Annotated in this window: 102 protein-coding genes, 2 tRNA genes and 1 pseudogene (1 of these 105 only partly in view); 63 read left to right on the top strand and 42 right to left on the bottom strand. The window is 66.0% G+C overall.

The genetic code is table 11. The features are described from left to right. Nucleotides 1-435, bottom strand: partial view of an iron-sulfur cluster repair protein YtfE gene (gene ytfE / locus GTZ97_RS12005; RefSeq protein ID WP_161650877.1) — the 5' portion only. Its footprint begins 219 nt before the window's first position; the window shows 435 of its 654 coding nt (coding positions 1-435); it begins with the start codon at nt 433-435; its stop codon lies off the left edge, out of view. Nucleotides 436-569: 134 nt separating this feature from the next. On the opposite strand from ytfE, the gene norR reads away from it, so the two are divergent. From norR to ubiT, 11 genes are all read left to right on the top strand, one after another. Further along, nucleotides 570-2141 carry a nitric oxide reductase transcriptional regulator NorR gene (gene norR / locus GTZ97_RS12000; protein ID WP_236651179.1) on the top strand — a complete coding sequence of 524 codons (1572 nt, stop codon included), beginning with the start codon at nt 570-572 and terminating at the stop codon, nt 2139-2141. A gap of 110 nt (nt 2142-2251) precedes the next feature. Further along, a complete protein-coding gene (locus GTZ97_RS11995) occupies nt 2252-4312 on the top strand; it encodes a ribonucleoside triphosphate reductase (protein ID WP_161650876.1) in 2061 nt (686 codons plus the stop codon). Nucleotides 4313-4322: 10 nt separating this feature from the next. Next, the gene (nrdD, locus tag GTZ97_RS16890; protein WP_161650875.1) at nt 4323-4523 is read left to right on the top strand and encodes an anaerobic ribonucleoside-triphosphate reductase; all 201 of its coding nucleotides are present in this window, start codon (nt 4323-4325) and stop codon (nt 4521-4523) included. Nucleotides 4524-4527: 4 nt separating this feature from the next. Beyond that, entirely contained in the window at nt 4528-5229 is a 702-nt protein-coding gene (locus tag GTZ97_RS11985; RefSeq protein WP_161650943.1) for an anaerobic ribonucleoside-triphosphate reductase activating protein, read from the top strand. 319 nt (nt 5230-5548) lie between these two features. Continuing rightward, the gene (locus GTZ97_RS11980; protein WP_161650874.1) at nt 5549-6589 is read left to right on the top strand and encodes an HlyD family secretion protein; all 1041 of its coding nucleotides are present in this window, start codon (nt 5549-5551) and stop codon (nt 6587-6589) included. A gap of 12 nt (nt 6590-6601) precedes the next feature. After that, entirely contained in the window at nt 6602-9352 is a 2751-nt protein-coding gene (gene rbbA / locus GTZ97_RS11975) for a ribosome-associated ATPase/putative transporter RbbA (RefSeq protein WP_161650873.1), read from the top strand. Between the two features lies 1 nt (nt 9353). After that, entirely contained in the window at nt 9354-10481 is a 1128-nt protein-coding gene (locus tag GTZ97_RS11970) for an ABC transporter permease (RefSeq protein ID WP_161650872.1), read from the top strand. Between the two features lie 45 nt (nt 10482-10526). Beyond that, the gene (locus GTZ97_RS11965) at nt 10527-12098 is read left to right on the top strand and encodes a TolC family protein (protein ID WP_161650871.1); all 1572 of its coding nucleotides are present in this window, start codon (nt 10527-10529) and stop codon (nt 12096-12098) included. Nucleotides 12099-12175: 77 nt separating this feature from the next. Continuing rightward, on the top strand, nt 12176-13189 hold the full coding sequence (gene ubiU, locus GTZ97_RS11960) for a ubiquinone anaerobic biosynthesis protein UbiU (RefSeq protein ID WP_161650870.1): 1014 nt from the start codon (nt 12176-12178) through the stop codon (nt 13187-13189). Nucleotides 13190-13217: 28 nt separating this feature from the next. Further along, nucleotides 13218-14126, top strand: coding sequence for a ubiquinone anaerobic biosynthesis protein UbiV (gene ubiV / locus GTZ97_RS11955; protein ID WP_161650869.1), 909 nt, complete (start codon nt 13218-13220; stop codon nt 14124-14126). After that, entirely contained in the window at nt 14123-14581 is a 459-nt protein-coding gene (ubiT, locus tag GTZ97_RS16755; RefSeq protein WP_201748270.1) for a ubiquinone anaerobic biosynthesis accessory factor UbiT, read from the top strand. Before ubiV ends, ubiT begins: the two co-directional genes overlap by 4 nt. Here the strand turns inward: ubiT and GTZ97_RS11945 are convergent. From GTZ97_RS11945 to GTZ97_RS11890, 12 genes are all read right to left on the bottom strand, one after another. Continuing rightward, a complete protein-coding gene (locus GTZ97_RS11945; protein ID WP_161650868.1) occupies nt 14567-15799 on the bottom strand; it encodes an NnrS family protein in 1233 nt (410 codons plus the stop codon). The genes ubiT and GTZ97_RS11945 overlap by 15 nt on opposite strands. Beyond that, nucleotides 15796-16503 carry a Crp/Fnr family transcriptional regulator gene (locus GTZ97_RS11940; RefSeq protein WP_161650867.1) on the bottom strand — a complete coding sequence of 236 codons (708 nt, stop codon included), beginning with the start codon at nt 16501-16503 and terminating at the stop codon, nt 15796-15798. The genes GTZ97_RS11945 and GTZ97_RS11940 overlap by 4 nt, the downstream gene beginning before the upstream one ends. An 87-nt stretch (nt 16504-16590) precedes the next feature. Further along, entirely contained in the window at nt 16591-17373 is a 783-nt protein-coding gene (locus GTZ97_RS11935) for a peptidylprolyl isomerase (RefSeq protein ID WP_161650866.1), read from the bottom strand. A 20-nt stretch (nt 17374-17393) separates the two neighbouring features. Next, on the bottom strand, nt 17394-18095 hold the full coding sequence (narI, locus tag GTZ97_RS11930; protein ID WP_161650865.1) for a respiratory nitrate reductase subunit gamma: 702 nt from the start codon (nt 18093-18095) through the stop codon (nt 17394-17396). Nucleotide 18096: 1 nt separating this feature from the next. After that, nucleotides 18097-18822, bottom strand: coding sequence for a nitrate reductase molybdenum cofactor assembly chaperone (narJ, locus tag GTZ97_RS11925; RefSeq protein WP_161650864.1), 726 nt, complete (start codon nt 18820-18822; stop codon nt 18097-18099). Nucleotides 18823-18824: 2 nt separating this feature from the next. After that, the gene (gene narH / locus GTZ97_RS11920) at nt 18825-20348 is read right to left on the bottom strand and encodes a nitrate reductase subunit beta (protein ID WP_161650863.1); all 1524 of its coding nucleotides are present in this window, start codon (nt 20346-20348) and stop codon (nt 18825-18827) included. Between the two features lie 19 nt (nt 20349-20367). Continuing rightward, on the bottom strand, nt 20368-24180 hold the full coding sequence (locus GTZ97_RS11915) for a nitrate reductase subunit alpha (protein ID WP_161650862.1): 3813 nt from the start codon (nt 24178-24180) through the stop codon (nt 20368-20370). A gap of 87 nt (nt 24181-24267) precedes the next feature. Next, a complete protein-coding gene (locus GTZ97_RS11910; RefSeq protein ID WP_161650861.1) occupies nt 24268-24462 on the bottom strand; it encodes a hypothetical protein in 195 nt (64 codons plus the stop codon). 11 nt (nt 24463-24473) lie between these two features. After that, nucleotides 24474-26189 carry an MFS transporter gene (locus GTZ97_RS11905; protein ID WP_161650860.1) on the bottom strand — a complete coding sequence of 572 codons (1716 nt, stop codon included), beginning with the start codon at nt 26187-26189 and terminating at the stop codon, nt 24474-24476. A 265-nt stretch (nt 26190-26454) separates the two neighbouring features. Then, nucleotides 26455-28104: an MFS transporter gene (locus tag GTZ97_RS11900; protein WP_161650859.1), complete on the bottom strand. Its 1650-nt coding sequence runs from the start codon at nt 28102-28104 to the stop codon at nt 26455-26457. Between the two features lie 30 nt (nt 28105-28134). Beyond that, nucleotides 28135-28599 carry a universal stress protein gene (locus GTZ97_RS11895; protein ID WP_161650858.1) on the bottom strand — a complete coding sequence of 155 codons (465 nt, stop codon included), beginning with the start codon at nt 28597-28599 and terminating at the stop codon, nt 28135-28137. Between the two features lie 164 nt (nt 28600-28763). After that, entirely contained in the window at nt 28764-29507 is a 744-nt protein-coding gene (locus GTZ97_RS11890; RefSeq protein ID WP_161650857.1) for a response regulator, read from the bottom strand. Between the two features lie 90 nt (nt 29508-29597). Between GTZ97_RS11890 and GTZ97_RS11885 the strand changes: the two genes are divergently transcribed. Continuing rightward, on the top strand, nt 29598-30803 hold the full coding sequence (locus tag GTZ97_RS11885; protein ID WP_161650856.1) for an NAD(P)H-dependent flavin oxidoreductase: 1206 nt from the start codon (nt 29598-29600) through the stop codon (nt 30801-30803). Nucleotides 30804-30814: 11 nt separating this feature from the next. Here GTZ97_RS11885 and GTZ97_RS11880 read toward each other — a convergent pair whose 3' ends face one another. Continuing rightward, nucleotides 30815-31402 (bottom strand): hemerythrin domain-containing protein, encoded by a 588-nt coding sequence (locus GTZ97_RS11880; RefSeq protein WP_161650855.1) that lies wholly within the window; start codon nt 31400-31402, stop codon nt 30815-30817. A gap of 137 nt (nt 31403-31539) precedes the next feature. Between GTZ97_RS11880 and moaA the strand changes: the two genes are divergently transcribed. The 8 genes from moaA (at nt 31540) to clpB (ending at nt 41031) form a co-directional block, all read left to right on the top strand. Next, nucleotides 31540-32520: a GTP 3',8-cyclase MoaA gene (gene moaA, locus GTZ97_RS11875; protein WP_161650854.1), complete on the top strand. Its 981-nt coding sequence runs from the start codon at nt 31540-31542 to the stop codon at nt 32518-32520. An 18-nt stretch (nt 32521-32538) separates the two neighbouring features. Continuing rightward, on the top strand, nt 32539-34506 hold the full coding sequence (locus GTZ97_RS11870) for a type IV pili methyl-accepting chemotaxis transducer N-terminal domain-containing protein (RefSeq protein ID WP_161650853.1): 1968 nt from the start codon (nt 32539-32541) through the stop codon (nt 34504-34506). Nucleotides 34507-34556: 50 nt separating this feature from the next. Continuing rightward, a complete protein-coding gene (locus GTZ97_RS11865; RefSeq protein WP_161650852.1) occupies nt 34557-35843 on the top strand; it encodes a molybdopterin molybdotransferase MoeA in 1287 nt (428 codons plus the stop codon). Beyond that, complete coding sequence (locus GTZ97_RS11860) at nt 35840-36097, top strand: MoaD/ThiS family protein (RefSeq protein ID WP_161650851.1); 258 nt, start codon at nt 35840-35842, stop codon at nt 36095-36097. Before GTZ97_RS11865 ends, GTZ97_RS11860 begins: the two co-directional genes overlap by 4 nt. A 5-nt stretch (nt 36098-36102) precedes the next feature. After that, nucleotides 36103-36627: a molybdenum cofactor biosynthesis protein MoaE gene (locus tag GTZ97_RS11855; RefSeq protein ID WP_161650850.1), complete on the top strand. Its 525-nt coding sequence runs from the start codon at nt 36103-36105 to the stop codon at nt 36625-36627. After that, nucleotides 36624-37010, top strand: coding sequence for a fluoride efflux transporter CrcB (crcB, locus tag GTZ97_RS11850; protein WP_161650849.1), 387 nt, complete (start codon nt 36624-36626; stop codon nt 37008-37010). Before GTZ97_RS11855 ends, crcB begins: the two co-directional genes overlap by 4 nt. Nucleotides 37011-37120: 110 nt before the next feature. Beyond that, nucleotides 37121-38329: a GGDEF domain-containing protein gene (locus GTZ97_RS11845; protein WP_161650848.1), complete on the top strand. Its 1209-nt coding sequence runs from the start codon at nt 37121-37123 to the stop codon at nt 38327-38329. A 107-nt stretch (nt 38330-38436) separates the two neighbouring features. Continuing rightward, on the top strand, nt 38437-41031 hold the full coding sequence (clpB, locus tag GTZ97_RS11840; protein WP_161650847.1) for an ATP-dependent chaperone ClpB: 2595 nt from the start codon (nt 38437-38439) through the stop codon (nt 41029-41031). A 71-nt stretch (nt 41032-41102) separates the two neighbouring features. On the opposite strand, the gene GTZ97_RS11835 is transcribed toward clpB, so the two are convergent. Genes GTZ97_RS11835 through GTZ97_RS11825 form a run of 3 tightly spaced genes read right to left on the bottom strand, consistent with a single transcriptional unit; the run spans nt 41103 to nt 43553 of the window. Next, nucleotides 41103-42005, bottom strand: coding sequence for a PEP-CTERM sorting domain-containing protein (locus tag GTZ97_RS11835; protein ID WP_161650846.1), 903 nt, complete (start codon nt 42003-42005; stop codon nt 41103-41105). Between the two features lie 23 nt (nt 42006-42028). Beyond that, entirely contained in the window at nt 42029-43150 is a 1122-nt protein-coding gene (locus GTZ97_RS11830) for an MBL fold metallo-hydrolase (protein WP_161650845.1), read from the bottom strand. Between the two features lie 52 nt (nt 43151-43202). Beyond that, nucleotides 43203-43553 carry a hypothetical protein gene (locus GTZ97_RS11825; protein WP_161650844.1) on the bottom strand — a complete coding sequence of 117 codons (351 nt, stop codon included), beginning with the start codon at nt 43551-43553 and terminating at the stop codon, nt 43203-43205. Nucleotides 43554-43700: 147 nt separating this feature from the next. On the opposite strand from GTZ97_RS11825, the gene GTZ97_RS11820 reads away from it, so the two are divergent. Next, entirely contained in the window at nt 43701-44135 is a 435-nt protein-coding gene (locus tag GTZ97_RS11820) for a host attachment protein (protein WP_330863605.1), read from the top strand. Further along, the gene (locus GTZ97_RS11815; protein ID WP_161650842.1) at nt 44132-45109 is read left to right on the top strand and encodes a patatin-like phospholipase family protein; all 978 of its coding nucleotides are present in this window, start codon (nt 44132-44134) and stop codon (nt 45107-45109) included. The genes GTZ97_RS11820 and GTZ97_RS11815 overlap by 4 nt, the downstream gene beginning before the upstream one ends. Nucleotides 45110-45130: 21 nt before the next feature. Here the strand turns inward: GTZ97_RS11815 and GTZ97_RS11810 are convergent, their stop codons facing one another. The 9 genes from GTZ97_RS11810 to GTZ97_RS11770 form a co-directional block, all read right to left on the bottom strand. Beyond that, nucleotides 45131-46657 (bottom strand): fumarate hydratase, encoded by a 1527-nt coding sequence (locus tag GTZ97_RS11810; protein ID WP_201748269.1) that lies wholly within the window; start codon nt 46655-46657, stop codon nt 45131-45133. A gap of 119 nt (nt 46658-46776) precedes the next feature. Beyond that, nucleotides 46777-47106, bottom strand: coding sequence for a monovalent cation/H(+) antiporter subunit G (mnhG, locus tag GTZ97_RS11805; RefSeq protein WP_161650841.1), 330 nt, complete (start codon nt 47104-47106; stop codon nt 46777-46779). Next, nucleotides 47103-47396 carry an MrpF/PhaF family protein gene (locus GTZ97_RS11800; protein ID WP_161650840.1) on the bottom strand — a complete coding sequence of 98 codons (294 nt, stop codon included), beginning with the start codon at nt 47394-47396 and terminating at the stop codon, nt 47103-47105. The genes mnhG and GTZ97_RS11800 overlap by 4 nt, the downstream gene beginning before the upstream one ends. Continuing rightward, nucleotides 47393-47761, bottom strand: a complete 369-nt coding sequence (locus GTZ97_RS11795; protein WP_161650839.1) for a Na+/H+ antiporter subunit E — start codon at nt 47759-47761, stop codon at nt 47393-47395. Before GTZ97_RS11795 ends, GTZ97_RS11800 begins: the two co-directional genes overlap by 4 nt. Before the next feature lie 13 nt (nt 47762-47774). Then, nucleotides 47775-49229, bottom strand: a complete 1455-nt coding sequence (locus GTZ97_RS11790) for a proton-conducting transporter transmembrane domain-containing protein (RefSeq protein WP_161650838.1) — start codon at nt 49227-49229, stop codon at nt 47775-47777. Beyond that, a complete protein-coding gene (locus GTZ97_RS11785) occupies nt 49226-49636 on the bottom strand; it encodes a sodium:proton antiporter (protein ID WP_161650837.1) in 411 nt (136 codons plus the stop codon). The genes GTZ97_RS11790 and GTZ97_RS11785 overlap by 4 nt, the downstream gene beginning before the upstream one ends. Further along, the gene (locus GTZ97_RS11780) at nt 49633-50079 is read right to left on the bottom strand and encodes an MnhB domain-containing protein (protein WP_161650836.1); all 447 of its coding nucleotides are present in this window, start codon (nt 50077-50079) and stop codon (nt 49633-49635) included. Before GTZ97_RS11780 ends, GTZ97_RS11785 begins: the two co-directional genes overlap by 4 nt. Further along, entirely contained in the window at nt 50079-52334 is a 2256-nt protein-coding gene (gene mbhE / locus GTZ97_RS11775; protein ID WP_236651177.1) for a hydrogen gas-evolving membrane-bound hydrogenase subunit E, read from the bottom strand. Before mbhE ends, GTZ97_RS11780 begins: the two co-directional genes overlap by 1 nt. Before the next feature lie 94 nt (nt 52335-52428). Continuing rightward, on the bottom strand, nt 52429-52962 hold the full coding sequence (locus GTZ97_RS11770; protein ID WP_161650834.1) for a DUF2062 domain-containing protein: 534 nt from the start codon (nt 52960-52962) through the stop codon (nt 52429-52431). Nucleotides 52963-53290: 328 nt separating this feature from the next. On the opposite strand from GTZ97_RS11770, the gene acs reads away from it, so the two are divergent. From acs to GTZ97_RS11750, 4 genes are all read left to right on the top strand, one after another. Next, the gene (gene acs / locus GTZ97_RS11765; protein ID WP_161650833.1) at nt 53291-55279 is read left to right on the top strand and encodes an acetate--CoA ligase; all 1989 of its coding nucleotides are present in this window, start codon (nt 53291-53293) and stop codon (nt 55277-55279) included. Nucleotides 55280-55753: 474 nt separating this feature from the next. Further along, complete coding sequence (locus tag GTZ97_RS11760; protein WP_161650832.1) at nt 55754-56014, top strand: DUF4212 domain-containing protein; 261 nt, start codon at nt 55754-55756, stop codon at nt 56012-56014. Between the two features lie 16 nt (nt 56015-56030). Continuing rightward, entirely contained in the window at nt 56031-57884 is a 1854-nt protein-coding gene (locus GTZ97_RS11755) for a sodium:solute symporter family protein (RefSeq protein ID WP_161650831.1), read from the top strand. 149 nt (nt 57885-58033) lie between these two features. Next, nucleotides 58034-58408 (top strand): hypothetical protein, encoded by a 375-nt coding sequence (locus tag GTZ97_RS11750; RefSeq protein ID WP_161650830.1) that lies wholly within the window; start codon nt 58034-58036, stop codon nt 58406-58408. 76 nt (nt 58409-58484) lie between these two features. Here GTZ97_RS11750 and GTZ97_RS11745 read toward each other — a convergent pair whose 3' ends face one another. Continuing rightward, nucleotides 58485-58805 (bottom strand): c-type cytochrome, encoded by a 321-nt coding sequence (locus tag GTZ97_RS11745; RefSeq protein ID WP_161650829.1) that lies wholly within the window; start codon nt 58803-58805, stop codon nt 58485-58487. A gap of 119 nt (nt 58806-58924) precedes the next feature. Here GTZ97_RS11745 and GTZ97_RS11740 point away from each other — a divergent pair, with 119 nt between their 5' ends. Both GTZ97_RS11740 and ilvD read left to right on the top strand, forming a co-directional pair. Next, the gene (locus GTZ97_RS11740; RefSeq protein WP_161650828.1) at nt 58925-59191 is read left to right on the top strand and encodes a TIGR04438 family Trp-rich protein; all 267 of its coding nucleotides are present in this window, start codon (nt 58925-58927) and stop codon (nt 59189-59191) included. A gap of 95 nt (nt 59192-59286) precedes the next feature. Further along, nucleotides 59287-61137 (top strand): dihydroxy-acid dehydratase, encoded by a 1851-nt coding sequence (gene ilvD / locus GTZ97_RS11735; RefSeq protein ID WP_161650827.1) that lies wholly within the window; start codon nt 59287-59289, stop codon nt 61135-61137. Here ilvD and GTZ97_RS11730 read toward each other — a convergent pair. Then, on the bottom strand, nt 61128-62054 hold the full coding sequence (locus GTZ97_RS11730; protein WP_161650826.1) for a mechanosensitive ion channel family protein: 927 nt from the start codon (nt 62052-62054) through the stop codon (nt 61128-61130). The two genes, ilvD and GTZ97_RS11730, sit on opposite strands and share 10 nt — an antisense overlap. Nucleotides 62055-62075: 21 nt before the next feature. Then, the gene (locus tag GTZ97_RS11725; protein WP_161650825.1) at nt 62076-63884 is read right to left on the bottom strand and encodes a glycoside hydrolase family 15 protein; all 1809 of its coding nucleotides are present in this window, start codon (nt 63882-63884) and stop codon (nt 62076-62078) included. Between the two features lie 65 nt (nt 63885-63949). Between GTZ97_RS11725 and GTZ97_RS11720 the strand changes: the two genes are divergently transcribed. Continuing rightward, nucleotides 63950-66178, top strand: coding sequence for an alpha,alpha-trehalose-phosphate synthase (UDP-forming) (locus GTZ97_RS11720; RefSeq protein WP_161650824.1), 2229 nt, complete (start codon nt 63950-63952; stop codon nt 66176-66178). 3 nt (nt 66179-66181) lie between these two features. Then, nucleotides 66182-66973 (top strand): trehalose-phosphatase, encoded by a 792-nt coding sequence (otsB, locus tag GTZ97_RS11715; protein ID WP_161650823.1) that lies wholly within the window; start codon nt 66182-66184, stop codon nt 66971-66973. Here otsB and GTZ97_RS11710 read toward each other — a convergent pair. Next, entirely contained in the window at nt 66864-68300 is a 1437-nt protein-coding gene (locus GTZ97_RS11710) for a chloride channel protein (RefSeq protein ID WP_330863604.1), read from the bottom strand. The genes otsB and GTZ97_RS11710 overlap by 110 nt on opposite strands. A gap of 15 nt (nt 68301-68315) precedes the next feature. Between GTZ97_RS11710 and GTZ97_RS11705 the strand changes: the two genes are divergently transcribed. Both GTZ97_RS11705 and lgt read left to right on the top strand, forming a co-directional pair. Then, nucleotides 68316-68846: a MarR family winged helix-turn-helix transcriptional regulator gene (locus GTZ97_RS11705; RefSeq protein WP_161650822.1), complete on the top strand. Its 531-nt coding sequence runs from the start codon at nt 68316-68318 to the stop codon at nt 68844-68846. Nucleotides 68847-69011: 165 nt separating this feature from the next. After that, on the top strand, nt 69012-69830 hold the full coding sequence (lgt, locus tag GTZ97_RS11700; protein ID WP_161650821.1) for a prolipoprotein diacylglyceryl transferase: 819 nt from the start codon (nt 69012-69014) through the stop codon (nt 69828-69830). Nucleotides 69831-69970: 140 nt separating this feature from the next. Here lgt and GTZ97_RS11695 read toward each other — a convergent pair whose 3' ends face one another. From GTZ97_RS11695 to GTZ97_RS11685, 3 genes are all read right to left on the bottom strand, one after another. Then, the gene (locus tag GTZ97_RS11695) at nt 69971-70771 is read right to left on the bottom strand and encodes an ABC transporter ATP-binding protein (RefSeq protein ID WP_161650820.1); all 801 of its coding nucleotides are present in this window, start codon (nt 70769-70771) and stop codon (nt 69971-69973) included. A 34-nt stretch (nt 70772-70805) separates the two neighbouring features. Beyond that, nucleotides 70806-71732 (bottom strand): nitrate ABC transporter permease, encoded by a 927-nt coding sequence (gene ntrB, locus GTZ97_RS11690; protein WP_161650819.1) that lies wholly within the window; start codon nt 71730-71732, stop codon nt 70806-70808. A gap of 220 nt (nt 71733-71952) precedes the next feature. Beyond that, nucleotides 71953-73197, bottom strand: a complete 1245-nt coding sequence (locus tag GTZ97_RS11685) for a CmpA/NrtA family ABC transporter substrate-binding protein (RefSeq protein WP_161650818.1) — start codon at nt 73195-73197, stop codon at nt 71953-71955. Nucleotides 73198-73435: 238 nt separating this feature from the next. Here GTZ97_RS11685 and tsaD point away from each other — a divergent pair, with 238 nt between their 5' ends. The 22 genes from tsaD to GTZ97_RS11575 all read left to right on the top strand — a co-directional run bounded on the left by tsaD (nt 73436) and on the right by GTZ97_RS11575 (nt 94618). Then, nucleotides 73436-74500, top strand: a complete 1065-nt coding sequence (tsaD, locus tag GTZ97_RS11680; RefSeq protein ID WP_161650817.1) for a tRNA (adenosine(37)-N6)-threonylcarbamoyltransferase complex transferase subunit TsaD — start codon at nt 73436-73438, stop codon at nt 74498-74500. 173 nt (nt 74501-74673) lie between these two features. Beyond that, entirely contained in the window at nt 74674-74943 is a 270-nt protein-coding gene (rpsO, locus tag GTZ97_RS11675) for a 30S ribosomal protein S15 (RefSeq protein WP_161650816.1), read from the top strand. A gap of 214 nt (nt 74944-75157) precedes the next feature. Further along, nucleotides 75158-77437 carry a polyribonucleotide nucleotidyltransferase gene (gene pnp, locus GTZ97_RS11670; RefSeq protein WP_161650815.1) on the top strand — a complete coding sequence of 760 codons (2280 nt, stop codon included), beginning with the start codon at nt 75158-75160 and terminating at the stop codon, nt 77435-77437. Beyond that, nucleotides 77434-78189 (top strand): triose-phosphate isomerase, encoded by a 756-nt coding sequence (tpiA, locus tag GTZ97_RS11665; RefSeq protein ID WP_330863603.1) that lies wholly within the window; start codon nt 77434-77436, stop codon nt 78187-78189. Before pnp ends, tpiA begins: the two co-directional genes overlap by 4 nt. Before the next feature lie 32 nt (nt 78190-78221). After that, nucleotides 78222-78581 carry a preprotein translocase subunit SecG gene (gene secG / locus GTZ97_RS11660; protein ID WP_161650813.1) on the top strand — a complete coding sequence of 120 codons (360 nt, stop codon included), beginning with the start codon at nt 78222-78224 and terminating at the stop codon, nt 78579-78581. 181 nt (nt 78582-78762) lie between these two features. Then, nucleotides 78763-78847: transfer RNA gene (locus GTZ97_RS11655), tRNA-Leu, on the top strand. Between the two features lie 248 nt (nt 78848-79095). After that, on the top strand, nt 79096-79455 hold the full coding sequence (locus tag GTZ97_RS11650; protein ID WP_161650939.1) for an NADH-quinone oxidoreductase subunit A: 360 nt from the start codon (nt 79096-79098) through the stop codon (nt 79453-79455). A 48-nt stretch (nt 79456-79503) separates the two neighbouring features. After that, the gene (locus GTZ97_RS11645) at nt 79504-79980 is read left to right on the top strand and encodes a NuoB/complex I 20 kDa subunit family protein (RefSeq protein WP_161650812.1); all 477 of its coding nucleotides are present in this window, start codon (nt 79504-79506) and stop codon (nt 79978-79980) included. A gap of 15 nt (nt 79981-79995) precedes the next feature. After that, nucleotides 79996-80607: an NADH-quinone oxidoreductase subunit C gene (locus GTZ97_RS11640; RefSeq protein ID WP_161650811.1), complete on the top strand. Its 612-nt coding sequence runs from the start codon at nt 79996-79998 to the stop codon at nt 80605-80607. A 2-nt stretch (nt 80608-80609) separates the two neighbouring features. Beyond that, nucleotides 80610-81863, top strand: coding sequence for an NADH-quinone oxidoreductase subunit D (locus tag GTZ97_RS11635; RefSeq protein WP_161650810.1), 1254 nt, complete (start codon nt 80610-80612; stop codon nt 81861-81863). A gap of 32 nt (nt 81864-81895) precedes the next feature. Further along, complete coding sequence (gene nuoE, locus GTZ97_RS11630) at nt 81896-82381, top strand: NADH-quinone oxidoreductase subunit NuoE (protein WP_161650809.1); 486 nt, start codon at nt 81896-81898, stop codon at nt 82379-82381. Nucleotides 82382-82398: 17 nt separating this feature from the next. Beyond that, the gene (nuoF, locus tag GTZ97_RS11625) at nt 82399-83742 is read left to right on the top strand and encodes an NADH-quinone oxidoreductase subunit NuoF (protein WP_161650808.1); all 1344 of its coding nucleotides are present in this window, start codon (nt 82399-82401) and stop codon (nt 83740-83742) included. Between the two features lie 14 nt (nt 83743-83756). Next, on the top strand, nt 83757-86087 hold the full coding sequence (gene nuoG / locus GTZ97_RS11620; protein WP_161650807.1) for an NADH-quinone oxidoreductase subunit NuoG: 2331 nt from the start codon (nt 83757-83759) through the stop codon (nt 86085-86087). A gap of 18 nt (nt 86088-86105) precedes the next feature. Beyond that, a complete protein-coding gene (gene nuoH / locus GTZ97_RS11615; RefSeq protein ID WP_161650806.1) occupies nt 86106-87164 on the top strand; it encodes an NADH-quinone oxidoreductase subunit NuoH in 1059 nt (352 codons plus the stop codon). 9 nt (nt 87165-87173) lie between these two features. Beyond that, nucleotides 87174-87668: an NADH-quinone oxidoreductase subunit NuoI gene (gene nuoI, locus GTZ97_RS11610; protein WP_161650805.1), complete on the top strand. Its 495-nt coding sequence runs from the start codon at nt 87174-87176 to the stop codon at nt 87666-87668. 3 nt (nt 87669-87671) lie between these two features. Continuing rightward, a complete protein-coding gene (locus GTZ97_RS11605; RefSeq protein ID WP_161650804.1) occupies nt 87672-88313 on the top strand; it encodes an NADH-quinone oxidoreductase subunit J in 642 nt (213 codons plus the stop codon). After that, on the top strand, nt 88310-88621 hold the full coding sequence (gene nuoK, locus GTZ97_RS11600; protein ID WP_161650803.1) for an NADH-quinone oxidoreductase subunit NuoK: 312 nt from the start codon (nt 88310-88312) through the stop codon (nt 88619-88621). The genes GTZ97_RS11605 and nuoK overlap by 4 nt, the downstream gene beginning before the upstream one ends. 28 nt (nt 88622-88649) lie before the next feature. Beyond that, nucleotides 88650-90680, top strand: a complete 2031-nt coding sequence (nuoL, locus tag GTZ97_RS11595) for an NADH-quinone oxidoreductase subunit L (RefSeq protein WP_161650802.1) — start codon at nt 88650-88652, stop codon at nt 90678-90680. A gap of 25 nt (nt 90681-90705) precedes the next feature. Beyond that, the gene (locus GTZ97_RS11590) at nt 90706-92184 is read left to right on the top strand and encodes an NADH-quinone oxidoreductase subunit M (protein ID WP_161650801.1); all 1479 of its coding nucleotides are present in this window, start codon (nt 90706-90708) and stop codon (nt 92182-92184) included. Between the two features lie 13 nt (nt 92185-92197). Continuing rightward, nucleotides 92198-93682, top strand: a complete 1485-nt coding sequence (gene nuoN, locus GTZ97_RS11585) for an NADH-quinone oxidoreductase subunit NuoN (RefSeq protein WP_161650800.1) — start codon at nt 92198-92200, stop codon at nt 93680-93682. Between the two features lie 7 nt (nt 93683-93689). Then, nucleotides 93690-93998 (top strand): DUF2818 family protein, encoded by a 309-nt coding sequence (locus GTZ97_RS11580; RefSeq protein ID WP_161650799.1) that lies wholly within the window; start codon nt 93690-93692, stop codon nt 93996-93998. Between the two features lie 2 nt (nt 93999-94000). After that, a complete protein-coding gene (locus tag GTZ97_RS11575) occupies nt 94001-94618 on the top strand; it encodes an NUDIX domain-containing protein (RefSeq protein ID WP_161650798.1) in 618 nt (205 codons plus the stop codon). A gap of 36 nt (nt 94619-94654) precedes the next feature. Here the strand turns inward: GTZ97_RS11575 and GTZ97_RS11570 are convergent, their stop codons facing one another. After that, complete coding sequence (locus tag GTZ97_RS11570; protein WP_330863602.1) at nt 94655-96085, bottom strand: FAD-binding oxidoreductase; 1431 nt, start codon at nt 96083-96085, stop codon at nt 94655-94657. 21 nt (nt 96086-96106) lie between these two features. Then, nucleotides 96107-96541, bottom strand: a complete 435-nt coding sequence (locus GTZ97_RS11565; protein WP_161650796.1) for a DUF2069 domain-containing protein — start codon at nt 96539-96541, stop codon at nt 96107-96109. Nucleotides 96542-96560: 19 nt separating this feature from the next. On the opposite strand from GTZ97_RS11565, the gene GTZ97_RS11560 reads away from it, so the two are divergent. The 3 genes from GTZ97_RS11560 (at nt 96561) to aroC (ending at nt 99597) form a co-directional block, all read left to right on the top strand. Next, complete coding sequence (locus GTZ97_RS11560) at nt 96561-97802, top strand: YihY family inner membrane protein (protein WP_236651176.1); 1242 nt, start codon at nt 96561-96563, stop codon at nt 97800-97802. Nucleotides 97803-97934: 132 nt separating this feature from the next. Next, nucleotides 97935-98402 carry a CBS domain-containing protein gene (locus GTZ97_RS11555; protein ID WP_161650794.1) on the top strand — a complete coding sequence of 156 codons (468 nt, stop codon included), beginning with the start codon at nt 97935-97937 and terminating at the stop codon, nt 98400-98402. A gap of 91 nt (nt 98403-98493) precedes the next feature. After that, the gene (gene aroC / locus GTZ97_RS11550) at nt 98494-99597 is read left to right on the top strand and encodes a chorismate synthase (RefSeq protein ID WP_161650793.1); all 1104 of its coding nucleotides are present in this window, start codon (nt 98494-98496) and stop codon (nt 99595-99597) included. A gap of 2 nt (nt 99598-99599) precedes the next feature. Here aroC and gloA read toward each other — a convergent pair whose 3' ends face one another. From gloA to GTZ97_RS11525, 5 genes are all read right to left on the bottom strand, one after another. Then, the gene (gene gloA / locus GTZ97_RS11545) at nt 99600-100004 is read right to left on the bottom strand and encodes a lactoylglutathione lyase (protein WP_161650792.1); all 405 of its coding nucleotides are present in this window, start codon (nt 100002-100004) and stop codon (nt 99600-99602) included. A gap of 107 nt (nt 100005-100111) precedes the next feature. Next, entirely contained in the window at nt 100112-100669 is a 558-nt protein-coding gene (locus tag GTZ97_RS11540; protein ID WP_161650791.1) for a fasciclin domain-containing protein, read from the bottom strand. A gap of 116 nt (nt 100670-100785) precedes the next feature. After that, complete coding sequence (locus GTZ97_RS11535; protein WP_330863601.1) at nt 100786-102657, bottom strand: chorismate-binding protein; 1872 nt, start codon at nt 102655-102657, stop codon at nt 100786-100788. After that, on the bottom strand, nt 102650-103141 hold the full coding sequence (locus tag GTZ97_RS11530) for a disulfide bond formation protein B (RefSeq protein WP_201748266.1): 492 nt from the start codon (nt 103139-103141) through the stop codon (nt 102650-102652). Before GTZ97_RS11530 ends, GTZ97_RS11535 begins: the two co-directional genes overlap by 8 nt. Beyond that, nucleotides 103138-103596 (bottom strand): RidA family protein, encoded by a 459-nt coding sequence (locus tag GTZ97_RS11525; RefSeq protein WP_161650790.1) that lies wholly within the window; start codon nt 103594-103596, stop codon nt 103138-103140. The genes GTZ97_RS11530 and GTZ97_RS11525 overlap by 4 nt, the downstream gene beginning before the upstream one ends. A gap of 156 nt (nt 103597-103752) precedes the next feature. Between GTZ97_RS11525 and GTZ97_RS11520 the strand changes: the two genes are divergently transcribed. Then, nucleotides 103753-106245 (top strand): DNA internalization-related competence protein ComEC/Rec2, encoded by a 2493-nt coding sequence (locus GTZ97_RS11520; RefSeq protein ID WP_161650789.1) that lies wholly within the window; start codon nt 103753-103755, stop codon nt 106243-106245. A gap of 4 nt (nt 106246-106249) precedes the next feature. Here the strand turns inward: GTZ97_RS11520 and GTZ97_RS11515 are convergent, their stop codons facing one another. After that, nucleotides 106250-107548, bottom strand: coding sequence for a hemolysin family protein (locus GTZ97_RS11515; protein WP_161650788.1), 1299 nt, complete (start codon nt 107546-107548; stop codon nt 106250-106252). Nucleotides 107549-107588: 40 nt separating this feature from the next. Continuing rightward, nucleotides 107589-109205: a GMC family oxidoreductase gene (locus GTZ97_RS11510; protein ID WP_161650787.1), complete on the bottom strand. Its 1617-nt coding sequence runs from the start codon at nt 109203-109205 to the stop codon at nt 107589-107591. Nucleotides 109206-109253: 48 nt separating this feature from the next. On the opposite strand from GTZ97_RS11510, the gene GTZ97_RS11505 reads away from it, so the two are divergent. From GTZ97_RS11505 to GTZ97_RS11490, 5 genes and pseudogenes are all read left to right on the top strand, one after another. Further along, the gene (locus tag GTZ97_RS11505) at nt 109254-109901 is read left to right on the top strand and encodes a TetR/AcrR family transcriptional regulator (RefSeq protein WP_161650786.1); all 648 of its coding nucleotides are present in this window, start codon (nt 109254-109256) and stop codon (nt 109899-109901) included. Nucleotides 109902-109928: 27 nt separating this feature from the next. Next, on the top strand, nt 109929-110753 hold the full coding sequence (locus tag GTZ97_RS11500; RefSeq protein ID WP_161650785.1) for a symmetrical bis(5'-nucleosyl)-tetraphosphatase: 825 nt from the start codon (nt 109929-109931) through the stop codon (nt 110751-110753). Between the two features lie 50 nt (nt 110754-110803). After that, nucleotides 110804-110893 (top strand) — tRNA-Ser (locus GTZ97_RS11495). 97 nt (nt 110894-110990) lie between these two features. Beyond that, nucleotides 110991-111194 (top strand): annotated as a pseudogene (locus GTZ97_RS17105) (DUF6538 domain-containing protein); the annotation flags it as partial. A 543-nt stretch (nt 111195-111737) separates the two neighbouring features. Beyond that, nucleotides 111738-112751 carry a site-specific integrase gene (locus tag GTZ97_RS11490; RefSeq protein WP_161650784.1) on the top strand — a complete coding sequence of 338 codons (1014 nt, stop codon included), beginning with the start codon at nt 111738-111740 and terminating at the stop codon, nt 112749-112751. The last annotated feature ends 646 nt before the right edge of the window (nt 112752-113397 follow it).

The raw sequence follows: 113397 nt of genomic DNA, 5'->3' as shown, positions 1-113397 counted from the left end.
CTCGCGCTGGTACAGCGGGAACAACACCATCTCTTCCTTCTGCATGTGGCTCTCGAGCTCTTGCTGCATGTTCTCAAGGTGATCGGCCAGGCCCAATGGGCATTCAGGGCGATCGCCATGAACGGCCTCGACGCGGCGCGCCAGGCGGATCAGCTCGGGCAGCTGTTCGCGGTGGCGGGCGTGGTAGCGCGACAGGATGTGGTTCACCAGATCGGGGGTGCGGGCCTCGGTCCAGTCGACCACCTCGTCGCTTCCTTCCTGCAGGGAATCGAGCTGGGCGGCGATCTCCGTGGCGTCAAGGCCGGCTTTGTCGGCCGCCGTGCGCAGCGTCTGCTTGCCGCCGCAGCAGAAGTCGAGATGGTGGGCGTGGAACACGCGGGTGGCGCCAGGGATGGTGCGGGCAAGCAGGCCCAGGGATTCGTCAGCGTAGTTCATGTGGGTACTCGTTCAGTGGGTGAAAGCACCTGTTCCATCGCAAGCGGCGGGCCTGCTTTCTGACTGAATGAAATCAATGACTTACATTCGGAGAGGGTGATTAAAACCTCATCAAACGAGGTGATAATGACCTCATGAGGGTAGAAAAAACCATGATTGACCGCATGCTGCTGACCGATCTCACGGTCAGCCTGCCGCGCGCCGTCCGCCTGCAGCGGCTGGTGAGCCAGCTGAAGCTGGCATTTGCCTGCGATGCGGTGGCGCTGCTGCAGCACGATGGTGAAACCCTGCGCGCTGTGGCCGCCGAGGGTCTTGCGCGAGATGCACTCGGCAGGGCGTTTGTGGTGGGGCAACACCCGCGGCTCTCCACCATCCTGTTGAGCCGTGAGGTGGTGCATTTCGAGCCGGGCAGCACTTTGCCCGACCCCTACGACGGGCTGGTGGACGCGATGGTGGGCGCGCCGTTGCCTGTACACGACTGCATGGGGGCGCCGGTGGTGGTCGACGGGCGGTGCTGGGGCGTGTTGACGCTGGACGCGCTCACACCCGGGCGTTTCGACGCGGCGGCGCGACAGGCGTTGCAGCAGTGTCAGCCGCTGGTGGCGGCCGCCGTGCGCATGGGCCTGCTCGAGCAGGAGGTGCAGGCGTTGCAGCGCGCGCACGCCATGCCGCGCGACGACGCCCCCGGCGTGGCGGCACAAGGGCCGACGCTGATCGGTCGCAGCCCCGCCATGCAGCGCGTGCTGCACGAGATCGATGTGGTCGCCCAGTCGGATCTGCCTGTGCTGCTCACGGGCGAAACAGGGGTGGGCAAGGACCTGTTTGCGCGCCGTGTTCATGAACGTTCGGCGCGCGCCAAGGGGCCGATGGTGCATGTCAACTGCGCGGCCTTGCCCGAGTCGCTCGCCGAGAGTGAGCTGTTCGGCCACGTGCGCGGCGCGTTTTCGGGGGCGACCTCCGACCGGCCCGGGCGCATCGAGGCCGCCCGTGGTGGCACCGTGTTTCTGGACGAGGTGGGCGAGCTGCCCTTGAGCATTCAGGCCAAGCTGTTGCGCACCCTGCAGAACGGCGAGGTGCAGCGGCTGGGGGCGGACAAGCCCATCAAGGTCGATGTGCGCGTGGTGGCCGCGACCAACCGCGGGCTGCGCGACGCGGTCGCAACGGGCACCTTCCGTGCCGACCTGTATCACCGGCTGTCGGTCTACCCGGTCGAGGTGCCGCCGCTGCGCGACCGTGGCGACGACGTGCTGTTGCTGGCCGGTCACTTTCTGGAGGTGAACCGGGCCCGCCTGGGCTTGCGCAGCCTGAGGCTGGACGCGGGCGGGGAGGCCGCCTTGCTGCGATACGCGTGGCCGGGCAATGTGCGTGAGCTGGAGCATGTCATCGGCCGGGCGGCCCTCAAGCTGCTCAGTCGGGGCGTGAGCCGCGCCGACATCGCCACGCTGTCTGCGGAGCTGATGGACCTGAGCGCGTTGCCCGGCGACGTTCCCCGCGGCCAAGATCGTCGCGCGGATGCCGTGCAGCCGGATGCGGGGGGCGAGCCGATCGGTGCGGGCACGCTCCGCGAGCAGGTGGATCAGGTGCAGCGCCACATCATCGAGCGCTGTTTGCGGGCCAGCGAGGGCAACTGGGCCGTGGCGGCACGCCGGCTGGGGGTCGACCCGAGCAACCTGCACAAGCTGGCGCACAGGTTGGGGCTCAAGTGACACGCGGTGACGCGATGCATTGACGACCGTCAAAACCCTGCTGGCGCGAGGTCAGAACACTAGACTTGGTGTCTGGCGCTGGTGCTGGACGCTACCTATGGTGTCCAGCTATGAATCAACCTGCTGAGCAAAGCATCCCGAACCCAGGAGCCGAGGCAACCGCGCCGGTGGCCGTGATCAAACGCGACGGCCGTGCCGAACCCTACCGCATCGACCGCATCGTGCGCGCCATCCAGGCGGCGGGCGAGGCCACCACCACCTTCGGTACCGACGAGGCGCAGCAGCTGGCCGAGGTGGCGCAGGCCCGCCTGGCACAGCGCGTGCCGACGGTCGAGCAGATCCAGGATGTGGTCGAGCAGGTCCTGCTGGACGCCGGCCACACGCCGGCGGCACGGGCGTACATCGTCTACCGTGAGCAGCACCGCGCCTTGCGCGAGGACCGGCGCACCGCCGTCGATGTGGAACGCTCGGTCAACGAGTACCTGCACCGCCAGGACTGGCGCATCCATGCCAACGCCAACCAGGGTTACTCGCTGGGCGGCCTGATCCTGAATGTCTCGGGCAAGGTGATCGCCAACTACTGGCTTAGCCATGTGTACCCGCCCGAGGTCGGCGTGGCCCACCGCGAGGCCGACGTGCACATCCACGACCTCGACATGCTGTCGGGTTACTGCGCTGGCTGGTCGCTGCGCACGCTGCTGCATGAGGGCCTCAACGGCGTGCCTGGCAAGGTCGAGGCCGGCCCGCCCAAGCACCTGTCATCGGCTGTCGGGCAGATCGTCAACTTTCTGGGCACGCTGCAGAACGAGTGGGCCGGGGCACAGGCGTTCAGCTCGTTCGACACCTACCTGGCGCCTTACATCCGCAAGGATGGACTGAGCTACGAGCAGGTGCGCCAGTGCTTGCAGGAGCTGATTTACAACCTCAACGTGCCTTCGCGCTGGGGCACGCAGACGCCGTTCACCAACCTGACCTTTGACTGGGTCTGCCCGGAAGACCTGCGCGAGCAGGTGCCCGTGATCGGGGGTGTCGAGCAGCCGTTTGCCTACGGCGACCTGCAGGCCGAGATGGACATGATCAACCGCGCCTACATCGACGTGATGATGACGGGCGATGCCAAGGGCCGGGCGTTCACCTTCCCCATTCCGACCTACAACATCACGAAGGACTTCGACTGGGATCATCCCAACACCGATGCCCTGTTCGAGATGACGGCCAAGTACGGCCTGCCTTACTTCCAGAACTTCGTGAACTCGGAGCTGCAGCCGCACATGATCCGCTCGATGTGCTGCCGTTTGCAGCTGGATCTGCGCGAGCTGCTCAAGCGGGGCAACGGTCTGTTCGGCTCGGCCGAGCAGACGGGCTCGCTGGGCGTGGTGACGCTGAACTGCGCGCGCCTGGGGTACCTGCATGCGGGCGACGAGGCCGCCTTGCTGGCGCGAACCGATCACCTGATGAACCTGGCCTGCCAGAGCCTGGAGATCAAGCGCAAGGTGATCCAGGGCCACATGGATGCCGGCCTGTTTCCGTACACCAAGCGCTACCTGGGTACGTTGCGCAACCACTTCTCGACCATTGGCGTGAACGGCATCAACGAGATGATCCGCAACTTCACCGATGATCTGGAAGACATCACCACCCCGTGGGGCGTGGCCTTCGCCCTGCGCTATCTGGACCACATCCGCGCGCGCATCACCGAGATGCAGGAGCGTACGGGCCACCTGTACAACCTCGAGGCGACCCCGGCCGAAGGCACGACCTATCGCTTTGCCAAGGAAGACCGGGCCCGCTTTCCCGGCATCTTGCAGGCAGGGACCGACCACGAGCCGTACTACACCAACTCGTCGCAGCTGCCGGCCGGTTTCTGCGACGACCCGTTCGACGCACTGGCCCGTCAGGAGCCGCTGCAGATGAAGTACACCGGCGGCACGGTGCTGCACCTGTACCTGGGTGAGCGGGTGTCGTCGATCCAGGCGTGCAAGAACCTGGTCCGACGCGCGCTGGGTCGGTTCCGCCTGCCTTACATCACCGTCACGCCGACGTTCTCGATCTGCCCGACGCACGGCTACCTGGCCGGCGAGCACGCGTTCTGTCCGCGCTGCGACGAAGAAGCGCTGGCCCGCCGTGCGGCGCCAGCGCAGCCGCGAACCCCTCTTCCCAACCCCGCCTGAAGGAGGCAATATGACGCACCTGAACCACACACCCGACGCGCCCCATCCCGTGCTGGCCGAAGACGAGCGCCAGCGCTGCGAGATCTGGACCCGGGTCATGGGCTATCACCGCCCGGTGGCATCGTTCAATGTCGGCAAGAAGGGCGAGTTCCATGAGCGACGCTATTTCATTGAGCCAGAACGCGCCACCGCAGACTGTTGCCCCGGCTGACGCGATGCCGCCCGCCCCCGCGGACGCATTGGACGTGGGGGGCTTCGTGCCGATGAGTACGGTGGACTGGCCAGACCGTCTGGCCGCCGTCGTGTTCGTGCAGGGCTGCCCATGGCGATGCCACTATTGCCACAACCCCGGCTTGCAGCCCCGATGCGCGCATCCCGCACACGGGTGGGCGCGCGTCCTTGAGACGCTGCAGGCGCGGCAGGGCTTGCTCGACGGGGTGGTGTTCTCCGGAGGAGAGCCGACGCTGGACCGCGCCCTCATTCCGGCCATCCGGCAGGTCAGGGTGATGGGCTTTGAGGTGGGTTTGCACACCGCGGGCCTTTATCCCGAGCGGCTGGCTGAATGCCTGCCGCTCGTCGACTGGGTCGCGCTGGATGTCAAGACCGACTTCGATGACTACAAGGCCATCACGGCCGTGCCGCGCAGCGGCGACCCTGTACGGGCCTGTCTGGATCTGGTGCTGGCCAGCGGCAAGCCGCACGAGCTGCGCACGACCTGGCATCCCGACCTGATCAGCGACACCATGCTGATGCGACTGGCGCGGCGACTCAAGGCTGCGGGTGCACGGCGCTGGGTGCTGCAGTCTTACCGCGCCACCCCCTCGACGGAAGCGAGTCTGGGCACGGGGGTGCGAACGCCACCGGATGAGCTCGTGGACCGTTTGCGGCGCACAGGACTGGATCTGATGGTGCGTTAGAAGCGAACAAATCGAGCGTACCAAGACCGAGTTCAGGCCGTCCATGGGACGGCCTGTTTCGTTTTGCAGCCTTGTTTGCGCCGCGCAAGAAATGCCATTTGATTGCATATGGCAATCTGGCTTGGGCGATTGAACCTGCGTCAAATCCGCGGATGACGGATGCGCCGCGATTCCCGCTCAATCATGGGGGCGTTGCGGCAATCGGTTCTCTCGTTTGATGACGCGCAAAGTCAGATCGATCGGCCCGCCAACAATGCGTTCATGCCTGAAACACGGACCACGCACAAAACGCTGCGTGGCCACCGACAAGGAGAACGCCATGATGAAGCCGCTGACCGCCATGCTGGGCCGCTACAAGGGATTCATTCTGGGGGCGGGCGTGTCGGCGCTGGCCGTGTCCGCGGCTTGGGGCACGTGGGCGGTGCTCGGCAGTGGTAGCTCGACGCACCAGGTGTTCAAGGCCAATGGCCGGCTGGAAGTGCAGCGCGTCGAGATCGCCACCAAGTTCCCTGGCAAGGTGGTGACCGTCGAGGTGCACGAGGGCCAGAGCATCAAGGCGGGCGACGTGATTGCCCGCATGGATACCACCGATCTGGAGGGGCAGCTCGCGGGCGTGCAGGCCATGCGTCAGCGTGCGATGCAGGCCATGGGGCGCGCACAAGGCGAGGTGCAGGTGCAGTCCATCAAGGCCCGTGTGGCCCAGCTGGATTTGGACAACGCCCAGGGCATGCACGCAGAGGGGCTGATCTCGACGTCCGAGCTGCAAAAGCGCCAGGCGCAGCGCGACGGCGAGCGGGCCGGCATCTCGATCGCCACCTCGGCCGTCGGTGAAGCGCGCGCCGCCAAGGAGGAGGCCGAAGCCGGCATCCTGCGCCTGAACCAGGCGATCGCCGACCACACGCTGCGCGCCCCCATGGATGGGCGCATCGAGCACCGGGTGGTGGAGCCCAGTTCGGTCATTCCTGCAGGCGGCCGCATCGCGACGCTGCTGGACGTCACCCAGGTTCACATGACCATTTTCGTGCCGTCTGCGGTGGCGGGCCAGTTGCGCATCGGTGACGAGGCGCGCATCGTGCTCGATGCCGTGCCCGATCTGCCGCTGCCAGCACGCGTGGCGTTCGTGGCCTCGGACGCGCAGTTCACACCCAAGCACGTCGAAACCCAGAAAGAGCGCGACAAGCTCAGCTACCGCGTCAAGCTCGCCCTGCCGGAAGAGGTGGCGTTGCAGCACGCGGCGCTGCTCAAGGGCGGACTGACCGGGATCGGCATGCTGCGCACCGGTGGCGCGTCGACCCAGGGCGCGCCGGCGTCGCAGTCGAGCTGGTCCACCGGTCGCGACGCCTTCTTCGCGCTCAAGTAAGCGGAGCGCCCCATGCCGTACGCGGTGCAGATCGACGCAGTGAGCCACCGCTACGGCGCGGTGCGGGCGCTGGACGAGGTCAGCCTGGCTTTGCCGCAGGGCCGCACCATCGGGCTGGTGGGCCCGGACGGTGTGGGCAAATCGACCTTGCTGGCCCTGATTGCCGGTGTCAAGCGCATCCAGACGGGCCGTGTCACCGTGCTCGGGACCGACATGGCACAGGCCGAGGCGCGCCAGGCACTTTTGCCACGTGTGGCCTTCATGCCCCAGGGCCTGGGCCGCGCCCTGTACCGCTCGCTGTCGGTGTACGACAACATCGACTTTGCGGCTCGCTTGTTCGGCGTGGCCGAGGCCGAGCGCGATGCCCGCATCTGCAGCCTGCTCGTGGCCACCGGGCTCGATCCGTTTCCCGACCGGCCGGCCGGCAAGCTGTCGGGCGGCATGAAGCAGAAGGTCGCGCTGTGCAGCGCCCTGGTGCACAACCCCGATCTGCTCATCCTCGACGAACCCACGACCGGGGTGGACCCGCTGTCGCGCCGGCAGTTCTGGGCGCTGGTCGAGGGGCTGCGCATGCAGCGCCCGCACATGACCGTGCTGGTGGCCACGGCCTACATGGAAGAGGCCGAGCGTTTCGAGCACCTGATTGCCATGGCCGATGGCAAGGTGCTGGTCAATGCGCCCACCGTCGAGGTGATGATGCAGACCGGCGCGGCCACGCTGGAAGACGCCTATGTGAAGCTGGCAGGTCAGGGTGATGGCGAGCCGCTCGTCATCCCACCTTTGCCCCGGCGGGACGGCCCCCCCGCGATGGAGGCCACGGGCCTGACGCGCCGTTTCGGCGACTTCACGGCAGTGCAGGACGTGAACTTCCGCATCGAGCAGGGCGAGATCTTCGGCTTCCTGGGCTCCAACGGCTGCGGCAAGACCACGACGATGAAGATGCTCACCGGCCTGCTGGACATCACCGAAGGGCAGGCCAGCCTGCTGGGGCGGCCGGTCAATGCGGGTGACCTGGCGAACCGGCTCAACATCGGCTACATGTCGCAGGCCTTCTCGCTGTATGAAGAGCTGTCGGTGCGCCAGAACCTGGTGCTGCATGCCCGGCTGTACCGTATGGACCCGCGCACGGCCGATGCCGACATCGCCCGCGCGCTCGAGGTGTTCGAGCTGACCCGCCATGCCGACAAGGCGCCGGCCGATCTGTCGCTGGGCATACGTCAGGGCCTGCAACTGGCCGCGGCCTGCCTGCACAAGCCCGCCGTGCTGATTCTGGACGAGCCCACCTCGGGCGTGGACCCGGCTGCGCGCGACATGTTCTGGCGCCACCTGATCCGGCTGTCGCGCAAGGAGGGCGTCACACTGTTCGTGTCGACCCACTTCATGAACGAGGCGCAGCGCTGCGACCGCATCTCGCTGATGCACCACGGCCGTGTGCTCGCCGTGGGGGCGCCCCAGGCGCTGTGCGAGCAGCAGGGCTGTGAAACGCTCGAGCAGGCCTTCATCGACTACCTGGAGGCCGATGCCGCGCTGACCCATGTCCCCAAGCCGGACAGCACCCACGACCCGCTGGACGCACCAGCGGCGGGGCCGTTGCCGGATGCGGCCGATGCCATCGGTCCCAACGGGCTGGCGGCCTGGTGGGCCCGGATGTGGGCCTTCGCGCGGCGCGAGGCCATGGAGCTGCGCCACGACACCATCCGCCTGACCTTTGCGTTTCTGGGGCCGCTGATCCTGCTGTGCGCCGGCACCTGGGGCCTCAGCTTCGATGTGGACCGCATTGCCTACACGGTGCTGGATCGCGACCAGAGCAGCGAAAGCCGAGGCCTGATCGCCCACTTCGATGGCTCGACGTACTTCGATCGGCAGGCCCCGCTGCACAGCGCCGACGAGATCGACCCCACCTTGAAAAGCGGCCACACCTGGCTGGTCATCGACATTCCGCCGGGCTTTGGGCGGGATCTGGTCGGCATGCGGCAACCCGAGGTGGCCTTCTATGTCGACGGGGCCGATCTGGTACGCGCCAACCACATCGCCAACAGCGCCCGCGCCGTGGCGCTCGCCCATGCGCTGGCCTATGTCAAGGCCATCCCGGGGGCCGAGATCCCGGCGCTGCCGGTGCGCACCGAGCCCCGCCTGTCGTTCAACCAGGACTACCGCAGCATCCACACCTTCGCCCCCGGCGTGCTGATGCTGGCCATGACGCTGGTGCCCGCCATGCTGACAGCGCTGGGCGTGGTGCGCGAGAAAGAGATGGGCACCATCACCAACCTGTACTCGGCGCCGGGGGCCATCAGCGAGTTCCTGGTGGGCAAGCAGCTGCCCTACATCGCGCTGACCTTCATGAGCTTTGTCACTCTGCTGCTCATCCTGGGCGGGGTGTTCGGTGTGTGGGTGCAAGGCAGCGTGCTCGGTCTGGCCATGGGCGCCCTGGCCTATGCGGTGGCCATCACGGGCATGGGCATGCTGGTGTCGTCCTTCGTGCAGACCCAGGTGGCGGCGCAGTTCCTCACGGCCATCGTCTGCGTGATCATCACCACCAGCTTCGCGGGGCTGCTCAGCCCTACCTCGACGCTGGAAGGGGTGAACTGGGTGCTGGCACAGCTGTTTCCCGCCTCGTGGTTCCAGCAGATCAGCCTGGGCACGATCACCAAGGGCTGGCCGCTGTCGTGGCCCGCGCTGTGGCAGGCCAGTGCCGTGCTGATGGGCTTTGGTGTGCTGTACGTCGCCCTGGCCCGTTCCCTCGTGCGCAAACAGGAGCGTTGACATGGGCTTGTGGTTCTACAACGTCTGGCACCTGGGGCTCAAGGAGCTGCGCTGCGTGATGAAGGACGTCACCATGATGGCGGCCATTCTGGTGTCCTTCACCGTGGCGGTGTATGTGGTGGCGGTGGGCACCAAGACGGACGTCAACCATGTGGGCGTGGGCGTCATCGACCGCGACCAGTCTTCGCTGTCGGTTCGCCTGCGCGACGCCATCCGCCCGCCGCTGTTCCAGTCGCCGGTGATGGTCGATGAGGACGAGGCCATGCGCGGCCTCGAGTCGGGGCGCTTCCTTTTCGTGGTCGACATCCCAGCCCACTTCGAGGCCGACGTCCATGGCTACCGCTCACCGGCAGTGCAGATCCACATGGATGCCACCGCCATGGCGCAGGGCAGGCTGGGCAATGCCTACCTTGACGAGATCATCCTGCGCGAGACGCTGGCCCATCTGCGGGTCGATGGTCTGGACAGCCGGCTGCCGACACGGCCTGTGGTGCATGTGCTGTTCAACCCCAACCACACCTCGTCGTGGTTCACCTCGGTGATGCAACTCATCAACAACGTCACCGTGCTGTCGGTGGTGCTGGTGGGGGCGGCGGTGATCCGCGAGCGCGAGCGCGGCACGATCGAGCACCTGCTGGTCATGCCCGTGCGGCCCAGCGAGATCGCGATGGCCAAGATCCTGGCCAATGGGCTGGTCATCCTGCTGGCGGTGGGTCTGTCGCTGCAGCTCGCGGTGCAGGGTCTGCTGGCCGTGCCGCCTGCAGGCTCGGCCACGCTGTTTCTGACGGGCACGGCGCTGTACCTGTTCTCGTTGACGGCGCTGGGTATCCTGCTGGCCACCATGGCGTCGTCGATGCCGCAGTTCGGCCTGCTGGCTGTGCCGGTCTTCGTGATCATGTACCTGCTGTCGGGCTCGGCCACGCCGCGAGAGAACATGCCGCTGTGGCTGCAGTACCTGATGCTGCTGTCGCCCTCGACCCATTACACCCTGCTGGCCCAGGGCGTGCTCTACCGGGGTGCCGGGCTGGGCATCGTCTGGCAGCAGATGCTGACCATGCTGCTGATCGGCGGCGGGTTTCTGGGCGTGGCCCTGCTGCGCTTTCGCGTGATGCTGACGCGCCAGGGCTGAGGCCCCGCGTGCGCACCGACTGGTCCTTTCCCTGGAGAGCCTGTGATGTTCCTGCCTTCCCTTGCGCGCCGTCCGCGGCCTCATCTGCTGTCCCGGGTGGCCCTGGCTGCGGCGCTGCTCGCCTTGGGCGGCTGCACCACCATCCAGGTCGAGGTGCCCCCTGTCAGCTTCTCGGTGCCCGGCCAGTTCGATGCGGTGGGCGAGCCGACTTCGGGTGACCCGGCCGTCGACATCTCGCGCTGGTGGAAAGGCTTTGGCGACCCGGCGCTCAGCGAGCTCATCGAAGCAGGGTTGCGGCACAACGCCGACGTGCGCATCGCGCTGGCGCGCCTGGCCGAGGCGCGGGCCTACCTCGACGTGGCCGATTCCACACGCAAGCCGATGGTGGATGCCGGGGCGAGCGTCTCGCGCGGCAAGCAGGATCCCAGCACCCCCAGCGCGGCTGGCCTGGTGCTGCCCGGGCCGGTGCCCATCCCCATTCCCATCCAGACGGGTGACCTGCCCTCGGCCAACATCCCCTGGGGCAACGCCCGTGCGCACGGCCTGGCCATGGCCTGGGAGTTCGATGTGTTCGGCGGCCTGCGCGCCCAGTCGGACATGGTGGCCAGCCTGGTGCTGGGCGCCCAGGAGCAGGTCCATGGTGCGCGCCTGCTGGTGGCCGGCGACATCGCGTCCAACTACATCGAGGCCCGCGCTGCCATGCAGCGCATGGCCTTGCTGGACGAGGCCATCGGCGTGGCGACCCGACTCAGAGCCTATGCACAGGGCCGCTTCAACGCCGGGCAGGCGACGGCCTCGGATGTGGATCGTGCCGAGATCGAGTTGCTGCACGCGCAGTCGAAGCGCGAGCCGCTTCAGGCGCTGCTGCACCGCCACCTCAAGCGCCTGGCCGTGCTGACGGGGCGCACGCCCCAGTCCATTCAGGTGCTGCCATTGAGTTCGGTGACGCTGACTGCGCCGCCGTTGCCGCACCGCCTGCCCGGGCAGGTGCTCGAACGGCGGCCCGACGTGCGCGGCGCGGCCTACAAGCTGCGCGCGCAGGCCAGCAAGCTCGGGGCGGCCAAGGCCGAGCTGTTCCCGAAGTTCTACCTGGGGCTCAGCACCGTGATCGGCCGCGCCTACCCCGACGATGCGGACAGCGGGGGCTTCTCGATGCAGCGCATCGGCGTTGGCATGCGGCTGCCGATCTTCCATGGTGGGCGCATCCGCGCGAACATCGCCGTGCAGTCGGCCCAGCTCGACGGCCTGGCGGTCGAGTACGAAAAGGCGATCCTCTCGGCGCTCGAGGACGTCGAGAACGCCTATGTGGCCAAGAAGGCATTCGACAGCCAGCATCGCCATCTGGTCCGGACAGCCGAGCTGGCCCGACGCGTGGCCAACCAGCGCGAGGCGCTGTTCATGCGGGGTCAGGATCTGCTGCAGCCGGCGCTGGAGGCGCGTGCGAAGGCCTTCGAGCGCGAAGACGAGCGTGTGCGCGCCGACGCGGATCACCTGCTGTACACCGTGCAGCTGTACAAGGCCCTGGGCGGGGGCTGGCGTGCGGAAGAGCCCGAGGTGCAGGCGGCCAAGGAGCGTGTGAGTGCCTTGCCCTCGTCGGACGAGGTCAATGGTCTGTGAGTTGATGCGTCGCAAAGCCCTCCTGACAACAGGTGCCTAGAGTCGCGGTGCTGTTCGACATTGCAAGCGCCTTGCACATGACCTGTCTGCCCAAACCCGAGCTGGTGTGCCCAGCCGGATCGCCCCGCGCCTTTGACAAGGCCCTGAAAGCTGGCGCCGATGCCATCTACCTGGGCCTGCGCGACCCGACCAATGCCCGCAACTTTGCCGGCCTGAACTTCACGCCCCACGAGGTGCGCGACGCGGTCACGCGGGCCCATCGCCACGGACGCAAGGTGCTGATGGCGCTGAACACCTTTGCCCACGCCGTGGACCCAACACCGTGGTTCAAGGCCGTGGACGCGGCCGCCGCAGCCGGCGTCGATGCGCTGATCGCGGCCGATGCGGCCGTGCTGGCCTATGCCTGTCGGGTGCACCCGCAGATGCGACGCCATCTGTCGGTGCAGGCCTCGGCCACCAACCACGAGGCCATCGCGCTGTACCACGAGCGCTACGGCATCCAGCGCGCCGTGCTGCCCCGGGTGCTCACCTTGTCCCAGGTGGCCCATGTGGTGCGCCACACGCCGGTCGAGATCGAGGTGTTCGGCTTCGGCAGCCTGTGCGTGATGGTGGAAGGGCGCTGCGCCCTGTCGTCCTACGCCACGGGCTGTTCGCCTAACAATGCCGGGGTGTGCTCGCCCGCCGAGGCGGTGCGGTGGGACGACGCGGGCGGGGTCGTGAACGCGCGGCTCGGTGGCGTGCTGATCGACCGCTATGCCCCCGACGAGCCGCGCGCCTACCCCACGCTGTGCAAGGGCCGATTCGATGTGCAAGGCCAGGTGGCCCACGCACTGGAAGAGCCGACCAGCCTCAACACCCTCGATGTGCTGCCCGACCTGTGGCGCGCAGGGGTGCGCGCGATCAAGATCGAGGGCCGGCAGCGCAGCGCGGCTTACATCGAGCAGGTGACGCGGGTGTGGCGCCAGGCGCTGGATCGCCTCACGCCCACCGATGCGCCCTGGCAACCCAGCCCGCAGTGGCACGACACGCTGGCCCGCCTGTCCGAGGGGCGGCAGACCACGCTGGGCGCACTGAGCCGCCCCTGGCAATGACCGCCGCTGCAGGCGGCCGCATGCAACCATGACATTCGAACTGACAGTCGGGCCGGTGCAGTACCACTGGCCACGAGAGACCTTGCTGCGCTTCTATGCCGACCTAGCGGACGCCCCCGTCGAGCAGGTGGTATTGGGCGAGGTGGTGTGCTCGCGCCGGCGCGACCTCAAGCCAACCGACTGGCTGGCGCTTGCCCGCGAGCTCCAGCAGGCCGGCAAGCGCGTGTGGCTCGGTACGCTGGCCTTGATCGAAACCGAGGCCGAGCTTCGGGCCGTGCGCGGCCTGGTCGACGAGGGCGATGTGGGGATCGAGGCCAACGATGCGGCCGCCGTGCACCTGGCGTGGCGGGCGGGGCGGCCCTGGCGCATCGGCCTGCACGTGAACGTCTACAGTGCTCCCGCCCTGGCCGAGTACATCGAAATGGGTGCGGTCGCCTGGGTGCCGCCCGTGGAGCTGGACATCGACGCGATTGGCCGCATCGCGCAGGGTGCGCCGGCCGGCATCGACACCGAGGTGTGGGCGTTCGGCCGCCTGCCGTTGGCCTTGTCTGCGCGCTGTTTCACGGCCCGGCACCATGGCGTCCAGAAGGACCATTGCGGCTTCATCTGCCAGAACGACCCCGATGGCCTGACCATGCAGTCTCAAGAGGGACAGGCCTTCCTGTCCATCAACGGCATCCAGACCCAGTCGGCCGCGATGCAGTGCTGGCTGGGCCATCTGCCGGCGCTCGCGGCGGCGGGCGTGCGCAGCTTGCGGCTGTCGCCCTGTTCACGCGGTTTTGCGGATGTGATCCGCCTGCACCACGACGTGCTCGCCGGCAACTGCACCGCTGCCGACGCGCTCGACGCCCTGCAGGCGATGCCGTTGCCCGGGCCGCTGGCCGATGGCTACGCACACCGCCGCACCCCTGGCCTTCAATGGAGTCTGAACGCATGATCCGCCCCAGCGCATCCTTCTGGCACGCCCTGGCGCGTTGCGAGCCGCTCGTGCGCCGTCTGCCCATGTGGCCGGCTGCGGCGGTACTGGCCCGCGCCCTGACCGAGCGATGGTGGCCCCTGGTGGCACCCGACGTGCGCCGCGAACTGGTGGGCGGCACGGTCGAGGTCGTGGTGACCGATCTGGGTGTGCGCGTGCGTTTGCACGCGACCGCGCGGGGCATTGAAGCCGCAGGCGGTGCGGGTGGTTACACGGTGCGCATCCAGGCGCAGGCGCGCCACTTTCTGGCGATGATGCAAGGCGACGAGGACCCCGACACCCTGTTCTTCGACCGCCGGCTTGTCATGGAAGGCGACACCGCCTACGGGCTGCTGCTCAAGAACACACTCGATGCCCTGGGCCCCGTGGACTGGCGTCCGTGGCGTGCGCCTGCGCGTGCCTCAGGTCTTCCATGACCACCGGATGAGCCGGCTGGCCCACAAGGCCATCAGCAGCCCCCAGCCCCACAGCGCCACGCTGAGCGTGAAGCCCACGTGGGGCCCGCTCAACAGACTGGCGAGCAGGCGCAGCGCCACCACCGGCTGCAGCGCGAGAAAGCTCCACCACAGCCAGCGGTCGGCCACAACAGGTTGCCCGCCATGTGTGCAGCTCACCCGGGTCACCATGGCCAGCATCAGCGAGCCCATGGCGCCCAGCGCAAGGGCGTGGTGGGCGGGGTGTGGGTTACCCAGAACGGTGGCCACCAGCGCCAGACCCATCCAGAAGCAGCCGAGCGCCAGCATGGCTAGCATGCGCTGACGCAGGTTCTGAACCCGGGGCCAGCGCAGGGCCATGACCATCAGCGCGCCGCCAGCCATCAGCGCGGCGAGATCACGTGCCGGTTTCAGCGGAAGGTCGTGGGTGGACGGGACCTGACCCGACAGCCCGCCCCATCCATGTCCCCACGCCGCGAATGCAGCGTGCAGCCACAAGGCGGGCAGCACCAGCGCGAGCAGCCAGGCCGGATGACGCGCATCCAGGCGCGGCCAGGGCGACATCGAAAGGTAGGACACCATGCGGTGCAGCGCGGTCAGGAACACCGGCGCCAGACATCCCCAGAGCAACAGGGCGGTGCCGGCCCGCCAGGCGCTCCCAGGCGCCGAGCTCCTCATGCCTGTCGCCGTCGTCAGGCCGAGACAGTCGGCCAGCACGAGCGATACGCCCAGCGCCCCCACCAGCCAGGCGATCAGGATCAGGCAGGCATGCAGCCGATCCGTCGCACGGCTTTGCCGCATTGCCTCGCCCTGCAGCCAGGCAAGGTGCAGCCAGGCCGCCAGCACCACGCCCAGCCCTGCGGCGGCCAGCCAGGGGCCGCGCGCGCTGGCCAGCATCACCCCCCACCAGCCCGCCGCCAGCCCCCACAGGGGCCAGACGAGTGACCGCATGGGCGAGGGGCGAACGTGTAGCCAGCGGGGCAGGGTGGTGAACTGAAACCCGGCGATGAACAGCGGCATGAAGGCGCCACCGAACAAGAGCCCGTGCCACGCGGTGAGGGGCACCAACGCCGGGGTTGCGGTGTGGAGCCAGCCCCCGAATGCAAGGCCCCACCAGAGGGCCACCAGCACCAGATTGATGCTGCCCAGCGTGAAGGCCAGGCGGTGTGGCGCAGCGTGAATGCGGCGCCAGCGGGTCATTCGCAGGCCGCGAGCCGCTCCGGGTGGAGGATGCGGATGGTGCGCTGCTGCATTTCGATGAGGCCGGTGTCCTGCAGTTCACGCAGGATGCGCGAGAAGTGCTCGGGCGTGATCGACAGAAAGGATGCCACGGTGCCTTTGCTCACAGGCAAGGCCACCACGATGGCCTCGTCATCGTCGCCGCATGCAGGCTGACAGGCCGCAAGTGCGGGTTGCCGCAGCAGGAAGCCGCAGACCCGCTGCCGAGCCGTGCGCAACGTGGTGGATTCGATCTCGCACATCATCCGCCGCAGGTGGCTGGTGACGTCATCCAGCAGGCGCTGGGCGAGACCGACATCGGTGCTCAGCGTCGTGCGCAACACCGACCGGGGCACGAGCAGCACCACGGACGGGCTCAGCGTCCGCGCATGGTGGGCATGGTGGGCGCTGCCGGTCAGTTGCGTGCCCGGCAGGTTCTGGCCGCGGCCGACGATGTCGATCACTTTCTCGTGGCCGCTGCCGTCGCTGGCGTACACCTTGACCATCCCATCGAGCACCACGTGCAGCCCCTCGCAGTGCGCCCCGGCCTCGAAGACTGTCTGGCCTCTGGACAAGGTCAGGATCCTGCTTTGCCGAAGCAGGTGCGCCATCACGTAAGGGTCCAGGCCGGAGAACACCGGGTTCTCGCGCAGCCGGGCTGCCATGCGTTCAAGGGTGAAGGGCATTGCGGTCTCCAGAGGAAGGATCGGGTCAGTCTGGTGGCAGGCTGCCCCCATGGTTTTGACACGTCACAAACATCGGTGCGCGGTTCGTCACTGCAGCAGTGGTGAGGTGGCTGCGTCGATGTCCGCCCCTTCCACGCCGTGTTGCGCCGCCAGCAGCGTGCACGCCTGCCGCACGGCGGTGGCAAAAGCTTGTTGCCGCAAGGTCTGTGCAACCGCCTCGCGCACCTGCTCGAATGCCTGAGGCTGGCCTGGCTGGCGCGTCAGCACCTCCACCACGTGCAGGCCGAAACGGCTGTGCACCAGCCTGGGCAGCACACCCGTGTGCGCCTGGGTGTCATCCTGGCCAAACAGGGCCTGCGCAAACTCGGGCGCGCAGTCGTGTGCGTCCAGCCAGCCCAGGTCGCCGCCTTGCTGCCCAGTCGGGCAATTGGACTGGGCCTGGGCATGCTCGGCGAAGCGCTCCGGTTCGGCGCGCACCGCGATGAGCACCTGCTCGGCGCGGCTGCGCAGGGCCTGGATGTCCACCCCTTCGGTGACGGCGAAGAGAATGTGCCGGGCCTGGATGCGCTCGCCCCGCGCGTAACGAGATGCATGCGCCGCGTGGTAACGGCGGCAGGCCTGCTCGTCCGGTTCGGGCACCACAATGTGGGCATCGAGCCAGCGGTCGATCGCATCGGCGGCGGCTTCACTGACCACGCCGTCGACGGGAGCCGGATCGCCCTCCGGTAGCAAGCCGTCTTCAAGGGCGGCCAGGCGCAGCAACGCCACGCTCGCCATTTGTCGGCGTTCGGTTTCGCTGAGCAGCGCAGCTTGGGCATGGAGCACGTCGGGGCCGACGCGCAGCAGGGATGCCGTGTTGATCTCAGACATGGTGGTTCCTTTCAAGCGCATCAACGGCGCAGGCCGGCACGGCGGCTGCGGACGATCTGCCAGGGGCGCAAGACGTAGCCCGCCGAGGCAAAGCCGCTCCACACGTGCACCAGTCGGGTGAAGGGGAAGATGATGAACAGCGTCATGCCGGCCACCATGTGGACCTTGAACACGGTCGACACGTCGGTGATCATGGCTGCTGCATCGCCGCGGAAGGTTACGATGTGCTGGGCCCAGGCCATGAGCTTGAGCATGACTTCGCCATCGCGGTGCTCGAGCGACAACGGCACGGTGGACAGACCCAGCAGCAGGGTGCCGAGTATCCAGAACAGCACGATGAAGTCGCGTGGCTTGCTGGTGGCCCGCACGCGCTCGTTGCCGATGCGACGTGCAATCAACAGCAGCAGGCCCACCAGACACACGGTACCCAGGATGCCGCCGGCCACGACCGCGAGCATCTGCTTCTGGCCTGCGTCGATGCCGATCGCATGCACGAGGTCAGCCGGCGTCAGCATGCCGAAGAAGTGACCGAAGAACAGGCCGATGATGCCAAGGTGGAACAGGTTGGAGCCTGCGCGCAGCATGCCGGTGGACAGCATCTGACTGGACTCACTGCGCCAGGTGTACTGGTCGCGGTCGAACCGCACCAGGCTACCCAGCAGGAAGACCACCATGGCGATGTAGGGATAGATCCCGAAGAAGAACTGATGTGTGAGGCTCATCTCATGCTCCTCGTTGTGGCGCAGGGCGGGCCGTGCGCACGATGTGGATGGGTTGGGGCTGGTCGGGGCGCTGCTGGCCACGGCTGGTGCAGCCGCCGAAGGCGTCGGGCTCGGCCCAGGCGTCGTCGAGCGCTTCGTCCTCGGGCACTTCGGTGGGCTCGATGGCGTGTGCCATCAGCTCCAGCACCGCAGCGGGCACGTGTGCGTACAGGCTGCGCCGTTTGAGCAGGGCCGCATACAGCGCGTTGAGGATGTGGGCGAATTCGCCCGTGAAGCCCCGCGCGGCGTCGGCCGCCAGCGTGGAGGCAAACTCCAGCACCAGCGGCAGGTAGTCGGGCAGCTCGCCTCCGTTGTCGGGGTTGAGCCGCAGGCCGGCCTGCTCGTAGGTCTGGATGAGGTCGACCATGGCCTGACCTCGATCACGGGAGTCACCGTGCACATGCTCGAACAGGTGCAGCGACGTGGCGCGTCCGCGGTCGAACAGATCGACATAGTCGGACTCGACCTCGTACGCATCTGCTGCGGCCAGTTGCGAAACCAGGCGGGTCAGGCCGGCCTTGCGCGTCTCGCTCAGGCCAGGCTCCTCGCGGAGCGCGCCCAGCAGATCAACCAGATGCGCGCGCAGCGCCGCGTTGGGGTAGGCCAGCAGGCGCGCCAGAACGCGCAAGCTACGGCCGTGTGCCACGTCCTGGTCGGACGAATGGGTGGATGTCAGCACGCGGCTCATGATCACAGCTCCGACTTGATGGGGATGGTGCGCTTCTTGGGCGAACCGAACAGGCTGGTCTCGGTGTGTCCGTCGGAGCAACCGTTGCCGAACGAGAAGCCGCAGCCTCCCTTCATGTCGAAGGCGTCTTCCGCGTACTCGCGGTGCGCCGACGGGATCACGAAGCGGTCCTCGTAGTTGGCAATCGCCATGATCTGGTACATGTCTTCCACCAGATCCGGCGTCAGGCCTACCTGGTCGATCGCCTTCCTGTTGGGCTGGCCATCGACGTGCTTGCCGCGCATGTAGGCCCGCATGGCCAGCATGCGTTCCAGCGCGCGCGACACCGGGGCCACGTCGCCGGCCGTCATCAGGTTGGCCAGGTACTTCAGCGGGATGCGCAGCTGGTTCACGTCCGGGATCTCGCCGTTGGTGCCGACATGACCAGAGTGGGCAGCGGCCTGGATGGGCGAGAGCGGCGGGATGTACCAGACCATGGGCAGCGTGCGGTACTCGGGGTGCAGCGGCAGGGCCACCTTCCAGTCCACAGCCATCTTGTAGACGGGGCTGTTGCGGGCGGCGGTCAGCCAGGCTTCGGGCACGCCGTCGGCACGGGCCTGTTCGATCACCTTCGGATCGTTGGGATCCAGGAAGATGTCAAGCTGGGCCTGGTACAGGTCGCGGTCATGCTCGGTGCTGGCGGCTTGCTCGATGCGGTCGGCGTCGTACAGCAGCACGCCCAGGTAGCGGATGCGGCCCACGCAGGTCTCCGAACACACCGTGGGCTGGCCGGCTTCGATGCGGGGGTAGCAGAAGATGCACTTCTCGGCCTTGCCCGACTGCCAGTTGTAATAGATCTTCTTGTACGGGCAGCCCGACACGCACATGCGCCAGCCGCGGCACTTGTCCTGGTCGATCAGCACGATGCCGTCTTCCTCGCGCTTGTAGATCGAGCCCGAGGGGCACGAGGCCACGCACGCCGGGTTCAGGCAGTGCTCGCACAGGCGCGGCAAGTACATCATGAAGGTCTGTTCGAACTGACCGTAGATGTCCTTCTGGATGTCTTCGAAGTTGGCATCCTTGCTGCGCTTGCTGAACTCGCCGCCCAGGATTTCTTCCCAGTTCGGGCCCCACTCGATCTTCTCCATGCGCTGGCCGGTGATCAGGCTGCGCGGGCGGGCGGTGGGGGCGGCCTTGGTCTTCGGGGCCGATTGCAGATGGTCGTAGTCGAACGTGAAGGGCTCGTAGTAGTCGTCGATCTGCGGCAGGTTGGGGTTGGCGAAGATCTTCATGAGCAAGCTGAGCTTGCCGCCCTGACGGGGCTGGATCGAGCCGTCGGGCTTGCGGATCCAGCCACCCTTCCACTTCTCTTGGTTTTCCCATTCCTTGGGGTAGCCGATACCGGGCTTGGTCTCGACGTTGTTGAACCAGGCGTACTCGACGCCGGGACGGCTGGTCCAGACGTTCTTGCAGGTGACCGAACAGGTGTGGCAACCGATGCACTTGTCCAGGTTCAGCACCATGCCGATCTGTGCGCGTACTTTCATGACATGTTCTCCTTGATCGTCAGGCGTGGGTGGCGGCAGCGGTGGCCTCGCCATCCAGCCAGTCGACCTTGTTCATCTTGCGCACCAGCACGAACTCGTCGCGGTTGGTGCCGATGGTTCCGTAGTAGTTGAAGCCGTAGCTCAACTGGGCATAGCCGCCGATCATGTGGGTCGGCTTGAGCACGACGCGGGTCACCGAGTTGTGGATGCCGCCGCGCGTGCCGGTGATTTCCGAGCCCGGGGTGTTGATGATCTTTTCCTGCGCGTGGTACATCATGACCATGCCCGGGTTGACGCGCTGGCTCACCACCGCACGGGCCGCAATGGCCCCGTTGGTGTTGAACAGCTCGACCCAGTCGTTGTCGACGATGCCCGCCTTTTTCGCGTCGTCCTCGCTCAGCCAGATCACCGGGCCGCCGCGGTTGAGCGTCAGCATCAGCAGGTTGTCCGAGTAGGTCGAGTGGATGCCCCACTTCTGGTGCGGCGTGATGAAGTTGAGCGCGATCTCCTGGTTGCCGTTGGGCTTGCGGCCGCCGATGTCGTCGAGCGTCTTCAGGTCCACGGGCGGGCGGTAGCTCACGAAGCCTTCGCCGAAAGCCTGCATCCACGGGTGGTCCTGATAGAACTGCTGACGACCGGTGAGGGTGCGCCATGGGATCAGCTCGTGCACATTGGTGTAGCCGGCGTTGTACGAGACCTTCTCGCTTTCAAGGCCCGACCAGGTCGGCGACGAGATGATCTTGCGCGGTTGCGCCTGGATGTCGCGGAAGCGGATCTTCTCGTCTTCGCGGTGCAGGGCCAGGTGCGCGTGCTCGCGGCCGGTCTGCTTGGACAGGGCCTCCCAGGCCTTGACGGCAACGTGGCCGTTGGTCTCGGGCGCCAGCATCATCACCACCTCTGCGGCGTCGATGTCGGTCTCGATCTTGGGCAGGCCCTTGCTGACGCCTTCGTCGCGCACCGTGCCATTGAGCTCGCCGAGCTGGTGCACTTCGTCTTGCGTGTTCCAGCCGATGCCCTTGCCACCATTGCCCAGCTTGTTCATCAAGGGGCCGAGCGAGGTGAAGCGCTTGAAGGTGTTGGGGTAGTCGCGCTCGACCACGGTGATTTGCGGGGCGGTCTTGCCAGGGATCAGGTCAATCTCGCCCTTCTTCCAGTCCTGCACGCCAAAGGGCTGCGCCAGCTCGGCAGGGGTGTCGTGCATCAGCGGGGTCAGCACGACCTCCTTCTCGACGCCCAAATGGCCCACGCAGACTTCGCTGAACTTCTTCGCAAAGCCCTTGTAGATGTCCCAGTCGGAGCGGGCCTCCCATGCCGGGTCCACCGCGGTGGACAGCGGGTGGATGAAGGGGTGCATGTCGCTGGTGTTGAGATCGTTCTTCTCGTACCAGGTGGCAGTGGGCAGCACGATGTCCGAGTACAGGCAGGTGGTGCTCATGCGGAAGTCCAGCGTGACCAGCAGGTCCAGCTTGCCTTCGGGCGCGTGCTGGTGCCAGGTCACCTCCTCGGGCTTGGCCTCGTCTGCACCCAGGTCCTTGCCTTGCACGCCATGGGTGGTGCCCAGCAGATGCTTGAGGAAGTACTCATGGCCCTTGCCCGACGAGCCAAGGATGTTGGAACGCCAGACGAACAGGTTGCGCGGCCAGTTGGACGGATGATCCGGGTCTTGGCAGGACAGCGTCAGCGAGCCGTCCTTCAGCGAGCGGACCACGTAATCCTTTGGATCCAGGCCGATCGCGGCGGCGTCACGCACGACCTGCTGTGGGTTGGTCTGCAGCTGCGGGGCTGACGGCAGCCAGCCCATGCGCTCGGCGCGCACGTTGTAGTCGATCATGCTGCCGCTGAACTGCGACTTGTCGGCCAGCGGCGAGAGCACTTCCTCGACGCCGAGCTTCTCATAACGCCACTGGTCGGTATGGGCGTAGAAGAAGCTCGTGGAGTTCTGCTGTCTCGGGGGACGCGACCAGTCGAGTGCGAAGGCCAGCGCTGTCCAGCCGGTCTGCGGGCGCAGCTTCTCCTGGCCCACATAGTGGGCCCAGCCGCCGCCGCTCTGGCCAATGCAGCCGCACATCATCAGCATGTTGATGATGCCGCGGTAGTTCATGTCACAGTGGTACCAGTGGTTCATGGCCGCGCCGATGATGACCATGGACTTGCCCTTGGTCTTGTCTGCGTTGTCGGCGAACTGGCGGGCCACGGTCAGCACCTGGTCGCGCGGGACACCGGTGATCTGCTCCTGCCAGGCAGGGGTGTAGGGCACGTTGTCGTCCAGGCTGCGGGCCCCGTTGTCGACCAGCACGCCATCGGCGTCGGTCAGGCCGCGGAAGACGCCGTAGCTGGCCAGTTGCAGGTCATACACCGTGGCCACCCAGGCTTCACGGGCCTGGCCGCCTTCCTGCACCGTGATGCGCTGCATTGGCACATGGCGCAGCAGCACGTCGCCCTGCTTGTTGCTCGGAAAGCCAGGCGAGTCTATGCCGCCGAAGTAGGGGAAGGCCACGGCCTGGGTGTCTGCGCGATGGGTTTCGGCGTGCTCGGCGTTTTCGAGCACCGACAGCTTGAGCTTGACCTCACGGCCCTCGATGGCCTCCTTGGCTTCGAGGTTCCACTTGCCCTGATCCGGGCGGCCATCGGCACCCCAGCGGAAGCCGATCGAGCCTTGCGGCACCACCACACGGCCTTCGCCGTCGTAGGCCAGGGTCTTCCACTCCGGGTTGCTGCCCTGTGCGGCTTCGTTGCTCAGGTCGCTGGCGCGCAGGTAGCGGTGCGGCACCAGGGCCTTGCCGGCGGGGGTGTCCTGCTCCTTGAGCATCACCAGCATCGGCAAGTCGGTGTAGCGGCGGGCGTAGTCGTCGAAGTAGGCGCTGCGCTTCTCGACATAGAACTCGCGCAGGATGGTGTGACCCATGGCCATGGCCACGGCCGCGTCGGTGCCCTGCTTGGGGTGCATCCAGATGTCGGCCAGCTTGGCGACTTCGGAATAGTCGGGGGTGACGGCGACCGTCTTGGCCCCCTTGTAACGGACTTCGGTGAAGAAGTGGGCGTCGGGCGTGCGGGTCTGGGGCACGTTCGAACCCCAGGCAATGATGAAGTTCGAGTTGTACCAATCGGCCGACTCAGGCACATCGGTCTGCTCGCCCCAGATCTGGGGGCTGGCCGGCGGCAGGTCGCAGTACCAGTCGTAAAACGACATGCACACGCCGCCAATGAGGCTCAGGTAGCGGCTGCCAGCGGCATACGACACCATGGACATCGCCGGGATGGGCGAGAAGCCGATGATGCGGTCCGGACCGTGTTGCTTGATCGTGTAGACGTTGGCCGAGGCAATGATCTCGTTGACCTCGTCCCAGGTGCTGCGGACGAAGCCACCCAGGCCGCGCTGTTTCTGCCAGCTGCGGCGGATGTCTTCGCTGGCCATCATGCTGGCCCAGGCATCGACCGGGCTCTTGGCCACGGTGCGGGCCGCACGCCACTGCTTGAGAAGTTCACCGCGCACCATCGGGTGCTTCACGCGGTTGGCACTGTAGAGGTACCAGCTGTACGAAGCGCCGCGGGCGCAGCCACGGGGTTCGTGATTGGGCAGGTCCGGTCGGGTGCGGGGGTAGTCGGTCTGCTGGGTTTCCCAGGTGACGATGCCACCCTTGACATAGACCTTCCACGAGCACGAGCCCGTGCAGTTCACGCCGTGGGTCGAGCGCACGATCTTGTCGTGCTGCCAGCGGTTGCGATAGGCGTCTTCCCAGGTACGGTCTTCGCCGGTGGTCACGCCGTGACCTTGGGAGAATTCCTCCCGGGGCGATGAGAAGTAGCTGAGGCGGTCCAGGAAATGACTCATGGTGTTGTCCTTCTGGGGCGGTCTGCGCCGGTGTCGGGCGCAGACCCTTGAGAGAGCGAGTGGGGTTGCGGGGCAGGCGTCAGGGCGTCACCAGAGTGACCAGGCGCCGTAGCCTGCGATCAGGGAGCCGAGCAGCAGGTTGAGCACGCGTCCCTTGTCGCCGGCGTTCGGCAGAAACATGGCGTCGATGCGCAGGGCCTCGGTCACCGGCGTGCGGATGAAGGTGCCGGTCACCAGCAACAGGCCGTAGGCGACGGCGCCGGCATTCACGATGGCGTCCATGACGTGCTCCTTCAGGCCGGTTGGCGCAGGTCGATGCGCTTCATGCGTTCCTGGTCGGCCGCGGTCAGGCGATCCCACCAGGTGCCGCCCGCGTTGCCGTAGTCGAAGCGCTCGGCGCCCTTGCGGGTGTAGTACCACCAGTTGATGCCCAGTGAGTACAGATAGAACACGGCCACGCCAGCGAAGAACAGGGTCACGGTGCCGGTCTTGTCCAGGGTCACGCCGATCAGCGCGTTCCAGACGAAGGGGCCGAATGCTGCCCAGGCGCCTGTCCAGCCCAGCATCTGCGCGCCCTTGGCTGGCGAGTAGGCGAACACGATCGGGTACTGGCGGAAGGTCGCGGCGTTGTTGATGCCGGACATCAGGAAGATCCACAGCATGCCCCACAGGAAGCCCTGGAAGTCTTCGACGCTTTGCGGCGTCAGGTAACCGCCGGCGATCAGGTAGATGCAGCCCAGGATCTGGCCGATGGTCGTCCAGTGCATGCCCTTGCTGCCGCCGACCTTGTCGAAGAAGCCGCCCGTCAGCATGCGCACCAGGCCACCGATCAGCGGGCCGAGGTAGGCGTAGGCCAGCGGATCAGGCGCACCGTCGAAGTTGCCGTACAGCGTCTTGATCAGCATGGGGAAGGCCGCCGAGAAGCCTGAGAACGACCCGAACGAGCAGATGTAGGTCATCGTGCAGTTCCAGGTGTGGGTGGCGGCGCGATTGCGGCTGCTCAGGATCTCGAACTGACCCTTGAAGCCGCGCGAGGGAAGCTGGAGGCTGCGCAGGAAGACCAGGGACAGCACAAAGGCCAGCAGGAGGAAGGGCACCCAGATGAAGGCAGCGTTCTGCAGCCACATGGGCTTCTTGTCCACGCTGCGCAGCGTCACATCGGTGATGGCACCGTCATCGTTGCGGCGGACATCCAGGCGATAGCCCTTGGTGGGGACCACCTCGGCAATCTGGCCGTTGCTGTCGCGGTTGATCTGTTCACGAATCAGCGGGGTCTCGGCCGTATCGCGCAGGATCACGTCCTTGATGAGACCGTCTTCGCGCACCACATCGATCGCAGCCAGCAACTCGGGCTGGTTGACCTTCACGTCGGTCACGATGCCGGCGTCGCGCGTTACCGTGAGCGCGCCCTTGACCGGGTCGGCCTTGGTGAAGACCTGCGGGCCACCGACCACGCTGCCCAAGGCAGCGAAGCCGATGATCCAGGGCGCCACGAACTGCACGATCGAGACGCCGAAGTTGCCCAGGCCGGCCTGGATGCCCATGGCGGTCCCTTGCAGCCGCTTGGGGAAGAAGATGCTGGTCGAGGGCATGAACGACGAGAAGTCGCCGCCGCCCATCCCGCACAGGAAAGCGATCATCATGAATGTCGCCCACGGGGTGTTCAGATCCTGGATGGCGTAGCCCAGCCACACCATGGGGATGATCTTGATGATGGTGGCGATGCTGATCACCGGCCTCGTGCCGAGGACGGGAATGAAGTTGGAGTGGATCAGCCGCAGGATGCCGGAGGCCAAGCCTGGCATGGCGGCCAGCCAGAACAGCTCGGTCGTGGTGAACTTGAACCCGATGGCGGGCATGCGCACCACCACGGCGCTCATCACGAACCAGGTGGCGAACGAGAAGATGAGGGAGAAGGTGGTGACCCCGCAGGTGCGCCACGCCAGCTTGCTGCCGGTCTGGCGCCAGAAGACCGGGTCTTCCGGGGTCCAGTTCTGAATCTTTGCCATTTTGCTTACCTTTCTGAGGCGTTCGAATGGGCGCACGCACGCCCATCGCAACAGGCTTCACTGTGCGTTTTGCGGGCTTTGCTGCCTATCCTTCTGAGGAACATCGGCGGCGTTCTGAAAGACCGATGGCCATGCGCGCTCGGCCATCGTTCAAAAGAACTACGCCGCTTGCCGACCGGATGGCGACCGAATGGCGTGATCCGGCCTGGCATGAAAAAAGGCCGTGCATGGCACGGCCTTTTGGGATGGGCGGGGTGGGGCCAGATCAGGTCTGCCTAGGCAGCAGCCCCTTTTGCTCGAAGCGTTGCACCAGCACCTGCAGTTCTTCCACGCTGCGGAAGCGAGCGGTCAGTGTCAGACCTTCACCGCGCTCGACCAGCTCCACGCCCTGATTGCCCTGCAGCACAGTGGCCAGCTGCGCCTGGGTCTGCTTGCGTTGCTGCGCTTCGTGGGCGATGGCGCGATCGACCGACGAGATCACATACTCGTCGCCGAAGCCGCCTTCGGGCTCCTTGAGCCACTTCAGGCAGACCAGCCAGCTGATGAAGGCGCCTGCGGCAATGATCATGAAGAACTGCGATGGCGTGACGAACATGAACACGAACAGGTAGAACACTGCGCCCACGTTGCCATACGCACCGGCCATGCCCGAAATCTGACCGGTCAGGCGCCGCTTGATGGAGGGGATGATGCCGAAGGTCGCCCCTTCTGCGCCCTGCACGAAGAACGAGCAGCCTACCGTGATGGCCACGGCGATCACCAGCGGCCACTTGCTGTTCATCAGGCCCATGAGGCCGAAGCCGATGGCAATGCCCAGCATGTACGCCAGCATCACGAAGCGCCGGTTGCCGAAGCGGTCAGACACCAGCCCGCCCATGGGTCGCGCGAACAGGTTGACGAATGCGAAGGTTGAGGCGATCAGGCCGGCTGCTGCGGCGGTCAACCCCCAGGTCTCCTCGAAGAACATCGGCAGCATCGACACCACGGCCAGTTCGGCGCCGAAGTTGGCGAAGTAGGTGGTATTCAGTGCCGCCACCGAACTGAAGGGATAGCGGTCATCCGCGGGCACGCCCTTCCTGAGGATGGGCAAGTTGACACGAAACACCTGGTACAGCTGGTAGGCGATGACGGCGGCAATGGCGAAGTAGCAGGTAATCGCGGTCAGGTCATCGATGTAGCCGGTGCGATGAACCCGCCAGACCAGGATGGAGAGGATGCCGATCATGGGCACCGTCATCACGGCCAGCACGATCAGGTCGCGGTAGCTCGACACCTCGATGGCGGAAGCCTTGCGGGGCTTCTTGTGGGTGTCGGCGCTCGGGCCGTCGGTGATGGCGAACCAGTAGAACACGCCGTACAAGCCCATGATGACGCCGGACAGAGCCACCGCGTAGCGCCAGCCGTCATCGCCACCGAACATGGTCAGCGCAATGGTGGGCAGGGTCATCGCGGCCGCGGCCGAGCCGAAGTTGCCCCATCCCGCGTAGAAGCCTTCGGCAAAGCCGATGTCACGCGGCTTGAACCACAGCGCGGTCATGTGGATGCCCACCACGAAGCTGGCGCCCACCGAGCTCAGGATGAGCCGCGAGGCAAACAGCTGTTCCTTGGTGTCGCCAAAGGCGAATGCCAAGGTGGGGGCGGCCATCAGCACCATGAGGATCGAGAACACACGACGCGGGCCGAAACGGTCCAGCGCCATGCCGACGATGATGCGCGCCGGGATGGTGAGGGCCACGTTGGCAATGGCGAACAGCCGGATGTCGTCCTTGGTCAGCCAGCCGGCCGACTTGAGCATGGACGACGCCAAAGGCGCCATGTTGAACCAGACGTAGAAGCAAATGAAAAAGGCGATCCAGGTCAGATGGAGCGCCTTGATCTCCCGGTTCTTGAACCGGAACAGGTCACTGACTTGCATGATGCGATCGGGAGCAGGGGTTCTTGGCCCTTACTCCCCGTGGGTTGGGATGATGAGCAGGGGGCACTGGACCCGGCGCGCCAGGAAGGCGCTCACCGAGCCGAAGGTCATGTGGTCGAACTCTTCGACGATGGCGTCCAGCCGGCGGGTGATGAAGTTGCCGTCGGGCTTGTAGGAGTGGCGCGCCATGACGAGCACGTCCGGCCGACGCTCTTGCGTGGCGCGCAGAATCATCTTGCGCGCGTCGCCTTCGGCCACCAGCACCTTGGCGGTGAAGCCTTCGGCGACCAGCTCAGCGGCGGCTTGTTCCGCGCCGCGCTTTTGCTCGTCGTATTGCGCCTGAAACATCTCGTCGCTGGCGCTGGTGTTGCTACCGGGGTCTTCGATGACCGAGATCAGCGTGACGGTGGGCTTCTGTTCTGAAAAAAGCCGTTTGACCGCGTCCAGCGCAATGCGTGCATTGCGTGAATGGTCGTAGGCGAGCATCACTTCCATGGAATCCTCCAGTTCCGCCCGGCTGAACGCAGTCGGGGCTCATGTGGAACTGTGAGGTGAAGGTGTGCGCTTGCACATCCTTCTTCAGAACGTCAGGCGCCTGTCCGGAGGAGGGATGCGGCAGCGAGATGCTGTGCCGAAAGAACGAGGCGGGGATGGTGCCGTCAGGTGGACTGGTCCAGTCCGTGGTTCACGGCATACACGGCCACCTGCACGCGCGAGCTGAGATTGAGCTTGCGCAGAATGTGTTGTACGTGGATCTTGACGGTGGTTTCAGCGATGTCGAGGCTGCGGGCGATTTCCTTGTTGCTGGCGCCGCGTGCGATCTCGCGCAGGATGTCGCGCTCGCGCGGCGACAGCCGATTTGTCGCGCCTGTCGCAGCCGACGCGGACGCCTCGGCCACCGGCTCGGTCGGTGCTGCCGGGGTGGCGGCCGGCTCTGGCGGGGGCGGCGACACGGCCGCGCCTGCATCAGCGGGCTGCACCGCTTGCCGGTACGCCCGCACGAGCTTGCTGGTCATCTCGGGTGAGACGACCGATTCGCCCTTGTGCACGCGAAGCACCGATTGCACCAGGTCATCGCCCTCCACGGTCTTGAGCAGGTAGCCGCTGGCCCCCCGCGCCAATGCGTTGGCCAGGTCATCGGCGTCCTCGCTGACGGTCAGCATGAGCACCCGCGTGGACGGACAGGCCGCGAGCAACTGGGGTAATGCATCGACGCCGTGAACGCCGGGCAGGTGGTTGTCCAGAAGGATCACATCCGGGCGGAGCAGCGCCGTGTGCCGCAGGGCCTCGCCCGCATCGGCTGCTTCGCCCGCAACCTCGACTTCGGGCGACTGGCTCAGCAGGGCAATCAGCCCGCGGCGGAAGAGGGTGTGGTCATCCACGACCAGCAGGCGTACACGCATGGGATCCGTCCATCCTTTGACGCAGGGCAAGCTGTCGTGCTGGTCACGCCACTTACGCTGCGGGGTCTGTCACGACCCGGATTGTCCACCATGCAAGTCATTCCCTCCGATCTGCAGCAATTGCTGATCAACAGCCCCATCCAACCGATGCAGTTGGGCGACCGCGCGTTGTTGCCCATTGTCCAGGGGGGCATGGGGGTGGGCGTATCGGGTCATCGCCTCGCAGGCACGGTGGCCGGCCTGGGCGGGGTGGGCACACTGTCGTCCGTGGACCTGCGACGACACCACCCCGATCTGATGGCGCGCACCACCGGCCTGCCACCTGGCGAGGCAGCCAAGGTCGCCATCGATGCGGCCAATCTGGAGGCGATCGACCGCGAGATCCGTGCGGCCCGGGCGGTGGCCGGGCAAGGCGGGCTGCTGGCCATCAACGTGATGCGGGCGGTGAGCGAGTACGCGGCGTCCGTGCGTCAGGCGCTGGCGTCGGGCATCGACGCCATTGTGGTCGGCGCGGGGCTGCCGCTGGATCTGCCGGATCTGGCCAAGGACCATCCGCGCACGCTGCTGATCCCGATCCTGTCCGACGTGCGCGGTATTCAGCTGATCGTGAAGAAATGGGAGCGCAAGAAGCGGCTGCCCGATGCCATCGTGATTGAACATCCGCGCCTGGCCGGCGGCCACCTGGGCGCGGCCCGGGTCGATGACCTGCACGATCCACGTTTTGACTTCGAGCGTGTCATCCCCGAGGCACAGGCCTTCTTCCGCAGCGCCGGCCTGGAGCGCGAGATACCGCTCATCGCGGCCGGGGGTGTGCGCAGCCAGGCCGACGTGGTGCGCCTTCAAGGTCTGGGCGCTGCCGGCGTGCAACTCGGCACCCCGTTTGCAGTCACCACCGAGGGCGATGCCCATCCCGCGTTCAAGCAAGTGCTGGCCGATGCGCGCGATGAAGACCTGGCCGAGTTTGTCAGCGTGGCAGGCCTGCCCGCCCGTGCAGTCAGGACACCGTGGCTGCAGGCCTACATGAAGATCGAATCGCGCCTGCAGTCTGTGGCCCACGTCAAGAGCCGCTGCACCAAGGCATTCGACTGTCTGGCGCAATGTGGGCTGCGTGATGGCCTGGCCACGTGGGGCCAGTTCTGCATTGACAACCAGTTGGCCGCAGCGCTGCGCGGCGACGTCCGCAAGGGGCTGTTCTTCAGGGGCGTGGGCGCGCTGCCGTTCGGCTCACAGATCCGTTCGGTGCGCGAGTTGATGGTGTGCCTGCTGACCGGCCAGGTGCCGGCATCTGCAGCCTGACCAGCCCCCCGTCAGCGGCCGGTGGGCGCCGTCCGGCGGCGCACCATGGCCGCGGCCACCCGGGCCACCGCCTCAGGTGACAGCCTGGCCACATGTGGAAAGACGGCCTGTTCCTCTCGCTGGGCGTGAGCTTGATAGGCGGCACTGAAGCGGGCAATCAGGGCCAACGGCACGTCCTGCGGTGGCGGCGTGCCATCGGCATCGGTCAGGGCACGCAACCATGCGGCCACCTCGGCCCAGAGGGCACCCAGTTCTTGGTGCTGCGCGCTCAAGGCGGCCAGCGTGGCATTGAGTTCCGGATCGTGCAGGCCCGCCAGGGCGGGGAACAGATCTTCGTCCTCGTCCGCGTGATGGTGTGGTGCGGCGATCTCGAAGTAGCGCAACACGGCCTTGGCGGCATCGCGCGCCTGGCGGTCTGCGCCATACGCTGTCACATGCGCCGCAAGCCGTTCGCTGAGGCCGGTAAAGTGCCGCACCTTGTCGTGGCAGGCGAGTAACAACTCGACCGGGTCGTCGATCTGTGGGGTGACTGGCGCGCGCGGCGCAGGGCGCGACGGGGCGGGCGGCTGCGCTGGACGAGGCGAGATGGCAGGTGGCATCTCGGCATTGTGCGCCGGACGCCATGGGCAGCCGGTCGAGCCCGCGCTGGCGGCAGGGAGTAGTGCCACAGAAGGATGTTCACGGAGCATGCGCCCGCCTAGACTGCGCCCATCAGGATCATCGCTCCCTTGCCACCATGCCCACCTTGATCGACGGACACGGCCGCGTCATCGACTACCTCCGGGTGTCGGTGACCGATCGGTGCGACCTGCGGTGCACCTACTGCCTGCCGAAGGCTTTCAAGGGGTTTGAAGAGCCAGCCAACTGGCTGACCCACCCCGAGATGGCCCGTCTGGTGGGCCGCTTCGTGGCGATGGGCGTCCGCAAGGTGCGGCTCACGGGGGGGGAGCCCTTGCTGCGGCGGGGCGTGTGCGATCTGGCGGCGTCGCTGCGCGCCATGCCGGGGTTGCAGGATCTGTCTGTCTCGACCAACGCCACGCGGCTGTCGAGCATGGCCGTGCCCTTGCGCCAGGCGGGGGTCGACCGCTTGAACATCAGCCTGGACAGCCTGGACGAAAGCTGCATGGCCCGCATCACCGGGCGGGATTGTCTGGGCGAGGTGCTCGAAGGCATCGCCGCCGCGTCGGCCGCCGGCTTTCGCCCCATCAAACTCAATATGGTGGTGCAAGCGGGCGTCAATGACCACGAGATCGAGGCCATGGTCACCTTTGCCCGGCAGCACGGCCTGGTGCTGCGATTGATCGAACCCATGCCCGTGGGCGCAACGGGGCGGTCTGCCGAAGGTCGGGACCTCACGGCGCTCGGCGAGATGCTGGCCCGCCGCATGGGCCTGCTGCCCCAGGTGCTGGGGCAGGGCGCCGGGCCCGCGCGTTACTGGCGCGAGCCTCACAGTGGCATGAGTCTGGGTGTCATCACCCCGATGAGCCAGCATTTCTGTGAAGCCTGCAACCGTGTGCGCCTGGGTGTGGATGGCACGCTCTACCTCTGTTTGGGCCAGAATGACCAGATGCCACTGGGGCGGCTGTTGCGCGCAGGCGCCGACGATGGCGAGCTGGATGCTGCCATCCTGGCGGCGCTGGCGCGCAAGCCCCTGAGACACGAGTTCAACGAGCGCCCGGAGAAAATTGTCCGATTCATGGCGCAAACTGGAGGCTGAGCGCCTGCCATCGCCAAGATGCCGACCACTTCGTCCCAGGCGGATCCGTATGAACGGTCCGACCCCCAACTGTCCTTTCGCCGGACTACCCGATTGACGCTGGCGCGCAAGCTGGCGGGCATCGGTGCGGTCTTTCTCGGGGTGGCGCTGCTGTCGGTCGGTCTGTCTATCTGGGTGACCTGGCAGATCGCGGGCGCCGGTGCGGCGATCAACGAGGTGGGGCGGGTGCGCATGCTGTCTTACAAGATGGCGCTGCATCTGCGTGATCACCAAGAGCGAAGCCGACCGGACGCGTCTGCCGATGTGCGCCAGCGCCTCACGGCCATCCAGGCGCGTCTGAGCCTGCTGAACCGCAGCAGCACCGAACGTCCTCTGGCGGTGCCCCGCAGTGAGGACGTGCGCTTGCAGGTGCTGGCGGTCGAGGCGCGGTGGAGCGAATTGCGCGATGGTGTGCTGGCGCAACTGGCTGCGCCCCAGCCGGTCGCGCGGCTGGATGTCGAGCCTTTCGTTCAGGAGGTCGACGCGCTTGTCTCGCTCATCGAGCACCGCCTGGAAGGGCGCACGCGCATGCTCTACACCTTCCAGATGCTGATGATGGCCTTGGCGGTGGTCAGCGCGCTCATCATCCTGTACGCGGGACACGTAGTCATCCTTGAGCCTGTGGCCCGGCTGCGTGCGGCGCTCGGGCTTGTGGAACAGGGTGATTTCAGCGCGCGGGTCAAACCCGGTGCGGCCGATGAACTGGGTGAGCTGGCGGAGGGCTTCAACCGCATGACCGAGCAGCTGGCGCTGTCCTACGGCAGCCTGGAAGCCAAGGTGGCCGAAAAGACCCGTCGTTTGCGAGATGAGCAGACCCGTTTGCGCGCGCTGTACGATGTGTCTACGTTTGTGGCTTCGGCCGAAGACCTTCAGTCGCTCGGCGCGGGATTCGCCCGGCAGATGCGCGGCATCGCGCGGGCTGATGCCGTGGCCATCCGCTGGTCGGACGAGGCCAACGACCGTTACATGCTGCTGGCCAGCGACAGCCTGCCGCGTATCCTCGCCGAAGAAGAGCAGTGCATCCTCACGGGCGATTGCTTCTGCGGCACCCGGCCGGAGCGGGGGGTGCTGCCCCGTACCCGTGTGATCCCCATTGCCAGTGAGCCCGTGGCGACAGGCAATGGGCTGGAGGAGCGCGTCAAGCGCCGATGCGAACAAGAGGGCTACGCCACGCTGGTGGCCATACCCCTGAACTTGCAGCATCGGCTGCTGGGCGAGGTGGAGCTGTTTTACCGCAGCGATGTCACGCTGAGCGAAGAAGACCGCGATCTGTTCACGGCCCTGGCCAGCCACCTGGCGGGTGCCATGGAGAGCCTGCGGATGGTGGCGCTTGACCGCGAATTCGCGGTGGCCAGCGAGCGCAAGTTACTCGCTCAAGAACTGCACGACTCCATCGCACAGTCGCTGGCCTTTCTGAAGATCCAGATGGGGCTGCTGCGCTCAGCCATGGCCCGGGGCGACCAGGCGGCCATCGACACCGTGATGGGTGAACTCGATGAAGGCGTGCGCGAAAGCTACAGCGATGTGCGCGAACTGTTGTTGCACTTCCGGGTGCGCACGGACAGCGGCCGACTCGACCTGGCGCTGCGCGAGACGCTTTCGAAGTTCGAATTGCAGGCGGGTCTGCGTGGCCATCTGACGTACGAGGACGACGGCGTGCCGCTGCCGGCCGACGTACAGATCCAGGTCCTGCACATCGTGCAGGAAGCGCTGTCGAATGTGCGCAAGCACGCTGGCGCCACCGACGTCCAGGTGCGCGTGCAGGCGAGGCCGAAGTGGCAGATCCGCGTGCGGGATAACGGCTGCGGTTTCGATCCGGAAGCCTCGCCCCCCGACGCCACGCACGTGGGCCTGAGCATCATGCGTGAGCGCGCGACGATGATTGGCGCTCAACTCGACATCCGGTCTGATTCGCAAGGCACCGAGTTGACCTTGACCATGAGCTGATCCTGTCTGATTACCTGAGGAGAACCGTGCTACCCGCGCCCAAACAGCTGATGCCTCTGGATGAGGCCTGGACACGCCTGGAGACAGAACTGCTGGCCTGGCGGATGTCGCATCCGGCTGCCGTGACGAATGTCGACAGCTTCGATGCCCTGGGCCGCGTGCTGGCCGAAGATGTTGTTTCGCCGGTCGATGTGCCGCCGCTGGATAACAGCGCCATGGACGGCTACGCCTTGCGCGCATCCGATCTCGCATCCAGTCCCGCACCTGACCCGGCTGCCAGTGGCGGCGTTCTTCGCCTGTCGCAGCGCATCGCCGCTGGCGATGTGGGGCAGGCGCTGGTGGCAGGCACCTGCGCCCGCATCTTCACAGGGGCCCCGGTGCCGGCGGGAGCCGACACCGTGGTGATGCAGGAGCAGACCAAGACCACGCCAGACGGCGAAATCTGTTTCCTGAACGCCGTGATGCCTGGGCAGAACATCCGCCGGCGCGGGGAGGACATCCGCGCCGGGCAAACGGTGCTGCGCCGTGGCACCCGGCTTGAATCCGCGGCGCTCGGGGTGGCTGCCTCCGTGGGGCGGGATCGCCTGACCGTCTACCAGCCGCCGCGCGTGGCCGTGCTGACGACAGGCAGCGAACTGGTGATGCCAGGCCAGCCTCTGCCACCGGGCGCCATCTACAACAGCAACCGCCACACCCTCAGGGGCTTGGTGCAGGCCACCGGCGCCCAGCACCGTGATCTGGGCTGCGTGCCTGACCACCTGGCCGCCACCCGCGCGGCCTTGCGCGAGGCGGCGAACGACCACGATCTGATCGTGACCAGCGGCGGGGTATCGGTGGGTGAGGAGGACCACCTCCGCCAGGCTGTGATGGCCGAGGGCGGGCTGACCTTCTGGGCACTGGGCATCAAGCCCGGCAAGCCCTTCGTCTTTGGCTGGCTGAACCGACCCGACGGCTCGCGCGCCTGGTACATGGGGTTGCCTGGCAATCCGGTGGCCAGCTATGTCACCTTCATGCTGCTGGTGCGGCCGGTGATCGGTGTGCTCGCAGGCGAAGGCTGGCGTTTGCCCAGGCCCGTCTCGCTCCGGGCTGGCTTTGCTTGGCCGCGTCCAGACAAGCGCCGCGAGTTTCTGCGCGCACGGATCGCGGCGGACGGCGCGCTGGCGCTGCACCCGCACCAGGGGTCGGGCGTGCTGTCATCCGCCGCGTGGGGCGATGGCGTGGTCGACGTGCCACCGGGCCAGGCGATTCAGCCGGGCGATATGGTGCGTTACCTGTCGTATGCTGAACTGCTGCGGCCCGCCGAGGCCGCCAGCCAGCCAGATGGAGACCCGGCATGATCGAGGTGCGTTACTTTGCGTCGCTGCGCGAGCGGCTCGGGGCGGGCGAACGCGTGGACCTGGCCGATGTGCCGCAGCCCCACACTGTGGGCGGTTTGCGTGACTGGCTGTGCGCCAGCTCGACGGCCCACGCCGAGGCCTTTGACGCTGTCGGGCTCGTGCGGGCGGCGTGCAACCAGGTGATGTGCGAAGACGACGAGCCGCTGGAAGACGGCGCCGAGGTGGCCTTCTTTCCGCCCGTGACCGGAGGATGATCGCCATGACCGAGGTGGGCCGCTGGGAAGACGAGCTACCTCACGTGCGCGTGGGCCCGGCCGACTTCGACCTGACACAGGAGGTGGCCAGCCTGCGCAACGGCGATGCGGGTGTGGGCGCGGTGGTTGCGTTTGTCGGCACGGTGCGTGAATGGCAGGCAGCCCGTGGTGTCGATGCGGCCGAGCTCGGATTCGAACTCGAGCATTACCCCGGCATGACCGAGCGCAGCTTGGCCAGCATGGTGGCGCAGGCGCGCGGGCGCTTCGACGTGCGCGGCGTGCGCATCATTCATCGCGTAGGGCCGCTCGCCGTGGGCGACCAGATCGTGCTCGTGGCCGTGACCTCGGCCCATCGCCATGCCGCCTTTGACTGCGCCGAGTTCCTGATGGACTGGCTCAAGACCGAGGCCCCCTTCTGGAAGAAGGAATCCGTCCGGGGTGAGGGCCAGTGGGTGGCTGCCCGTGACACCGATCATGCCGCTGCCGCGCGCTGGGGCGGCACTGGTTCACCGCAGAAAGGGCCGGCATGAGCCTGTGGTGGTCTGCAGTGGCTGTGGCGGCCGGTGCCATGCTGGGCGCCCTGGGTCGGTGGGCCGTGGGTGTGTGGCTCAACCCGCTGTGGACCGGCTTCCCCCTGGGGACACTCGTGGTCAACATGGTGGGCGGCTTGGTGGCCGGTGGGGCCATCGTGTTTCTCAGCCGCGAGCCCAATGAGGCGCTGCGCCTGGTGCTGATCACTGGCTTTCTGGGCGCGCTCACGACTTTTTCGACGTTTTCGGTCGAGTCGCTGGCGCTGGTGGAGCGGGGGCGCTTCGGCCTGGCGCTGACGCACACGCTGGCGCATGTCCTGGGCGCCTTCCTGTGCGCTGCGGCCGGGGCGCGGCTGATGCGATGGTGGCTGGCGGTGGCGTGAACTGTCTGTCACATCGTGAAACAAGCCGCCAGGATGCGCGCGGGCTAATGGGGTCAAGCCCGGCGCCCGCCCGCCGATAAACCGATACCTTTCGGCAGGCAAAATCAGCCATGGTTTCAATCGACGTCTTCTCGTGTTACGCGATGGCGGGGGCAGGCGCTGCGGTGGGTTTGGGCCTCATGGGCCTGATCCGCACCGACCAGCCCCGCATCCGTGAAGCCCTGCGGCTGTACCAGGGGGCGTTTCTGTGTCTGCTGGCCTTGCTGGCGCTGCCTTTCAGCAGCGGTGACTGGCGTGATCCGCTCAGCAAGGTGGCCATCGGTGTGGTCGCCATGGGTGTGTGCATGCTGGCGTGGGCGTTTCGCCAGCTCAACGGCAGGCGGACCCACCCCGGCATCGGGGCGACCGTGACGCTGACGGTGGGGGCGACGTTGTGGCTTGCGGGCTTTTTGGGCAGTGAACCGCTCTTCCTGTTTGCGATCGCGTTTGTGTTCGCATTCGTCAGCACGGGGCTCTTCGTGGACCAGGGCTGGCTCATCCTGCGCAGCGCACACGTCACGCGCAGCGAGCTGAGCCTGTTGGCCGTGGCGGGGGTTTTCGCGCTGATCTGGTTGATCACCCTGTGGCACAACGCCACGGTGGCTGGCCCGTATCCAGATCACTGGCTGCACGCGCCGGCGTGGTTGCTGCCTTTTTCGGGGCTTGCCTTCGCGTTGTTGCCACTGTCCGTGGCTGCCGTGGTGTTCGCCATCGTCAATGATCGGCTTAATCAGCAGTTGCGCGCACGAGCCTTGTCGGACGACCTCACCGGCGCATTGTCACGTCGCGGGCTGCGTGAGCTGGGCGAGCGGATGCTGGCCATGCAGGCACACAAGGCCAACCAGGTGGCGGTGCTGATGCTCGATGTGGATCACTTCAAGGCCATCAACGATCGCTACGGCCACCTCGTGGGTGATGACGTGCTGCGTCATCTGACCCGCGTGGTGCGTGAGCATCTCCGCGATGACGCCCTGCTCGCCCGCTACGGGGGGGAAGAGTTCACCGTGCTGCTGCCCATCCGTGGCAAGGGCGAAGCGCGGGTGGTCGCCGAGCGCCTGCGTCAGCAGGTGGCGCGCACCCCATGCCCCACGCGCGACGGGCCGGTGTCCATCACGGTCAGCATCGGCGGCAGCTTCCACGGCGGTGGCACGTCGCTGGAGCACGACCTCAGCCGGGCAGACGCCTGCCTCTATCAGGCCAAGCAGGCGGGCCGCAACCGGGTGGTGTTCAGCGATGCGCCGTCGGCCGGCGAGGCGCACGAGGGCTCTCGGCAGGCCTGATCTGGCGCAAGATTCCTGCGCTCGGGGCGGCCGACCACTTGAAAAGCCACGCCAGCGCCTTATCTTCATGGGCAATCAGGCGCCACGGAGGCGCCCCAGGAGTGCCCATGCGACTCGACAAACTCACCAGCAAATTCCAGGAAGCCCTGACCGAGGCCCAGAGCCTCGCCATCACGCGCGACAACCCATACATCGAACCCGCCCACATCCTGCTGGCCATGATCCGTCAGGACGACGGCCCCCGCTCGCTGCTGGAGCGCGCCGGCGTACGCCTGCCGGCACTGACCACGGCGCTGGAAAAGCAGATCGACAAGATGCCCCAGGTGCAGGGTGCGGAGCAAGTGCAGGCCGGGCGCGACACCGTCAGCTTGCTGCAAGCCTGCGAGAAAGAGGCCCACAAGCGGGGCGACGCCTACATTGCCAGCGAGATGTATCTGCTGGCCCTGTGCGATCACAAGGGTGACACGGCTGTCCTGGCCCGCGACCACGGCCTCAACCGCGCCGCACTGGAGACGGCCATCCAGGCCGTGCGAGGCGGCCAGAAGGTCGACAACGCCGAATCGGAGGGCCAGCGCGAATCGCTCAAGAAGTACACGCTGGATCTGACCGAGCGGGCGCGATCGGGCAAGCTCGATCCGGTGATCGGCCGCGACGAAGAGATCCGCCGCGCGATTCAGGTGCTGCAGCGCCGCAGCAAGAACAACCCCGTGCTGATCGGTGAGCCAGGTGTGGGCAAGACGGCCATCGTCGAAGGCCTGGCGCAGCGCATCGTAGCCGGTGAGGTGCCCGACACGCTCAAGGACAAGCGCGTGCTGGTGCTGGACATGGCGGGCCTCCTGGCTGGCGCCAAGTTCCGAGGCGAGTTCGAAGAGCGCCTGAAGGCCGTGCTCAAGGAAGTGGCCGCCGAAGAAGGGCGCATCATCCTCTTCATCGACGAAATCCACACCATGGTGGGCGCTGGCAAGGCCGAAGGCGCGATGGACGCGGGCAACATGCTCAAGCCCGCCCTGGCGCGCGGCGAGTTGCACTGCATCGGCGCCACCACGCTGGACGAATACCGCAAATACATCGAGAAGGACGCTGCTCTGGAGCGCCGCTTCCAGAAGATCCTGGTCGACGAGCCCACGGTGGAGGCCACCATTGCCATCCTGCGCGGCCTGCAGGAGAAGTACGAGGTGCACCACGGGGTGGAGATCACCGACCCAGCCATCGTGGCCGCGGCCGAGCTGTCCAACCGCTACATCACCGACCGCTTCCTGCCCGACAAGGCCATCGACCTGATCGATGAGGCCGCGGCGAAGATCAAGATCGAGATCGATTCCAAGCCCGAGGCGCTGGACCGCCTGGATCGCCGACTCATCCAGCTCAAGATCGAGCGCGAGGCCGTCAAGAAGGAGCAGGACGAAGCCTCGATCAAGCGCCTGGGCCTCATCTCGGACGAAATCAAGCGCCTGCAGAAAGAGTACGCCGATCTGGAAGAGGTCTGGAAGGCCGAGAAAGCCCAGGCCCAGGGCTCTGCCCATGTGAAGGAAGAGATCGACAAGATCCGCTTCCAGATTGAAGAGCTCAAGCGCAAGGGCGATTTCAACAAGGTGGCCGAGTTGCAGTACGGCAAGCTGCCCGACCTGGAAAAACGCCTGAAGGAAGCCCAGGACAAGGAGAACGCCAAGGGCAAGGACGCGAGCAAGCCCACGCTGTTGCGCACCCAGGTTGGCGCCGAAGAGATCGCCGAAGTGGTGGCGCGTGCCACCGGCATCCCCGTGTCCAAGCTGATGCAAGGCGAGCGCGACAAGCTGCTGACCATGGAAGACAAGCTGCACGAGCGTGTCGTGGGACAGGACGAAGCCATCGTGGCCGTGTCCGATGCCATCCGTCGCTCACGCGCCGGCCTGTCCGACCCGAATCGTCCGTACGGCTCCTTCCTCTTCCTGGGCCCCACCGGCGTGGGCAAGACCGAGCTGTGCAAGGCCCTGGCGGGCTTCCTGTTTGACAGCGAAGACCACCTGATCCGCATCGACATGAGCGAGTTCATGGAGAAGCACTCGGTCAGCCGCCTGATCGGCGCGCCCCCGGGCTATGTGGGCTACGAAGAGGGCGGCACCCTGACGGAGGCTGTGCGACGCAAGCCCTATAGCGTGGTGCTGCTCGACGAGGTCGAGAAGGCCCACCCGGACGTGTTCAACGTCCTGCTGCAGGTGCTGGACGATGGCCGCCTGACCGATGGCCAGGGCCGCACCGTGGACTTCAAGAACACCGTGATCGTGATGACCAGCAACCTGGGCTCGCACCACATCATGCAGATGGCCGGCCAGCCCTCAGAGGACATCAAGGATGCTGTGTGGGTCGAGGTCAAGCAGCACTTCCGGCCCGAGTTCCTGAACCGCATTGATGAGGTGGTGGTGTTCCACGCGCTCGACATGGCCAACATCCAGTCGATCGCGAAGATCCAGCTCAAGGGTCTGGAGAACCGTCTGCACCAAATGGACATGCGTATCGACGTCTCGCCCGAAGCCCTGGCGGAAATCGCCAAGGTGGGCTTCGACCCGGTGTTCGGGGCGCGGCCGCTCAAGCGCGCCATCCAGCAGCGCATCGAGAATCCGCTGTCGAAGCTGATCCTGCAAGGCAAGTTCGGGCCGAAAGATGTGGTGCCGGTGACGGTGGATGCGGAGGGGCAGTTCTCGTTCGAGCGGACTGTGCACTGACATCGCCCCCGGGCCGGTTTGGCAAGAAAAAGGCCGCCCGTGGGGCGGCCTTTTGATGCCTCCCGAGATCGTTAGGCCTGCTGGCGCGTGCGGCGCACGCGCGCGCCAATCAGCAACAAGCCGGCTGCGGTCAGGGCCCATGTGCCCGGCTCAGGCACTGGTGCAGTCGGGGCGACCAGCGCCAGGCCGCCTCCAAAGCTCAGTCCGTTGCGTCCCACCGGCAGGTCGGGGTCACCGATCTGAGGCGGGCGAGGTTCCACAAAGTAGTCGGCGCCCATGCGGGTGACGAGCAGCCAGTCCACCTCGTCCGGGCCCAGGATGGCACCGGCCACGGCTTCGAAGCCGAAACCCTTGCCGGCGCAGCCTTCGTTCCACAGGCTCAGGCCGCAATCGGTGCCGCCGAACTTGGGATCGGCGCCCGGGTCAGCCATGTACTCGGTCAAGGATTCACGGGTCAACCAGCCGACTGGCTCGATCGCAGCCTGTGCCATCAGGGCGCCGGCCATGTCGTCGTCGGTGTTGACCGCCACGTACCACTGCAGCAGGCGATACGGATTGTCGAAGCGGGCGTCGCCCGTGGTGTTGTTCCATGCGCCAGGTGTCGTGGCGGGGTCGATCAGCCGCCATTCCCAGCCCGAGGGCTGGAAGATGGTGTCCAGCCGAATGGCGTTGAGCGCATACGGGGTCAGGATGGGGATCTCGTAGCTGCTGATCATCGGTGTGTCAGTGCGCCATTCGCGAACGTTCACGGCCGGGCCCTCGGTTTCGATGCGCGTCCAGCGTTCCTGGGTGGCTGCTGTCCCAAGGTTGATCACCGCGTACTGGAACAGCTTGGTGGTGCTGTCGATGTCTTCGGTGAACCACGCTGTGGCGTAGTCCTGCGTGTAGGGGCCGGGGTTGGGGAACGGCAGGCTTTGCGCCTGTGCCACCGTGGCACTGGCCAAGGCCAGGCACGCGAGCATGCGAGCGGACATGGATCCTCCTGGTTGAATGAGGATCAAATTGTGACAAGCTCCGGCGATGAAGGGGACTCCCCTGATTGGTGGTCAGTTGTGACCGAGTGCAACCGGCTCGAAACAGGGCAGGTTGCGCCGATTGCGAGTACGGCAAAGGTCGATTCGCAAACGCCGGCCCGGTGTAGTGCAGTCCGCAACGCCCGTGGCGGCTCATCCAGCGCCTCGTCCGTCAACTGAAACGTCCCCCAGTGCACCGCGATGGCCCGTTTACACCCCAGGTCCTGAAAGATCTGCACGGCCTCTTCGGGGTTGCAGTGCTGGTCTTTCATGAACCACCGCGGCTCGTAGGCGCCGATGGGCAGCAGTGCCAGATCGAATCCACCGCCTTGCTCTGGGGTGTGGTCGCGCGCGAAATGCTGGCGGATGTCGATGAAGTCCTTCGAGTAGGCCGTGTCGCCCGAGAAGAACACATGGCAGTCGGGCGAGCGCACGACGAAACTACCCCACAGGCTGCGCAGCGCGTCGGTCGTCGTGCGGGCGGACCAGTGCTGAGCCGGGGTCAGGGTGACCGGGATCCGCAGGCTGCGGTCCGTCTCTGGCAACACGTGGGTGTCCCACCAGTCCAGCTCGACGACATGGTGGATGCCGCGCCGGGCAAACCAGTGGCGATGGCCCAGCGGCGTGATGAACAGCGGTGGCCCGCCGCGCTGTGTGGCCAGGCTGACAAGCGAATGCTCGTCCATGTGGTCATAGTGGTTGTGCGACAGCAGCACCACGTCGATGCGCGGCAGCTGGGCCAGCGTCAGGCCCGGCGGCGTGTGGCGCTTGGGGCCCGCCCATTGAACCGGAAAGCACCGCTCGGAGAAGACCGGATCGGTCAGGATGTTTAGCCCGCCGACCTGCAGCAACACGGTGATGTGGCCGATCCAGGTGGCGGCCGGCTGCATGTGTCGCCCGGCTTGCGCGTTGCCATGGATGAATGCCAGATCTGGCGCGACCACCGGGATGGCCTCACGCATGGGGCGGGGGTGGCCTGCGCGCCAGGCCTGCCAGCGCCAGCGCAGCAACTCGCGCAGGCGCTTGCCGCGGAAGGAGCGGTAGTTGTTCTGGAAACCGTCGGGGCGGTGGTGCTTCTTGAGGGGGTTGAAGTACGGATTCTTCACCCGCCAGAGACTAGCGCAAAGCGGTTGCGTTTGGGTGCGGTCATGCCCGCGGTCACGTCCGTGTCTGTGCGCCGTTGACGTTCAGCGCGCCATACCGCTGCATGACCGAACAGGCCAGTGCCCACTCCTCCTCGGTTTGCGCGTCGACCGAGAGCAGGCAGACGCCGCGATCAATGACACGCTTGTGATTGTGCTGATAGCTGTTGTCACCCACGCCGCCATGGCTCTTCGCGAACGGAGTGGCCTCTATGGTGTCGCGTTTCACGTTGCCAGCCACGAAATTGCCCTCCACAGGCCCCGCTTCGTCGTGACGCGTGCTCAGTTCAAGCGCCTGGGCAGGCAGCCCGTCGCTCAGCAATGCAGCGCGGGCCGCTTCGCCTTGTTGAAGATCGTCGAACACCATTAGCAATGCAGTCATGGCAGGCTCCTGAGGATGGGTGTGCGCCGTGCGGCAAGGGCTGTTCCTGTCGATGCGGACGTCTGGGGCGGGCATGGCGCTTGCCGCCCTGGAGGTTCCGCCCTTCGGGGCCATCCACAGGAGCAAACCGCCGTGACCACAACATGGGTGCTCGTGGCCGACGAGGCCATCGCCCGGATCCTGCAATGGCGGCCCGCAGAGCGGGCCCTGGATCCGGTGGAAGAGTTGACCGATCCAATCGCGCATGCACGCGACCGTGACCTGCGTCGGGATGCCTACGGCCGGCGCAACAGCACGGTGACATCGTCTGCTGGTGAGGATGAGACGCGTCTGGCAGCCGAGCGCTTCGCCCGCGAGGTCTGCGACCACCTGGCCCAAGCCCGGCAGCAGGGACGTTTCGATGTCCTGAGGGTGGTGGCCGCACCGCGCTTTTTGGGCTTGCTCAGGCAGGCGATGGACACGCATGTGGACGACGCCATCAGCGATGAACTCAACAAGCAGCTTGTCTACCTGCCACCGCACGAGTTGGCCGATCGATTGTTTCCACAGCCGGCGGGTGGCGCATGAGCGGTGACGTGGTCGTGATCTTCAGCGGCGGCGGCAGCCTGGGCGCGTACTCGTGCGGTGTCTGGCAGTCGTTGGCGTCGGCCTTTGCCGACAGCCGGGCGCGACTGGTTGGTGTGGCGGGTGTGTCGATCGGTGCGATACATGCAGGCCTGGTGGCGCGCCACGGTCAGGACGTTGAAGCATCCGCGCGTGCGCTGGAGGCCTTGTGGACGGAGCGGCTCGCCGTGGCGCCCACGCCTTTTGTGCCGCTGACCGTTGATCGCGAAGACCGAAGCTGGAATGGCCTGTTGACCGGCCTCCTGGTGGGCAATCCGCGCCTGTATCACCCGGCCTGGCCGCGATGGCAGCCGCTGGCTGGGCTGCATCGCCGCAAAGGGCCGCTGATGGACCGATCGGCGATGTGGCGCCTGCTGGAGGACGAGATCGTGCCGCCCGAGTGGCCCGCCGGGGGGCCGTGGCTGGGCGTGGGCGCGGTCGACGTGCTCAGCGGCGACTTGCGCCTGTTTCACAGCGACGAGACGCCGTTGCAGGCGGCGCATCTGGCCGCGAGCTCGGCCATCCCGGTGTGCTTTGACCCGGTCGAGATCGACGACCGTGTGTACTGGGATGGCGACATGACCCACGATTCACTGCTGGATCCGGTGCTCACCCACTTACAGCGCAGCGGCAGGCTGGCGCCCGAGGGCAAGGGCCTCACGGTGATCACCGTGGAGCACGCGCCCAAGCAAGCCGCTGCCTTGCCAGAGGCGGGTCTGGCCTGCCTGAACCGGGCAATGGATTTGTTCATGCAGGGCAAGCTGGCTCGCCCGCTACCGGCCGGCCTGAGCCGCGCGCGCAGCATCCACATTCGCCGGTCGCCGTTGCCGCATGACGGCATCTCGGGCCACTTCGATTACAGCCCTGAGCGCATTAGCGAGTTGATGGCGTTGGGCCGCGAGGAGGGGCAGGCCGCCATGGCGGGCTGGGCCCGCTAGCTGACCCGCCCGCGGTCGCGATCAGGCCACGCTGACCGGAATCTTCCCGATCTTGGCCTGCCAGGTCTTCGGCCCTTCGATGTGGGCACTGGTGCCACCGGCGTCCACCGCCACCGTCACGGGCATGTCGACCACGTCGAACTCATAGATGGCTTCCATGCCCAGGTCTTCAAAGCCCACCACCTTGGCGGCCTTGATGGCCTTGGAAACCAGATAGGCCGAGCCGCCCACGGCCATCAGGTAGGCCGACTTGTGCTTCTTGATGGCTTCGATGGCAGCGGGGCCGCGCTCGGCCTTGCCCACCATGCTGATGAGGCCGGTCTTCTCCAGCATCATGTCGGTGAACTTGTCCATGCGGGTGGCGGTGGTGGGGCCAGCGGGGCCGACCACCTCGTCGCGCACCGGGTCGACGGGGCCCACGTAGTAGATGACGCGGTTGGTGAAGTCCACGGGCAGCTTCTCACCCTTGGCCAGCATGTCCTGGATGCGCTTGTGCGCGGCGTCGCGGCCGGTGAGCATCTTGCCGTTGAGGAGCAAGGTGTCGCCCGGCTTCCAGCTGGCCACCTCGTCGCGCGTGAGCGTGTTGAGGTCCACGCGCTTGCTCCTGTTGTAGTCGGGCGCCCAGTGCACATTGGGCCACAGGTCCAGGCTGGGCGGATCGAGGTAGACGGGGCCGGAGCCGTCCATCACGAAGTGGGCGTGGCGCGTGGCCGCGCAGTTCGGGATCATGGCGATCGGCTTGGAGGCCGCGTGCGTCGGGTAGGTCTTGATCTTGACGTCCAGCACGGTGGTCAGGCCGCCTAGGCCTTGTGCGCCAATGCCCAGAGCGTTGACCTTCTCGTACAGCTCGATGCGCAGCTCTTCGAGCTTGTTCTGCGGGCCGCGTTGCAGCAGCTCGTACATGTCGATGTCGTCCATCAGCGACTCTTTGGCCAGCAGGGCGGCCTTCTCGGCCGTGCCACCGACACCGATGCCCAGCATGCCGGGCGGGCACCAGCCGGCGCCCATCGTCGGCACGGTCTTGAGCACCCAGTCGACGATGTTGTCGGACGGGTTGAGCATGTAGACCTTGGACTTGTTTTCGGAGCCGCCGCCCTTGGCCGCCACCGTCACGTCCACGGTGTCGCCTGGCACCAGCTCCATGAAGACCACGGCAGGCGTGTTGTCCTTGGTGTTCTTGCGCTCGAAGATCGGGTCGCTGAGCACCGAGGCACGCAGCTTGTTGTCGGGGTTGTTGTAGCCGCGGCGCACGCCTTCATCGACGGCGTCCTGGATGCTGCGGTTGCCGAAGCCTTCCCACTTCACGCCCATGCCGATCTTCAGGAACACGTTGACGATGCCGGTGTCCTGACAGATCGGGCGATGGCCCTCGGCGCACATGCGCGAGTTGGTCAGGATCTGCGCGATCGCGTCCTTGGCTGCCGGGCTTTCCTCGCGCTCATAGGCGCGCGCCAGGTGGGCGATGTAGTCGGCCGGATGGTAGTAGCTGATGTACTGCAGCGCGGCTGCGACGCTTTCAACGAGGTCGTCGTGGCGGATGGTGGTCATGATCGGTGTGGGGCTGTGCCGCCTGGTGGGCGGCGGTCAGGGTGCCGCAGCATGGATGGGCCGCGGGCCGTCCGGAAGTGTAGCGAATCCGGGCCGGGGTGCGGGGCATCCCGGCGGCCTCAGTGGAGGTCCTGCGCGGGTCGTCCGGTGCCGAGGTCGGTGCCTTGCTCGGCCATGGCGGCACGGGCGAGAAGGTGCGAAGCCACAGGCAGGGTCCACAGCAGGAAGATCAGGATGAAGGTCAGCCGGATCGTCCAGGCCCAGTCCGCCATCCACGCCATGGCGCCCAGGCACACGAGCGCCAGCGCCAGCGTGCCAGCCTTGGTGGCAGCGTGCTGACGCGACAACGCATCGGGCAGCGAAATGACGCCCCAGCCGGCAATCAGCAGGAGGATGGCGCCCAGGATGATGAGGGCCGAGCCGACAAGCGAGGTCCATTCCATGCTCATGATTGGCTCCCGGCAGAGGACGAGGCATCGGCGGCCTTTCGGGGCGTGCGTTCGATCAGCCGTGCCCAGCCCATTGTCGCGACGAAGGCCACCAGCGACAGACCTATGCCGACATCCAGAAAGACCGTGCGCTCGGTGTACAGCGCCGCGGCGATGCACAAGGCCACGCCGGCTGCCAGCAGGATATCGAGTGCCACCACCCGGTCGGCGTGTGTGGGGCCGCTGACGATGCGGTACACCGCCAGCGCCACCGAGACGCTGCTGAAGAGGACCAGCAAGGTGAGCGTCATGCGGTACGTCCTTTCTCGCCAAAAATCACCACGACATAGCGCTCGAAATCGCGGCGGATGCCGTCGATAGCCCCATCTGGGTCGCGGGTGTCCAGCATGTGCAGCAGCATCTCGCGCCGTGCCATGTCGATGTCGATGGTGGTGGTGCCGGGGGTCAGCGAGATCAGGCAGCCCAACAAGGCCGCGCCGGTCTCATCCATGGGGGCAAAGCGCATGCGCACGAAGCCCGCCTGAGGCGCATGGGCCGGGTCAAAGTTGCCCTTGAGGATGACCAGGATGGTCTGCCAGCCCGAGATGACCACCGCCACCAGAAAGCGCAGCAGCAGGATCACGCTGGACAGGGGGTGCAGAAGGAATTGAACCATGGGCGTGCGCGGGTCAGAGGTTGAAGCTGCGCGCGGCGGCCTGGGCGAACGCCAGCAGATGCTGCGGCGCCAGGCCGATCCACAGGGTGATGCCAGCCAGGCTGGTGGTGGCCAAGTAAGCCGGCCAGATGCGCCCCTGGACCGGCGCCAGTGCGCCTTCGGGGTGCGGTTTCCAGAAGGCTTCCATCCAGATCTTCATCATCGAGTACAGCGTGAGCACGCTGACCAGCAGGGCCGCCACCGTCCAGGCGACTCGTCCCTGCGCGATGGCCTCCTGCAGCACCAGGAATTTGGCCCAGAAGCCTGACAGCGGCGGGATGCCGACCAGCGACAGCGCCGGTATCAGGAACAGCACGGCCAGCAGCGGACGTGCGGCGTACAAGCCTCCCACGCGGCGCAGATCGTAGCTGCCGGTCCAGAACCACACGATGGCACCAATGAGGAAGAGGTTGGCCTTCACCACGATGTGGTGCAGCGTGTAGAACAGCGTGGCGGTAAAACCGGCTTCAGTGTTGAGCGCGATGCCCAGCAGGATGTAGCCGATCTGGCTGACGATGTGGAAGGCCAGGATGCGGCGGATGTCCCAGTGGTAGGCGGCCCCCAGGACACCTGTCACCATCGTGGCCACGGCGATCCAGCCCAGGGCCTCCATCAGCAGACCGGGCGCCGGGGTGAACACGTCACCCAGGGTCCGCAGCACCGTGTACACGCCCACCTTGGTGAGCAAACCGGCGAACAGCGCGAGCACGGGCGCGGGCAGGGTGTGATAGGCCGCGGGCAACCAGGCGAACAGTGGGAAGGCACCGGCTTTCATCAGGAAGGCCAGTGTCAGTGCCGTCAGCAGAGCCAAGGCCAGGCCAGGCGGCAAAGTGGCATAGGCCTCCGACAGTGCGCCGAAGTAGAGATGGCCCGTTGCGGCGTAGATCATGCCTACGCTCATCAACAACAGCAGGGTGCCGACCAGATTGAGGGCCATGTACTTGAAGGTGCCGTCCAGCTGGTCGATCCGGCGTCCGATGGCAAACAACCCCAGCGAACAGATCAGCATGACCTCGAACCACACATACAGGTTGAACAGGTCGGCCGTGCAGAACGACCCGCTGACCCCAGCCAGCACGCCGTGAACCAGGGGCAGAGTGAGCGGGTGGCGGCTGCCTGGGTCAGCATCGCTCAACAGGAATACCAGCGATGCGGTGCCCATCAAGGCCGTGATGAGGACGAGTGAAGCACCGGTGCGGTCTATGAGGAAGGCGATGCCAAACGGCTTTTCCCAGTTGCCGAACTGCATGGCCAGATGGCCTTGCGCGTCGACGCTCTGAAGCAGGCCGATGGCCGCCAGCAGAAAGGCCAGCACGCCGGCCAGGCTGATGGCGGTCTGCAGAGCGGGCCGACGGTAAGCCCAGGCCGTGAGCATCGCCGTGCTCAGTGGAATGATCACCGGGGCGATGACGAGGGCAGGATGGCTCATGTGCGAGCCTCCCGGGCATCGGCTGCCGGAGTCGGCAACGGGGGTTTCACACCGTCGCCGCCCGGGGGTTCGGCCAGGCGCAGGTCCAGCACGTCATCCGTGCGCTGGCGTTCGATGAGACGCAAGACCAGCACCAGTGAGAAGCACATGAGGGCGAAACCGATCACGATGGCCGTCAGCACGAGTGCCTGAGGCAGTGGATTGGCTGCCTGGCTGAGCACCGTCTCGCCCAGCGGCACGACGGGCGGCTGGCCCGAGCCGATGCGCCCGGTCAGGAACAACAGCAGATTGGCGCCGCTGCCGACGATGGCCAACCCCAGCACGCAGCGCAACAGGTCGCGAGACAGCGTGAGGTAGAGCCCGGTACTCAAGGTCACCCAGATGGTCAAGGCGAGCAGCCAGGTCATGAGCGATCCTCCACGATCTCATCGTCCTGCGCGATGAGGCCGAGAGCGTAACCGCTCAGAGCGCCCCAGACAGCCAGGTACACGCCGAGGTCAAACAGCAGCACCGTCGAGATGGCGAATTCCGTGAAGCCCAGGTTCACGCTGCCCCACCAATGGTGAAGAAAGCTGCCGCCATCGAGCAGGGGCGGCAGACCGGATGCCACGGCGCAGACCACGCCCAGCGCCGCCAGACCGAGGCACGAGCCCATGGGCAGGCGAGCCTGGGCAGCGGCAGGCGAATGCGCCACGCCCCACAGCACCGTGGCGCTCACGGCGACCAGCGCGCCGATGAACCCCCCGCCGGGCTCGTTGTGGCCGCGCAGCAGCACCCAGACGGAGACCGCCAGAATCAGCCAGTACAGCGGGCGCGCAGCCACCCTGAGGATGATGGGAGACAAGTTCATCAGCGAGACTCCTTGGCGGGCTGACGATCGCGCAGCAAACCGAGCAGTGGCAGAGCAGCCAGGAAAGACAGGGCCACGACGGCGACTTCGCCCATGGTGTCCAGCGCCCGGAAGTCGACCAGAATGACGTTGACCACGTTGCGGCCGTGCGCATCCGGGACACTGTGTTCAGAGAAATACTGGGTGAGTGCGGGGTCGAACGGGTGCCCCAGGGCCAGCATCAGCAGGGCCGTGAGAGCCAGGCCAAAGCCGGCTGCCAGCAGGGCTGCGCCCGGCCGCCAGCGTGGCTCATTGAGGCTGGCTGCATGGCCGATGCGCTTGAGCCGCAGCAGCACGCCGGCCACGACCACCACGAACACGGTTTCCACCGTGAATTGCGTGAAAGCCAGATCGGGTGCACCGCTGAACAGAAAGAACACGGCGCTGCCGTAGCCCACAAGCCCGCTGGTCAGCAGCAGCACGAGTCGGTTGCGCAGCGCGCATGCGAACAGTCCGCCCAGGCAGATCATGACCAACGCGGCGGCGCCGCCCAGGTGCACGGCGTCCCAGGCCGGCCAGGACAGCTCGCCAGCCACGGCGCCCACGACGCCCAGCAACAGCACCGTACTGAAGCCGATCACCGTGGCCAGGTAGGCCGGCTGTTCACCATGTTGCAGCCCGCGCGTCAGGGCGGCCGCGCCCGCGGGAATGGCCTTGAGCATGCGCTCGTACTGCGCCGGCATGCCAAAGGTGTCCAGCGGCCGGGCAAAGCGGCCCATGAAGCGGTGCAGCGGATCCCAGAACCAGAAGATCAGGGCGCCAACCACCAGGGCCACGCCCATGGCGCTGAGTGCGTGCCCCCAGTTGGGTGCCAGGCCAGGCTCGGGCGCCATGGCTGCGCCGGTCATGGCCTGAGCGGCCTGAGCGACGAGCGTGTCTGCATAGGCGGGCATCAGGCCCAGGAAGATGCCGATGGCGGCCAGTGTCAGCGGGGGCAGGACCATGGCGGGGTTGCCCTCATGCGCGTCGGGCGGCGTGACGTTGATGCCCGGGTGGCGCCAGAACACCCGGATCGCCGCCACCCCCGCCACCGCCAGGGCGATGGCGCCAAACAGGGTATTGGCTGCCCGAGCGAATGCCAGCACGTCTTCGGCGTTTTTCACTTCTGAGATGACATCCTTGACCACGTAGCCGAAGGACAGCGGCATGCCCGCCATCGACATGCCTGCCAGCACCGCGGCCAGCGCCGTCCAGGGCATGGCGTGGCGCAGGCCGCCGAGCTTGTCGATGATGCGGGTGCCGGTGCCATGGTCGATGTTGCCCGCCACGAAGAACAGAGGGGCCTTGTACAGTGCGTGGGCCAACAGGAGGGCGGCCACCGCCACGGTGGCCGCGGAGCCCTTGATTCCGATCAGCATGGTCAGCGTGCCCAGTGTGGCCACGGTAGACCACGCCAGGATGCGCTTGAGGTCGCGCTCGCGCAGGGCCAGCGTCATGCCCCAGGCCGCCGTGACGGAGCCGGCGCCCATCAGCAAGGTGGCCCACAGGTCGTCGTGACCGAAGGCGGGATCCAGCCTGGCCATCAGATAGATGCCCAGCTTCACCATCGTGGCCGAGTGCAGGTAGGCGGACACCGGGGTGGGCGCGGCCATTGCATTGGGCAGCCAGAAGTGGAAGGGGAACTGCGCGCTCTTGGTAAAGCAGCCGATGACGATCAGCAGCATGGCGGTGGTCAGCGCCGGGCTGGCGGGCAAGTCGGGCACGGTTCGCACGAGCTGCGAGATCTCGTAGGTGCCCGCAACATGCCCGAGCGTGAGGAAACCGGCCAGCAGAACCAGCCCGCCGGAGCCCGTGACCAACAAAGCCTGTTGGGCCGATTTACGGCTTTTCTCTTCCTCGTGGTTGAAGCCGACCAGCAGGAAAGAGGTCAGGCTGGTCAGTTCCCAGAAGACGAACAGGAAGATCAGGTTGTCGGCCGTGACGCAACCGATCATGGCCAGCATGAACAGCGTCAGCAGCGTATACAACCGCTGCTGATACCGGTGGCCCGCCAGGTAGCCGCCGGCATACACGAACACGGCTGTACCCACCCCGGTGATCATCAGCAGAAACAGCGCCGACAACCCATCGATGCGCCAGGCCGCCGCGACGCCGGCGCCTTCCATCCATGGAAGGCTGCCAGTCAGCGGAAGATCATGTTGCCACAGCAGCCAGCATAGCCCGCTCAGGGCGGCCAATGGCAGCAGGGTGAACGCGACACAAGCCAGAGCGCCCATGCCGGCATGCGAATCGTGGTCAGGGTGAGATGGCGACATAGCCCGCAAGCATAACGCAGGCTGCCTTCATTCCCGGCGCGTGGGGCCGGCCGCCTCAGGCGTGTGGGGTCTGGCCGTGGTGCGGCTTCCAGAAGAAGTGAACCAGCGCGTAGCCCAGCACGGACATCACCACCGCCAGGATCACGAGCCCGAGGGCCAGGGGCGCGCCCGCCGACTGCAGCGTCATCCACAGTCCTTCCAGCCAGCCGTGCTGAGCGGCAAGCGTCTCGCGTTGTTGCGCCACCATTTCGGCGGTCACCGGGTCCAGCCCCTGTCCCAGAATGCCGGAACCAATCTGGTAGGCAAGCCAGTAGATCGGCGGAAAGGTAAAGGGATTGGTGATCAGCGTACAAGCGGCACAGATCGCGACATGACCCCGTAGCGCCACGGCCACAAGGACGGCGAACAGAATCTGCGCCACGGGCAACAGCAGCCCGAAAAACAGGCCAATGGCCACCGCCTTCGCGACGCTGTGGCGGTTCAGGTGCCAGAGTCGGTCGTCACGCAGATACGGCCACAGCGGACGCAGCCATGGCTTGGACAGCAACTCTTCCCGGGAGGGAATCCATTTTTTGGTGTGGTGCAGCATGACGGGCGAGCGGATCGCGGCTCACTGGCGAACTTCCTCTTGTTGGATGTTGCTGTGAAGACATCGGTCTGTCAAGACGGTCGCCGGCGCGAACCATGGGAAAGCGGGACGAATCACCATCCGTGTCCTTCGCACCGTGCCCTGACGACGGCTCGACGGTGGCAGGCGGTCGGTTGGACAAGCATGTGTCAAAAAGGAACAGGGATACTACGAAGCAACAAATTGTGGGGACGGGCGCAAGGTCTCGCCTGTGCTGGGACACCGCATCACGGGTGCTCCGGCCGATCGCTACAAGGCGCCACAAGCGCAAGACCACGGAACCTGCAACATGAATGCCATTCTCCAGAGCGACGTTGCTGTCGCCACCCCCCTCGTGCCTGTCCCGGAAGCGTTCGAGCGTGCTGCGCACGTGAGTGGTCGAGCGGCGTACGACCGGCTGTGCGCGGAGGCGCAGTCTGACTACGAGGGGTATTGGGCGCGTCACGCGCGAGAGCTGCTGAGCTGGAAGCGGCCGTTCACGAAGGTGCTCGACGAGAGCCAGGCGCCGTTTTACAAGTGGTTTGACGACGGGCTGCTGAACGTGTCGTACAACTGCCTGGACCGGCATGTGGAAGCCGGGCTGGGCGAGCGCACGGCCATCATCTTCGAAGCCGATGATGGGGCCGTGAGCAAAGTGAGCTACGGCGAGTTGCTCAAGCGGGTGTGCCGGCTGGCCAATGCGCTGAAGGCGCAGGGCGTGAACAAGGGCGACCGGGTTGTCATCTACATGCCGATGTCGGTCGAGGGCGTGGTGGCGATGCAGGCGTGTGCCCGCATCGGGGCCACCCACTCGGTCGTGTTCGGCGGCTTCTCGGCACAAAGTCTGCGCGACCGCGTGGAAGACGCCGGCGCCGTGATGATTCTGACGGCCGACGAGCAGGTGCGCGGCGGCAAGACGCTGCCGCTCAAGCAGATCGTGGATGAGGCGCTGGCGCTGGGCGGCTGCGAGTCAATCAAGCGTGTGCTGGTCAACCAGCGCACGGGCGGCAAGGTGGCGATGACCGAAGGCCGCGACCTGTGGCTGCATGAGGCGCTGGCGGGCCAGGCCGAGACGTGCGAGCCGGAGTGGGTCGAAGCCGAACACCCGCTGTTTTTGCTGTACACGTCGGGCTCGACCGGCAAGCCCAAGGGCGTGCAGCACAGCACGGGCGGCTACCTGCTGCATGCGGCGCTGACCATGCGCTGGACGTTCGACATCCAGCCCAGCGACGTCTTCTGGTGCACGGCCGACATCGGCTGGGTCACCGGTCACACATATGTGGCGTATGGCCCGCTGGCCAACGCTGCGACCCAGGTTGTGTTTGAAGGTGTGCCCACCTATCCGGATGCGGCACGGTTCTGGCGCATGATCGAGGCCCACAAGGTCTCGATCTTCTACACCGCACCGACGGCCATCCGGGCGCTGATCAAGGCGGCCGAGACACAGGCCGAGGTGCATCCCCGCAAGTTCGACCTGTCCAGCCTGAGGCTGCTGGGCACGGTGGGCGAGCCGATCAACCCGGCGGCCTGGCAGTGGTACCACAAGGAAATCGGCGGCGGCCGCTGCCCGATCGTGGACACCTTCTGGCAGACCGAAACCGGCGGCCACATGATCACCCCGCTGCCGGGCGCACATGCGCTGACGCCGGGCTCGTGCACGCTGCCGTTCCCGGGCATTGATGCGGCGGTGGTGGATGAGACGGGCAAGGAAGTGCCGTGGGGGCAGGGCGGCGTGCTGGTGGTGCGCAAGCCCTGGCCGTCGATGATCCGCACGATCTGGGGCGATGCCGAGCGGTTCAAGAAGAGCTACTACCCGGCGGACTTTGGCGGGACGTACTACCTGGCCGGTGACGGGGCGATCCGCGATGCCGAGACGGGGTACTTCACGATCACCGGTCGCATCGATGACGTGCTGAACGTGTCGGGCCACCGGATGGGGACGATGGAGATCGAGTCGGCGCTGGTGTCGCACCCGCTGGTGGCCGAGGCGGCCGTGGTGGGTCGCCCCGACGATGTGACGGGCGAGGCGATCTGTGCCTTTGTGGTGCTCAAGCGTCCGCGTCCGGAAGGCGAAGAGGCCAAGGCACTTGCCAAGACGTTGCGCGACCATGTTGCACAAGAGATTGGCCCGATTGCCAAGCCCAAGGACATCCGGTTTGGGGATAACCTGCCCAAAACCCGGTCGGGGAAAATCATGCGGCGTTTGCTGCGGGTGATTGCCAAGGGTGAAACGGTCACCCAGGACACCAGCACGCTGGAAAACCCAGCCATCCTCGATCAGCTGGCTCAGAGTAACTGAGCACCGCCTGAATCACATTTCTGCAAATTCTTTTCCCGGCCATCGAATATGGCCGGGATTGTTTTGACGCGCACCAATTCATTGGTAGCAAAGTATCTTTCGGAGGTGCGTGTGAAGATCACGGATAAACCCTCGCACCGAGTATTTGCCCTCATCACAAATTGACTGGATCCCCCCAGGATAAGGGGGTGAATACGCCACAAGCGTCGTCGCACCTGTCTCGCACGAGGAGCATCGCATGGTCAGAAAGGTTAAACGGCACGGTCGTCAGGCCGTTGGAGGGCGGCGCCCACTGATTTGCCTTTCTGCCTCAGCCGGTGACGCGACGTGGGTCAGCCCGGGCGGGCCAATCCATTCTCATACCCGACCATTCAGTTTCGAGTCGTGGCGCCAAAAGCGCTCGTTTCGGCTGGATGAAACCCATGGCGAACGTCAACGCCAGCTCTTGCACATGACACTTCGAGGAGAATGTCCATGACGACTGACGACAACGCAAAGGCCTATTGGTCTGCAACGCTGAAGCTATTGACCAAAGTATTGGTCATCTGGGCCGTTGTGTCCTACGGCGCCGGCATTTTGTTTGCTTCCGCGCTCAACAGCATCAAGCTCGGCGGGTATCCGCTCGGGTTCTGGTTCGCCCAGCAGGGCTCCATCTACGTGTTCATTGCGCTGATCTTCTGGTACGCCAAGAAGATGGGTGACATCGACCGCCAGTTCGGCATGCAGGAAGACTGATCGCGAGGCACACGAAATGGATCTTCAGACCCTTACCTATCTGATCGTGGGCGCCACGTTCGCGCTCTACATCGGCATTGCCGTGTGGGCCCGGGCGGGCAGCACCAAGGACTTCTATGTTGCCGGCGGCGGGGTGCACCCTGTGACCAACGGCATGGCCACGGCGGCTGACTGGATGTCGGCCGCTTCGTTCATCTCGATGGCGGGCCTCATTTCCAACATGGGCTACGGCGGCGCTGTGTTCCTGATGGGCTGGACGGGCGGCTATGTGCTGCTGGCCTGCCTGCTGGCACCGTATCTGCGCAAGTTCGGCAAGTTCACCGTGCCTGAGTTCATCGGCGATCGGTACTACTCGCAACTGGCGCGCAACGTGGCCGTCGTCTGCCTGCTGGTGGCCTCGATCACCTACATCATCGGGCAGATGACCGGCGTGGGTGTGACCTTCGCACGCTTCCTCGGTGTGTCGAGCGACCAGGGCATCTACATCGGCATGGCCATCGTGTTTGCCTACGCGGTGTTCGGTGGCATGAAGGGCATCACCTATACCCAGGTGGCTCAGTACATCGTGCTGATCCTGGCCTACCTGGTGCCGGCGTTCTTCATCTCGCTGAACCTGACGGGGACGTTCCTGCCGCAGCTGGGTCTGGGTGCCAACCTGGCTGGTACGGACGTGTCCCTGCTGACCAAGCTGGATCAGGTGGTGAGCGACCTCGGCTTCGGCCAGTACACCACGACGGCTGCGGGCAGCACCATCAACATGGTGTTCTACACCATCTCGCTGATGATCGGCACCGCCGGCTTGCCTCACGTGATCGTGCGCTTCTTCACCGTTCCCAAGGTGGCGGATGCACGTTACTCGGCAGGTTGGGCGCTGATCTTCATCGCGTTGCTGTACACCACGGCGCCTGCCGTGGGCGGCATGGCCCGTCTGAACCTGTTCGGCACGACCAACTCGGCCGTGGGGATCACGCAGGACGAAACCGGTCAGCTGGTGGTGAACCCGGAGGTGGTCAAGGCCAAGCCTGACATGTTCGCTCCCGAGGCCAGCCTGGTCTATGAACAGCGTCCGGACTGGATGAAGCGCTGGGAAAAGACCGGCCTGCTGAAGTGGGAAGACAAGAACGGCGACGGTCGCATCCAGTACTACAAGGATGACACCAAGAACGAAGCTGTGCTGGCCAAGGCCGAAGCTGCAGGCTGGAAGGGCAACGAGCTGACCGTGAACGCCGACATCATCGTGCTGGCCAACCCGGAAATCGCACAGCTGCCCAACTGGGTGATTGCGCTGGTGGCAGCGGGTGGTCTTGCAGCGGCGCTGTCGACCGCAGCCGGTCTGTTGCTGGCCATCTCGTCTGCGATCTCGCACGACCTGATCAAGGGCGCCATCAACCCCAACATCAGCGAGAAGAACGAGCTGCTGGCTGGCAAGATCGCCATGGCAGGCGCCATCTTCGTGGCGGGTTACCTGGGTCTGAACCCGCCGGGCTTCGCGGCCGGGACGGTGGCACTGGCCTTCGGGATCGCTGCTTCGACGATCTTCCCGGCCTTGATGATGGGCATCTTCAGCAAGACCATCACCGACAAGGGTGCATCGGCCGGCATGATCGCAGGCTTGGCTGTGACGCTGTTCTACGTGTTCGCGCACAAGGGCATCTTCTTCGTGAAGGGCACCGAGTACCTGGACCTGATCGGCGGTGCCAACAGCTTCTTCACCGTGACGCCAGAAGCCTTCGGCACGGTGGGGGCGCTGGTGAACTTCGCGGTGGCCTTCCTGGTCAGCAAGATGTCCGCACCTGTGCCCTCGCACATCGCTGCGATGGTGGATTCGGTGCGCGCACCGAAGGGTGCTGGTCAGGCAGTGTCACACTGACGGTGTGAGTATCCCGCACGCACGCCGGTGACCCCGGCGGGCGTGCGGCAGGGGTCGGTCACCCGTGGCCGGCCCCGTTGTTCTGGTTCACAATGGCTTCGGGCTGTCGCAGCGCCACATCATGGCGCTGTGTGATTCAGGTGGCTGACATGAGCATCTTCATCTTCAACTGGCTTTTCCTGCTGGCCCTCTTCCCTGTGGCCTTTTTCTGGTTGCGCCGTGCGTGGCGCATCCTGGCTCGACGAGACTTTTCCGAGGTGGCGCTGAAGAAGGGGGTCGCCCCGGCTGACGCCGAGCGCTACGCGCCTTATGAGATGGCCATCAACCTCGTCGGTGGCTTGGTCCTGGTCGGCTTGCTGGTGTCCGTGCTCGGCTTTCAAGCGCTGTCCCAGGAGGACTGGGTGGCGCTGGCCGGGTCGACGTTGTGGGTCAAGCTGTTGGCGTCGTTTGCGCTAAGCCGTCACGCCCACGGACTGGGGCTGGGCAAGCGCGCGTCGGCGATGACCAAGGCCGCGGCCAAGTAAGCGCCAGAAGCAACAAACCCCGCCTGGGGCGGGGTTGATGACAAAACGGGAGACGCGGGCCCATGGCCCGCCGCCTTCATTTCAGTGACAGCACCCACTGGGCCAACTGGAGTGCTTCGGCTTCCTTGACCTGGGCCTGCGGGGGCATGGCGCCCATGGGCATGTTCCAGACACCGCCACCGCCCTTGACGATCTTCTGAGCCAGCTTGGCGTCCGCGCCTTTCTGGCCGCGGTACTTGTCAGCCACCGCCTTGAAGGAGGGGCCCAGCATGGGCTTGTCAACAGCGTGGCACGCCAGACAGGCCTTCTGTTGGGCCAGTTGCTGGCTGGCCAGAGCCGGGGTCACCGAGGCGGCCGCCAGCGCGGCAACCGCCAGGATGGAGGACAGGAATTTCATGGGGAATCCTTCCAGTGGGTCCGTTACAGTTCAGGGGTACTTTATAAACGTTTTCGTGGCGTCCTCGGTTGACCCGCCCCAAACAATGCCGAGGCGTCCGCGAGATGAAGAGGTGAGCGATGTGGTTCGTGGGATTGGGCGTGGCCCTGCTGGTGATGAACCTGGCGGGCATCGGTCCGGTCGGGGAGTGGACATGGCGGGAGCAGTGGTGGTTGATGCTGGCGCCGTTTGCCCTGGCCGTGGCGTGGTGGTCTTGGGCCGATGCGACCGGATGGAACAAGCGCAAGGCCATGCAGAAGATGGCCGATAAGCGCGAGGCGCGCCGACGGCAACACCTCGACGCGCTCGGCTTGCAGGAAAAGCAGGATAAGAAACGCGGAAAGTGAGCCGATCGGCCCCGCTGCGCGTGGGGCTGCCTCGCTGTTGACGCAGGTCGGGGGCTAAACTTCAGGGCTTTGGTTGTCCCCACGGAGTTGACTCCATGCCCCAATACCGTTCCCGTACCACGACTGCCGGCCGCAACATGGCGGGTGCGCGCGCGCTGTGGCGTGCCACCGGCATGAAGGATGCCGACTTCGAGAAGCCCATCATCGCAGTGGCCAACAGCTTCACGCAGTTTGTGCCTGGCCACGTCCACCTGAAGGACCTGGGCCAGCTGGTGGCGCGTGAAATCGAAGCGGCTGGCGGCGTGGCCAAAGAGTTCAACACGATTGCTGTGGACGATGGCATTGCCATGGGGCACGGCGGCATGCTCTATTCGCTGCCCTCGCGCGACCTGATTGCAGACAGCGTCGAGTACATGGTCAACGCCCACTGTGCCGATGCGCTGGTGTGCATTTCGAACTGCGACAAGATCACGCCGGGCATGCTGATGGCGGCCATGCGGCTGAACATTCCGGTTGTGTTCGTCTCCGGCGGCCCCATGGAGGCTGGCAAGGTCAAGATCGAAGGCAAGGTGATTGCGCTCGATCTGGTCGACGCCATGGTCAAGGCGGCTGACAAGAGCTGCTCGGATGAAGAAGTGGCCGAAGTCGAACGCTCGGCTTGCCCGACCTGCGGCTCGTGCTCGGGCATGTTCACGGCCAACTCGATGAACTGCCTGACCGAGGCGCTGGGCCTCTCGCTGCCGGGCAATGGCACCATCGTCGCCACTCACGCCGACCGCGAGAAGCTGTTCCGCCAGGCTGGTCGCACCGTGGTGGCCCTGGCCAAGCGTTACTACGAGCAGGACGACGAGAGCGTGTTGCCGCGCAACATCGGCAGCTTCAAGGCCTTCGAGAATGCCGTGGCGCTCGACGTGGCCATGGGGGGCTCCACCAACACCGTGCTGCACCTGCTGGCCGCAGCGAAAGAGGCCCAGGTCGACTTCACGATGAAGGACATCGACCGTATCTCGCGCAAGGTGCCCTGCCTGAGCAAGGTGGCGCCGGCCGTGCCGGACGTGCACATCGAAGACGTGCACCGCGCGGGCGGCATCATGTCCATCCTGGGCGAGCTGGCCCGTGGCGGCCTGCTGCACACCGACGTGCCGACCGTGCACAGCCCCACGATGGGCGAAGCCATTGCCAAGTGGGATGTCACGCAGACGCAGGACGAGGCCGTGCATACCTTCTACAAGGCTGCGCCGGGAGGCATCCCCACCCAGGTCGCGTTCTCGCAGGACAGCCGGTGGAAGAAGCTGGATCTCGACCGCGAGAAGGGCGTGATCCGCAGCACCACCCACGCATTCACGCAAGACGGTGGCCTGGCCGTGCTGTACGGCAACATCGCCGAGAAGGGCTGCATTGTGAAGACAGCCGGCGTCGACGAGTCGATCTGGGTGTTTTCGGGCAAGGCCCGGGTCTACGAAAGCCAGGACGATGCGGTCGATGGCATCCTGGGTGAAGAGGTGCAGGCGGGCGAGGTGGTGGTGATTCGCTACGAAGGCCCCAAGGGCGGCCCTGGTATGCAGGAGATGCTCTATCCCACCTCTTATCTCAAGAGCCGTGGTCTGGGCAAGGCCTGCGCGCTGCTGACCGATGGCCGCTTCTCCGGCGGCACGTCCGGCCTGTCCATTGGTCACGCTTCGCCTGAGGCGGCCATGGGCGGCGCCATTGCGCTGGTCGAGAACGGCGACACCATCGAGATCGACATCCCCAACCGCCGCATCCATCTCGCCATCAGCGACGAGGAAATGGCCCGTCGTCGTGCGGCGATGGAAGCCAAGGGCCCCAACGCCTGGAAGCCGGCCAACCGCGAGCGTTACGTGTCGGCCGCGCTGCAGGCTTATGCGCTGCTGACGACCTCGGCCGACACGGGCGCGGTCCGCGACCTCAGCCAGGTTCAGCGCTGAGCGCCGGGCGGCGCGGCGGTGGATGCCGCCGCGCCCGCCAGGGCCTGGGCCAAGCCCAGGCCAACCATGTCGGCCTTGGGCACGACGGTCACGTGCGGGAACGGGATCTCGATGCCCTTGGCGTCGAAGGCCTCCTTGAGTCGTTTCAGGTAGGCGCGTCGTACCGTCCATTGCTGCAGCGGCGCCACCTTGAAGCGGGCACGGATCACGATGGCCGAGTTGGCCCACTGGTCGACGCCTGCGATCTCGAAGTCGCCTGCGATGCGCGGCGCATGCTCCGGATCGGCGATCAGTTGTGTGGCCACGGCCTGCATGGTCTGGATCGCGTCGTCCAGGTTCACCCCATAGGCCACACCGATGTCGACCACGGCAAAGGCGAAATGGCGGCCCATGCTGACCACACTGTCGATCGAGCCGTTGGGCACGAAGTGCACATGGCCGTCGTAGTCCCGCAGGCGGACGTAGCGCAGCGTGACTTCTTCCACCACGCCGGCGTGCTGACCGAGCCGTACCACGTCGCCCTGACGCACCTGATCTTCCAGCAAGAGCGACAGGCCGGCGAAGTAGTCCTTCACCAGGCTTTGTGCTCCAAAGCCGATGGCCACGCCGGCCACGCCTGCTGCGCCCAGCAGCGGCGCCACGGAGACGCCCAGCTCCGCCAGGATCAACATGCCTGCCAGCGCACACACGACCACCGTGGTGGCATAGCGCAGGGCGCGGGCCAGCGTTTCGGCGCGCTGGATGGCTTCGCGGTCTTCCATGCGCGCCGTCAGGCGCCCATGGAAGCCGCGGATCAGGCGGCGCGTCACGCTCACAGCCAGCCAGGCCATCAGCACGATGGCGGTGATGCGCAGCGTTGCGGCAGCCGCGCCGTCCAGCAGGCCCGCGAGGGCGGTCAACTGCTCATGCGGATTCATTCACACTCCTTTTTGTGGTGATCAGATGACGGTTTCCCATGGGCGCGACAGGCGTGTGGCCCCGTGGATGATGCCGACCATGGAATAGGTCTGAGGCAGGTTGCCCCACAGTTCGCCGGTCTGCGGGTGAAGGTCTTCCGACAGCAGGCCGACGTGGTTGCGCGCGGCCAGCAGGGTGGAGAACAGCTCGCGTGCTTCGTCCACGCGACCAATGCGGGCCAGGGCGTCCACGCGCCAGAACGAGCACACATTGAAGGCCGTTTCAGGCTTGCCGAAATCGTCGGGGGCTTCGTAACGCCGCATGTACGGGCCTTCACACAGGTGGGTTTCCAGCGCCTGCACCGTGCTCAGAAAGCGCGGGTCGCACGGGTCGATGAAGCCGACCTCGGCCATCAGCAACACGCTGGCGTCCAGGTGCTCGCCGCCAAAGCTCTCGACAAAGGCCTGCCGGCCCGGGTGCCATGCGCAGGTGAGGATGGTGTTGCGGATGGTTTCCGCGCGCTTGGCCCACATCAGCGCGTCATCGGGGCAGCCGAGCGCGTGGGCCACCTTGGCAAGTCGGTCGCACGCCGCCCAGCACATCAGGCTTGATGAGGTGTGCACGCGGGCGCGCGTACGCAGCTCCCACATGCCGGCATCCGGCTGGTCATGTACGCGCCAGGCCTGCTCCCCTACGCGCTCAAGGCGCCGAAAATCTTCCAGGCCGGCAGGTTGCAGCAGGCGGTGGTCATGGAAGGCCTGGGCTGCGCCCAGCACGATGTTGCCGTACACGTCGTGCTGAATGTGCTCATAAGCCTGGTTGCCGGTGCGCACAGGCCCCATGCCGCGGTAGCCGGGCAGGTGGTTCACGATGTGTTCGGTGAGCTGGTGCTCAAGACCGACGCCATACAGCGGCTGAATGTGGCCGTCCGGGCTGTCGCTGACCACGTCGTGCAGCCAGTGCAGGTAGCGCTCCATCGTGCCGACTTCGGACAGCGAGTTCAACGCCCGCACCACGAAGAAGGCATCGCGCAACCAGCAGAAGCGGTAATCCCAGTTGCGGCCGCTGTGGGGCGCTTCGGGCAGGCTGGTGGTCATCGCCGCCACGATGGCCCCGGTTTCCTCGTACTGACACAGCTTGAGCGTGATCGCCGAGCGAATCACAGCCTCCTGCCAGTCGAGCGGAATGGCCAGGCGCCGGGTCCATTCGCGCCAGTGGTCATGGGTCTGCTCCTCAAACTGTCTGGCGGTTTCTTCAATCGCACCGGAAAAAGTTTCATCCGGGCCGAGTAAAAAGCTCAGCGTCCCGTGCAGCGCGAACCACGTCGACTGCGCTACATAGGTGATGGGCGCGTTGGTGTTGAGCCGCCAGGTCTGGTCCGGCAGCACGTAGCGCAGGTGGTTGCTTCCGCGGGTGATGGCGGGCACCTCGGCGCCCCATCCACCGCGCGGGGTCAGGCCGATCCGGATGCGTGGGCGGCCTTGCAGCACATGCACGCGACGCACCAGCTGGCTGGGGCGGAACATGCGATCGCGGCGCTGGAAGCGGGGCGCGAAGTCGTGGATCTCGATGCCTTCGCCCAGCGTGTTGTGCAGACGCGTGACGAGGATGGCCGTGCCGGGAAGGTAGTGCTGCTCGGATGACACCTGGTTTTCCAGCTCGATCCACCACTGTCCGGGGCGCCCTGGTGCGCCGTCGCCGCCGAGCAGGCCGTGGAAGAGCGGGTCGCTATCGAAGCGGGGCAGGCACGCCCATTGCACCGTGCCGTGCCGGTCGATGAGGGCGCTGACGGCGCCATTGCCGATCAGACCCAGGTCCATGGAGACCGTGTGCGCAGCGGGGTGGTTCATCGTGTGCCTCCTGAAAGTCTGTGTCACATGTATATTTGCACAAATACAAATTGCCGGCCAGTCCAGTGCGTATCAAGACCCTCCGCCTGCAACTTCGATTCCTGGCCCCCTTGGCGCTGGTGTTTGCCGCTGTGGCCTATGTGTCGTTGCCTTTGATCGACAACCTGATGCTGCGTTGGGCCGCCCGTGACCTCGCGTTGCGCGGGACGCTGGTGGCCAATGCCATGTCGGATTCGGTGGCGCGCTCGCTGAGCGAAGGCGATCTCGCCGGCCTGACTGCCTTGTTCGAGCGCACCGCCACCGACGAGCGGCTGCTCGGCATGGCCTTGTGCGGCACAGATGGGGCGCTGCTCAGCCAGACCGCCCGATTGCCTGAATCCGTCGACTGTGCCCTGGTGCAGACGCCCGCGGAGACGCCCGGGCTGTTGTCGCTGCACAGCGGGGCTGTCCAGGTGGGGCGCCATCCGATTGTGGTGGAGGGGGTGCCACTGGCCGATCTGCTCGTGGTCCACGACATGAGCATTCTCCAGCGGCGCAGCGCTGACACGCAGGGTTACCTGTTGCTGCTGCTGGTGGGGCTGGGGGCCCTGATGTCGCTGATCACGATGGTGGTGGCGCAACTCAGCTGGCGAGGCTGGGTGGCAGGGGCCCGGGCCATTCTTCGGGGCGAGGGTCTGATCCGGCCGTTCGACCGTCCGGTGCCCGAGTTGGCGCCCCTGGCCGAGGAACTGCGCGAGCGCCTGCGTGAACTGGAAGACGGTTACCGTCGTCTGCAGGTGGCCGATGCGCCGTGGGATCCTGCCCGCCTGCGCGCGCTGCTGAACACGCAACTGCGTGGCGATCAGGTCATCGTCGTGGCCAACCGTGAGCCGTACATCCATGAGCGCACCGACGCGGGCGTGCGGGTGCGGCGGCCAGCCAGTGGTCTGGTGACCGCCGTCGAGCCTGTGATGCGGGCCTGCTCGGGCACTTGGATCGCTCACGGCAGCGGTTCGGCCGACCGTGACGCAGTGGACGCCCATGACCGCGTCAGCGTCCCGCCTGGGCAACCCGAGTACACGCTGCGGCGCGTTTGGCTGACGCCGGAGGAAGAGCAGGGCTACTACTACGGCTTTGCCAACGAGGGACTGTGGCCGCTATGTCATGTCGCCCACGTGCGCCCGGTGTTCCGCGAGAGCGACTGGCGCGCTTACTGTGAGGTCAACGCGCGCTTTGCCGATGCGGTGGTGGCCGAGGCCAAGAGCGACGATCCCATCGTTCTGGTGCAGGACTACCACTTCGCGCTGCTGCCGGCCATGGTGCGCGAGCGCCTGCCGCGGGCCACCATCATCACCTTCTGGCACATTCCCTGGCCCAACCCCGAATCGTTCGGCATCTGCCCCTGGCGCGAGGCTCTCGTCGAAGGTCTGCTGGGCAGCACCATTCTCGGCTTCCACACGCCCACGCACGGGCGCAATTTCATCGAGACGGTCGATCGTTTCGTGGAGGCGCGCATCGAGCACGAACACGGCATCGTCCGCCATGCCGGACACGACACCCTCGTGGCGAACTATCCGATCTCGATCCGCTGGCCCGCGCAGCAGGAGACTGCGGGGTGGACGCCCGTGGCCGAGGCGCGGGCGAACGTGCGTCAGGCGCATGGGCTGTCAGCGCAGCACCGCATCCTTCTCGGGGTGGACCGATTCGATTACACGAAGGGCATTCTGGAGCGCCTGCATGCCTTCGAACGCCTGTTGGCCAAGTATCCAGAGTGGGTCGGCGAGGTCAGTCTGCTTCAGGTGGCGGCGCCCACGCGAAGCGAGCTTGACGAGTACCAGGACTTCCAGCACCGTATCCATCGTGTCACCGCGCGCATCAACGCCCGGCATGGCCGGCCTGGCTATGTGCCGGTAATCCTGCTGGCGCAGCACCATGAGCCCCATCAGCTCCTGGACTTGTATCGCGCAGCCGACGTGTGCCTCGTCACCAGCCTTCACGATGGCATGAACCTGGTGTGCAAGGAGTTCGTGGCCGCACGTGATGACGAGCAGGGCGTGCTTGTGCTGAGCCGCTTTGCTGGCGCGGCGCGCGAGTTGGCCGAGGCCCTGATCGTCAACCCCTATCACGTCGAGGAGTGCGCGGATGCGCTGCACCAGGCACTGGGCATGTCGCCCGATGCCCAGCGCGAGCGCATGGCCAGCCTGCGCATGGTCGTGCGTGAACACAACGTCTACCGGTGGGCCGGTCGCATGCTGTCCGACACCGCCCGCCTGCGTCTGCGCAGCCGAATCGAAGCCCGCTTGAAGGAGTCCTGACCATTGAATACGCACGCCGCTGCCCGACTTGCCGCGCTCAGCCCTCAGGGGCGCCAGCACCTGCAGGCTGTTTTGCACCCGCCGCCCGCCTTGTTGGTGTTCGACTTCGACGGCACGCTGGCGCCCATCGTGGCACAGCCCGATGCCGCACGTGCCCCGCTGGCAGTGGCCCGCGCGCTGGAGGCGCTCATGCAGCACCATGTGGTGGCCATCGTCACGGGCCGCGCGGTGGACGACGTGGCGGGGCGGCTCGGGTTTGTGCCTCACCATGTGCTGGGCAGCCACGGCGCAGAAGACCCGGCCGATGTCCAGTCGGCGGAGCGCATTGCCCATCATCGCAGCGCGCTGGATGAACTGCGGGCGGCGTGTGACGGGTCCTGGGCAGCTTCGCTCGGCGATGCGGGCGTGCAGGTCGAGGACAAGGGCTTGTCGCTGGCCTTTCACTATCGGCTCTCGCGGGACCGGCAGCACGCGCTGTCTGTGGTGCGTGGCCTGCTCGCCGAGCATGGAGGAGGGCTGAGGACGTTCGACGGCAAGTGTGTGGTCAACGCCATGGCCGACGAAGCGCCCGACAAGGCCGATGCGGTGGAGACACTGGTGGCCCGGACCGGCATCTCGCGCGTGGTCTTTGCGGGCGACGATGTCAACGATGAGCCGGTCTTCGAGCGCCGCAGGCCCGGCTGGTTCACGGTGAAAGTGGGCGGTGATCCCCGACAGTCTGCGGCGGAGTTCCATCTGGGGGGCACGGCCGAGATGGCGTTGTTTCTGGCGGCCTGTCTGCGCTGCAGTCGTTAGCGGGCTGCGAGCAGCGCTGTAGCTGGGCCTGAGCCAGCGCGGCGTACATCGGTGCGCTCACCAGGCGAGACACGGCACTGGCGACCATGGCGCAGGCCATCAGGCTGAGCACGAGGGCGTGCCCTTCGACCATTTCCATGACGATGATGAACGCCGTGATCGGGGCCTGGGTGGCCGCGGCCAGAAAGCCCACCATGCCCAGCGCAATGAAGGCGGGCTCCCGCAGGTGCCCCAACCATTGGGCAACGTCGCTGCCGATGCCGGCCCCGATGGCCAGGGACGGGGCGAACACGCCGCCCGGCGCACCCGACCAGGCCGACAGCCAGGTGGCCAGAAAGCGCAGGGGCGCGTACAGCGCGTGGGTGTCGTCCTGCCCCGTGAGCAGCGTATGCGTGGTGGCGTAGCCGCTGCCAAAGGTTGCGCCCCCGCTGACCACGCCAATGACGGCCACCGCCAGCCCGCACGCAGCCGCGAAGGCCACGGGCCGTCGCTCACGCCAGCGGCTCAGGCGGTCATGCCCCCCGACCAGCGATTGCACCACCAGGCGAGAAAACACGCCGCCGGCCAGCCCAGTCGCCAGGGCGATGCACAGGCCCGGCCACCACAATGCCGCCGGGCTGGCTGACGTCTGGATCTCGCCAAAGTACGCCTTGTCGCCATAGATGGAGACTGCGATCAGGCCAGAGAGCACGATGGCGGCGATCAGCAGCCCGCTGGAGCGGTCCTCGGGCTTCCGGGACAGCTGTTCAATCGCGAACATCACCCCCCCCAGCGGCGTGTTGAAGGCCGCGCCCACGCCGGCCGCACCACCCGCCACCATCAGGCTGCGTTCGCTGATCTGACTGCCTCGCGGCAGCCAGCGGCGCGCGTGGTGCATCACGCCGGCGGCCACCTGAACCGAAGGGCCTTCCCGGCCGGTAGACAAACCGGCCAGCAGGCTGCCTGTGGTCAGCAACAATTTGGCCACTGACAAGCGCAGCGAGACAAACAGCCCACGCTGCTGAGGCGGCACATTCTGGTCGAGCGCAGCCAGCACCTGCGGGATGCCCGAACCCGCCGCGCCCGGCGCCCAGCGTCGGGTGAGCCACACCACAGCCGCGGTCACGAGCGGCGTCCACACCAGCGCCCATCCGGGATGGCTCTCCGTGATGCGAAAAAAGCCGCTCAGTGCCCATTCCGACAGCCGCGTCAGCAACACCACGCTGAGCCCGGCCAGTACGGCAAACCCCAATACAACGGCGCGTGCAGCCCAGCGCCGCCAGTCGGATAATTCTTCTCTGACCGAGTCAGCCACCGAGGCCGGTGATGCGTTAGAGGGCTCGTTCACAGCCAGCCTTTCATCATGTCAGAACGCCTCAAGCGAACCCGCCCCGCCGTATCGGTCGAAGACGCCATCGACGGCCTCACCCCTCAGGCGGCGCAGGTGCTTCGCCAGTTCCGCATCGTGTTCAACACTGTGCGGAACCACTTTCAACAGATCGAGCGCCAGTCGGGGCTCGGCGGCGCTCAGCTGTGGACGCTGAGTCTGGTGGCGAAACGACCGGGCATCGGCATGGGCGAACTGGCCGATGCCATGGACGTGCACCAGTCGACCGCCAGCAACCTCATCCGGTTGCTCGTTCGCAAGCGTCTGGTGCGTTCGTCGCGGGATGAAGGTGATCGTCGGGCGGTCAACCTGTTCGTCACAGACGAGGGCGTGGCGGTACTGGCGACGGCGCCGGGTCCGTTTGCCGGTGTGCTGCCGGACGCACTGGGGCGTCTCGATGCGGAAACCCTGGACCGGCTGAGCGACGACCTGGCCACCCTGATCGACGTGCTCAGCGTGGAGGAGCCGGAAACGGCCGCGCGCACACCGTTGGCGGGGCTGGGCTGAACCGATTTGCACCCATATAATCGGCCGCGTGACGATCTGGCAAGCTTGCCGCACGTTGCATTCAGGAGTGTTCAAGTTGAGGCCTCGCCGCTGGCGGGGCCTTTTTTTCTCGCCCGGTCCTGAGTGGTGCCGTCTGCCCTGCCACGATGCGGTATCGTCGGGCGCATGTTGATTCACCCTCAATTCGATCCTGTGGCCCTGTCGCTGGGGCCGGTCCACATCCATTGGTATGGGCTGACCTACCTGACCGCATTCGGTCTGTTTTACTGGTTGGCGGTCCGCCGCGCTGCGCAAGCGCCGTTCGCCCAGGCCGGCTGGCACCGGCAAGCCATCGAAGACCTGCTGTTCTTTGGCGTCATGGGGGTCATCCTCGGGGGGCGTTTGGGTTATGTCCTGTTCTACAAACCGGCCCATTACCTGGCGCATCCCGGCGAGATCCTGGCCGTCTGGCAGGGCGGCATGGCCTTTCACGGTGGCTTGCTGGGTGTCATTGCAGCCATGGCGCTGTACGCGCGCCTGCGCCAGCGCACCTTCCGGGAAGTGGCCGATCTGGTGGCGCCATGCGTGCCCATCGGTCTGGCCGCGGGCCGCCTTGGCAACTTCGTCAACGGCGAACTCTGGGGCCGCGTCACCACGGCCGACGTGCCCTGGGCCATGGTGTTCCCGCAATCCGGCAGCGACCTGCCGCGCCATCCTTCGCAGCTCTACCAGTTCGCATTGGAAGGGCTGCTGCTGTTTGCGGTGTTGCAGTGGTATGGCCGCAAGCCGCGTCCCCTGGGGCGGGTTGCCGCGCTCTTTCTGATCGGCTACGGCACGCTGCGCTTTGTGGCAGAGGCCTTCCGCGAGCCCGACGATTTCCTCGGCCTGCTCGCACTGAATCTGAGCATGGGGCAGTGGTTGTGCGTGCCGATGGTGGCCCTGGGCGCCCTGATGTGGGTCACCGCAAAAAAAGACGCCCCCCAGCCCGTAGGCCAGGAGGCGTGAAGAGGTCTGTGGATATTCGCGGACCCACTGACCCCCGCTGAGGAAGGCCGCCTGGCTCTGGCGAATCAGGCAGCCACACGCACTGTTGCAAGCGGCATGCCAGGTTTGCGTGCACATCGCGGGCCCCAGCGGCGGGCTGCTCAGGCCGCGTCGCGCTGCGGATGGCCGTGCCGGGTGTACAGAAAGTCGAGCACCGCTTTGCGGCAGGCCATGTAGGTCGGGTCTTCGGCCAGTGCCACACGGTCGCGGGGGCGCGCCAGCGGCACGGGCAGCACCTCGCCGATGGTGGCCGCAGGCCCGTTGGTCATCATCACGATCTTGTCCGACAGCAGCACGGCTTCGTCCACATCGTGCGTCACCATGACCACGGTGCTCTGCGTGCGGGCCACGATCTTCAGCAACTCGTCCTGCAGGTGGGCGCGCGTGAGCGCATCCAGCGCGCCAAAAGGCTCGTCCATCAGCAGCACCTTGGGCTCCATGGCCAGGGCGCGGGCAATGCCCACACGCTGCTTCATGCCGCCCGAGATTTCCGCGGGCCGCTTGTGGATGGCGTGGCTCATGCCCACGAGGTCCAGCGCGGCCAGGGTGCGCTGCTTGAGCTTGTCCTTGCCCTCCTTGGCGGCGAACACGCGTTCAACCGCCAGGTAGACGTTCTGGTAACACGTCAGCCAGGGCAGCAATGAGTGGTTCTGAAACACCACCGCGCGCTCGGGTCCGGGCCCGGCGATCTCTTTGTTATCGCACAGCAGGCCGCCCGCTGTGGGTTGCAACAGGCCGGCAATCAGGTTGAGCAGCGTCGATTTGCCACAACCCGAATGCCCGATCAGCGCGACGAATTCGCCCTTGTCGATGCCCAGGTTGATCTCGCGCAGCGCATGAAAACGACCCTTCTTGGTGTGGAACACCATCTCGGTCTGGTGGATGTCGATGAAGTGGGACATGGTCTGATCTCCTCGAATCAACGATGGGACGGGGTCATTCGAAACTGAAGCGCTTGGCGATGGCCACCAGCGTCTGCTCCAGCAGCAGGCCCACCACGCCGATCACGAAGATGGCGATCAGGATGTGCTGGACGTTCAGGTTGTTCCATTCGTCCCAGACCCAGAAGCCGATGCCCACGCCGCCGGTCAGCATCTCGGCTGCGACGATCACCAACCAGGCGGTGCCGATCGACAGGCGCACGCCGGTCAGCATGTAGGGCAGCACCGAGGGAAAGAGGATGCGCGTGACGATCTTCCACTCCGACAGGTTCAGCACCTTGGCCACGTTCAGGTAGTCGTCGGGTACGCGCTGCACGCCCACGGCGGTGTTGATGATCATCGGCCAGATCGAGCAGATGAAGATCGTCCAGATGGCAGCCGGGTCAGCCGACTTGAACACCAGCAGGCCGATGGGCAGCCAAGCCAGTGGCGAGACGGGGCGCAGCAGGCTGATGATGGGGTTGAGCATGCTGCTGATCAGCGCAAAGCGGCCGATGATGAAGCCCAGCGGGATGCCCACCAGCGCCGCCAGACCAAAGCCCATGGCCACGCGCTGCAGCGAGAACAGGATGTTCCAGCCGATGCCTTGATCGTTCGGCCCGTTGTCATAGAACGGGTCCTTGAACAGCTCGTAGGCGGCGTCCCAGGTGGCGGCCGGCGTGGGGAAGGGGCCGGTGCCCTTGGCGGTCAGCAGTGCCCAGATGCCCACGAGCAGCGCCAGGCCGGCCAGCGGCGAGAACACCTTGATGGCCAGCCCGCCCCAGTCGATGGGCGGCCGGGGCGGTGCCGCGGGGGCGACGGTTGCGGGCGGGGCAGCAGTAGCAGAGACGGCAGGCATGGCGGATGGGGCAGAGGCAGAGGGCTGCGATGCGCGGGCGGCGTCGCGGGCTTCAAGCGGGTTGTGGAAAACGGCGCTGACCATGGTGGGCTCCTCAGTCGGTTCGAGAGAAACAGGCAGTCGTGTGAAACGGCCCGATCCGGTGTCTGCAAGAAGTCGGCCGGTGGAGCCATCCAGTCAAGTGGATGACCTGGCTGCAACGGGGGTGCAGCCGGTGCCTGTGGTGGCACTCCGCGGCCAGCGATTCAGCGGGGCTCAGTGAAAGCAGCGCGAACAACCGATCGGGTTGCACCCGTTTGGTGCATCAGGCTTTGATCTTGAAGCCGTCGGCGTACTTCCTGGGATCCTTGCCGTCCCACACCACGCCGTCGATCATCTTGCTCGTGCGCATCACGTCCTTGGGAATTGGCACGTTCAGCGCGCTGGCGGCTTGTTTGTACAGATCGATCTTGTTGACCTGCTTGGCCACGGCCAGGTAGTCCGGGTGGTCCTTCAACAGACCCCAGCGCTTGTGCTGGGTCATGAACCACATGCCGTCGCTCAGGTACGGGAAGTTCACGACGCCGTCGTTGTAGAACTTCATGTGGTTCGGGTCGTCCCAGGTCTTGCCCAGGCCGTTCTGGTAGCGGCCCAGGATGCGCTGGTTGATGGCGTCCACGCCGGTGTTGACGTACGACTTCGCGGCGATGGTCTCGGCCATCTTCAGCTTGTTCTGCAGGCCTGCGTCGATCCACTTGCCCGCCTCCAGAATGGCCATCACCACGGCGCGGGCCGTGTTGGGGTACTTCTTGACGAACTCGTCGGTGCAACCCAACACCTTCTCTGGGTGGTCTTTCCAGATTTCCTGGGTGGTGGCGGCGGTGACGCCGATGCCGTCCATGATGGCGCGGTGGTTCCAGGGCTCGCCCACACAGAAGCCGTCCATGTTGCCCACGCGCATGTTGGCCACCATCTGGGGCGGGGGCACGGTGATGACCTTGGCATCCTTCATCGGGTTGATGCCGTAGGTCGACAGCCAGTAGTAGATCCACATCGCGTGCGTGCCGGTCGGGAAGGTCTGCGCGAACGTGTACTCGCGCTTGTCCGAGCCCATCAGCTTGGCCAGCGAAGCGCCATCCACGGCCTTCTTGTCGGCCAGTGCTTTCGACAGCGTGATGGCCTGGCCGTTGTGGTTCAGGTTCATCAGCACGGCCATGTCTTTCTTGGGGCCGCCGATGCCCATCTGTACGCCGTAGATCAGGCCGTACAGCACGTGGGCCATGTGCAGGTCGCCATTGACCAACTTGTCGCGCACGCCGGCCCACGAGGCTTCCTTGGTGGGCACAATCTTGATGCCGTACTTCTTGTCGAAGCCCAGCACCGAGGCCATCACCACGGAGGCGCAATCGGTCAGCGGAATGAACCCGATCTTGACCTCTTCCAGCTCCGGCTTGTCGGAGCCCGAGGCCCAGACGACGGACTGGAGACCAGGCACAACCCCGACGGCAGTGGCGGCGGCTGCGGTTTTCAAGATCGACCGGCGGGTCTTGTTGAGGTCCTGCGAGTTCATGGTGCGAGCGTTCCTGTGTGGCAAAACAAAAAAGGCGTCTCCGTGCGCCACTCGCGCCAAAACGCAAGCAGGCCTCGGACGACACCTTTGTCGACAGCCCCGGGCGCCATCGTTGGTCACCCAGGTCACGCAAGGTCGCCGTTGACCCTGCTCACAGCAAATCACGCAAGGGCCGTGCCAACCTGTGCGCCGCTGTTTCGCCCCGTGTTTGTGCGGGGCGCTCCACTACACTGCGCGCATGTCTCAATTGATCCTGGGTGTCGAGTCGTCCTGTGACGAAACGGGCGTGGCGCTGGTGCGCGCCGATGCGGCGGGCGTGCCCCGCCTGCTGGCGCACGCCTTGCACAGTCAGATCGACATGCACCAGGCCTACGGCGGCGTGGTGCCCGAACTGGCCTCGCGCGACCACATTCGCCGAGTCGTGCCGCTGGCGCGCCAAGTCGTCCAGGAGGCCGGCTGCGCACTGGCCGATGTGGACCTGATCGCCTACACGCGGGGGCCGGGCCTGGCGGGCGCGCTGCTGGTCGGGGCGGGCTTTGCCTGCGCGCTGGGTGTGGCCCTGCAGCGCCCCTTGCTGGGCGTGCACCATCTTGAAGGGCACCTGTTGTCGCCGTTTCTGTCGGCTGACCCTCCCACGTTTCCCTTCGTGGCCCTGCTGGTATCAGGCGGGCATACCCAACTGATGCGGGTCGACGGGGTGGGGCAGTACAGCCTGCTCGGCGAGACGGTCGATGACGCCGCCGGCGAAGCCTTTGACAAGTCCGCCAAGCTCATGGGCTTGCCTTACCCCGGTGGGCCGCACCTGTCTCGTCTGGCCGAGTCGGGGCGCGACGACGCGTTCGAGTTGCCGCGCCCCATGCTGCATGCCGACAACCTGGATTTCTCGTTTGCGGGCTTGAAGACCGCGGTACGCACCCATCTGGTGCGCCTGGGTTGGCTCGACCAGCCTGCCACGCTGGCCGACCCCGCGTCCGCGCCGGTCCTGGCGGATCTGGCCGCCTCCACCCAAGCGGCCATCGTCGACGTGCTGGTGCGAAAATCGCTGGCCGCGCTCAAGCAGACCGGCCTGACCCGGCTGGTGGTGGCCGGGGGGGTGGGCGCCAATCGTCGATTGCGTGCACAACTGGACGCCGCTGCGCAGCGCCGTCGGCTTCGGGTGCATTACCCGGAGATGCACCTGTGCACCGACAATGGGGCCATGATTGCCCTGGCGGCAGCCATGCGCCTGCAAGCCGGCCTGGCACAGCCCCAGCCGGCGGCCGCCTTCGACGTCAAGCCGCGCTGGCCGTTGGCTGCAATCTGAGGTGTGTCCCCCTTCGGCGTTGTGATATAGTCGCGGGTTCGCACGTACCGGGTTGGTTTCACCTGGTGCGCAAGTCAACGCAGAAACCAGCATCCCGGTCGCATGGGTTGCGCTTGTCTCAGGCGCGCCCGGGCTGGCAGATGTCGGTCTGCACTGTCGTTTCAGGAAACATCATGTCCGTTGCAGACATCAACAAGGCCGACATCATCAAGGCCAACGCCCGTGGCCAGGCCGATACCGGCTCTCCCGAGGTGCAGGTCGCGCTGCTGACCGCCCGCATCAATGAGCTCACCCCGCACTTCAAGGCCAACAAGAAGGACCACCATGGTCGTCGTGGCCTGCTGCGCATGGTGAGCCGTCGCCGCAAGCTGCTGGACTACCTCAAGTCCAAGGACTACGATCGCTACGCTGCGCTGATCCAGAAGCTGGGCCTGCGCAAGTAAGCACCGCATGACGACAAAAAGCCTGTCTGGTGTCCTTCCAGCACAGGCTTTTTGTTTTTGACGTAGCCGACTCACTCGAACGAGCGAACGCTGTGTCATTCCAAGGGCCCGGTCCAGACACGCCGGGCCGGGTCCCTGGAATGGCATCGCGCAAGGGTGAACGCGGCAAACCCGGCGGCCGGCAGGCCGTCTCCACAACGAGGAGCATTCACCCATGACCATGTTCAACAAAGTCACCAAGACCTTCCAATGGGGCGGCCGCACGGTCACCATGGAAACCGGCGAGATCGCCCGCCAGGCCACCGGCGCTGTCGTGGTCGACATCGAAGGCACCACCGTATTGGCCACCGTGGTGTGCGCCAAGAGCGCCAAGGCCGGCCAGGACTTCTTCCCGCTGACCGTCGACTACATTGAGAAGACCTATGCTGCCGGCAAGATCCCCGGCAGCTTCTTCAAGCGTGAAGCCAAGCCCAGCGAGCACGAGACCCTGACCTCGCGCCTGATCGACCGCCCGATCCGCCCGCTGTTCCCTGAGGGCTTCTACAACGAAGTGCAGCTGGTCATCCACGTGCTGTCGCTGAACCCTGAGGTCCAGTCCGACATCGCCGCCATGATTGCCTCGAGTGCCGCCCTGAGTGTGGCTGGCATTCCGTTCAACGGCCCCATCGGCGCGGCCCGCGTGGCCTACATCAACGGCGAGTACGTGCTGAACCCCAGCCCCGCTCAGATGGCCGAATCGAAGATGGACCTGATCGTCGCTGGCACCGAAAGCGCCGTGCTGATGGTCGAATCCGAAGCCGATCAGCTGTCTGAAGAGGTGATGCTCGGCGGCGTCGTCTTTGGCCACGAGCAAGGTAACGTGGCGATCAATGCCATCCACGAACTGGTGCGCGACGCCGGCAAGCCCGTGTGGGACTGGCAGCCGCCCGCCAAGGACGAGGCCTTCATCGGCAAGGTCAACGCGCTGGCCGAAGGCCCGCTGCGCGCCGCCTACCAGATCCGCTCCAAGCAGGCTCGTACGCAGGCCTGCCGCACCGCCTACGCTGAAGTGAAGGCCGCCCTGACGGCTGAAGGTGTGGCCTTCGATGATGTCAAGGTCGACAACCTGATGTTTGACATCGAGGCCAAGATCGTGCGCAGCCAGATCCTGGCAGGCGAGCCCCGCATCGACGGCCGCGACACCCGCACCGTGCGCCCCATCGAGATCCGCACCGGCGTGCTGCCGCGCGTGCACGGCTCTGCGCTGTTCACCCGTGGTGAAACCCAGGCCCTGGTCATCGCCACGCTGGGCACCGAGCAAGACGCTCAGCGCATCGATGCGCTGACTGGCGACTTCCGCGACACCTTCCTGTTCCACTACAACATGCCGCCGTTCGCCACGGGCGAAACCGGTCGCGTGGGCAGCCCCAAGCGCCGCGAAATCGGCCACGGCCGTCTGGCCAAGCGCGCTCTGGTGCCGCTGCTGCCCGCCAAGGAAGACTTCGCCTACACCGTGCGCGTGGTTTCCGAGATCACCGAGTCCAACGGTTCGTCGTCGATGGCCTCGGTCTGTGGTGGCTGTCTGGCCATGATGGATGCCGGTGTGCCGATGAAGGCCCACGTGGCGGGCATCGCCATGGGTCTGATCAAGGAAGGCAACAAGTTCGCCGTCCTGACCGACATCCTGGGTGACGAAGATCACCTCGGCGACATGGACTTCAAGGTGGCCGGCACCACCACCGGCGTGACCGCCCTGCAGATGGACATCAAGATCCAGGGCATCACCAAGGAAATCATGCAGGTCGCTCTGGCGCAGGCCAAGGAAGCCCGCCTGCACATCCTGGGCAAGATGGTCGAGGCCATGGCTGGCGCGAACACGGAAGTCTCCGAGTTCGCTCCCCGCCTGTACACCATGAAGATCAACCCCGAGAAGATCCGTGATGTGATCGGCAAGGGTGGTGCGACCATCCGTGCCCTGACCGAAGAAACCGGCTGCCAGATCAACATCTCGGAAGACGGCTCCATCACCATCGCTTCCACCGACGCCGCCAAGGCCGACGAAGCCATGCGCCGCATCGGCGAGATCACGGCCGAGGTCGAGATTGGTGCCACCTACGAAGGCGCCGTCACCAAGCTGTTCGATTTCGGTGCGTTGGTGAACCTGCTGCCCGGCAAGGACGGCCTGCTGCACATCAGCCAGATCGCCCACGAGCGCGTCGAGAAGGTGTCCGACTACCTGACCGAAGGCCAGATCGTCAAGGTCAAGGTGCTGGAGACCGACGAGAAGGGTCGCGTCAAGCTGTCCATGAAGGCTCTGCTGGAGCGCCCTGAGGGCATGCCCGAGCGCGAAGAGCGCGGTGACCGTGGTGACCGTGGCGATCGCCCCCGTCGTGACCGTGGCGACCGCGGTGACCGCGGCGGTGAGCGTCGTGAGCGCGCACCGCGTGCCGAGCAGCAGCCGCTCGAAGCCGGTGGTGAAGCCGGCGGCGAACAGGCCCAGCAACAACAACAGTGAGCGCCATGAAGAAGCTGGTCGTAGGCAACTGGAAGATGCACGGCAGCCGTGCATTCAATGCCGAGCTGATCAACGGGCTCAAGGCGGCTGACCTGGGCGCCACGGCGCCGCGCGCCAGCGTGGCTGTGTGCCCACCCTTCGTCTACCTGGGCGAAGTCGCCGCAGCGCTGCAGGGAAGCGGCATCGCCGTCGGCTCGCAGGATGTGTCCGTGCAGGCGCAGGGCGCCTATACCGGCGAGGTCGCTGGCCCGATGCTGTCCGATCTGGGCGTCAAGTACGCCATCGTCGGACACTCGGAGCGTCGCAGCTACCACACCGAGAGCGACCAGCTCGTGGCCGACAAGGCCAAGGCCGCGCTGGCGCACGGCCTGACGCCCATTGTCTGTGTGGGTGAAACGCTCGCCGAGCGCGAGGCCGACCAGACCGAGGCGGTGGTGGCGCGCCAGCTGCAGGCGGTCATTGACACGCTCGGTGGTGATCTGTCGCGCATCGTCGTGGCCTATGAGCCTGTCTGGGCCATCGGCACCGGCAAGACGGCTTCGCCCGAGCAGGCTCAGGCGGTGCATGCCTTCTTGCGGGCGCGCCTGACTGCCGCCAGCGCGTCGGCCGCGTCCGTGCCGCTGCTGTACGGCGGCTCGGTCAAGCCCGACAACGCGGCGCAGCTGTTTGCGCAACCCGACATCGATGGCGGGCTGATCGGCGGTGCCGCTTTGAAGGCAGCCGACTTTGCCGCCATCGCGCGCGCGGCCTGAGCCGCGCCTGATTTTCCGGAGACTTTCCAACCATGCAACAAGCATTCTTCACCGTGATGGTGTTGCTTCAGGTGGCATCGGCGCTGGCCATGATCGGTCTGGTGCTGGTGCAGCACGGCAAGGGCGCCGACATGGGTGCCTCGTTCGGCAGTGGTGCCTCGGGCAGCCTGTTTGGCGCCAGCGGCAGCGCCAACTTCCTGTCGCGCTCCACGGCGGTGGCGGCCACCATCTTCTTTGCCAGCACACTGGCACTGGCGTATTTTGGCAACCTGCGCCCCGCGGCGCAGGAAGGCAGCAGCATCCTCGATCAGGCCGCCAGCCAGGTTGCGCCGGCGGTGCCCGCATCTGCGGCCAAGCCGGCTTCCGGTGCAGCCCTGATCCCTGGGCAATGATCCGGGTGCGGTCGGCCACCCGGGAGGGTGGTCGGCTGAGGCGAATCTGTCACGCCGCGTGCACACGTTGTGCGGGTTCGCCCTGAAAACAGGTTAGAATGTAAGTCTCCGGTCAGCAATCCTCACGCAACACCGGAGCCGCAAAGGTGCAGGTGCTGCGGCACTGTCCTCTGTGACGCATGCCGACGTGGTGAAATTGGTAGACACGCTATCTTGAGGGGGTAGTGGCGAAAGCTGTGCGAGTTCGAGTCTCGCCGTCGGCACCAAACGATACAACGAGTCCTGTGCCCTCCCCATGACCAGCGCCGTTTGTCACATCAAAGCGGATGTCTGGGAGTGGTCCCCCCGGTGCGAGTGCATCGGGCGGCCGAGGTTCAGGAGCTCACGCGGGCGCGCTGTGGGTGGTGATGTCATCTCAGGTTCAATCCTGAGTGGCGAGCCGCCCGGCGCGCCTTTTTCTTTGCGCGGTGTGCTCCAATCACGCCGTTTGAACTGACCAAGGTCTGTCAGCATGGTGAACCTCCAAGAATACCTGCCCGTCATCCTGTTCATCCTGGTGGGCGTCGGTGTGGGCGTGGCCCCACAGTTGCTGGGCTTCCTGCTGGGGCCGCGTCGGCCGGATGAGGCCAAGAACTCGCCCTACGAGTGCGGCTTCGAGGCATTCGAAGATGCGCGCATGAAATTCGACGTGCGCTACTACCTGGTCGCCATCCTGTTCATCCTGTTCGACCTGGAAATCGCGTTCTTGTTCCCTTGGGCCGTGGCGCTCAAGGACGTCGGCATGGCCGGCTTCGTCACCGTGATGCTGTTCCTGAGCATCCTGGTCGTGGGCTTCGTCTACGAATGGAAGAAGGGCGCCCTCGACTGGGAGTGATCCCTGTCGCGCACGCACCATCGACCGGCATCGATTGAGGTAAAGAGTATGGGTATCGAAGGCGTCTTCAAAGAGGGCTTCATCACCACGTCCGTTGATTCGCTGATCAACTGGTCCAAGACGGGGTCGTTGTGGCCCATGACCTTCGGGCTGGCCTGCTGCGCGGTGGAGATGATGCACGCGGGCGCGGCCCGCTACGACATTGACCGGTTCGGCATGCTGTTCCGGCCGAGCCCCCGTCAGTCCGACCTGATGATCGTGGCCGGCACGCTGTGCAACAAGATGGCGCCCGCCCTGCGCAAGGTGTACGACCAGATGGCCGAGCCCCGCTGGGTGCTGTCCATGGGCTCGTGCGCCAACGGCGGCGGTTACTACCACTACAGCTACTCGGTGGTGCGCGGCTGTGATCGCATCGTGCCGGTCGACGTGTACGTGCCGGGCTGCCCCCCGACGGCCGAGGCATTGCTCTACGGCATCTTGCAGCTGCAGGCCAAGATCCGCCGCGAAAACACCATCGCCCGCTGAACGGAGAGCGCACGCATGAGCCAGAAACTCGCCACCCTGCAAGCGGCCCTGGAGTCGGTCCTCGGCGACCAGATCAAGCGCCTCGACCTCGTCAAGGGTGAACTGACCCTGACCGTCTCGGCTGCGAACTATCACGCCATCTGCCAGACCCTGCGCGACCACGCCGAGCTGCGCTTCGAGCAGCTGATCGACCTGTGCGGCATGGACTATTCGCAGTACAAGGACGGCGCCGAGAGCATCTATGCCGACGGCCCGCGCTTTGCGGTCGTCATCCACCTGCTGTCGCTCAGCAAGAACTGGCGCCTGCGCCTGCGCGTGTTCGCGCTGGACGACGACTTCCCGATCGTGGCATCGGTCAACGACATCTGGAACGCAGCCAACTGGTTCGAGCGCGAAGCCTTCGACCTGTACGGCATCGTGTTTGACGGCCACGTCGACCTGCGCCGCATCCTGACCGATTACGGCTTCATCGGCCACCCGTTCCGCAAGGACTTCCCGACCACGGGCTACGTCGAGATGCGCTACGACCCCGACCAGAAGCGGGTGATCTACCAGCCCGTCACCATCGAGCCGCGCGAGATCACGCCGCGCATCATCCGCGAAGACAACTACGGTGGTCTGCACTGATCATGGCTGAAATCAAGAACTACACCCTGAACTTCGGTCCGCAGCACCCGGCCGCGCACGGCGTGCTGCGCCTGGTGCTCGAGCTCGACGGCGAAGTCATCCAGCGCGCCGATCCGCACATCGGCCTGCTGCACCGCGCCACCGAGAAACTGGCCGAAAGCAAGACCTTCATCCAGTCGCTGCCCTACATGGACCGCCTGGATTACGTCTCGATGATGTGCAACGAGCACGCCTACTGCCTGGCCATCGAAAAGATGATGGGCATTGAGGTGCCCGTGCGCGCACAGTACATCCGTGTGATGTTCTCCGAAATCACCCGCGTGCTGAACCACCTGCTGTGGTTGGGCTGTCACGGGTTCGACTGCGGCGCGATGAACATCCTCATCTACTGCTTCCGCGAGCGGGAAGACCTGTTCGACATGTACGAAGCGGTCTCGGGGGCGCGCATGCACGCGGCTTACTTCCGTCCGGGCGGTGTCTATCGCGACCTGCCGGATACCATGCCGCAGTACAAGGCCAGCAAGATCCGCAACGCGCGTGCGATCTCGAAGCTCAACGAGAACCGCCAGGGCTCGCTGCTCGATTTCATCGAGGACTTCACCCAGCGCTTCCCCAAGCTGATCGACGAATACGAAACCCTGCTGACCGATAACCGCATCTGGAAGCAGCGCACCGTCGGCATCGGTGTGGTCACGCCCGAGCGCGCGATGAACCTGGGCCTGTCTGGCGCCATGCTGCGCGGTTCGGGCATCGTGTGGGATCTGCGCAAGCATCAGCCCTACGACGTCTACGACCAGGTCGACTTCGACATCCCCGTGGGCAAGAACGGCGATTGCTACGACCGCTATCTGGTGCGCGTGGAAGAACTGCGTCAGTCCAACCGCATCATCAAACAGTGCGTGGATTGGCTGCGTGCCAACCCGGGCCCGGTCATCACCGACAACCACAAAGTGGCACCGCCTTCGCGCGTGAAGATGAAGTCGTCGATGGAAGAGCTCATCCACCACTTCAAGCTGTTCACCGAAGGCTTTCACGTGCCCGAAGGCGAGGCCTATGCCGCCGTCGAGCATCCCAAGGGCGAGTTCGGTATCTACCTGGTGTCCGACGGGGCCAACAAGCCTTACCGCCTGAAGATCCGTGCCCCGGGCTTTGCCCATCTGGCCGCCCTCGACGAAATGACCCGTGGCCACATGCTGGCTGATGCGGTGGCGATCATCGGCACGATGGACATCGTGTTCGGTGAGATCGACCGCTGAGCAGCCCGGCATCCAAGCGAGACAGATTCCCCATGTTGAGCGAACAAACCAAAGCGCGGTTCGACCGCGAACTGGCGAAGTACCCCGCCGACCAGCGGCAGTCCGCCGTGATGGCCTGCCTGACCATCCTCCAGCAGGAGCGTGGCTGGATCTCGCCCGAGAGCGAGCAGGAAGTGGCCGACTACATCGGCATGCCCGCCATCGCGGTGCATGAGGTGGTCACCTTCTACAACATGTACAACCAGAAGCCCGTTGGTCAGTTCAAGATCAACGTGTGCACCAACCTGCCTTGCCAACTGCGCGACGGCCAGAAGGCCTTGCAGCACCTGTGCGAGAAGCTGGGCGTGCAAGACGGTGGCACCACGGCCGACGGCCTGTTCACTGTGCAGCACTGCGAGTGCCTGGGCGCCTGCGCGGATGCGCCGGTGGCCCTGGTCAACGACCGCCAGATGGTGAGCTACATGAGCAACGACAAGCTCGATCAGCTGATCGACGTGCTCAAGGCCAACGCCAAGTAACCGAGGCAGAGACCACCATGCTTGACCTCTCCCAATTCCAGGCCACCGGCAAGGAAACCATCTTCCACGGTCGCCACATCAGCCCCCAGATCTATGCTGATCTGGATGGCAACAACTGGCGTCTGAAGGACTATGAAGCCCGTGGCGGTTACGCCGCGCTGCGCAAGATCCTCGGCAAGGACGGTGGCGAGGGCATGACGCCCGACCAGGTCATTGCCGAAGTGAAGGCCTCGGCCCTGCGCGGCCGCGGCGGCGCGGGCTTCCCCACCGGCCTGAAGTGGAGCTTCATGCCGCGCGCTTTCCCGGGCCAGAAGTACCTGGTCTGTAATTCCGACGAAGGCGAGCCGGGCACCTGCAAGGACCGCGAGATCCTGCGCTTCAACCCGCACATCGTGATCGAAGGCATGGCCATTGCGGCCTATGCCATGGGCATCTCGGTGGGCTACAACTACATCCACGGCGAGATCTTCGAAGTCTATGAGCGCTTCGAGGAGGCCCTCGAAGAGGCGCGCGCAGCCGGCCTGCTGGGCAACAACATCCTGGGCAGCGATTTCAGCTTCCAGCTGCATGCCCACCACGGTTTCGGCGCCTACATCTGCGGTGAAGAAACCGCGCTGCTCGAGTCGCTCGAAGGCAAGAAGGGCCAGCCCCGCTTCAAGCCGCCGTTCCCGGCGAGCTTCGGCCTGTACGGCAAGCCCACCACGATCAACAACACCGAAACGTTCGCGGCGGTGCCCTGGATCATCCGCAACGGCGGTGAAGCCTTCCTGAATGTGGGCAAGCCCAACAACGGCGGCACCAAGCTGTTCTCGATCTCGGGCGACGTCGAGCGTCCCGGTAATTACGAGATCCCGATGGGCACGCCCTTCGCCACGCTGCTGGAGCTCGCCGGTGGCGTGCGCGGCGGCCGCAAGCTCAAAGCAGTGATCCCGGGTGGCTCGTCCATGCCGGTGCTGCCGGCGCACATCATGATGGAGTGCACGATGGACTATGACTCCATCGCCAAGGCCGGCTCCATGCTGGGCTCGGGCGCCGTCATCGTGATGGACGAGACCCGCTGCATGGTCAAGAGCCTGCTGCGCCTGTCGTACTTCTACATGCATGAATCCTGCGGCCAGTGCACGCCGTGCCGCGAAGGCACGGGCTGGCTGTGGCGCATGGTCGAGCGCATCGAGCACGGCAAGGGGCGCCCGGAGGACATCGACATGCTGAACTCGGTGGCCGACAACATCCAGGGTCGCACGATCTGTGCGCTGGGCGATGCCGCAGCCATGCCGGTGCGCGCGTTCATCAAGCACTACCGCGATGAGTTCGTGCACCACATCGAACACAAGACCTGCATGGTCCCGGCCTACATCTGAACTGGGCAATAGTCATGGTTGAAATCGAAATCGACGGCCGCAAGGTCCAGGTGCAGGAAGGCAGCATGGTGATGCAGGCTGCCGAACAGTGCGGGACGCACATCCCGCACTTCTGCTACCACAAGAAGCTGTCCATCGCGGCCAACTGCCGCATGTGCCTGGTGGACATCGAGAAGGCGCCCAAGCCCATGCCCGCCTGCGCCACGCCCGTGACGCAGGGCATGATCGTGCGCACCAAGAGCGACAAGGCGATCAAGGCCCAGCAGGGCGTGATGGAGTTCCTGCTGATCAACCACCCGCTGGATTGCCCCATCTGCGACCAGGGCGGCGAGTGCCAGCTGCAGGATCTGGCCGTGGGCTACGGCGGTAGCGCCTCGCGCTATGAAGAAGAAAAGCGCGTGGTGATGCCCAAGGATGTGGGCCCGCTGATCTCGATGGAAGAGATGAGCCGCTGCATCCAGTGCACCCGCTGTGTGCGCTTCGGTCAGGAAATCGCCGGCGTCATGGAGCTGGGCATGGCCCACCGCGGCGAGCATTCCGAGATCACCACCTTCGTGGGCAAGACGGTCGATTCCGAGCTGTCGGGCAACATGATTGACCTGTGCCCGGTGGGCGCGCTGACCAGCAAGCCCTTCCGCTACAGCGCCCGCACCTGGGAGCTGTCGCGCCGCAAGAGCGTCAGCCCGCACGATTCCACTGGCGCCAACCTGATTGTTCAGGTCAAGGGCAGCAAGGTGATGCGCGTGGTGCCGCTCGAGAACGAGGCCGTCAACGAATGCTGGCTGGCTGACCGTGACCGCTTCAGCTACGAAGCGCTCAACGGCGACGAGCGCCTGACCCAGCCCATGATCAAGCAGGGCGGCCAGTGGCGCGAGGTCGACTGGACGACGGTGCTCGAGTACGTGGCCAACGGCCTCAAGGGCATCAAGAACGAACACGGCGCCTCTGCCATCGGCGCGCTCGCCTCCGAGCACCAGACCGCAGAAGAACTCTACCTGCTGGCGCAACTCGTGCGCGGGCTGGGCAGCGACAACATCGACACGCGCCTGCGTCAGACCGACTTCACCGCAGGTAGCGGCGTCAAGTGGCTGGGCATGCCGGTGGCTGACCTCAGCACGCTGGACCGCGCGTTGGTGGTCGGCTCGTTCCTGCGCAAGGACCACCCGCTGTTTGCCTCGCGTCTGCGTCACGCAGCGCGTCGCGGCGCACAGGTGAGCGCCATCGGCGGCATGGCCGATGATTGGCTGATGCCTCTGGCCCAACGCGTGACCGTGGCGCCCAGCGCCTGGGTGCAGGCCCTGGCCGACGTGGCTGCAGCCGTGGCTGCTGAGCGCGGCGTCAGCGCACCGGTCGCCGGCAACGTGACCGACGTGGCCAAGGCCATCGCTGCCTCGCTGCTGTCGGGTCAGCGCAAGGCCATCCTGCTGGGCAACGCCGCCGCGCAGCATCCGCAGGCCGCCAGCCTGCAGGCGCTGGCGCAATGGCTGGCCGAGCAGACCGGCGCGCAGTTCGGTTTCCTGGGCGAGAGCGCCAACACCGTGGGCGCAGCCCTGGTGGGTGCACAGCCCCAGCAAGGCGGCCTGAACGCCGCGCAGATGCTGTCGGGTCAGCCGCTCAAGGGCCTGATTCTGATGGGCGTCGAGCCCGAGTTCGACACCGCCAACCCGGCTGCCGCGCTGGCGGCTGCCCGCGCAGCCGAGACGGTGATCGTGTTGTCGTCGTTCAAGTCGGAGGCAGCTGCGGAGTACGCCGACGTGATGCTGCCCATCTCACCGTTCACCGAAACGGCCGGTACCTTCATCAGCGCCGAAGGCCGCGTGCAGAGCTTCCACGGTGTGGTGCGTCCGCTGGGCGACACCCGTCCGGGTTGGAAGGTGTTGCGCGTGCTGGGCACGATGCTGGGCCTGGAAGGCTTTGCCTTCGAGACGGCCGAAGAAGTGCGTGCACGTGCGCTGGGCGATGTGGCTGCGCTGCCCGCCCGTCTCAACAACGCCACGCAGGCGGCCATCACCCTGCCGGCGTCGACCGGCGGCCTGGAGCGCCTGGCGGATGTGCCCATCTACTGCGCCGACGCGCTGGTGCGCCGTGCGCCCTCGTTGCAGGCCACAGCCGATGGCAAGCCGCCGGTGGCTGGTCTGCCGCAGGCCCTGTGGGCCGAGCTGGGTCTGACCGATGGCGCCCAGGTCAAGGTGACGCAGGAAGGCCCGAGTGGCCCGGTCTCGGCCGTGTTGGCGGCCGTGCTGGACGCCAGCCTGCCCGCCAACGTCGTGCATGTGCCGACGGGCCATCCCGCCACGTCGGCGCTGGGTGCGGCCTTCGGTGGCATCCGTGTCGAGAAAGCTTGAAGGGCAGGGGAGTGAACCATGATTGATACCCTGTACAACGCCGGTGCAGACACGCTGGGCGGCGCCTGGCCGGTGGTCTGGAACCTCATCAAGATCGTGGCGCTGCTGCTGCCCCTGCTGGGCTGCGTGGCCTACCTCACGCTGTGGGAACGCAAGGCCATCGGCTGGTCGCAGGTCCGCCCCGGTCCGAACCGGACCGGTCCTGGCGGTCTGTTGCAGCCAATTGCGGACGCGGTCAAGCTGATCTTCAAGGAGATCATCCTGCCCGCGGCGGCCAACAAGAGCCTGTTCCTCATCGGGCCGGTCATGACCATCATGCCGGCGCTGGCTGCGTGGGCCGTCGTGCCCTTCGGCCCAGAGGTCGCGCTGGCCAACGTCAATGCCGGCTTGCTGTTCCTGATGGCCATCACCTCGATGGAGGTCTATGGCGTGATCATCGCCGGCTGGGCCTCGAACTCGAAGTACGCCTTCCTGGGCGCCATGCGTGCATCGGCCCAGATGGTGTCGTACGAGCTGGCCATGGGCTTCTGTTTCGTGATCGTGCTGATGACGGCCGGCTCGCTGAACATGAGCGACATCGTGCTGAGCCAGGACAAGGGCCAGTTCGCCGACATGGGCCTGAACTTCCTGTCTTGGAACTGGCTGCCGTTGTTGCCCATCGTGGTCGTGTACTTCATCTCCGGTCTGGCCGAAACCAACCGCCACCCCTTCGACGTGGTGGAAGGCGAATCGGAAATCGTGGCCGGTCACATGATCGAGTACTCGGGCATGGCCTTCGCGATGTTCTTCCTGGCCGAGTACGCCAACATGATCCTGGTGTCGGCGCTGGCCGCCACCATGTTCTTCGGTGGCTGGCTGCCGCCCGTGGATGCGCTGAGCTTCATCCCCGGTTGGATCTGGCTGGGCCTCAAGACTTTCGTCATCGTCACGCTCTTCCTGTGGGTGCGTGCCTCGTTCCCGCGCTTCCGCTATGACCAGATCATGCGTCTGGGCTGGAAGATCTTCATCCCGCTCACGCTGGTGTGGCTGGTGGTGGTGGGCGCCTGGATGGTGTCACCCTGGAACATCTGGAAGTAAGGGGTCAACATGGCTGCGACGTCCCTCAAGGAATTCGTCTCGAGCTTTTTCCTGCTCGAGCTCTTCAAAGGCATGGCCATCACCGGCCGCCACTTCCTGAAGCCGCACATCACCGTGCAGTTCCCGGAAGAGAAAACCCCGCTGTCGCCGCGTTTCCGCGGCCTGCACGCCCAGCGCCGCTATGAGAACGGCGAAGAGCGCTGCATCGCCTGCAAGCTGTGCGAAGCCGTGTGCCCGGCCATGGCCATCACGATCGAGTCGGCTGTGCGCGACGACGGCCAGCGCCGCACCACGCGCTACGACATCGACCTGACGAAGTGCATCTTCTGCGGCTTCTGCGAAGAAAGCTGCCCGGTCGATGCCATCGTTGAAACCCACATCTTCGAGTACCACGGAGAGAAGCGTGGCGATCTGTACTTCACCAAGGACATGCTCCTGGCGGTGGGTGATCGCTATGAGAAGGAAATCGCCGCGAACAAGGAGGCGGACGCCAAGTACCGCTGAACCATGGACACATTGAGCCTACTTTTCTACGCCTTTGCCTTCGTGCTGGTCTACGCGGGCTTCCGCGTGATCACCGCGAAGAGCCCCGTGACGGCGGCCCTGCACCTGGTGCTGGCCTTCTTCAGCGCCTCGTGCGTGTGGATGCTGCTGCAAGCCGAATTCCTCTCGATCACCCTCGTGCTGGTGTACGTGGGCGCCGTGATGGTGCTGTTCCTGTTCGTCGTGATGATGCTCGACATCAACATCGACTCGCTGCGTCAGGGTTTCTGGAAGCACTTCCCTGTAGCCGGCCTGATCGGCGCCGTGATCGCCGTGCAGATGGCCTTTGTGCTGACGCGTGGCTTCGACCTGCCTGAGGCGCGCCCGATGGCGCCCGAGATCGCCGAGCTGCCCAACACCAAGGCGCTGGGCATCCTGATGTACACCGAGTACGTCTTCCTGGTGCAGGTGGCGGCCGTCATCTTGCTGGTGGCGATGATTGCCGCCATCGCGCTGACGCTGCGCAAGCGCAAGGATTCGCGCTACCAGGATCCGTCCGAGCAGGTTCGTGTCAAGAAGGCCGATCGCCTGCGTGTGGTCAAGGTCGCCCCGCAAGTCGAGGCGCCGGCCCAGCCTGAGAACAACCCCAACGGAGGCCAGGCATGACCTCGATCACCCTCGGACATTACCTGTCGCTCGGGGCCATCCTGTTCGCCATGTCGGTGATCGGGATCTTCCTGAACCGCAAGAACCTGATCGTGCTGCTGATGGCCATCGAGCTGATGCTGCTGGCCGTCAACCTGAACTTCGTGGCCTTCTCCCATTACCTGGGTGACATGCATGGCCAGGTCTTCGTGTTCTTCATCCTGACCGTGGCCGCAGCCGAGTCGGCAATCGGTCTTGCCATTCTCGTGGTGCTGTTCCGCAACCGCGCGTCGATCAACGTCGATGAACTCGACACCCTGAAGGGGTGAGGCGGCGTCGCCAGGAGAACCCATAACCATGTCAGAGATCACTCAAAACTCGCTGCTGGTCGTCGCGCTGGCCCCCCTGGTGGGCGCCATCGCGGCGGGCCTGTTCGGCAAGGTCGTCGGGCGCCGTGGCGCCCACGTCATCACCATCCTCGGGGTGTTGGTTTCCTTCATCTTCTCGGTCATGACGCTCAAGGCGGTGGCCGTGGATGGCGCATCGTTCAATGCCACCGTCTATGAATGGATGACGCTTGGCTCGCTGAAGATGGAAGTCGGCTTCATGGTCGACGGGCTCACGGCGATGATGATGTGCGTGGTGACCTTCGTGTCGCTGATGGTGCACATCTACACCATCGGCTACATGGAAGAAGACCCGGGCTACCAGCGCTTCTTCTCGTACATCTCGCTGTTCACGTTCTCGATGTTGATGCTCGTGATGAGCAACAACCTGCTGCAGCTGTTCTTCGGCTGGGAAGCGGTGGGCCTGGTGTCCTATCTGCTGATCGGCTTCTGGTACAAGAAGCCGACCGCCACCTTCGCCAACATGAAGGCCTTTCTGGTCAACCGTGTGGGCGACTTTGGCTTCATCCTGGGCATCGGTCTGCTGCTGGCCTACACAGGCACGCTCAACTACACCGAGCTGTTTGCCAAGGCGGGCGACCTGACCAGCCTGACGCTGCCGAACACCGACTGGGCGCTGATCACCGTGATCTGCATCTGCCTGTTCATCGGCGCGATGGGCAAGTCGGCGCAGTTCCCGCTGCACGTGTGGCTGCCGGACTCGATGGAAGGCCCGACGCCGATCTCGGCGCTGATCCACGCCGCCACCATGGTGACGGCCGGCATCTTCATGGTCTCGCGCATGTCGCCGTTGTTCGAGCTGTCTGATGCGGCACTGAACTTCATCCTGGTGATCGGCTCGATCACGGCGCTGTTCATGGGCTTCCTGGGCATCATTCAGAACGACATCAAGCGCGTGGTGGCTTACTCCACGCTGTCGCAACTGGGTTACATGACCGTGGCCCTGGGCGTGTCGGCCTACAACGTGGCGGTCTTCCACCTGATGACCCACGCCTTCTTCAAGGCGCTGCTGTTCCTCGGTGCCGGCTCGGTGATCATCGGCATGCACCACGATCAGGACATCCGCAACATGGGTGGTCTGTGGAAGTACATGAAGATCACGTGGATCACGTCGCTGCTGGGCTCGCTGGCCCTGATCGGCACGCCGTTCTTCTCGGGCTTCTACTCGAAGGACTCGATCATCATGGCGGTTGAAGCCAGCACGCTGCCGGCAGCAGGTTTTGCCCAGTTTGCGGTGATCGCGGGTGTGTTCATCACCGCCTTCTACAGCTTCCGGATGTATTTCCTCGTCTTCCACGGCAAGGAGCGCTTCCACAACAAGCCGTTCCCGGGTGAGCACGACCACCACGATGACGACCACGACCACGCGCACACACCGCACGAATCGCCCTGGGTGGTGACGGCGCCGCTGCTGCTGCTGGCTGTGCCTTCGGTGGTGATCGGCTTCCTGGCGATCGAACCCATGCTGTTCGGCGAGTTCCTGAAGTCGGCGATCTTCGTGGATGCGGCCAAGCATCCGGCCATGGCTGAACTGCGCGAGTTCTTCTACCACGGTGCGGTCCAACCCACCGGCAACGAAGCAACCGCAATGGGGCTGCACGGCTTCATGACGCTGCCGTTCTTCCTTGCGCTGGGTGGCGTGATCACGGCCTACGTGTTCTACATCGTGGCGCCGCAGATCCCTGCCATGTTCGCCCGCGTGCTGCGTCCGCTGATCGTGATCGGCGAGAACAAGTACTACATGGACTGGATCAACGAGCACATCATCGCTGCCGGCGCGCGCCTGCTGGGCCGTGGCCTGTGGAAGGTCGGCGACCAGACGCTGATCGACGGCCTGCTGGTCAACGGGTCGGCCCGCCTGGTGGGATTGATCGGTTCGCTCGTGCGCCTGTTCCAGACGGGTTACCTCTATCACTACGCGCTGGTCATGATTCTGGGCATCTTCGCCCTCATGACCTGGTTCGTGTTCATGCAGCCGTAAAGCGCGAGGCCGGTTCATGCAAACCATGTCTAATCTTCTGTCCATGGCCATCTGGATCCCGGTGGCCTTCGGGATCGCCCTGCTCGTGATGGGGCGCCAGGCCAATGCCAATGTCGCCCGTTGGGTGGCGCTGGTGGGCGCCCTTGTCGGCTTCGCCGTGACCATTCCGGTCATGACGCAGTTCGACGGCAGCACCGCTGCCATGCAGTTCGTCGAGAAGGCGGTCTGGATCGAGCGCTTCAACGTGTTCTACCACCTGGGTGTCGACGGCATCTCGATGTGGTTCGTGCCGCTGACGGCCTTCATCACCATCATCGTGGTGCTGGCCGGCTGGGAGGTCATCGAAGACCGTCCGCATCAGTACTACGGCGCCTTCCTGATCCTGTCCGGCCTGATGGTCGGCGTGTTCTCGGCGCTGGACGGCCTGCTGTTCTACGTCTTCTTCGAAGCGACGCTGATCCCGATGTACATCATCATCGGCATCTGGGGCGGCCCGCGCCGTGTGTACGCTGCGTTCAAGTTCTTCCTGTACACGCTGCTCGGTTCGCTGCTGATGCTGATCGCGCTGATCTACCTGTACTACAAGTCCTCGGGCAGCTTCGACATCCAGGCCTGGCACCAGTTGCCGCTGGCCGCCACTCCGCAGGCTCTGTTGTTTGGCGCTTTCTTTGCCGCGTTTGCCGTGAAGGTGCCGATGTGGCCGGTGCACACCTGGCTGCCCGACGCCCACGTCGAGGCTCCCACGGGCGGCTCGGTGGTGCTGGCGGCCATCATGCTGAAGCTGGGCTGCTATGGCTTCCTGCGCTTCATGCTGCCCATCGTGCCGGATGCGTCGCACCAGTTCGCGCCGATCGTGATCGGCCTGTCGCTGGTGGCCGTGATCTACATCGGTCTGGTGGCCCTGGTGCAGCAGGACATGAAGAAGCTGGTGGCGTATTCGTCGATTGCGCACATGGGCTTCGTCACGCTGGGCTTCTTCATCTTCAACGAGCTGGGCGTGATCGGCGGCATCGTGCAGATGATTGCCCACGGTTTTGTCTCGGGCGCCATGTTCCTGTGCATCGGCGTGCTGTACGACCGCGTGCACTCGCGTGAGATCGCGTCGTATGGCGGGGTGGTCAACACCATGCCCAAGTTCGCCGCGTTCGCGCTGCTGTTCGCGATGGCCAACTGCGGTCTGCCGGGCACAGCCGGCTTCGTCGGCGAGTGGATGGTGATCCTGGGTGCCGTGCAGTACGACTTCCTGATCGGCCTGCTGGCGGCCACCGCCCTGATCCTGGGCGCCGCCTACACCTTGTGGATGTACAAGCGCGTGTACTTCGGTGACGTGACCAACGACGATGTCCGTGCGCTCAAGGACATCAACGCCCGCGAATTCCTGATCCTGGCCGTGTTGGCGGCCGCCGTGCTGTGGATGGGCATCCAGCCCAAGCCCTTCACCGATGCGATGCATGTGTCGGTGGTCGAGCTGCTCAAGCACGTGTCGTCCAGCAAACTGAACTGAGGGCCGCAAGAACATGACTGATTTGAACTGGCTCGCACTGACCCCGGAGATCGTGCTGTTCGGGCTCACCTGCTTGGTGACCCTGGTCGATCTGTTCGTCACCTGCCCGCGTCGCCGGCCCACCTATGTGCTGTCGATGCTGTCGCTGGCTGCCGTGGCCGCGCTGCACCTGATGTCGCTTGACCAGACGGCCTCGGTCTATGCCATGAACAAGATGGTGGTGACCGATGCCATGGGCCACCTGCTGGCGCTGTGCGCCACGCTGGCCGTGATGGCGGCTCTGACTTATTCGCAGACCTATGCCAGCGACCGCGAGATGCTCAAGGGCGGGGAGCTGTTCTCGCTGAGCATGCTGGCGCTGCTGGGCATTTCCGTGATGATCGTCGGGGCCAACTTCCTGACGATCTATCTGGGTCTGGAGCTGATGTCGCTGTCGCTGTACGCCTTGGTGGCACTGCGCCGTGACCATGTGCAGTCGACCGAGGCGGCGATGAAGTACTTCGTGCTGGGCGCGCTGGCTTCGGGCTTCCTGCTCTACGGCATGTCGATGATGTACGGCGCCACGGGCTCGCTGGATCTGGCCGAGGTGTATCAGGCCACGCTGGCCGGTGAGGCCAACCGCCAGGTGCTGGTGTTCGGTGTGGTGTTCATTGTGGCCGGCCTGGCATTCAAGCTGGGTGTGGTGCCGTTCCACATGTGGGTGCCCGACGTGTACCAGGGTGCGCCGACGGCGGCCACGCTGATGGTGGCGGCTGCGCCCAAGCTGGCCGCGTTCGCGATCACGCTGCGTCTGCTGGTCGAAGGCATGGTCAATCTGGCCACAGACTGGCAGCAGATGTTGCTGGTGCTGGCGGTGGCCTCGATGACGCTGGGCAACCTGGCGGCCATTGCGCAAACCAACCTCAAGCGCCTGCTGGCCTACTCCGGCATTGCACAGCTGGGCTTCATGCTGCTGGGCTTCGTGCCCACGGTCGTGGCGGGCAACACCGTGTCGGCCGGCAACGGCTACGGTTCGGCGCTGTTCTATGTGGTCACCTACGTGCTGACTACGCTGGGCACCTTCGGCCTGATCATGCTGCTGTCGCGTCCCGGCTTCGAGTCGGAGCAGGTCAATGACCTGGCCGGCCTCCACAAGCGCAGCCCGGCGATGGCCGCGGCCATGGCGGTGTTCATGTTCTCGCTGGCCGGCATTCCGCCGACGGTGGGCTTCTACGCCAAGCTGGCCGTGCTGCAGTCGCTGGTGACGACCAACTCGCCCTTCCTGCTGCAGATCGCCATCGCGGCCGTGCTGCTGTCGCTGATCGGCGCCTACTACTACCTGCGCATCGTCAAGGTCATGTACTTCGATGAGCCGACCGACACCCATCCTGTGGTGCAGTCGGGTGGCGCGCGGGCCCTGCTGTCCGTCAATGCGCTGGCCGTGCTGGTGCTGGGTGTGCTGCCCGGTGGGCTGATGACCCTGTGCGCGGACGTGATCCAGCGCGCCGTCGCGGGCTGAGGCCGGCATGGGCGGGCTGATTCCAGGCTGGTCGGTCGCCTTGCTGCTGGTGGTGGCCGTGGTGGCCGCCAACCTGCCGTTTCTGTCCGAGCGGCTGTTTGCCCTCGGGCCGCGTCGGGCGCCCAAAGCCTTCTGGTGGCGGGTACTTGAGTGGTTGGTTTACTCGACACTCGTCGCACTGCTCGGCCGGGCCATCGAATCCCACCTGGGGCAAACCAGCCCGGTGCGCTGGGAATTTGTGGCGGTGTGGGTGTGCGTGATGGCCACCCTGGCCTTTCCGGGCTTCGTCTGGCGCCATCTGCGTCGCGGGGCCTGAGCATGACCGATCGCGTCGAGGGCTCACGTGCCAGCGACCTCGTGGGGGGCGACGATGCCCATCTGCGTGAGACCACGGTGGCGTCCACCAAGGTCTACGAAGGCCACTTTCTGACTGTGCGTCGTGACGTGGTGCGGCTGCCGAATGGCCGCGAGGCCGCCCGGGAGTTCGTGAACCACCCGGGCGCGGTCATGATCGTGCCCATCCTGCCGGATGGTCGCCTGGTGCTGGAGCGCCAGTACCGCTACCCCGTTCGACAGGTGATGGTGGAGTTTCCAGCCGGCAAGCTCGATGCGGGCGAGGGTGGCCTGGTCTGCGCGCAGCGCGAACTGTTGGAAGAAACCGGTTACCGTGCCCGCCGGTGGGCGCGCGCCGGTCTCATGCACCCGGTGATCGGCTATGCCGACGAGGCCATCGAGATCTGGTTTGCCGATGGCCTGACGGCCGGTGAGCGACAACTGGACGATGGCGAGTTTCTCGACGTGTTTGCCGCCACCCAGGCCGAACTGGAGGATGGTGTGCGCGACGGCGTGGTCACCGACGTGAAGACCATCGTGGGCCTGATGTGGCTGGCGCGCTGGCGGGAAGGCCGCTGGCCGCTGAGCTGGCAGGACGTCTGACCACCGCCACCCGGGCGTGCGGGCGCAGAAGGGCGCTCAGCCGAGGACGCGGCCGGGGTTCAGCAGATTGTGCGGGTCGAGCGCCCGCTTGATGGCTCGCATGGCCGCGATGGCGGCAGGATCCCGGTGCCGCACCAGCTCCTCGCGTCGCAGCACGCCGATGCCGTGCTCGGCCGAAATGGTGCCGCCATGCGCACGCACGGCGTCGAACACCAGGCGGTTGACCTCTTGTTCGAACGCACGGAACGCGTCGCCGTGGGCTTGCGCGGGTGGGGCCTGAACGTTGTAGTGCAGGTTGCCATCGCCCAGATGCCCGAAACACACCACGCGCGCCTGTGGCCACTGGCGGCCGATCGCCTGCTCGGTTTCAGCGGACCAGTCGGCCAGCCTCGAAGCAGGCAGGCCGATGTCGTGCTTGACCATGATGCCCTCGGTGCGTTCGGCCAGCGGAATGCCCTCGCGCAGGGCCCACATGGCAGCGCGCTGGCGCTCGGATTGCGCCACCACGGCATCGTCGATCAGGCTGTCGGCCAGGGCGTCGGCGAGCAGTGCGGCCAGCGTGTCGCCCGCATGGGCCTGGCTGTGCGGTGATGTGTGTTCGATGAGTACCGCCCAGCCATGATGCCCCGCGCTGGCAGCCGCGGGCAGCGCGCTGGTGACGGCCGGCAGGTGCGCTTGCACCAGCGCAAGCGCCCGGGGCGCCATGGCTTCGAACGCGACCAGCCCGGCGTCGAGCGCCTGGCGGGCGCGGTGAAGCAGCGTGACCGCCTCGGCCAAGCCGCGGCAGGACACCAGTGCCGTGGCTTCGCCGCGGGGCATGGGAAACAGGCGCAGCGTGGCGGCGGTGATGATGCCCAGCGTGCCTTCGCTGCCGATCATGAGGTCGCGCAGCGCGTAGCCGGTGTTGTCCTTGCGCAGGCCCTGAAGCTGCTGCCAGCAGTCACCCTGCGCAGTCACCACTTCGAGCCCAAGACACAACTCGCGTGCCGTGCCGTAACGCAGCACCTGCGTGCCGCCTGCGTTGGTGGCGAGGTTGCCACCGATGGTGCAACTGCCGCCAGAGGCCAGGCTGAGCGGAAACATCAGCCCGGCCTTGCGGGCCGCTTCGCGCACGGCATCGAGCGTGCAGCCGGCCTCGACCGTGATGCTCAGGTTGGGGGCGTCCAGCACACGCACATGTGTGAGCCGGCCGAGATGCAGCACGATCTGGGTGCCGCTGTCGTCCGGCACCGCGCCACCAACCAGGCTGGTGTTGCCACCCTGGGGCACGATGGGCCAGCCGTTTGTGGCGCAGACCCGCACCACGTCGACCACCTCGGCCGTGTTGGCGGGTTGCACCCAGGCGAGGCAGCGCCCTTCATATCGCCCCCGCCAGTCCCTCAGATAAGGGCGCAGGGCATCGGACTGCGCCGGATCGGGCAGGCGCACATGCTGGTCGCCCACCACGGCGGCGAGCGCTGCATGCACCGACGCGCCGTGGCCCACTCGTCAGCCCTTGTCGGCTTTGCCCGGCAACACGCGCAGCCGCAGCCGCACATAGGCCGCGCAGCCCACGAAGAGGCCGACAGACAGGATCACCTCGATGCCCGCCAGCCAGGCCGACAGACCGCCGTCGCCTGTGGCGCGCACCAGCCCCTCGGCCACGTACAGCCAGACCAGCAGCGACGTCCAGCGGTAGGTGAACATGCGGTGCTTGAGCATGCCGGTCAGCGGCACGACCAGCGGGATCACCTTCAACGCCAGCGCGCCCGTGCCGCCTGGCAGCGGGGCCAGCCACAGCTCCCAGGCCAGGCCCAGCACGATGAGCCCGACCAGCAGCGCCACGCAGAGCAGCCGCAGTTGGTGGATGCGCGCCAGGCGTTCGGGCGGATGCTGGCCGACGACGAGTTCGTCTCCGGCCTCGGAGAGGGGGTGTGCTGACATGGGTGGCATCATAGCCACCATGATGCGTGTTTTGTCCAAGCTCGGCCGGTTGCAGCGGCAATGGCGCGAGGCCCTGGCTGCGTTGCAGCACTGGCCGTGGCTGCGCACGCTGCAGACGCTGCAGCTGCGCTTCCGGGAAGACCGGCTGGGGCTGACCGCGGGCAGCCTGACTTTCACGACCACCATTGCGCTGGTGCCCTTGTTCACCGTGATGCTGGCGCTGTTCAGCGCGTTTCCGGTGTTCGGGCGGTTCCGCAAGGTGCTGGAGAAGCAGTTGCTCCAGGGGCTGGTGCCCGATGCGATCGCCAAGCCTGTGCTGCTGTCACTGACGCAGTTTGCCGAGAAGGCGAGCCAGCTTGGTGGCCTGGGCTTGATTGCCTTGGGCGCCAGTGCCATGGCGCTGATGCTGACCATCGACCACACGCTCAACGCGATCTGGCGTGTGCGCCGTAAGCGGCCCTTCACCCAGCGGGTGCTGGTGTATTGGGCGGCGCTGACGTTGGGACCTTTGCTGCTCGGCATCAGCCTGTGGCTGACTTCGTATGTGCTGTCGGCCTCGCGCGGCTGGGTGGGGCAGATCCCGGGGGGCGTGGCCTTCTTGCTCAACCTGTCGGTGTTCGCGCTGCAGACGACCGGCTTCGCGGCATTGTTCCGGTATGTCCCCAACACCTTTGTGCACTGGCCGCACGCCTGGGCAGGTGCCTTGCTGACCACACTGGGACTGGCAGGCGCTCAACAGATCCTGGCCTTCTACCTGACCAAGGTCCCAGTGCATGCAACCATCTATGGCGCGTTCGCAGCGGTGCCGATCTTTCTGATCTGGCTGTATCTCAGCTGGGTGATCGTGCTGTCCGGAGCGGTGCTGACCGCCTACCTGCCCAGTCTGTTGTCAAGGGTGTCCCGCTGGGACGACGGCCCAGGCAGCCGCTTCGCGCTCGCGCTGGCCGTGGTGCAGGCGCTGGGGGCTCAGCGGGAGCAAGCAGGGCGCGGTCTGACCGCCGACGGGCTGGCCGAGCGACTGCGGACCGATCCCCTGCAGATTGAGCCGATTCTCGCCATGCTGCAGGATCTTGACTGGGTGGGGCATCTGGACGAGGCCGATGCGGGTCATGGCGGGCGCTTCGTCCTGCTGTGCGACCCCGCGCACACGCCAGTGGCGCCGCTGGCGGGTGCTACCCTCATCCGGCCCGACGGGCATACCCAGGCGTTCTGGGCCCGCGCCGGGCTGGATGACATGACGCTGGCCCAGGCCATGGCCTGAGTGCGCCATCCTCACCACAACGTCACACGGGTTTTTGAAACGGTTGCGGGTCTTCCCCCTGTTCATGAGACGATACGTCTGTCGGAATGTGACAGAAGTCCTTGTTCCACCGATCACGAAGGAGACCCCGCCATGAAAGTCAGCGACATCCTGCGCGTCAAGGGCAGCACCCTGTTCACGGTCCAGCCCGACCAGCCGCTGTCGGAGGCAGCCAGCACGATGGCCGAACACGACATCGGCTCGCTGGTGGTCATGGAGCACGGCGACCTGGCCGGCATGCTGACTTTCCGTGAGGTCATTCAAGGCACGGTGCGCAATGGCGGTGCGTTTGGCACCCTGCGCGTGCGCTCGGTCATGGATGACCATCCCATGACCTGCACGCCGGAAACCGACATCGACGAAGTGCGGCGCATGATGCTGAACCGCCATGCGCGCTACATGCCGGTCATGACCGACAAGACGCTGATGGGCGTGATCTCGTTCTATGACGTGGCCAAGGCTGTGGTTGACGGCCAGGACTTCGAAAACCGCATGCTCAAGGCCTACATCCGCGACTGGCCTGTGGAAGAGAACGCGGGCGAGCGCCAGGCGCTGCTCTGACGCGACCGGCTTGGGCGCATGGGCCGCGCAGGGGCGGCCATGATGGGGGACAATACTGTCTGGCTCACTCGATAGTCTGGACGTTTCCCACATGGCTGGCAGCACCTTCGGTCTTCTGTTTACGGTCACCAATTTCGGCGAATCGCACGGTCCGGCCATTGGCTGCGTGATCGATGGCTGCCCGCCGGGCATGACGCTGTCCGAGGCCGATATTCAGCCCGATCTGGATCGCCGTCGCCCCGGCACGTCCCGCCACGTGACCCAGCGCAACGAGCCCGATGCCGTCGAGATCCTGTCCGGCGTGTACGAGGGCAAGACCACCGGCGCACCGATCGCCTTGCTGATCCGCAACACCGACCAGCGCAGCAAGGACTACGGCAACATCCTGCAGACCTTCCGGCCCGGTCATGCCGACTACACCTACTGGCACAAGTACGGCATCCGTGATCCTCGCGGCGGTGGTCGCTCGTCCGCCCGGCTGACGGCGCCCATGGTGGCCGCCGGTGCCGTGGCCAAGAAGTGGCTGCGCGAGCAGTTCGGCACCGAGATCCGCGCCTGCATGACGCAACTGGGCGAGCAGCCCATCGCCTTCGAGGGCTGGGAACACGTGCCGCACAACCCGTTCTTCGCGCCCAATGTCAGCCAGATCGACGCGCTCGAGGCCTATATGGACGAGCTGCGCAAGGCGGGCGATTCGTGTGGCGCCAAGCTGATGGTCGAGGCCAGCGGCGTGCCCGTGGGCCTGGGCGAACCGCTGTTCGACAAGCTCGATGCCGACATTGCCTACGCGATGATGGGCATCAACGCGGTCAAGGGCGTGGAGGTCGGTGCCGGTTTCGACAGCGTCGCGCAGCGCGGTACGGTCCACGGCGATGAGCTGTACCCGGATGGCTTTGCCAGCAACCACGCAGGCGGCGTGCTGGGCGGGATCTCCACAGGTCAGGACATCCGCGTGGCCATTGCGATCAAGCCGACCAGCTCGATCCGCACGCCGCGCCAGTCGATCGACCTGAACGGCCAGCCCGCCACGGTCGAAACCTTCGGGCGCCACGATCCGTGTGTGGGCATCCGCGCCACGCCGATCGCCGAGGCCATGCTGGCCCTGGTGCTGATCGATCACGCACTGCGCCACCGGGCGCAATGCGGCGATGTGGCCGTCGACACGCCGCGCATCGCGGCACGCCGACCGGCCTGATCTCACATCGGGGTGCCGTGCTGGATGAGCTCGACCTTGTAGCCATCCGGATCGGTGACGAAGGCAATCACGGTGCTGCCGCCCTTGACGGCGCCAGGCTCGCGCGTCACGGCGGCGCCGAGGGTGGGGCCGAGCGCGCGCACCTTGTCGCAGATGGCGGCGATGTCATCGGCGCCGATGGCGATGTGGCCGTAGGCGGTGCCCATCTCGTAGCGCTCGACGCCGTAGTTGTAGGTCAACTCCAGCTCGGCATGTTCCGGGTTGCGGCCGTAGCCCAGGTAGGCCAGGGTGTACTGCTGCTCAGGGCGGTCGACGGTGCGCAGCAGCGTCATGCCCAGGGCCTGGGTGTAGAAGTCGATGGCGCGTTGAAGGTGGCCAACGCGCAGCATGGTGTGGAGCAGGCGCATGGTGGGGCGGTCTCTCGTGAGTGGGGGATGACGAGCCCGCAGTGTGCACCAGCGCCGATGCGCCGTCAGGCGTGGGGCTTAGGCCCACGCCTTCCCGGATCAGGGGATCACTTGAACTGCGGCAGCAGCACGCTGTCGATCAGCCACACCGTGCCATTGGTGGTCTTCACGCCCTTGCAGGCGGCGACCGACTGGTTGACGGAGGCGCCGTCCTTGTCGTAGCCGATGTACAGGGTCTGGCCTTGCAGGGTGCGCACCTGCGCGGGAATGAGGCTGCGGCGCGGGTCGGCCGGGCCACTGGTCACGTGGTAGGTCAGCACGCTGGTCAGCAGGTTGGCATCACCGCCAATGAGGCCGAGCAGGGGGGCGGGCACCTTGCCGAAGGCCGCGTTGGTCGGGGCAAACACCGTGAGGTTGCCCGGGGCGGACAGCGCGCCGACCAGGTTGGCCGACACAACCAGGTTGACCAGCGTGCTCAGCTCGGGCGTGGCGATGGCGGCGTCCACGATGGTGCCCGGAAACTCGGCCAGCTGGGTATGGCGGCATTGCAGGTACTGCCCGACGTTGACGGTGGCATGCGCGGTGGCGGTGGACAGCACCATGGTGGCAGCGGCGAGGGCCAGACCGACTTGACGGGCGAACGGCGTGCGCGAAAGAGAGGTCATGCGAATCTCCTGAAGTGACGAGGTTGCCTACGGATAGACCGGAACGTTTTAAAAGTGACCGATCGGTCGCGATTGTGCAGAATTCCCGTGTCGGGTTGCGTATAACCCTTTGTGAATCAGGGGGAAAGCGTGACGTCGACCCAGCCCCGGACGCTGTTGAGCAGAGCCAGGCCTTCGTGGGCAAGCAGGTCGTCGCGGGTCAACACCCGCTCGGTGAGGCGGCCCTCGGCCAGCAAGGTGGCGCGCATGACGCCCGGCAACAAACCGCTCGACAGGGGCGGCGTGTACCACACGCCATCGCGTTGGAGCGCGAGGTTGCCGATGGTGAATTCGGTGAGCTCGCCGCGGGCGTTGAACAGCAGGGTGTCGACGCAGCCCGGGACTGGCTGGAAGGCCGCATAGGCCTCGCGGCGGGTGGTCTTGTGACGGACGAAGTCGTCTGCTTCAGGCATCGGCGAGGCAGCCAGGCTGACGCGCAGGCCCCCCTCGGGATGCCTGGGTAGGTCGGCCAGCGGGGCACACTCGGCCTGCGGCAGGCCCGCAGTGTCGATCAGCAGGCGTATCTTGAATGCGCCATGCGGGTGGGCTGAAGCCACCTGCGCCAGCGCGTCCTCGATGTCGTGCATGACCCGGGCGGTGTGCGCCGGATCGCGGGCCCACTGCCAAGCAAAATGCGCGGCGCTGCGGCGCAGTCGCGCCAGATGCAGCTCGCGCCGTGCGAGCACGCCGTCTTCGAGGCGCAGTGACTCCAGCAGCTGGAAGGGTCGATCGGCCCGGTGCAGAAAGGCCTGCTTAGCGCGCCATTCGCGCACCTCGGCCGCAGGCTCGGCATCCAGCGTGATGCCGCTGCCCACGCCGCAGCGCGCCGTCCAGGGGGCGTCCGGTGGCGGGGTGTGCAGGACGGCGGTGCGGATGGGCACGTTGAAGGTGGCGCGCCCGCCAGGCTGGATCAGGCCCACCGCGCCGCAATACACGCCGCGCGGGCTGCGCTCCAGCCGGGCGATGTGGTGCATGGCCTGGCGCTTGGGCGCACCGGTGACCGAGCCACAGGGAAAGAGGGCACCAAACAAGGCGCTGAGCGTAAGCCCGGCGCGGCTGCGCGCGCTGATGGTTGAGGTCATCTGCCAGACGGTGGGCCAGGCTTCCAGATCGAACAGCCGGGGTACGGCCACGCTGCCCACCTGCGCCACGCGCGAGAGGTCGTTGCGCAGCAGGTCCACGATCATCAGGTTCTCGGCGCGTTCCTTGTCGCTGGCGCGCAGGGCCTCGGCCGCGTCCGCGTCGGCCTGAGGCTCGGGCTGGCGCGCGGCGGTGCCTTTCATCGGGCGCGTGGTCAGTTGCTCTCCGTGCCAGTCAACGAACAGCTCGGGCGAGACGCTGAGCACCACGCCGGGCGCACGGCAGGCCGCGCGGGCGTCGAGCATCAGGCTGTAGGCCTGCGGCTGGCTGCGCTGCAGGGCTTCGAACCAGGGCACGATCCCGCCCTGGGGCGCGCCCGACGGGTTGCACCAGGTGCTTGCCAGCCGCGTGGTCAGATTGACCTGGTAGACCTCGCCTGCCCGGATCAGCGCGCGGATGGCCTCGATGCGGTCGCGTGCCTCGGGCTCGGCCAGATCGGCTTGCCACGGGCCGGCAGCCCAGCCGCCCGCTGGCGCATCACCGCTGGGCGGCGTGGCAGGGTCAGGCCATGGATGGGCCTCATCGAACACCGCCCACACGGCGTAGGGCTGGCCCGGCGGCAGCGCCTTGACTGGCAGGTGAGGGTTCAGACCCGGCGCAGCCTCATAAGCCACCCAGCCCACGCACCACTGGCCATGCCGGGCGGCCGCATGGACGGCGTCCAGCAGCGGCGCGACCTGGGCAGGGTCGTGGGCCACCAGCCAGCGTGTGGGCTGGCCAAAGCGCCAGCGCCAGCGAGGTGCGTCGGGCGCGGTTGGGTCGGGAAAGTCCACCAGGGCCGTCGGGGCCTGTGGGTCCAGGTCAAGCACGGCGGGAGGGCGTCAGGGCGGTCGACAGCAGCACCAGGCCGGCCAGGGCAAACAGCGCCAAGCTCCAGAACTCGAAGGGCACGCCGAGCAGGTCCACGGCGGCGTCCGCGCACGATGCGCGCACTTCGAACACTTCGGGGAAGCGGGTGTCCAGTGCCGTCCAGCCGATGACCTTGTCAGCCAGGGTCAGGGCGCAGGACTGCGTCTGGGCCGCCACAAAGTGTTGCCACAAGGCGGCGGCGGCTCCGCCTGCGGCAAGCGGCAACGACAGCGCCGCCACGATGCGGCGGGCACCACCCGAGGGCAGGGCGGCGCCCAGCAGCGCGGTCAGGCCCAGCACGATGAACAGCATGCGCTGCAGGATGCACCAGGGGCAGGGCTCCATGGCCCAGCGGTGCTGCGCGTACAGGGCCACGCCGACCGAGCCCAGACAAAGCAGGCCCAGCAAGGTCATCCAGAGTCTGGGAGCGCGTTTGCGCGTCATGCTTGTACTTCGGCGATCAGCTCGATTTCAACGCACGAGCCCAGCGGCAGCTGCGCCACGCCAAAGGCGCTGCGGGCGTGCACGCCGACATCGCCGAACACCTGCCCCAACAATTCGGAGCAGCCGTTGGTGACGAGGTGGTGTTCGGTGTAGTCAGGCGTGCTGTTGACCAGGCTCATGACCTTGACGATGCGCACCACTTTGTCGAGACCGCCGGCCGCGGCAGCCAGGGTGCCCAGCAGGTCGATGGCCACGGCACGCGCGGCGTCCTTGCCCTGGGCGGTGTCCATGTCGCGGCCGAGCTGGCCGGTCCAGACCTGGCCATGGCGCTTGGCGATGTGGCCCGACAGAAACACGAGGTTGCCGGTGCGCACGAACGGCACGTAAGCCGCAGCGGGCACGGCCACGGGTGGCAGGGTGATGCCCAGTTCCTGAAGGCGTTGTTCGATCGACATGGTGGGTGAGCTGGCTGATGGTCCGGCAGAAACGGAGAAGTGCGGCCTGCGGTGCATCTTGCGACGACATCCCACCGCAGGGGGACAGGCAGGCCAGATCGGCGATCCTACACTGAGCCGCATACACGAGAACGAGACAGGGTGTGCGCAATGGGCATGTGGCTGGCCGTCGCATGGGCCTGGGGCGCCGGCGTGCTCTTGCAGCTGCATGAACGCAGCTTGCACGAGCCGGGCGTCTACGGGCTGGGACTGCCGCTGGCGGCCCTTTTGCTGCTGGCAGGCGCCCGGATGCGACCTGCGGCCCGAAGGGCGGCCTGGTTGCTGGCCGTGGCGCTGCTGGCCTGGGCCAGCACAGGTTGGCGCGCGCACCTGCGTGCGCCGGGCCAGGCGGCGCAGGCCGTGCAGGCGGCTTTGCCAGGCTCATGGCAGATGGAGGTGGTGGTCGACGACCTGCCGGTCTGGCATGCGACGCCTGCACCGGGTCGCTGGCGCTTTGACGCGCGACTGATCGCGGCCGCGCCGTTGGCGGCAGAGGGGCCAGTGCTGCGGGCCGGCGGCCAACTCTCGGCTGCCGCGAGCAGCGCGCTGCCTTGGTCACGGGTGCGGGTGTGGGCGCCGGCTCAGGCGTTGCCAATGCCCAGGCCCGGAGAGCAGTGGCGCTTCACGGCACGGGTGGATCGCCCCGACTTCGCCTACAACCCTGGTGCATGGGATGCCGCACGGGCCTTGTTCCAGCAGGCGGTTCACCTGGAAGCGCGCGTCGCGCAACAGCCTGCTGCGGTGCGGGTGGCCACAGTGGACGGCGGGGTGGCTGCGTGGCGCATGCACATTCGGCAAGACATCATGGCGCGGGTGCCGGCTGTGTCGGATGCCGGCGTCATTGCCGGCTTGTCCGTGGGAGATCAGAGCGCCATTGATCGAAGCGATTGGGAGGTTTTCCAGCGCACGGGTGTGGCCCACCTCGTCAGCATCAGCGGCACCCACGTGCTCATGATGGGCTGGTTGGGGGGCTGGCTGGTGCGTCGGGCATGGTCGTGTTCGTTCAGGCTGTGCCGGTGGTGCCCGGCGCCAGTGGTGGGCGCCTGGGCTGCCGTGTTGGCTGCGCTGGCCTACGCCATGCTGGCCGGCTGGGGTGTGCCGGCGCAGCGCACAGTCGTGATGATGGCGCTCATTACCGGGCTGCGTACGCTGGGCGTGGCCTGGCCCGGGGCGCTGATCTGGTCGGCTGCGGCGGCGGTGGTCGCTGTGCTGGATCCCTGGTCGCTGGTGCAGCCCAGTTTCTGGTTGTCGTTCGTGGCGGTGGGCACGCTGATGGTGATGGGGCAGCGCCCCGAATCACGGGTGCCACATCCTCCAGCGGGGCGCTGGCGCGCCATGGTGTCGCGCGCGCGGGATGTGGCTGGCGAACTGGTGCATACGCAGGCGCGTGTCTCGCTGGTGCTGACGCCCGTGGCGTTGCTGTGCTTCGGCTCGGTGTCGCTGCTCGGCTTCCTGGTCAACCTGCTGGCCATTCCCTGGTTCACGCTGGTGATCACGCCGCTGTCGCTGCTGGGCATCGTGTGGGCGCCAGTCTGGGATGTGGCGGGCTGGGCCGTGGCGCTCAGTCGCGATTGGCTGGCGGTGGCGGCCGACTGGCGGTGGGCGTCGACGCCCTTGCCGGACGGCCCCTTCTGGCTCGGTGCGCTGGCCGTGATCATGGCGCCTTTGCTGCTGTTGCCCCTGCCGGGCCACTTGCGGTGGTGGCTGCTCCCGCCTGCGGTGATGTGCCTTTGGTTGCCCCCGGCCTGGCGCGATGTGTCGCCACCGGCCTGGGGACACTGGCAGGCTTTGGTGTTGGATGTGGGCCAGGGCTCGGCCATCGTGTTGCAGACAGCACGGCACACGCTGGTCTTCGATACCGGCGCACGCTGGCCCTCCGGGACAGATGCGGGGCAGCGCATGGTGCTGCCGGCGCTCGGTGCACTGGGCATACGCCGGGTGGATCGGCTGGTGATCAGCCACGACGACATCGATCACAGCGGGGGGGCGGCGTCAGTGGCGCGCCGCATGGCGGTTGACAGCCTGGCCACCTCCGTGCCGCCCGGCCATGCGCTGTGGCAACTGCGGGACGCCCGCGGCGTCGTGCCCGCTTCGCATCCTTGTCGGCAAGGTGAGCAGTGGTCGTGGGATGGTGTGCTCTTTGTCTGGCTGCACCCGCGCGATGCGGGGCCCACCGCTGAGGACGACAACGCCCGTTCGTGTGTGTTGCGGGTCAGCGCCGCCCAGGGCACCGGCGCAGCCATGCTGCTGACCGGCGACATCGGCGCGCCGCAGGAGGAGGAGTTGGTGCGCACCGTGCCGGAGGCGTTGCGGGCCGAGGTGCTGATCGTGCCCCATCACGGAAGCGCCACCTCATCCAGCCGGGCCTTTCTGCACGCTGCGCAACCCGATGTCGCCGTGGTACAGGTGGGGCGACGCAACCGCTATGGCCACCCGGATCCGCAGGTCATGGCACGCTTGCGTGAAGCGGCCAAAGTGGTCCACGTCACCCCTGAATGTGGCGCCTATGTTCATGCCAGCGACGGCCGTCCGGGCCAATGCTGGCGTCAGCGGGCGTCGCCTTACTGGCATCCGGATCGGCTCCACGGCCGCCCGTCTTCGCGACCATGAGCGCTCAGTCGTCGTCGCGTTCCGGTAGCTGGCTGGCCAGCACCTTGTCCACGCGCTTGCCGTCCATGTCGACGATCTCGAAGCGCCAGCCGTCCCATTCGACCGTGTCGGTGGTCTTTGGCAGGCGACCCAGCAACAGCATCATCATGCCCGCCAGGGTGTTGTAGCGGCCACGGTCTTCGTCAGGCAGGTTGCGGATGTCGAGCCGGTCTTTCAGCTCGGTGGCCGGGATCAGGCCATCGACCAGCCATGAGCCGTCTTCGCGCTGAATGGCCCATGCGTCTTCGGCCTGCGGCGGTGTGAACTCGCCGGTGATGGCCTCCAGCACGTCGCGCAGCGTGATGACGCCCTGGACCTCGCCGTATTCGTCCACGACGAACACCATCTGCGTGTCCGAGCCGCGGAAGTGTTCCAGCAGCTCCATGCCCGACAGCGTCTCGGGCACGAACACGGCTGGCAGCAGCCCGTCGTTCAGGCTGTGGGCCTGGTTCTGCGTGAGTTGGTGGAGCAACTGCTGCGCGGTGATGACGCCCACCACATCGTCGAGCCCGCCGCGGCACACCGGGTAGCGCGAGTAGCCGTGTTCGGCAATGGTGGCCAGGTTCTCGGTCATGGGCGCGTCGACATTGAGCCACGCGATGTCGCTGCGCGGGATCATCATGGAGCTGATCAGTCGCTCGTCGAGGCGGAACACGTTGCGCACCATCTGGTGCTCATGGGCCTCGATGACGCCGGCATCCAGCCCTTCTTCGAGCTGTGCAGCGATCTCTTCCTCGGTCACGCTGCGGTTGCCGTTGTCGCGTATGCCGAGCGCGCGCAGGATGCCTTCGGTCGTGGCCGCCAGCAGGCGGACGAAGGGCCGCGTCAGGGTCGACAGCCACGTCATGGGCTGCGCGATGGTGCGGGCGACCGCCTCAGGGTACATCTGGCCGACGCGCTTGGGCACCAGCTCGCCGAAGATGATCGTCATGAAGGTGATGATGACGACGACCAGGCCGGTGGCCGTGATCGAGGCCGCGCGCTCGGGCATGACGAACTGGTCGATCAGCCACATGGACAACGGTGCCGAGAAGGCCGCTTCACCCACGATGCCGTTGAGCACACCGATCGAGGTGATGCCGATTTGAACAGTGGACAGGAACTGCGTGGGGTTGTCGTGCAGCGCCATGGCGGCTTTGGCGCCCGCATCCCCTGACTCGACAAGTACCTGTAGGCGGGCCTTGCGGCTGGCGGCCAATGCCATCTCGGACATGGCAAACAGGCCGTTGAGCAGAATCAGAAAGGTCAGTAGCGCGACTTCCATGGGCGGCGCCGGGCGGGCCGGGCCATCTGTGACGAGGCCTTTAGCGTAGCACGGGCCCCTCCTGCACCCATGCCGCGGCGCGCTCGCCGATCATGATGGAGGGGGCGTTGGTGTTGCCGCCTACCAGCGTGGGCATGATGGAAGCGTCCGCCACGCGCAGCCCCTCGATGCCATGCACCTGAAGCCGGTCGTTGACCACGGCCAACGTGTCATGTCCCATCTTGCACGTGCCCACCGGGTGGTAGATGGTTTCAGCGTGCGCGCGAATGTAGTCGGCCAGCTCCGCGTCGGTCTGGTGTGCCGGGCCCGGTGCGAGCTCCTCCCCGCGCAGGCCATCCCACACGCTGGAGGCGAAGATCTCGCGTGCGCGCCGCACGCCCTTGATCAGCGTCTGAAGGTCATCCGGGTGGCTGAGGTAGTTGGCCTCGATCACGGGCGCGTCGGCCGGGTTGGCCGAGTGCAGGCGGATGCGTCCGGCGCTCTTGGGCCGCAGTTGGCAGACGTGCATGGTGTAGCCCTCCTGGCCCAGGTAGCGCAAGTCACGCCCGTGGTCGCGCAGTGCCGCCGGCATGAAATGCAGCTGCAGATCGGGAATGGCTTCCTCGGGCGACGATTTGATGAAGCCCGCGCCCTCGGCGCCATTGCTCGCCAGCGTGCCGCTGCCGCGGGCCGCGTAGACCATGGCGTCCCAGGGGCCGCGCAGGCCGTTGCGCCACGTCAGGCCGGCCGAAACTGGCTTGAGGCAGCGGTGGGTGAGCGTGAGGTCGAGGTGGTCCTGCAGGTTGCGGCCAACGCCGGGCAGATCGTGCACGCAGGCAATGCCGTGTTGTTGAAGTTGCGACGCGTCGCCGATGCCGGACAGCATCAGCAGGTGGGGCGACTGGATGGCACCCGCCGACAAGATGACCTCGCCATCGGCGTGCAGCACCTGTGTCCGCCCGCCCTGCACATACTCGACCCCCACCGCCCGGCGGCCGGACAGCATCACCCGGGTGACATGGGCGCCTGTGACGATGCGCAGGTTGGGCCGCTGGCGCACATCGGGCGTCAGAAAGGCCTTGGCGGCGCTGCAGCGCCGACCGCGTACCTGCGTGAGCTGGTAGACGCCCACGCCTTCTTGCTCGGCGCCGTTGAAGTCGTTGTTGAACGGGTGGCCGACCGACACAGCTGCATCGATGAAGGTGCGCGTCAGCAGGTGCGGGGTGAGCGGGTCGGTTACATGCAACTCGCCGTCTGCGCCATGAAAGGCGTCGGCACCGCGCACCTGGCGTTCTGACTTGCGAAACCAGGGCAGCACATCCTCATAGGACCAGTCGCGATTGCCCAGCGAGGCCCAGAGGTCATAGTCGTACCGATGGCCCCGGGTGTACAGCATGGCGTTCATGCCGCTTGAGCCCCCCAGCATCCTGCCGCGCGGCCAGAACAGGCGGCGCCCCGCCAGGCCGCTTTCTTCTGCGGTGTGGAACTGCCAGTTCAGCCGCTTGCTGCGCATCAGCCACAGCATGCCCATCGGGATATGAATGGAGGGATGGCGGTCATCTGGCCCGGCTTCCAGCAGGCACACTTGCACCCGAGGGTCTTCGCTGAGGCGCTTGGCCAGCACGCAGCCGGCAGAGCCGCCCCCGACGATGATGTGGTCGACATGGTGCTGGGTCACGGCGTCTCCTTGATTTGACGTACTGGAAGAATGTTGGATACCGATAGTATGCGAAATACAGAAGAGAAACGCAAGGCGTTCAACGAAAGCCGCACGCCCCGGCGGTCGGGCTTGCGCGAGCAGCACGCCGAGGCGACCCGGCAGGCCTTGCTGACTGCTGCGAGCGCCCGTTTTGCCCAGCAGGGCTACGCCCACACCAGCCTGGACGACGTGGCGGCCGACGCTGGCACGACCAAGGGCGCCGTCTACCACCACTTCAAGGACAAGCAAGCCTTGTTCGCCGCGACCTATGAGCACCTGTCGGCCGCGCTGGTCGAGGCGCTTGTGCGGCATCCTCAGATGGCCTCTGGCGAGGTCGCCGACGCCATCGCGGCGTTTCTGGAGCTGGCACCCCACCCCGGCTACAGCCGCGTGCTGTTTCTGGAAGGGCCGGCGGTGCTGGGGCCGGCTGCCTGCCGGGCCATCGACATGCGGCACGGTCTGGGGCTGATGGAAGCGCTGGTGTCGCGGTTCATCACGCCTGAGGTGCGCAGCCTGGCTTCAACCAGTGTGCTGACCCGGCTGATGTTGGCCACCCTGATCGAGGCCGTTCAGATGATTGCCTCGGAGCCCGACGCCGCCGCGGCGGCAGCCGTCGCCCGGCAGGCCCGCCATGTGCTGGATCGGTCGTTCGGGGCGCTGGCGGCGCCGCGCTGAGCCTGTGGCCGCTAACATGGCAGAGACATGAACTACCTCATTGGCGATGTGCAGGGCTGTTGTGGCCCACTGGAGACGCTGCTGGCCACGCTGGGCTTTTCGCCCTCGCGCGACCACGTGTATGTGCTGGGCGACCTGGTCAACCGCGGGCCGGATTCGCTGGGCGTGCTCAAGCTGCTGCGCGGGCTGGAAGGCAGCGCGACCTGTCTGCTGGGCAACCACGACCTGCACCTGCTGGCGGTGGCCTGCGGCGTGCGCCAACCGCATCGCAACGACACGATCAAGCCCATCCTGGAGGCGCCTGACCGGGTGACCTGGCTGGATTGGTTGCGTCACCGCCCCCTGGCCGTTTCGGCCCACGGCTGGCTGATGGTGCACGCGGGTGTATTGCCCCAATGGACCCGGGCTCAGACCCTGGCGCTGGCCGACGAAGTGACGCAGGCGCTGCAGGCAGACGATTGGGCCGACCACCTGCAAGAGATGTATGGCAACCAGCCCGACCAATGGGACGACCGCTTGACGGGCGCAGATCGGCGCCGTTGCATCATCAACGCGCTGACCCGGCTGCGTTTCTGCTCGGCCGACGGGCGCATGGACTTTGCTGCCAAAGAAGGGGCCGGGCAGGCGCCCGCGGGTTGCATGCCGTGGTTCGATGTGCCGGGGCGCCGCACGGCCGGCGAGCCTATCGCCTTCGGGCATTGGTCGACGCTGGGGCTGGTCACGCGGCCCGATCTGCTGTCGCTGGATACCGGCTGCGTATGGGGCGGGCAGTTGACCGCCGCGGCCTTGGATGATGAGAGCGGCGTGCGCATCATCCAGTTGCCGTGCCCGCAAGCGCAAAAGCCGGGTTGACCGATCGCGAAACTGCCTCGCGCGGGCGGCTACAATGCTGCGCTGAACCAGGGTGTGTGGCCGAGTGGTTTAAGGCACCGGTCTTGAAAACCGGCGAACGTTTGCGCGTTCCGTGAGTTCGAATCTCACCGCACCCGCCATCCCAAGTGCTTGTCAGGGCTTAAGAATCCCTCCAGACGGGCTATCCGGGGTGATGACTGTGACAGTTGAGCGTGCCATTTTGGTATCTTCCAGCCTGTGAAGAAAGACGAAGTGGCCAAGCCAATTGGACTGTCCCGCCCTAGCGGGCGCCATCCACAGGTTCGCATCTGTATTCCCAAGGACTTACAACCTCTCTACGGTGGGCGGAAGGACTTCCGCGTTAGTCTGGGGCCTGTCTCCGCAGCACAGGCTAAGGAGGCCGCCCACCGGGTTCGGTGCGAGAAGGAGCGGGAGTTTGCTAGTAAGCGGCAAGAGCTTCTCCTGGCCGGGGCACCGCTGCAAGACATCAGACCCGAAATGGCACAGGTGGTCGCCCGCGCGGTTTACGCAGACGGGCTGCATCAAGACGATGTCATGCGGGAAGACCCCACCCTCCGGCCCGTGCTTGAAGAGTTGGCTGCGTTGACCCCCTCCCGCGTTGCTGCCTCGCGGCTCTCCATAGGTGGGGCACGGCGGCCCTCCGCTGTTCGGGGTGCATATGCTGATGGCCTATCCGATGAGCACGCCGAAGCTTTAGCCGGTCTGAATGAGTTCATGACGGAGCGTGCGGCAACCGACTTGGCCCGTCGAAGGTTGGCGCATGTGCAGCCCCTTGCCGACCGCATTGCGCGCCGCATGGGCCTCGCTGTGGATTGGTCCACAGATGCTGGTCGGGCTGCCCTAAGGCTTTGCCTTGAGCATTACCAGATGGCTTGGAGAGCCCGAGCAGCGCGCGACAGTGGCGAAGTTATCCAGACCCCTGACCGTTCCTTGCCATCGTCTGTTGGGCGTCCTGTGGTCGCCTTGACACCCACCGCGGGCCACAAGCTGCGGGACGTGTTCAACAGATGGAAGGTCAGCGGCGACAACCCAAGCGCAGGGACCATCCGGAAAAAGGAGATTGCGGTAAGGCTCTATGAGCAGTTCACCGGGGACGCTCCAATCGAGTCCTTGACGCCGGAGATGGGGGATGCGTTCGCCGGGTGGCTGCTGACCCGCTGCAAGGCCGAGAAGACCGCCAAGGACCACTTGGATGCTGTCAAGTCCCTGCTGAACAGGGCGACCAAGCAGGGTGGTCTCGGGTGGTTGCCTGAGAACCCTTGGCAGGCTTGGCGGGTTAAGGTCCGCAAGGTGAACACTCGGAAGCCCTGGTGTGCCGAGGACCTCGTGAAGCTGTTTGATTCCCCCCTATTTAGGTCCTACGAACTGCCCTCGTCGCCTTCCGCTGGTGGTGCGGCCGCTTACTGGGTTCCCCTCCTTGGGCTCTTTACCGGCGCCCGTCAGTCTGAGTTGTGCCAGCTTCGCACGGCCGATATTGAGGCCGATGGGGAGGGGCTGGTCTTGTTCATCACGTCAGAGCGGGGCGATGAGGAGGACGGAACAGATGCGACCAGTACTAAGACCGAAGTGTCCAAGCGGCGTATCCCTGTCCATCCCGAGTTGCTCCGTCTGGGTTTTGGGGACTACTGGGAGGACGTGAGGAGGGCTGGCCACAAGCTGCTGTTTCCTGCGGTGCAGCGCGCCGCGGGGCGTCCTGCGGGTGAGTACTTTTCCGATTGGTTTCTGATCTACAGGCGCGCCCAGGGGATTACCAAGCGGTGGGTTGACTTCCATGCCTTCCGCCACACGGCATCCACTAGGCTGACGGATGCGGGGGTGTCTGATACCGTCGTTGACTACCTGACGGGGCACGCATCGTCGGGCCGGGGCAGTGCCCGCACGTACAAGCACATGCAGGAGTTGCGGGGACTTCAGGCCAAGCTTGCGTACCCCGAGTTACGTCTGCCGCGCGTGTATTACGGGAGGGACGAAGCTTAGGCCCCCTACCCCCTTTGTGGAGCTCACTTGGGTGATGATCTGCGGGCTACCTGCGGCCTCCCTGGGTTGGGCTTAGGTGGTCTTTTTCCGTGGGCTATGTCTCCTCCCGCGGCCTCCCGAGGGGAGCAGGGGTGCTATGCAGCTCGTCGCGGGGCTGGTCGTGGTCGCCTAGCGATAGGGGCAGAGGGTCAGGAGAACATCCAAGCCAGCGCGCCCACCACCGCTAGCGCCCCTAAGGCCCTGCCCGTCAAGGCCAGCACGGGGTCGCGCGAAGGAATGAGCGTCAGTAGGCCAGCCAGCGCCAGCGCCCCAGGCAGCCCGAGGACTTGGGTTCCCAGGTAGAGGCCCCCGCATATCAGTAGCGAGGGGATTGCCATAAAGGTGAGCAGCGCTACACCCCCTGCGGCTTTGTCTACGTCCATCGTAGGTCCTCCGTGTGTTGTTCTAGGTGCGATGGTAGCTGGTCACACGCACGGGCAAAAAGACAGGTGCGCCGGAGGGCGCGCCCGCAGGCCGCGACCGCCCTGGGGCGTGCACGCGCCGCCGTGGTTAATCGTACGAGAGGCCCGATGAACACTGGCGTCTCTCGCTTTTCTGTTGACTGTAGGTGTCCAATTTGGACACCCCAGGTGGGCCTGGGCTTGCT

This window comes from Aquabacterium fontiphilum (genome assembly GCF_009909205.1).
Lineage (GTDB): Bacteria > Pseudomonadota > Gammaproteobacteria > Burkholderiales > Burkholderiaceae_C > Aquabacterium > Aquabacterium fontiphilum.
Note: the sequence above shows the minus strand (reverse complement) of the source record. Positions and strands in the feature narration are given on the sequence as shown.

What these genes read in the sequence shown, in the direction of transcription:
- GTZ97_RS11970 (WP_161650872.1), top strand. Translation starts at nt 9,354, where the DNA reads ATGGGCTTGTGGTTCTACAACGTCTGGCACCTGGGGCTCAAGGAGCTG.
- GTZ97_RS11730 (WP_161650826.1), bottom strand. Translation starts at nt 62,054, where the DNA reads ATGAATCCGCATGAGCAGTTGACCGCCCTCGCGGGCCTGCTGGACGGC.
- mnhG (WP_161650841.1), bottom strand. Translation starts at nt 47,106, where the DNA reads ATGAGCATGGAATGGACCTCGCTTGTCGGCTCGGCCCTCATCATCCTG.
- tsaD (WP_161650817.1), top strand. Translation starts at nt 73,436, where the DNA reads ATGTCTCAATTGATCCTGGGTGTCGAGTCGTCCTGTGACGAAACGGGC.
- clpB (WP_161650847.1), top strand. Translation starts at nt 38,437, where the DNA reads ATGCGACTCGACAAACTCACCAGCAAATTCCAGGAAGCCCTGACCGAG.
- GTZ97_RS11965 (WP_161650871.1), top strand. Translation starts at nt 10,527, where the DNA reads ATGTTCCTGCCTTCCCTTGCGCGCCGTCCGCGGCCTCATCTGCTGTCC.
- nuoH (WP_161650806.1), top strand. Translation starts at nt 86,106, where the DNA reads ATGATTGATACCCTGTACAACGCCGGTGCAGACACGCTGGGCGGCGCC.
- GTZ97_RS11740 (WP_161650828.1), top strand. Translation starts at nt 58,925, where the DNA reads ATGTGGTTCGTGGGATTGGGCGTGGCCCTGCTGGTGATGAACCTGGCG.
- GTZ97_RS11800 (WP_161650840.1), bottom strand. Translation starts at nt 47,396, where the DNA reads ATGACGCTCACCTTGCTGGTCCTCTTCAGCAGCGTCTCGGTGGCGCTG.
- GTZ97_RS11605 (WP_161650804.1), top strand. Translation starts at nt 87,672, where the DNA reads ATGGACACATTGAGCCTACTTTTCTACGCCTTTGCCTTCGTGCTGGTC.
- GTZ97_RS11750 (WP_161650830.1), top strand. Translation starts at nt 58,034, where the DNA reads ATGAGCATCTTCATCTTCAACTGGCTTTTCCTGCTGGCCCTCTTCCCT.
- GTZ97_RS11810 (WP_201748269.1), bottom strand. Translation starts at nt 46,657, where the DNA reads ATGACCACCATCCGCCACGACGACCTCGTTGAAAGCGTCGCAGCCGCG.
- GTZ97_RS11825 (WP_161650844.1), bottom strand. Translation starts at nt 43,553, where the DNA reads ATGGTGTTCGACGATCTTCAACAAGGCGAAGCGGCCCGCGCTGCATTG.
- nuoG (WP_161650807.1), top strand. Translation starts at nt 83,757, where the DNA reads ATGGTTGAAATCGAAATCGACGGCCGCAAGGTCCAGGTGCAGGAAGGC.
- GTZ97_RS11770 (WP_161650834.1), bottom strand. Translation starts at nt 52,962, where the DNA reads ATGCTGCACCACACCAAAAAATGGATTCCCTCCCGGGAAGAGTTGCTG.
- GTZ97_RS11705 (WP_161650822.1), top strand. Translation starts at nt 68,316, where the DNA reads ATGTCAGAACGCCTCAAGCGAACCCGCCCCGCCGTATCGGTCGAAGAC.
- GTZ97_RS11780 (WP_161650836.1), bottom strand. Translation starts at nt 50,079, where the DNA reads ATGAACTTGTCTCCCATCATCCTCAGGGTGGCTGCGCGCCCGCTGTAC.
- nuoK (WP_161650803.1), top strand. Translation starts at nt 88,310, where the DNA reads ATGACCTCGATCACCCTCGGACATTACCTGTCGCTCGGGGCCATCCTG.
- secG (WP_161650813.1), top strand. Translation starts at nt 78,222, where the DNA reads ATGCAACAAGCATTCTTCACCGTGATGGTGTTGCTTCAGGTGGCATCG.
- GTZ97_RS11815 (WP_161650842.1), top strand. Translation starts at nt 44,132, where the DNA reads ATGAGCGGTGACGTGGTCGTGATCTTCAGCGGCGGCGGCAGCCTGGGC.
- GTZ97_RS11555 (WP_161650794.1), top strand. Translation starts at nt 97,935, where the DNA reads ATGAAAGTCAGCGACATCCTGCGCGTCAAGGGCAGCACCCTGTTCACG.
- GTZ97_RS11915 (WP_161650862.1), bottom strand. Translation starts at nt 24,180, where the DNA reads ATGAGTCATTTCCTGGACCGCCTCAGCTACTTCTCATCGCCCCGGGAG.
- GTZ97_RS11760 (WP_161650832.1), top strand. Translation starts at nt 55,754, where the DNA reads ATGACGACTGACGACAACGCAAAGGCCTATTGGTCTGCAACGCTGAAG.
- mbhE (WP_236651177.1), bottom strand. Translation starts at nt 52,334, where the DNA reads ATGGGCGCTCTGGCTTGTGTCGCGTTCACCCTGCTGCCATTGGCCGCC.
- GTZ97_RS11515 (WP_161650788.1), bottom strand. Translation starts at nt 107,548, where the DNA reads ATGGAAGTCGCGCTACTGACCTTTCTGATTCTGCTCAACGGCCTGTTT.
- crcB (WP_161650849.1), top strand. Translation starts at nt 36,624, where the DNA reads ATGAGCCTGTGGTGGTCTGCAGTGGCTGTGGCGGCCGGTGCCATGCTG.
- GTZ97_RS11505 (WP_161650786.1), top strand. Translation starts at nt 109,254, where the DNA reads ATGCGAAATACAGAAGAGAAACGCAAGGCGTTCAACGAAAGCCGCACG.
- GTZ97_RS11795 (WP_161650839.1), bottom strand. Translation starts at nt 47,761, where the DNA reads ATGGTTCAATTCCTTCTGCACCCCCTGTCCAGCGTGATCCTGCTGCTG.
- pnp (WP_161650815.1), top strand. Translation starts at nt 75,158, where the DNA reads ATGACCATGTTCAACAAAGTCACCAAGACCTTCCAATGGGGCGGCCGC.
- GTZ97_RS11845 (WP_161650848.1), top strand. Translation starts at nt 37,121, where the DNA reads ATGGTTTCAATCGACGTCTTCTCGTGTTACGCGATGGCGGGGGCAGGC.
- GTZ97_RS11785 (WP_161650837.1), bottom strand. Translation starts at nt 49,636, where the DNA reads ATGACCTGGCTGCTCGCCTTGACCATCTGGGTGACCTTGAGTACCGGG.
- GTZ97_RS11640 (WP_161650811.1), top strand. Translation starts at nt 79,996, where the DNA reads ATGAGCCAGAAACTCGCCACCCTGCAAGCGGCCCTGGAGTCGGTCCTC.
- ubiU (WP_161650870.1), top strand. Translation starts at nt 12,176, where the DNA reads ATGACCTGTCTGCCCAAACCCGAGCTGGTGTGCCCAGCCGGATCGCCC.
- GTZ97_RS11685 (WP_161650818.1), bottom strand. Translation starts at nt 73,197, where the DNA reads ATGAACTCGCAGGACCTCAACAAGACCCGCCGGTCGATCTTGAAAACC.
- nuoL (WP_161650802.1), top strand. Translation starts at nt 88,650, where the DNA reads ATGTCAGAGATCACTCAAAACTCGCTGCTGGTCGTCGCGCTGGCCCCC.
- GTZ97_RS11940 (WP_161650867.1), bottom strand. Translation starts at nt 16,503, where the DNA reads ATGCCCTTCACCCTTGAACGCATGGCAGCCCGGCTGCGCGAGAACCCG.
- GTZ97_RS11530 (WP_201748266.1), bottom strand. Translation starts at nt 103,141, where the DNA reads ATGACGCGCAAACGCGCTCCCAGACTCTGGATGACCTTGCTGGGCCTG.
- ntrB (WP_161650819.1), bottom strand. Translation starts at nt 71,732, where the DNA reads ATGGTCAGCGCCGTTTTCCACAACCCGCTTGAAGCCCGCGACGCCGCC.
- GTZ97_RS11695 (WP_161650820.1), bottom strand. Translation starts at nt 70,771, where the DNA reads ATGTCCCACTTCATCGACATCCACCAGACCGAGATGGTGTTCCACACC.
- GTZ97_RS11860 (WP_161650851.1), top strand. Translation starts at nt 35,840, where the DNA reads ATGATCGAGGTGCGTTACTTTGCGTCGCTGCGCGAGCGGCTCGGGGCG.
- GTZ97_RS11995 (WP_161650876.1), top strand. Translation starts at nt 2,252, where the DNA reads ATGAATCAACCTGCTGAGCAAAGCATCCCGAACCCAGGAGCCGAGGCA.
- GTZ97_RS11910 (WP_161650861.1), bottom strand. Translation starts at nt 24,462, where the DNA reads ATGGACGCCATCGTGAATGCCGGCGCCGTCGCCTACGGCCTGTTGCTG.
- GTZ97_RS11835 (WP_161650846.1), bottom strand. Translation starts at nt 42,005, where the DNA reads ATGTCCGCTCGCATGCTCGCGTGCCTGGCCTTGGCCAGTGCCACGGTG.
- GTZ97_RS11560 (WP_236651176.1), top strand. Translation starts at nt 96,561, where the DNA reads ATGATGCGTGTTTTGTCCAAGCTCGGCCGGTTGCAGCGGCAATGGCGC.
- GTZ97_RS11980 (WP_161650874.1), top strand. Translation starts at nt 5,549, where the DNA reads ATGATGAAGCCGCTGACCGCCATGCTGGGCCGCTACAAGGGATTCATT.
- GTZ97_RS11890 (WP_161650857.1), bottom strand. Translation starts at nt 29,507, where the DNA reads ATGCGTGTACGCCTGCTGGTCGTGGATGACCACACCCTCTTCCGCCGC.
- lgt (WP_161650821.1), top strand. Translation starts at nt 69,012, where the DNA reads ATGTTGATTCACCCTCAATTCGATCCTGTGGCCCTGTCGCTGGGGCCG.
- GTZ97_RS11575 (WP_161650798.1), top strand. Translation starts at nt 94,001, where the DNA reads ATGACCGATCGCGTCGAGGGCTCACGTGCCAGCGACCTCGTGGGGGGC.
- moaA (WP_161650854.1), top strand. Translation starts at nt 31,540, where the DNA reads ATGCCCACCTTGATCGACGGACACGGCCGCGTCATCGACTACCTCCGG.
- aroC (WP_161650793.1), top strand. Translation starts at nt 98,494, where the DNA reads ATGGCTGGCAGCACCTTCGGTCTTCTGTTTACGGTCACCAATTTCGGC.
- GTZ97_RS11500 (WP_161650785.1), top strand. Translation starts at nt 109,929, where the DNA reads ATGAACTACCTCATTGGCGATGTGCAGGGCTGTTGTGGCCCACTGGAG.
- nuoE (WP_161650809.1), top strand. Translation starts at nt 81,896, where the DNA reads ATGTTGAGCGAACAAACCAAAGCGCGGTTCGACCGCGAACTGGCGAAG.
- GTZ97_RS11790 (WP_161650838.1), bottom strand. Translation starts at nt 49,229, where the DNA reads ATGAGCCATCCTGCCCTCGTCATCGCCCCGGTGATCATTCCACTGAGC.
- GTZ97_RS11870 (WP_161650853.1), top strand. Translation starts at nt 32,539, where the DNA reads ATGCCGACCACTTCGTCCCAGGCGGATCCGTATGAACGGTCCGACCCC.
- acs (WP_161650833.1), top strand. Translation starts at nt 53,291, where the DNA reads ATGAATGCCATTCTCCAGAGCGACGTTGCTGTCGCCACCCCCCTCGTG.
- GTZ97_RS11895 (WP_161650858.1), bottom strand. Translation starts at nt 28,599, where the DNA reads ATGGAAGTGATGCTCGCCTACGACCATTCACGCAATGCACGCATTGCG.
- GTZ97_RS11755 (WP_161650831.1), top strand. Translation starts at nt 56,031, where the DNA reads ATGGATCTTCAGACCCTTACCTATCTGATCGTGGGCGCCACGTTCGCG.
- narH (WP_161650863.1), bottom strand. Translation starts at nt 20,348, where the DNA reads ATGAAAGTACGCGCACAGATCGGCATGGTGCTGAACCTGGACAAGTGC.
- GTZ97_RS11865 (WP_161650852.1), top strand. Translation starts at nt 34,557, where the DNA reads ATGCCTCTGGATGAGGCCTGGACACGCCTGGAGACAGAACTGCTGGCC.
- GTZ97_RS11520 (WP_161650789.1), top strand. Translation starts at nt 103,753, where the DNA reads ATGTGGCTGGCCGTCGCATGGGCCTGGGGCGCCGGCGTGCTCTTGCAG.
- nrdD (WP_161650875.1), top strand. Translation starts at nt 4,323, where the DNA reads ATGACGCACCTGAACCACACACCCGACGCGCCCCATCCCGTGCTGGCC.
- gloA (WP_161650792.1), bottom strand. Translation starts at nt 100,004, where the DNA reads ATGCGCCTGCTCCACACCATGCTGCGCGTTGGCCACCTTCAACGCGCC.
- GTZ97_RS11565 (WP_161650796.1), bottom strand. Translation starts at nt 96,541, where the DNA reads ATGTCAGCACACCCCCTCTCCGAGGCCGGAGACGAACTCGTCGTCGGC.
- narJ (WP_161650864.1), bottom strand. Translation starts at nt 18,822, where the DNA reads ATGAGCCGCGTGCTGACATCCACCCATTCGTCCGACCAGGACGTGGCA.
- GTZ97_RS11725 (WP_161650825.1), bottom strand. Translation starts at nt 63,884, where the DNA reads ATGAACCACCCCGCTGCGCACACGGTCTCCATGGACCTGGGTCTGATC.
- nuoF (WP_161650808.1), top strand. Translation starts at nt 82,399, where the DNA reads ATGCTTGACCTCTCCCAATTCCAGGCCACCGGCAAGGAAACCATCTTC.
- rbbA (WP_161650873.1), top strand. Translation starts at nt 6,602, where the DNA reads ATGCCGTACGCGGTGCAGATCGACGCAGTGAGCCACCGCTACGGCGCG.
- GTZ97_RS11855 (WP_161650850.1), top strand. Translation starts at nt 36,103, where the DNA reads ATGACCGAGGTGGGCCGCTGGGAAGACGAGCTACCTCACGTGCGCGTG.
- narI (WP_161650865.1), bottom strand. Translation starts at nt 18,095, where the DNA reads ATGAGCCTCACACATCAGTTCTTCTTCGGGATCTATCCCTACATCGCC.
- GTZ97_RS11540 (WP_161650791.1), bottom strand. Translation starts at nt 100,669, where the DNA reads ATGACCTCTCTTTCGCGCACGCCGTTCGCCCGTCAAGTCGGTCTGGCC.
- GTZ97_RS11635 (WP_161650810.1), top strand. Translation starts at nt 80,610, where the DNA reads ATGGCTGAAATCAAGAACTACACCCTGAACTTCGGTCCGCAGCACCCG.
- ilvD (WP_161650827.1), top strand. Translation starts at nt 59,287, where the DNA reads ATGCCCCAATACCGTTCCCGTACCACGACTGCCGGCCGCAACATGGCG.
- ubiT (WP_201748270.1), top strand. Translation starts at nt 14,123, where the DNA reads ATGATCCGCCCCAGCGCATCCTTCTGGCACGCCCTGGCGCGTTGCGAG.
- GTZ97_RS11900 (WP_161650859.1), bottom strand. Translation starts at nt 28,104, where the DNA reads ATGCAAGTCAGTGACCTGTTCCGGTTCAAGAACCGGGAGATCAAGGCG.
- ubiV (WP_161650869.1), top strand. Translation starts at nt 13,218, where the DNA reads ATGACATTCGAACTGACAGTCGGGCCGGTGCAGTACCACTGGCCACGA.
- GTZ97_RS11945 (WP_161650868.1), bottom strand. Translation starts at nt 15,799, where the DNA reads ATGACCCGCTGGCGCCGCATTCACGCTGCGCCACACCGCCTGGCCTTC.
- GTZ97_RS11880 (WP_161650855.1), bottom strand. Translation starts at nt 31,402, where the DNA reads ATGCCACCTGCCATCTCGCCTCGTCCAGCGCAGCCGCCCGCCCCGTCG.
- GTZ97_RS11905 (WP_161650860.1), bottom strand. Translation starts at nt 26,189, where the DNA reads ATGGCAAAGATTCAGAACTGGACCCCGGAAGACCCGGTCTTCTGGCGC.
- nuoN (WP_161650800.1), top strand. Translation starts at nt 92,198, where the DNA reads ATGACTGATTTGAACTGGCTCGCACTGACCCCGGAGATCGTGCTGTTC.
- GTZ97_RS11985 (WP_161650943.1), top strand. Translation starts at nt 4,528, where the DNA reads ATGCCGCCCGCCCCCGCGGACGCATTGGACGTGGGGGGCTTCGTGCCG.
- GTZ97_RS11645 (WP_161650812.1), top strand. Translation starts at nt 79,504, where the DNA reads ATGGGTATCGAAGGCGTCTTCAAAGAGGGCTTCATCACCACGTCCGTT.
- GTZ97_RS11935 (WP_161650866.1), bottom strand. Translation starts at nt 17,373, where the DNA reads ATGTCTGAGATCAACACGGCATCCCTGCTGCGCGTCGGCCCCGACGTG.
- nuoI (WP_161650805.1), top strand. Translation starts at nt 87,174, where the DNA reads ATGGCTGCGACGTCCCTCAAGGAATTCGTCTCGAGCTTTTTCCTGCTC.
- rpsO (WP_161650816.1), top strand. Translation starts at nt 74,674, where the DNA reads ATGTCCGTTGCAGACATCAACAAGGCCGACATCATCAAGGCCAACGCC.
- GTZ97_RS11745 (WP_161650829.1), bottom strand. Translation starts at nt 58,805, where the DNA reads ATGAAATTCCTGTCCTCCATCCTGGCGGTTGCCGCGCTGGCGGCCGCC.
- norR (WP_236651179.1), top strand. Translation starts at nt 570, where the DNA reads ATGAGGGTAGAAAAAACCATGATTGACCGCATGCTGCTGACCGATCTC.
- GTZ97_RS11885 (WP_161650856.1), top strand. Translation starts at nt 29,598, where the DNA reads ATGCAAGTCATTCCCTCCGATCTGCAGCAATTGCTGATCAACAGCCCC.
- GTZ97_RS11590 (WP_161650801.1), top strand. Translation starts at nt 90,706, where the DNA reads ATGTCTAATCTTCTGTCCATGGCCATCTGGATCCCGGTGGCCTTCGGG.
- GTZ97_RS11580 (WP_161650799.1), top strand. Translation starts at nt 93,690, where the DNA reads ATGGGCGGGCTGATTCCAGGCTGGTCGGTCGCCTTGCTGCTGGTGGTG.
- GTZ97_RS11525 (WP_161650790.1), bottom strand. Translation starts at nt 103,596, where the DNA reads ATGTCGATCGAACAACGCCTTCAGGAACTGGGCATCACCCTGCCACCC.